This is a genomic window from Vibrio xiamenensis, assembly GCF_900100015.1.
Taxonomy (GTDB): domain Bacteria; phylum Pseudomonadota; class Gammaproteobacteria; order Enterobacterales; family Vibrionaceae; genus Vibrio; species Vibrio xiamenensis.
The window spans coordinates 57,672-146,207 of sequence record NZ_FNDD01000010.1 but is presented as its reverse complement, the minus strand read 5'-3'; the positions used below and the strand labels follow the sequence as shown (position 1 = coordinate 146,207).

At 46.1% G+C, this 88,536-nt stretch carries 88 protein-coding genes, 1 pseudogene and 1 riboswitch (1 of these 90 cut by a window edge); of the genes and pseudogenes, 58 read left to right on the top strand and 31 right to left on the bottom strand.

Annotated features, from left to right (window positions below; genetic code table 11):
- From BLS03_RS10470 to pduA, 8 genes are all read right to left on the bottom strand, one after another.
- Positions 1-344: BMC domain-containing protein (locus BLS03_RS10470; protein WP_093273251.1), on the bottom strand; the 344-nt coding region annotated here is incomplete at its 3' end.
- Between the two features lie 118 nt (positions 345-462).
- Positions 463-816 (bottom strand): glycerol dehydratase reactivase beta/small subunit family protein, encoded by a 354-nt coding sequence (locus tag BLS03_RS10465; protein ID WP_093273249.1) that lies wholly within the window; start codon positions 814-816, stop codon positions 463-465.
- Positions 813-2,693, bottom strand: coding sequence for a diol dehydratase reactivase subunit alpha (locus BLS03_RS10460; protein WP_093273246.1), 1,881 nt, complete (start codon positions 2,691-2,693; stop codon positions 813-815). The genes BLS03_RS10465 and BLS03_RS10460 overlap by 4 nt, the downstream gene beginning before the upstream one ends.
- Positions 2,694-2,736: 43 nt before the next feature.
- Positions 2,737-3,273: a propanediol dehydratase small subunit PduE gene (gene pduE / locus BLS03_RS10455; RefSeq protein ID WP_093273244.1), complete on the bottom strand. Its 537-nt coding sequence runs from the start codon at positions 3,271-3,273 to the stop codon at positions 2,737-2,739.
- 13 nt (positions 3,274-3,286) lie between these two features.
- Positions 3,287-3,961: a propanediol/glycerol family dehydratase medium subunit gene (locus BLS03_RS10450; protein ID WP_093273241.1), complete on the bottom strand. Its 675-nt coding sequence runs from the start codon at positions 3,959-3,961 to the stop codon at positions 3,287-3,289.
- Between the two features lie 12 nt (positions 3,962-3,973).
- The gene (locus BLS03_RS10445; protein ID WP_093273238.1) at positions 3,974-5,638 is read right to left on the bottom strand and encodes a propanediol/glycerol family dehydratase large subunit; all 1,665 of its coding nucleotides are present in this window, start codon (positions 5,636-5,638) and stop codon (positions 3,974-3,976) included.
- A gap of 21 nt (positions 5,639-5,659) precedes the next feature.
- Positions 5,660-6,466, bottom strand: coding sequence for a propanediol utilization microcompartment protein PduB (gene pduB, locus BLS03_RS10440; RefSeq protein ID WP_093273235.1), 807 nt, complete (start codon positions 6,464-6,466; stop codon positions 5,660-5,662).
- Positions 6,463-6,747: a propanediol utilization microcompartment protein PduA gene (pduA, locus tag BLS03_RS10435; RefSeq protein ID WP_093273233.1), complete on the bottom strand. Its 285-nt coding sequence runs from the start codon at positions 6,745-6,747 to the stop codon at positions 6,463-6,465. The genes pduB and pduA overlap by 4 nt, the downstream gene beginning before the upstream one ends.
- Positions 6,748-7,326: 579 nt before the next feature.
- Here pduA and BLS03_RS10430 point away from each other — a divergent pair.
- From BLS03_RS10430 to BLS03_RS10310, 25 genes are all read left to right on the top strand, one after another.
- On the top strand, positions 7,327-8,130 hold the full coding sequence (locus BLS03_RS10430) for an MIP/aquaporin family protein (protein WP_093273230.1): 804 nt from the start codon (positions 7,327-7,329) through the stop codon (positions 8,128-8,130).
- A 32-nt stretch (positions 8,131-8,162) separates the two neighbouring features.
- Positions 8,163-9,254 carry a glycerol dehydrogenase gene (locus BLS03_RS10425; protein ID WP_093273227.1) on the top strand — a complete coding sequence of 364 codons (1,092 nt, stop codon included), beginning with the start codon at positions 8,163-8,165 and terminating at the stop codon, positions 9,252-9,254.
- 423 nt (positions 9,255-9,677) lie between these two features.
- Positions 9,678-10,589 (top strand): transcriptional regulator PocR, encoded by a 912-nt coding sequence (pocR, locus tag BLS03_RS10420; RefSeq protein ID WP_093273224.1) that lies wholly within the window; start codon positions 9,678-9,680, stop codon positions 10,587-10,589.
- Positions 10,590-10,934: 345 nt separating this feature from the next.
- A riboswitch (cobalamin riboswitch) is annotated at positions 10,935-11,124 on the top strand.
- 193 nt (positions 11,125-11,317) lie between these two features.
- A complete protein-coding gene (gene cbiB / locus BLS03_RS10415; RefSeq protein ID WP_218122003.1) occupies positions 11,318-12,277 on the top strand; it encodes an adenosylcobinamide-phosphate synthase CbiB in 960 nt (319 codons plus the stop codon).
- A 194-nt stretch (positions 12,278-12,471) separates the two neighbouring features.
- On the top strand, positions 12,472-13,173 hold the full coding sequence (locus BLS03_RS10410) for a cobalt-precorrin-8 methylmutase (protein WP_093273221.1): 702 nt from the start codon (positions 12,472-12,474) through the stop codon (positions 13,171-13,173).
- Between the two features lie 23 nt (positions 13,174-13,196).
- Positions 13,197-14,387 carry a cobalt-precorrin-5B (C(1))-methyltransferase CbiD gene (gene cbiD, locus BLS03_RS10405; RefSeq protein WP_093273276.1) on the top strand — a complete coding sequence of 397 codons (1,191 nt, stop codon included), beginning with the start codon at positions 13,197-13,199 and terminating at the stop codon, positions 14,385-14,387.
- Entirely contained in the window at positions 14,380-14,985 is a 606-nt protein-coding gene (gene cbiE / locus BLS03_RS10400) for a precorrin-6y C5,15-methyltransferase (decarboxylating) subunit CbiE (RefSeq protein ID WP_093273218.1), read from the top strand. The genes cbiD and cbiE overlap by 8 nt, the downstream gene beginning before the upstream one ends.
- Positions 14,972-15,592 carry a decarboxylating cobalt-precorrin-6B (C(15))-methyltransferase gene (locus BLS03_RS10395; RefSeq protein WP_093273215.1) on the top strand — a complete coding sequence of 207 codons (621 nt, stop codon included), beginning with the start codon at positions 14,972-14,974 and terminating at the stop codon, positions 15,590-15,592. The genes cbiE and BLS03_RS10395 overlap by 14 nt, the downstream gene beginning before the upstream one ends.
- Entirely contained in the window at positions 15,585-16,355 is a 771-nt protein-coding gene (locus BLS03_RS10390; protein ID WP_093273213.1) for a cobalt-precorrin-4 methyltransferase, read from the top strand. The genes BLS03_RS10395 and BLS03_RS10390 overlap by 8 nt, the downstream gene beginning before the upstream one ends.
- Positions 16,336-17,421, top strand: coding sequence for a cobalt-precorrin 5A hydrolase (locus BLS03_RS10385; RefSeq protein ID WP_093273210.1), 1,086 nt, complete (start codon positions 16,336-16,338; stop codon positions 17,419-17,421). Before BLS03_RS10390 ends, BLS03_RS10385 begins: the two co-directional genes overlap by 20 nt.
- On the top strand, positions 17,421-18,146 hold the full coding sequence (locus tag BLS03_RS10380) for a precorrin-3B C(17)-methyltransferase (protein WP_093273208.1): 726 nt from the start codon (positions 17,421-17,423) through the stop codon (positions 18,144-18,146). Before BLS03_RS10385 ends, BLS03_RS10380 begins: the two co-directional genes overlap by 1 nt.
- A complete protein-coding gene (cobK, locus tag BLS03_RS10375; protein WP_093273205.1) occupies positions 18,143-18,955 on the top strand; it encodes a precorrin-6A reductase in 813 nt (270 codons plus the stop codon). The genes BLS03_RS10380 and cobK overlap by 4 nt, the downstream gene beginning before the upstream one ends.
- The gene (gene cbiK / locus BLS03_RS10370; protein WP_093273203.1) at positions 18,952-19,743 is read left to right on the top strand and encodes a sirohydrochlorin cobaltochelatase; all 792 of its coding nucleotides are present in this window, start codon (positions 18,952-18,954) and stop codon (positions 19,741-19,743) included. The genes cobK and cbiK overlap by 4 nt, the downstream gene beginning before the upstream one ends.
- Complete coding sequence (locus BLS03_RS10365; protein WP_093273140.1) at positions 19,740-20,465, top strand: cobalt-factor II C(20)-methyltransferase; 726 nt, start codon at positions 19,740-19,742, stop codon at positions 20,463-20,465. The genes cbiK and BLS03_RS10365 overlap by 4 nt, the downstream gene beginning before the upstream one ends.
- A gap of 43 nt (positions 20,466-20,508) precedes the next feature.
- The gene (locus tag BLS03_RS10360) at positions 20,509-21,246 is read left to right on the top strand and encodes an energy-coupling factor ABC transporter permease (RefSeq protein ID WP_093273138.1); all 738 of its coding nucleotides are present in this window, start codon (positions 20,509-20,511) and stop codon (positions 21,244-21,246) included.
- The gene (locus BLS03_RS10355; protein WP_093273136.1) at positions 21,243-21,611 is read left to right on the top strand and encodes an energy-coupling factor ABC transporter substrate-binding protein; all 369 of its coding nucleotides are present in this window, start codon (positions 21,243-21,245) and stop codon (positions 21,609-21,611) included. The genes BLS03_RS10360 and BLS03_RS10355 overlap by 4 nt, the downstream gene beginning before the upstream one ends.
- The gene (cbiQ, locus tag BLS03_RS10350) at positions 21,595-22,275 is read left to right on the top strand and encodes a cobalt ECF transporter T component CbiQ (RefSeq protein WP_093273133.1); all 681 of its coding nucleotides are present in this window, start codon (positions 21,595-21,597) and stop codon (positions 22,273-22,275) included. The genes BLS03_RS10355 and cbiQ overlap by 17 nt, the downstream gene beginning before the upstream one ends.
- Positions 22,272-23,093, top strand: a complete 822-nt coding sequence (locus tag BLS03_RS10345) for an ATP-binding cassette domain-containing protein (RefSeq protein WP_093273130.1) — start codon at positions 22,272-22,274, stop codon at positions 23,091-23,093. Before cbiQ ends, BLS03_RS10345 begins: the two co-directional genes overlap by 4 nt.
- An 11-nt stretch (positions 23,094-23,104) precedes the next feature.
- Positions 23,105-24,691 (top strand): cobyric acid synthase, encoded by a 1,587-nt coding sequence (locus tag BLS03_RS10340; protein WP_093273128.1) that lies wholly within the window; start codon positions 23,105-23,107, stop codon positions 24,689-24,691.
- A gap of 40 nt (positions 24,692-24,731) precedes the next feature.
- The gene (gene cobT / locus BLS03_RS10335; protein ID WP_093273126.1) at positions 24,732-25,805 is read left to right on the top strand and encodes a nicotinate-nucleotide--dimethylbenzimidazole phosphoribosyltransferase; all 1,074 of its coding nucleotides are present in this window, start codon (positions 24,732-24,734) and stop codon (positions 25,803-25,805) included.
- Positions 25,806-26,150: 345 nt separating this feature from the next.
- Positions 26,151-27,623: a rhamnulokinase gene (gene rhaB, locus BLS03_RS10330; RefSeq protein ID WP_093273123.1), complete on the top strand. Its 1,473-nt coding sequence runs from the start codon at positions 26,151-26,153 to the stop codon at positions 27,621-27,623.
- A gap of 208 nt (positions 27,624-27,831) precedes the next feature.
- Positions 27,832-28,857: an L-rhamnose/proton symporter RhaT gene (locus tag BLS03_RS10325; RefSeq protein ID WP_093273119.1), complete on the top strand. Its 1,026-nt coding sequence runs from the start codon at positions 27,832-27,834 to the stop codon at positions 28,855-28,857.
- Positions 28,858-28,869: 12 nt separating this feature from the next.
- Positions 28,870-29,187, top strand: a complete 318-nt coding sequence (gene rhaM, locus BLS03_RS10320) for an L-rhamnose mutarotase (protein ID WP_093273116.1) — start codon at positions 28,870-28,872, stop codon at positions 29,185-29,187.
- Between the two features lie 144 nt (positions 29,188-29,331).
- Entirely contained in the window at positions 29,332-30,474 is a 1,143-nt protein-coding gene (locus BLS03_RS10315) for an iron-containing alcohol dehydrogenase (RefSeq protein ID WP_093273113.1), read from the top strand.
- A 108-nt stretch (positions 30,475-30,582) separates the two neighbouring features.
- Positions 30,583-31,395, top strand: a complete 813-nt coding sequence (locus tag BLS03_RS10310; RefSeq protein ID WP_176765575.1) for a helix-turn-helix domain-containing protein — start codon at positions 30,583-30,585, stop codon at positions 31,393-31,395.
- Between the two features lie 65 nt (positions 31,396-31,460).
- On the opposite strand, the gene BLS03_RS10305 is transcribed toward BLS03_RS10310, so the two are convergent.
- The 6 genes and pseudogenes from BLS03_RS10305 to deoD form a co-directional block, all read right to left on the bottom strand.
- Positions 31,461-32,591, bottom strand: a complete 1,131-nt coding sequence (locus BLS03_RS10305) for an HlyD family secretion protein (protein ID WP_093273108.1) — start codon at positions 32,589-32,591, stop codon at positions 31,461-31,463.
- Between the two features lie 163 nt (positions 32,592-32,754).
- Positions 32,755-32,989: pseudogene (locus tag BLS03_RS26185) on the bottom strand (DUF3302 domain-containing protein); the annotation flags it as partial.
- A gap of 218 nt (positions 32,990-33,207) precedes the next feature.
- Positions 33,208-34,791, bottom strand: a complete 1,584-nt coding sequence (locus BLS03_RS10295) for a diguanylate cyclase (protein ID WP_093273100.1) — start codon at positions 34,789-34,791, stop codon at positions 33,208-33,210.
- A gap of 17 nt (positions 34,792-34,808) precedes the next feature.
- Positions 34,809-36,260: a hypothetical protein gene (locus BLS03_RS10290; protein ID WP_093273097.1), complete on the bottom strand. Its 1,452-nt coding sequence runs from the start codon at positions 36,258-36,260 to the stop codon at positions 34,809-34,811.
- A gap of 129 nt (positions 36,261-36,389) precedes the next feature.
- The gene (locus BLS03_RS10285) at positions 36,390-37,859 is read right to left on the bottom strand and encodes a lactate dehydrogenase (RefSeq protein ID WP_093273273.1); all 1,470 of its coding nucleotides are present in this window, start codon (positions 37,857-37,859) and stop codon (positions 36,390-36,392) included.
- A gap of 48 nt (positions 37,860-37,907) precedes the next feature.
- A complete protein-coding gene (deoD, locus tag BLS03_RS10280; RefSeq protein ID WP_093273094.1) occupies positions 37,908-38,618 on the bottom strand; it encodes a purine-nucleoside phosphorylase in 711 nt (236 codons plus the stop codon).
- 331 nt (positions 38,619-38,949) lie between these two features.
- Between deoD and BLS03_RS10275 the strand changes: the two genes are divergently transcribed.
- Genes BLS03_RS10275 through BLS03_RS10260 form a run of 4 tightly spaced genes read left to right on the top strand, consistent with a single transcriptional unit; the run spans position 38,950 to position 43,028 of the window.
- Positions 38,950-39,900 carry a YbgA family protein gene (locus BLS03_RS10275; RefSeq protein ID WP_093273091.1) on the top strand — a complete coding sequence of 317 codons (951 nt, stop codon included), beginning with the start codon at positions 38,950-38,952 and terminating at the stop codon, positions 39,898-39,900.
- Positions 39,890-40,708, top strand: a complete 819-nt coding sequence (locus BLS03_RS10270) for a MerR family transcriptional regulator (RefSeq protein ID WP_093273089.1) — start codon at positions 39,890-39,892, stop codon at positions 40,706-40,708. The genes BLS03_RS10275 and BLS03_RS10270 overlap by 11 nt, the downstream gene beginning before the upstream one ends.
- Positions 40,705-42,120, top strand: a complete 1,416-nt coding sequence (gene phrB / locus BLS03_RS10265) for a deoxyribodipyrimidine photo-lyase (protein ID WP_093273086.1) — start codon at positions 40,705-40,707, stop codon at positions 42,118-42,120. Before BLS03_RS10270 ends, phrB begins: the two co-directional genes overlap by 4 nt.
- The gene (locus BLS03_RS10260) at positions 42,120-43,028 is read left to right on the top strand and encodes a L,D-transpeptidase family protein (RefSeq protein ID WP_093273082.1); all 909 of its coding nucleotides are present in this window, start codon (positions 42,120-42,122) and stop codon (positions 43,026-43,028) included. Before phrB ends, BLS03_RS10260 begins: the two co-directional genes overlap by 1 nt.
- A 117-nt stretch (positions 43,029-43,145) precedes the next feature.
- Here the strand turns inward: BLS03_RS10260 and BLS03_RS10255 are convergent, their stop codons facing one another.
- Complete coding sequence (locus tag BLS03_RS10255) at positions 43,146-43,406, bottom strand: Lpp/OprI family alanine-zipper lipoprotein (RefSeq protein WP_093273079.1); 261 nt, start codon at positions 43,404-43,406, stop codon at positions 43,146-43,148.
- A gap of 309 nt (positions 43,407-43,715) precedes the next feature.
- Here BLS03_RS10255 and BLS03_RS10250 point away from each other — a divergent pair, with 309 nt between their 5' ends.
- The 17 genes from BLS03_RS10250 (at position 43,716) to BLS03_RS10170 (ending at position 62,973) form a co-directional block, all read left to right on the top strand.
- The gene (locus BLS03_RS10250) at positions 43,716-45,098 is read left to right on the top strand and encodes a DEAD/DEAH box helicase (protein WP_093273077.1); all 1,383 of its coding nucleotides are present in this window, start codon (positions 43,716-43,718) and stop codon (positions 45,096-45,098) included.
- A 398-nt stretch (positions 45,099-45,496) separates the two neighbouring features.
- Positions 45,497-46,318, top strand: a complete 822-nt coding sequence (locus BLS03_RS10245; RefSeq protein WP_093273074.1) for a phosphate ABC transporter substrate-binding protein — start codon at positions 45,497-45,499, stop codon at positions 46,316-46,318.
- Positions 46,319-46,418: 100 nt separating this feature from the next.
- Positions 46,419-47,351 (top strand): phosphate ABC transporter permease subunit PstC, encoded by a 933-nt coding sequence (gene pstC, locus BLS03_RS10240; protein WP_093273071.1) that lies wholly within the window; start codon positions 46,419-46,421, stop codon positions 47,349-47,351.
- A gap of 5 nt (positions 47,352-47,356) precedes the next feature.
- Positions 47,357-48,232 (top strand): phosphate ABC transporter permease PstA, encoded by an 876-nt coding sequence (pstA, locus tag BLS03_RS10235; RefSeq protein WP_093273271.1) that lies wholly within the window; start codon positions 47,357-47,359, stop codon positions 48,230-48,232.
- Positions 48,233-48,292: 60 nt separating this feature from the next.
- Entirely contained in the window at positions 48,293-49,042 is a 750-nt protein-coding gene (gene pstB, locus BLS03_RS10230; protein ID WP_093273068.1) for a phosphate ABC transporter ATP-binding protein PstB, read from the top strand.
- A 452-nt stretch (positions 49,043-49,494) separates the two neighbouring features.
- Entirely contained in the window at positions 49,495-50,892 is a 1,398-nt protein-coding gene (locus BLS03_RS10225; RefSeq protein ID WP_093273063.1) for an undecaprenyl-phosphate glucose phosphotransferase, read from the top strand.
- Between the two features lie 27 nt (positions 50,893-50,919).
- Positions 50,920-51,501: a polysaccharide biosynthesis/export family protein gene (locus BLS03_RS10220; RefSeq protein WP_093273060.1), complete on the top strand. Its 582-nt coding sequence runs from the start codon at positions 50,920-50,922 to the stop codon at positions 51,499-51,501.
- A 51-nt stretch (positions 51,502-51,552) separates the two neighbouring features.
- Positions 51,553-53,745, top strand: coding sequence for a GumC family protein (locus BLS03_RS10215; protein WP_093273058.1), 2,193 nt, complete (start codon positions 51,553-51,555; stop codon positions 53,743-53,745).
- A gap of 135 nt (positions 53,746-53,880) precedes the next feature.
- Entirely contained in the window at positions 53,881-55,089 is a 1,209-nt protein-coding gene (locus BLS03_RS10210) for an O-antigen ligase family protein (RefSeq protein ID WP_093273054.1), read from the top strand.
- Positions 55,043-55,909, top strand: coding sequence for a glycosyltransferase family 2 protein (locus BLS03_RS10205; RefSeq protein ID WP_093273051.1), 867 nt, complete (start codon positions 55,043-55,045; stop codon positions 55,907-55,909). Before BLS03_RS10210 ends, BLS03_RS10205 begins: the two co-directional genes overlap by 47 nt.
- 5 nt (positions 55,910-55,914) lie before the next feature.
- Positions 55,915-56,715, top strand: a complete 801-nt coding sequence (locus BLS03_RS10200; protein ID WP_093273048.1) for a glycosyltransferase family 2 protein — start codon at positions 55,915-55,917, stop codon at positions 56,713-56,715.
- Between the two features lie 27 nt (positions 56,716-56,742).
- Positions 56,743-57,198, top strand: a complete 456-nt coding sequence (locus tag BLS03_RS10195) for a hypothetical protein (protein WP_093273045.1) — start codon at positions 56,743-56,745, stop codon at positions 57,196-57,198.
- Positions 57,195-57,665, top strand: coding sequence for a glycosyltransferase (locus tag BLS03_RS10190; protein WP_093273043.1), 471 nt, complete (start codon positions 57,195-57,197; stop codon positions 57,663-57,665). The genes BLS03_RS10195 and BLS03_RS10190 overlap by 4 nt, the downstream gene beginning before the upstream one ends.
- Before the next feature lie 9 nt (positions 57,666-57,674).
- Positions 57,675-58,349, top strand: a complete 675-nt coding sequence (locus BLS03_RS10185; protein ID WP_093273040.1) for a hypothetical protein — start codon at positions 57,675-57,677, stop codon at positions 58,347-58,349.
- A 77-nt stretch (positions 58,350-58,426) separates the two neighbouring features.
- On the top strand, positions 58,427-59,725 hold the full coding sequence (locus BLS03_RS10180) for a hypothetical protein (RefSeq protein WP_093273037.1): 1,299 nt from the start codon (positions 58,427-58,429) through the stop codon (positions 59,723-59,725).
- 382 nt (positions 59,726-60,107) lie between these two features.
- Positions 60,108-61,655, top strand: a complete 1,548-nt coding sequence (locus BLS03_RS10175) for an ATP-binding cassette domain-containing protein (RefSeq protein WP_176765572.1) — start codon at positions 60,108-60,110, stop codon at positions 61,653-61,655.
- Positions 61,645-62,973 (top strand): HlyD family type I secretion periplasmic adaptor subunit, encoded by a 1,329-nt coding sequence (locus tag BLS03_RS10170; RefSeq protein WP_093273030.1) that lies wholly within the window; start codon positions 61,645-61,647, stop codon positions 62,971-62,973. The genes BLS03_RS10175 and BLS03_RS10170 overlap by 11 nt, the downstream gene beginning before the upstream one ends.
- A 149-nt stretch (positions 62,974-63,122) precedes the next feature.
- Here the strand turns inward: BLS03_RS10170 and BLS03_RS10165 are convergent, their stop codons facing one another.
- Positions 63,123-63,779: a LuxR C-terminal-related transcriptional regulator gene (locus BLS03_RS10165; RefSeq protein WP_093273027.1), complete on the bottom strand. Its 657-nt coding sequence runs from the start codon at positions 63,777-63,779 to the stop codon at positions 63,123-63,125.
- 372 nt (positions 63,780-64,151) lie between these two features.
- Here BLS03_RS10165 and BLS03_RS10160 point away from each other — a divergent pair, with 372 nt between their 5' ends.
- The 3 genes from BLS03_RS10160 to BLS03_RS10150 all read left to right on the top strand — a co-directional run bounded on the left by BLS03_RS10160 (position 64,152) and on the right by BLS03_RS10150 (position 67,318).
- A complete protein-coding gene (locus BLS03_RS10160; RefSeq protein WP_093273023.1) occupies positions 64,152-65,051 on the top strand; it encodes a hypothetical protein in 900 nt (299 codons plus the stop codon).
- Between the two features lie 435 nt (positions 65,052-65,486).
- Positions 65,487-66,368 (top strand): hypothetical protein, encoded by an 882-nt coding sequence (locus BLS03_RS10155; protein WP_093273020.1) that lies wholly within the window; start codon positions 65,487-65,489, stop codon positions 66,366-66,368.
- Positions 66,369-66,862: 494 nt separating this feature from the next.
- Positions 66,863-67,318, top strand: a complete 456-nt coding sequence (locus BLS03_RS10150) for a hypothetical protein (protein ID WP_093273018.1) — start codon at positions 66,863-66,865, stop codon at positions 67,316-67,318.
- 58 nt (positions 67,319-67,376) lie between these two features.
- Here BLS03_RS10150 and BLS03_RS10145 read toward each other — a convergent pair whose 3' ends face one another.
- Positions 67,377-68,330, bottom strand: a complete 954-nt coding sequence (locus BLS03_RS10145) for a porin (protein ID WP_143015613.1) — start codon at positions 68,328-68,330, stop codon at positions 67,377-67,379.
- Positions 68,331-68,618: 288 nt separating this feature from the next.
- Between BLS03_RS10145 and BLS03_RS10140 the strand changes: the two genes are divergently transcribed.
- Positions 68,619-70,028 carry an O-antigen ligase family protein gene (locus BLS03_RS10140; protein ID WP_093273269.1) on the top strand — a complete coding sequence of 470 codons (1,410 nt, stop codon included), beginning with the start codon at positions 68,619-68,621 and terminating at the stop codon, positions 70,026-70,028.
- Positions 70,021-70,461 carry a low molecular weight protein-tyrosine-phosphatase gene (locus tag BLS03_RS10135; protein WP_093273013.1) on the top strand — a complete coding sequence of 147 codons (441 nt, stop codon included), beginning with the start codon at positions 70,021-70,023 and terminating at the stop codon, positions 70,459-70,461. Before BLS03_RS10140 ends, BLS03_RS10135 begins: the two co-directional genes overlap by 8 nt.
- On the opposite strand, the gene BLS03_RS10130 is transcribed toward BLS03_RS10135, so the two are convergent.
- The 4 genes from BLS03_RS10130 to BLS03_RS10115 all read right to left on the bottom strand — a co-directional run bounded on the left by BLS03_RS10130 (position 70,458) and on the right by BLS03_RS10115 (position 74,455).
- Positions 70,458-71,552 (bottom strand): GGDEF domain-containing protein, encoded by a 1,095-nt coding sequence (locus BLS03_RS10130; RefSeq protein WP_093273011.1) that lies wholly within the window; start codon positions 71,550-71,552, stop codon positions 70,458-70,460. The genes BLS03_RS10135 and BLS03_RS10130 overlap by 4 nt on opposite strands.
- Position 71,553: 1 nt before the next feature.
- Complete coding sequence (locus tag BLS03_RS10125) at positions 71,554-72,012, bottom strand: putative pterin-binding protein (protein WP_143015612.1); 459 nt, start codon at positions 72,010-72,012, stop codon at positions 71,554-71,556.
- Between the two features lie 181 nt (positions 72,013-72,193).
- On the bottom strand, positions 72,194-73,564 hold the full coding sequence (locus BLS03_RS10120) for a YjiH family protein (RefSeq protein WP_093273007.1): 1,371 nt from the start codon (positions 73,562-73,564) through the stop codon (positions 72,194-72,196).
- Positions 73,565-73,780: 216 nt separating this feature from the next.
- Positions 73,781-74,455 carry a YoaK family protein gene (locus BLS03_RS10115; protein WP_093273005.1) on the bottom strand — a complete coding sequence of 225 codons (675 nt, stop codon included), beginning with the start codon at positions 74,453-74,455 and terminating at the stop codon, positions 73,781-73,783.
- Between the two features lie 424 nt (positions 74,456-74,879).
- On the opposite strand from BLS03_RS10115, the gene BLS03_RS10110 reads away from it, so the two are divergent.
- Positions 74,880-75,179, top strand: a complete 300-nt coding sequence (locus tag BLS03_RS10110; protein ID WP_093273003.1) for an isoamylase early set domain-containing protein — start codon at positions 74,880-74,882, stop codon at positions 75,177-75,179.
- 168 nt (positions 75,180-75,347) lie between these two features.
- Positions 75,348-76,658, top strand: coding sequence for a peptidoglycan DD-metalloendopeptidase family protein (gene shyA / locus BLS03_RS10105; protein ID WP_483887704.1), 1,311 nt, complete (start codon positions 75,348-75,350; stop codon positions 76,656-76,658).
- 57 nt (positions 76,659-76,715) lie between these two features.
- Here the strand turns inward: shyA and BLS03_RS10100 are convergent, their stop codons facing one another.
- Both BLS03_RS10100 and BLS03_RS10095 read right to left on the bottom strand, forming a co-directional pair.
- Entirely contained in the window at positions 76,716-78,560 is a 1,845-nt protein-coding gene (locus BLS03_RS10100; RefSeq protein WP_093273000.1) for a sensor domain-containing phosphodiesterase, read from the bottom strand.
- 114 nt (positions 78,561-78,674) lie between these two features.
- Positions 78,675-79,586 (bottom strand): LysR family transcriptional regulator, encoded by a 912-nt coding sequence (locus BLS03_RS10095; protein ID WP_093272998.1) that lies wholly within the window; start codon positions 79,584-79,586, stop codon positions 78,675-78,677.
- 166 nt (positions 79,587-79,752) lie between these two features.
- Between BLS03_RS10095 and BLS03_RS10090 the strand changes: the two genes are divergently transcribed.
- Positions 79,753-80,103 carry a hypothetical protein gene (locus BLS03_RS10090; protein WP_093272996.1) on the top strand — a complete coding sequence of 117 codons (351 nt, stop codon included), beginning with the start codon at positions 79,753-79,755 and terminating at the stop codon, positions 80,101-80,103.
- A gap of 286 nt (positions 80,104-80,389) precedes the next feature.
- Here BLS03_RS10090 and BLS03_RS10085 read toward each other — a convergent pair whose 3' ends face one another.
- Both BLS03_RS10085 and BLS03_RS10080 read right to left on the bottom strand, forming a co-directional pair.
- Positions 80,390-81,019: a glutaredoxin gene (locus tag BLS03_RS10085; protein WP_093272994.1), complete on the bottom strand. Its 630-nt coding sequence runs from the start codon at positions 81,017-81,019 to the stop codon at positions 80,390-80,392.
- A 551-nt stretch (positions 81,020-81,570) separates the two neighbouring features.
- The gene (locus BLS03_RS10080) at positions 81,571-82,491 is read right to left on the bottom strand and encodes a porin (protein ID WP_093272992.1); all 921 of its coding nucleotides are present in this window, start codon (positions 82,489-82,491) and stop codon (positions 81,571-81,573) included.
- Positions 82,492-82,756: 265 nt separating this feature from the next.
- On the opposite strand from BLS03_RS10080, the gene ohrR reads away from it, so the two are divergent.
- Complete coding sequence (ohrR, locus tag BLS03_RS10075; RefSeq protein WP_093272990.1) at positions 82,757-83,224, top strand: transcriptional regulator OhrR; 468 nt, start codon at positions 82,757-82,759, stop codon at positions 83,222-83,224.
- A gap of 85 nt (positions 83,225-83,309) precedes the next feature.
- Entirely contained in the window at positions 83,310-83,924 is a 615-nt protein-coding gene (locus tag BLS03_RS10070; RefSeq protein ID WP_093272988.1) for a fumarylacetoacetate hydrolase family protein, read from the top strand.
- Here the strand turns inward: BLS03_RS10070 and BLS03_RS10065 are convergent.
- From BLS03_RS10065 to BLS03_RS10050, 4 genes are all read right to left on the bottom strand, one after another.
- The gene (locus tag BLS03_RS10065) at positions 83,921-84,235 is read right to left on the bottom strand and encodes an AzlD domain-containing protein (RefSeq protein ID WP_093273265.1); all 315 of its coding nucleotides are present in this window, start codon (positions 84,233-84,235) and stop codon (positions 83,921-83,923) included. The two genes, BLS03_RS10070 and BLS03_RS10065, sit on opposite strands and share 4 nt — an antisense overlap.
- The gene (locus BLS03_RS10060) at positions 84,235-84,957 is read right to left on the bottom strand and encodes an AzlC family ABC transporter permease (RefSeq protein ID WP_093272986.1); all 723 of its coding nucleotides are present in this window, start codon (positions 84,955-84,957) and stop codon (positions 84,235-84,237) included. Before BLS03_RS10060 ends, BLS03_RS10065 begins: the two co-directional genes overlap by 1 nt.
- Positions 84,958-85,058: 101 nt before the next feature.
- On the bottom strand, positions 85,059-85,586 hold the full coding sequence (locus BLS03_RS10055; RefSeq protein WP_093272984.1) for a hypothetical protein: 528 nt from the start codon (positions 85,584-85,586) through the stop codon (positions 85,059-85,061).
- A 130-nt stretch (positions 85,587-85,716) separates the two neighbouring features.
- Positions 85,717-85,926 (bottom strand): cold-shock protein, encoded by a 210-nt coding sequence (locus BLS03_RS10050; protein ID WP_093272982.1) that lies wholly within the window; start codon positions 85,924-85,926, stop codon positions 85,717-85,719.
- Between the two features lie 692 nt (positions 85,927-86,618).
- Between BLS03_RS10050 and BLS03_RS10045 the strand changes: the two genes are divergently transcribed.
- The gene (locus BLS03_RS10045) at positions 86,619-86,981 is read left to right on the top strand and encodes an NADH:ubiquinone oxidoreductase (RefSeq protein ID WP_093272980.1); all 363 of its coding nucleotides are present in this window, start codon (positions 86,619-86,621) and stop codon (positions 86,979-86,981) included.
- A 59-nt stretch (positions 86,982-87,040) separates the two neighbouring features.
- On the opposite strand, the gene BLS03_RS10040 is transcribed toward BLS03_RS10045, so the two are convergent.
- Complete coding sequence (locus tag BLS03_RS10040; protein ID WP_176765571.1) at positions 87,041-87,457, bottom strand: XRE family transcriptional regulator; 417 nt, start codon at positions 87,455-87,457, stop codon at positions 87,041-87,043.
- 96 nt (positions 87,458-87,553) lie between these two features.
- Between BLS03_RS10040 and BLS03_RS10035 the strand changes: the two genes are divergently transcribed.
- Complete coding sequence (locus BLS03_RS10035; RefSeq protein ID WP_093272978.1) at positions 87,554-88,462, top strand: aldo/keto reductase; 909 nt, start codon at positions 87,554-87,556, stop codon at positions 88,460-88,462.
- A gap of 67 nt (positions 88,463-88,529) precedes the next feature.
- On the opposite strand, the gene BLS03_RS10030 is transcribed toward BLS03_RS10035, so the two are convergent.
- Positions 88,530-88,536 carry the 3' end of an anaerobic C4-dicarboxylate transporter gene (locus BLS03_RS10030; RefSeq protein WP_093272976.1) on the bottom strand. It continues 1,319 nt past the right edge of the window, so the window shows 7 of its 1,326 coding nt (coding positions 1,320-1,326); its start codon lies beyond the right edge, outside the window; it ends in the stop codon at positions 88,530-88,532.

Here is an 88,536-nt window from a genome sequence, read left to right as displayed (position 1 = left end):
TCTGGCTCTGGCTCTGGCTCTGGCTCTGGCTCTGGCTCTTTGGCTTGCGGCGCAGGCGTTGATGGTGGCTTCGTTTCGCCCCAAAATTTCATCACGGCTTGGTCAGGGCGAGATAAGGTGGTTTTCGACACAAAGCAGCCGCTTTTCACCGCCAGCGCCTCACCTGTTGCCAGCGATGCATTGACCGCCGCAACATCGCCAACCACGCGAATGGTCATCCAGCCACTGCCTTTGGCGGGCTCGGCGCCAAGCAAGGTCACCGCCGCCGACTTCGCCATCGCATCGGCAACCACAATCGCGCCGGCAAGACCGCGCACTTCCAGTAATCCTAATGACTGCTTCACTTGAGCCTCCTTTGAATAATCTATCGCGCCGAGCTGTGCGTTATGCCGCCGCGAATCCTGTCTTTAGCGCTTGACTGAGCGCTTTTTTACCGAGGAGTAAACTTACCGCGGATTAAACTTACAGCGGCTTAAACGCCAGTCCTTTAACTAACCGCGCGGCGTTACAGCCCAGAACTCGCAGAGCCTGTGCGGTATTGGGCGCATCCAGCGCTAAACGAAACAGCGGTGTTTCAACCGCTAAATTGCGTGAATGCACCGCGACATATTTGCCGTCACTGGCAATGCCAACCGCCAGTGGTGACAGGGCAGCGGCTTGATACGCTTGCTCTACAAGGCTGCTACCATGCTCGAATTCGAGCGTTTTATAAGGAATGCCTTCCTCTTCCATGCCCCAGAGCAGCGGCGTTAGCTTTGTAGACGTTGGCTCGCTTAGGCGCACGTAAATGGCTGGTGACTCTTGCAATTGGCTCATTGCAAAGGCTCCTCTTGTGCTTGTCTTCCTTGCTGGTAGGCGAGGATCAAACCTGTGGCCACGGCGTTTCTTGGCCCTTGACAGCCGCGCACATTGCCGCGCCCAGCGACCAAGTTGTAATGAGACAGTGCATCAGTCACCAGTTGTGGTACTTCAAAATCCAGCGATGAGCCGCCAACCAGCACCACAAAAGGAATGTCACGAATGTTGCCCGTCGGGCTGACGCTTTTCAGCGCTCTAAGAGCATTGGTGACGAACACTCGCTGTTTGGCGCTTTGACGCACCAGTTTGACGCGCTCGATGGTGTGCTCGCCCGGCAGCGGTACAAAACGTGGCTGCGCTGGATCATCGTCTTTTGAATCCCCTTGCGGCGGGTTTTTCACCACTACGACGCGGGCAAAGATTTCACTTGGCAATGGTTGGTCGAAAAACTGCACCGTGCCGTCTTCATGGCGCAGATGAAACAAGCTTTCCACTTTGGCAAGTGGGTATTTCTTAATGTCTTCAGCGAGATAGCGGTCATCAAGCCCCAGTTCGCTGGCGATGATCATGGTTACCATGTCCCCAGCGCCTGCCAGGTGAGTTGCGACAATTTCGCCGTTGTGGTTGATGATCGAGGCATCGGTTGAGCCCGCACCAAGATCCAAAATTGCCAGCGGAGTTTGAGTGCCCGGAGTAGTCAGCGCACCAAGAATCGCCGCTTCCGCCTCGGCGCCGCCAATTTGCACTTTGACGTTGAGGGTGGCTTGAATTTCTTGCGCGATACGTGCCATTTGCAGATGGTCAGATTTAACCATCGACGCGATGCCCACTGCGTGCTCTAACGAAAACTCGCCCGCTAAGCCGCCAACCACATTGACCGGCACCAGAGTGTCGACCGCCAGTAAGTCTTGAATAAAGATTTCGCTGCTCGGTTTGTCGGTGAGTTTGGCCATGGTTTGCCTAACGTTCTCAAGCATACCGCCGATGTTTGAGCCTGCTTCGCCAGTGACGTTATCCAGCGCCGAGCATGCCTCAACCCCTTGCATGATTTTTTCGCTGCCTTCGGCGACATCAATGGAATGACTGCGCCCTTGGCAATACAAAGTCAGGTGTCCAGCAGGAATGGTGCGCGCTTTGACATCGCCAGCTGGAGTTTTCACCACTACCGCCGAGCGAGTGCCAATCAGCGCTCTGGCAACAGGCACGATGTTTTTGGTTTCGTCACTGGACAGCTCAAACACAGTGGCGATGCCATAAGGGTTGGACAGGGTACTGATCACTTGTCCGGGCGGCGCGACTTCCACCGCAGCCAGCATGCCAAGTGGAATGCGGTCGATATAACTGACCTCATCGACAATCGGCAGAGTGCGAGATAGGCGATTGCTTACCAGTACGCCGTCGTCTTTTTGCAAAATCAGCGCTTGAATTTGGTAGCCAGCCTCGGTTGCCGCATTGACCATGGTTGCGACATCCGCAAAATCAAATTCCCCCGGTACCACCAAAATGTAGGGCTGATCGTTATCGCGTTTAAGCAAATCTTCACAGTTAATGGTGAGCCCAACGCCAAGGCCGACACCACCCGGCGTTTTGGGATTGTGACCAATCATGGTGGATTCAGTAATGATGGTTTCGGTGATGGTTTCCATCGCCACATCGCCAATCACTGGGGTGGCTTCGTTGATACGAATAAGAGAAATATCACCGCGGCTTAAGCTGGCGTTTTCCACCACCATGTCGAGCGCTTGATAGATGCCAAACAGATTGCGTTTGGTGCCCTTAATTCCGGTGGTTTCGGTGATGGCGCTGGCCATAAAGCGTACATCGGAGCCTTGCACATTCGCCAGTGCCACTTCGGTAGAAGAGTTTCCAATATCAATGCCCACAATGTACGCCATGACCTTACCTCGTTAACTGCTTGCTGTTGTGATGATGTTTTGATTAGTCGTCGCCTTTGAGTTTTTTACGCGATACGTACAGAGCCGCGGCTTCGCGTACGTAATCGGCGCACACTTTGGCGTGATATTTCTGCTCCAGTTCATCACCGATCGCCAGCAGCTCCTCTTTGCTTGAACGATAGGGGCGCAGCGCGTTGTAGATCTCAAGCACCCGTTCATCGGGAACAAAGGTCAGCTCGGCGGCGCGCTCAAAGTTGAGCGCTAAGCGATCGCGACCAGCGCTGCGAGCGATGTCGGCTTGAATACGCAAAATCTCGGGTGTGATGCGCATGTCTTGCGGCGTCACTTTGCCGGACAGAACATTTTCCAGCGTCATATCTTCAAGGGTTTTACCTGTGCTGGTTTTAACCCAATCTGGGTGTTTATTAGCGAGCGGGTAGTCGTCAACGCTCGCGCCAGAGTGACTCGCAGTGGGCGCCGCGGCGCTTGGTGAAGCGCTTGGCGCAGATGCTGAGGTATTGCCACTGCTCATTTTTTCCAGCACATCACGCACTAGGGCTTCGATGGATTCCGAGTTCATAGTCCGTTCCTCTTTAAGCTAATACTTGCAATTCGAGTGCGGCTTTGCCGGGCACCACATATTTGGTCTCTTTGATGTGCAGCACCGCGGATTTGGCTTGGTATTTTGGCCGCGCCATCTGATCGTTTAAGGTCGGAACCGGCTGTGGTGACTCACCTTTGGCGTACTTGGCCGCGTTTTTGCCAATTTGGCGATAGGTTTCCAGCGTGATCAGTGGTGCTTGTGGAAATAGCTCCAAGTTTGATAGCGGTGGTAAACCATTTTGGTGAATAACTGTCGTGCCTTTGGATTGCACGCCAACACAGATCCCCGAACCGCTCAAGCGGTCGCCTTCCACGGCGATGAACGCCACATCGGAAGATTTAAAGCAGCGAATCACTCGCGCTTTTAAGCCTTCTTCTTCAATACCAGCGCACAGTTCGCGCAGGATCTCTTGGTGCGGCGTACCGACGATATTGGCGGTTTGGCTAAGGCCAAAGGCAGGGCCAACCGCAATCACTACCTCATCGCGGCTTGAGCCGGGTTTGGCTGGGCCGGTTTCTTGCAAAAAGCCACCACTGGCGCTGCTTGCGCTACTGGTCGTGGCTGCGCCTTGGTTTGAAAACGACACCGGTTTATCGGCGCCTTGCATCTCTTTGAGGACATCCTCGACGATCTGACGCAGCAGTGTTTCATTAATATCAACCATCTTTCGTCTTCCTTATCCAAGGTCTTGCGGGTCAAGGGCGTTAGGAATGTTTTTGATCTCTTCCCAGCGCTCACCTTGCAGGCGATAGCCTGTGGCAGGGCCAGCGTAATCATTGACATCATTGACCGCAGACAACACTTGGCTGTCGCCAACGATGATTGCTGAGGTGTGCAAATAGTCGCCGGAAATTTTGGCTTTTTGCATGTTGAGCATGTCTTGGGCAACGTCATTGAAGCCGCCGCTTGCGAGCGCTTTCACTACATCAAGCCCGGTGATGCTTTTCTCGATAACTTGCTGCGCCGCTTTAAGATCTTCGACAATGTTGCGCTCTGGCATGTCTTTCGAGCCATGGGCGTAAGTGGCTGCGGTGACTTCTTCGTCGGTAATTTCTGGAAAACCAAGCCCAGCAAACACCACTTGCATGGCGCGCGCAGCTTTGTTGCGCACCGCAACCGCTTCTTCTTCGCGCACAGGGCGCAAGCCGCCATCGACTTTTAAGTCGCGCTGAATCACGTTGTAGTCGTCAAAATCTTCGGCGTCTTCATTGGAACCGGCGAACATGTTGTCGTAGTTCGGTGTGGCCGAATAGCCAGATGAGATAAAGTCTGTGCCTGGCAAAAATTGCATCAGCAACCTTGCGGTGCGGCGCATGTCCGAGTGGGTAAAGGTTTGGTCGTTACTTGAGGCGCACTCAAGGTCGAGCGCCGCGCAAATCAAGTTTTCCGCCAGCACAGCACGAATGCCAGAAGGCACCGCCGAAGGCACACCAATACAGCTGACCGAGCCGTTTTGCAGCCCTTGAACGCCGGCGGCTTTGGTGATGTAGATGCAGCGCGCTTCCAAATACAGCATCGATTTGCCTTCGGCGTAGCCCATTTGCACTTCCGAGCCAGAGCCCGAAGTAAAACGCATTTTTAAGCCGCGAGAGGCGTAAGATGAGGCCAAAAAGCCTTTTGACCACGGCGTGTCATCGCCGTCGGTAAACACAGGTTCGGTGCCATACACCGAAATGGTTTCGGCGTAGCAAGTGTGGCCGAGCATGCCAAGTTTAAGCTCGGTGGCTTCTTCCAATGAACATTGGGTCAACACACCGGCGCGGCCCACTTGTGAGCCGACTAACAAGGCAATGGCGTTAAATGGCGCATAACGGGCGACCGCGACGGTGGTTTCTTGTTCGTCAAAACCACGCAGCGCCCCTTCGGCGGCATCAGCGGCAATTTGCACCGGATTGTCGCGCACATTGGTGACGTGAGCTTGTTGTGATGGGGTGCGCCGAGCGCGCATTTTCTGCATCGCCATCATCATTTCCACCACGTTCATTTGCGACATCACTTCGACAATTTTTGCCGGTGTCATGGCGGTGGTGATTTTGATGATGTCACTGCGTGGCACGTTTGGATCACACAGCATGTTGGCCACTTTGACAGAGTCCATTTTCATCGCTTGTTCGGCATAGTCTAAATTGATGCCGTAGCGCGCAATGTAGTGGTCGATTAAATCGAAATCGGATTCATTTTTTCCATCCAGTTCAACGACTTTGCCGTTGACTATTTTGATTGATGGGGTTGGGTCGTTGGGGCTTTCCATGGCGATAAAGCCTTCTTCTACCCAATCTTTGACGAATCCATCCTGGTTGACTGGCCGTTTCGCCAGTGCTTCAAATCGTTTTGAACGCATGAACCAACCTCGTTTAGTGGATTAAATGTAAGACGGAAGATCGCTGGTGGGCTCATCACCCATAGTGGCGAGCAGGGTTTTGCCGATTTCCCGCGCTGAAATCACGGCTTGGCGCACCGCGCCGGAGTCACCAGAGACGACCAAAATGGCTTCGTTACTGAAACTGGTGCCGTTGGCTGGGGTGTTGTAGGCGACCACATCGACATTGGCAGATTTAACCGCGGTATCGGCCATCACAACGCCTATTGACGCGGGGGCACCAACGATCACGCCGCAAGCTTTACCAAGTGGCGCGCCAAAGGCTTTTTCTAGCGCATAGCTGGCGCGAGCACTGTATTGCAGCTCGATGTGTCCCGCATCGTTACCGTAAACATCACCAAAAGTGCGTTCTAATTCTTTGAGCGCCACTTCCACCGCGCGGCGCACGTCGGAAACATCGTCACCACCAAACACAATCAGTGAACCGTGTCCGGCGCCGCCTTTGGTATCACGGGGCAGTTCGATGCACACCACTTCGGTGTTGGTGCCTTTCACGGCTTCATCGGCGGCCATAATGTGTGGTCCGGCGCCGGTCCGTGCGCCGAGAATGCCAATCGAGCGATAGCGTTTTTCTAGCTTCATCGCTTCGAGTAGCGCAGCATCGACATTGGCAATCACCAAGCCGATGGTGTCGCCGACTGCGGTGCCGACAAACTCTGTCAGACTGCATGTTTTTGTATTCATTGTTTTGCCTCGTTCGGGTTTCGGCGGTGACGGCTCGGCACTGGACTGACCGATGCGAGTCATCACCTGACTCATAATTTGGTCAACTAGAGGGTTGTCACTCATTCGCTAATTCCTTTGGGAAGAATTTTCTCAACATCGGTGTGTGGACGTGGAATCACATGGGTTGCGACCACTTCACCTACATTGGCTGCTGACGATGCACCAGCATCGGTCGCTGCTTTGACTGCACCAACGTCTCCGCGCACGATCACAGTGACCAAGCCAGAGCCGATTTTTTCGTAGCCGACGAGCATGACGTTGGCTGATTTCACCATGGTATCTGCCGCCTCGATGGCCGCAGTCAGACCATGGGTTTCTACCATTCCTAGAGCTTCTTGTTGCATGGGGTTACCTCGTAAGCAATTGACACTAATACCAAGCAGATACTAAGAAAAACCCGCAAGAAATAATGGTTTAGTTTGAGCAATAAATTGGGAATTATTGGTGGGGATATGTGAAAAGATTGCGCGCTAAAATTAATAACTTCAATGTTTTCAATGCTTGAAGGAAATAATGGAATGACACTATTTAGCGGTAGGACGAAGACGGTTATTGGTGAATTTCGTGATTTAAGGCAAGTTATTTACTCATTTTGATCAACCGCAAATAAATGCCAACTATGAGATGTTGTTATCATTATTTTGATCTCATCAATCGCTAAATTTTGTTATTGCTATTTTTTATAACTTATTGTTTTTATGTTTATATTTTTGTTTGTTGAAATTTTGTTGCCGAGAAAAAGCCAAAAATTATCAGCTCTAAAATAGGATAGGACAAAAATCTCATTCGGTTAAAAAATATACTTTAAGGGTTCGGTCTGTTCCTTATTGCTGTGTTTTAGTCTTGGTTAAGGAAATAAGACTCGTCAATCTTATTAATAACTACTCATGTTTATTAGATTGCGATCTAATTAAGGGGTTAGGATGAATACGCTTAAAGACCAATGTATTGCCGAGTTTTTTGGCACCGGTTTATTTCTATTTTTTGGTAACTCTTGTTTATGTGCAGTAAAACTGGCTGGTGCAAATCTTGGCTTGTGGGAAATCTGCATTGTGTGGGGGCTTGGGATTGCGCTGGCGGTGTATTTGTCCGCTGGAGTGTCGGGGGCGCACTTAAACCCGGCGGTTACCGTTGGCTTGTGGCTGTTTGCCAATTTTGAACGCCGTCGAGTGATTCCATTTTGCGTGGCGCAAATCGCCGGCGCATTTTTTGGCGCTGCAATATGCTATTTGCTCTACCACAATTTGTTTGTCAGCTACGAAACCGCCCACCAAATGGTCAGAGGTTCTGATGAAAGCCTCTACCTTGCCAGTATTTTCAGTACCTATCCGCACCCGGATATCTCAGTATTTCAAGCCGCGTTGGTTGAAGTGGTGATCACCGCGACGTTAATCAGTCTAATTTTAGCGCTAACCGATGATGGCAATGGTGTGCCACGCGGTGCCCTTGCACCGCTTTTAATCGGTATTTTGGTTGCGGTGATCGGTGCTTCCACCGGACCATTGACTGGGTTTGCTATGAACCCCGCACGCGACTTCGGCCCGAAATTGTTTACCTATTTTGCCGGTTGGGGAACCGTGACCTTTACCGGTGCTCGTGACATTCCATACTTTATCGTACCCATCATCGCACCTTTGATTGGTGCCTGTGTGGGTGGCGCGGGTTACCGGTTTTTTATCAGTCGTGGATTGCCTGGACAAGAAAAATATAAAGAAGAAATTCAATAGCCTGCGCCTGGTTTACGCCTAAGGAGGCGTGTATGGACAACATCATTATCAGCCCGAGCAAATATGTTCAGGGTGCCAATGTGATGGCCAATTTGGCCACCTATCTTAAACCGCTTGGCGAGCATGCTCTGGTGATCGCCGATGCCTTCGTGACCCATTTAGTTGAGAAGGCAGTCAACGCCAGTTGTCAGCAGCAATTGGTAGAAGCGTATTTCACTGAGTTTCAAGGTGAGTGCTGTATTACTGAAATCGACCGCATTACCGAGCATGCCAAAGCTCAGCATGCCACAGTGATCGTCGGGATTGGCGGCGGTAAAACCCTTGATACCGCCAAGGCGACGGCGGCGAATTTGAGCCTGCCGGTGGCTATTGTACCGACCATCGCTTCTACCGATGCGCCAACCAGTGCGCTATCGGTGATTTATACGCCGCAAGGGGAGTTTAGTGAGTATCGCTTTTATGCCCATAACCCCAATGTGGTGATCATGGATACTCAGGTCGTTGCCAACGCGCCGACGCGGTTATTGGTTTCCGGCATGGGAGATGCGCTTTCGACCTACTTTGAAGCGCGCGCCAATCAACGCAGCGGTAAAGCCACCATGGCAGGCGGCGCACCGACTCGCGCAGCGCAAACCTTGGCCAAATTGTGCTATGAGATTTTGCTCAGTGATGGCCTAAAAGCCAAACTGGCTTGCGATCATAATCTGGCTAGCCAAGCGCTCAATAACGTGGTCGAAGCCAATACTTACCTGTCGGGGGTTGGCTTTGAAAGCTCGGGGCTGGCTGCTGCCCATGCGATTCATAATGGGCTGACTTTGATGGAAGAGTGTCACCATCTCTATCACGGAGAAAAAGTGGCGTTTGGTACCTTAAGTCAATTGGCGTTAGAAAACGCGCCGCTAGATGAAATTCGCACTGTCATCGGCTTTTGTCGCTCGGTGGGGTTGCCAACCAACCTAAATGATATGGGCGTGACTAACATTGACAGAGCCAAACTGCTGCAAGTTGCGCAAGCGTCCTGCGCCGAGGGTGAAACCATGCACAATATGCCATTTGAGGTCACGCCTGAGGCGGTATTGGCAGCAATGCTCACGGCTCATGAACTGGGCTCGGCAGTAATATAAGCTTCGCTGCGGGGGGAGCTTAAGCTCGCAATCTTGTGTTGCGGCTTAGTGGCAAAAGCGCTCATTAAGGGCGCTTTTTTTGCTTTAGAATATTTTCCCATAATAAGTTTTTGGCTTAGAGCGAATATTCATTTAAACAGCTAACTTTATAACAAAGCGTAAAATAAACGCTAACAAGGTGATCTTGGAATATGTAACTGCTTGCTGAATAAATAAAAGTATTTAATGAAAATTAATTGGGAGAAATATATCTAAAGTATGAAGGTTTTATATTGATTAATTGCACACTAAAAAATAAATTTATAATGATTAATCGATCACTTAATCTCAAGGTTTTAAATGTTATAACGTGTTGTAAGCTAGGCGGTCACATTTTTTATACCCTATAATTTATTATTCTAAAAACCATGTAAGAAGGTAACTATGACTACTGTTAGCTCATTAGATTCCGCTTTAATTAGAAAAATAGCGGCGGACTTTGCACGGGCGACCGAAATGGCGGTGGTTGTGGTCAATATCCACGGAGAAGAGATTTCTGAGCGATTTAATTTTTCCACGTTTTGCCAGAAAGTACGCCAAGATCCTAAGCTTTATCAGCAATGCATGCTGAGTGATCGACGCGGTGGGTTAAAAGCCTCAACCGATAACAAGCCGTGCGTTTATCGCTGTCACGCTGGGCTTACCGATTTTTCGATTCCAATGATCATTGAAGGCCATTTGGTCGGCTTTGTGCTGTGTGGCCAAGTACGGTTGGTGGAAGATCAAGCCGATTCGCTACAAGATATTCTCGAGTTTCATCAAGATTGGGCTAAAAATCAGGAGCTTAATAAGTATTATCAAGATATACCTGTGGTCGATTTTAAGAAAGTCGAAGCCTCGGCAGAGCTACTGAAACTGATCGTTGATAACTGCATTCGTAAACACATTAATTTGATGGTGATCGACGCCACCGACACCGAACACGAGCCTAAAGTTCTCCACACTTCAAGCAGCAACGACCACAAAATCAAAAAGGCACTGCGCTATATCGACAACCACTTTTGCGATGACATTAAGCTTGAAGATGTGGCCTCACATGTCTACCTAAGTCCTTACTATTTCTCTAAATTATTCAAAAAGCAGCAAGGGATAGGCTTTAACGCTTATCTCAATAAACACCGCATGATGCACGCGCAGAAAATGCTCACCAATAGCGATTTACCGATCGCGATTATCGCTAAAAATCTTGGCTTTTCGCAGACCAGTTATTTTTGCAAAGTGTTTCGTAAAATATGCGAAATGACACCACAAGAATTTCGTGATGCGCATTATCGTGGCGAAGTGCTATTTGAATAAATCTATTCACAACTTATTTTCAATTCCATTTATTTATTAACTTACTTCTATTTGTGCAAATTTATTGTGTAAAAAACACCAGCATGCGAATTATAAAAATTTGCTCAACTTAACAAAAATAAATAATTGGAAAGCGCAATAATTTACCATTGTTGTTTTGGTGATAAATAAACTATCTGTGTGAATTTGTTTGGTTTTTAATTTTTGATGGCAATTTTTTACCATTAAAGTGAAAAAAGTCACCACCATTTGTTTTATTGTCACCAGAAATTATCGCTTAAATGTTTATAGTAAGGATATTAACCCAAATTAAGGTCACCGATTAAGGCGACCTGTCGATGAAAAATTTTCGGTTTGAGTATTGATGTGCTCTTAATGCGGAATATGCCGTGTTTGAGCATCGGAAGTGAGGTGTGATTCCTCCGCAGCCCCCGCTGCTGTAATGCTGACGACTTGATTACACCACTGTGTTTACGGGAAGGGATCAAGAAGGGTGAGGCTAAGCCAGAAGACGAGTCAATACCGCCCCATAAGCTCCTTCGGTGGGAAGTGAGCGGGAGTCCATTTCTCTAGCCTTGGCAGAGAGGTGCCATCTTCCGTGCGCGACTTTCGAAGTGATAAAACGCGAGGTGGACCATGCCAAGAGTGCGTTCCGTTGACCATTTAACACTTCACAATGTGTTTCAAGCGTTGAGCTTGTCTGTTGTTGCCTTAAGCGGGAGAACAGCATGCTGAGCTTATATCTGTATATCAGTGCTTTTTTTCTCGATTTTACTGTGGGTGATCCGCCGACGTGGCCGCATCCAGTGCGCGTCATGGGGCACGCTATTTCTGGCCTTGAACGGGTATTGCGCCGCCGCGCCAAAACGCCAGATGCCCTTTACTTGGCGGGGGCAGTGCTTTGGCTAGCGGTGGTTGGCGCCAGTGCAGCATTGAGTTGGTGTGTGCTTAGCCTTGCTTATCAGTGGCACAGTGCGATTGGCGCGCTGGTGGAACTTTGGATGGCTTACACCGTGCTTGCCACCCGTTCGCTCAATGATGCGGCGCTGGCAGTGATGGTGCCGCTGCTGTGTGGTGATTTGTCGCAGGCGAGATATCAACTATCGATGATTGTTGGCCGTGACACCGAACGTTTAGACAGCGAGGCGATGACTCGCGCTACGATTGAAACCGTGGCGGAAAACACCGTCGACGGCGTGATTGCGCCGCTGTTTTACCTGTTTATCGGCGGCGTGCCTTTGGCGATGGCCTACAAGGCGGTCAACACTCTGGATTCGATGGTCGGTTATCACAACGCGCGCTATCGGCAGCTCGGTTGTGTGGCGGCCAAATTGGACGATGTGGCGAATTGGATTCCAGCAAGAATAAGCTGGTTGTTGATGGCGATAGCGAGTGGTTTCGCAGGGGGAAGTCCGCGTAGCGCGCTGACTATCGGTTGGCGCGATCGCCGTCAACATGCCAGCCCCAACAGCGGCTGGCCGGAAGCCACCGTTGCGGGCGCGCTTGGGGTGCGCCTTGGCGGGCCAAATTATTATTTTGGCGAGTGGGTCGAAAAGCCTTGGCTGGGTGATGCCAAACGCAGCTTGCAGCCTGCCGATATTTTGCTCGCCACTCGCACTATGTGGGTCGCATCGCTAATGGCATTGGCGCTGTTTAGCGCAGGTTTTCTATGTGTTAGCAAATTTTAGTGTTAGCAAATTTTAGTTTTGAGCGGATTTTCGTTGTCAGCAGATTGTCGTCATGAGCCGATTTTCTTCATGAGCAAGTCGTAGCGCCGAGCCGACTTTGGTGATTCGTACGCTTAAACGCTTATCTCACAGTCGCTTATTCCACCAATAAGCATCGACATTACCGGCAAATATTTAGGTGGCAGGAGCCCGATATGAGTTTTATTCAGCAGCCGCAGCATATTGAAGCGACCAGCTTTGAGATCATCGATGACATTTTGGCGAGCGATTATCCCGAGCACCAATTTGGCAGTGAATTGGAAAAGAAAATCGTCACCCGCGCCATTCACACCACTGCCGATTTTGATTGGTTAACCATTATGCGCTTTTCGCCTGCGATGCTTGAGATGTTGCAAGCCGCCTTGAGTCGCGGCTGCACGCTGTATACCGACACCACCATGGCGCTGTCGGGCATCAATAAACGTTTGCTGGCTGAATTTGGCGTTGAGGTGCGCTGTTATATCGCCGACCTTGACGTGGCAAAGCAGGCCAAAGCGCGCGGAATCACGCGTTCAATGGCGGCGGTGGATAAGGCGCTTAGCGAACCGGGAGAAAAACTGTTTGTCTTTGGCAATGCGCCAACTGCGCTGTTTCAACTGTTAAGTGCCAATCCCAACCCTAAGCCGTTGGTGATTGGTGTACCGGTTGGGTTTGTTGGCGCCGCAGAATCAAAACAGGCACTGTATGACAGTGACTTTCACTTTATCACTGCGCTAGGGCGCAAGGGCGGCAGCAATGTTGCCGCGGCGATCGTCAATGCGGTGTTGTATGCGATGCGTGATGCGCGCGATGTCACGACCAACGCGATAAACACCGATGCTGCGAATACTGCTGACGCCAGCCAAGCGCCGCAGTAGCAAGGTCAGCCATGGGCAGTGAGATGGAAAGTTCAATTAACCCAGCCGAGCAGTTGGTGTGGCATCGCGGTAAAGCGTATCGCAAAGGTTATACCACAGGTTCGTGCGCTACGGCTGCGGCGAAAGTGGCGGCGCTGATGGTGATGCGTCAACAAGCGATTCATCAAGTTTCGATCGTGACGCCATCGGGAATCGAGCTGCAATTAGCGGTTGAGCAAGTCAGCGTCGAACCCAGCCAAGCTATCGCTGCGGTGCGTAAAGATGGCGGTGATGATGTCGATGCCACTCACGGCATGCTGATTTTTGCCAAAGTCAGTTTGTTGCCAAGAGAGTGCGATATTTTGATTGAGGGCGGGGTTGGCATTGGTGTGGTGACGCGCAAAGGCATCGGTCTTGAGGTCGGCGAAGCTGCGATTAACAAAACGCCGCGTCACACCATTACCCAAGCGGTGAGAGAGGCGATTGGTCCGCAGCTTGGCGCGCGCGTAGAGATCTTTGCTCCACAAGGCGCAGAGCGCGCCAAACGCACTTATAACGCACGGCTGGGTATTCAAGGTGGCATCTCGATCATTGGCACCACAGGCATAGTGACGCCGATGTCTGAAGAGAGCTGGAAGCGCTCGCTGGCCATTGAGCTTGAGCAGAAACGTGCCAGCGGCTTTGAGCAAGTGATTATGGTGCCGGGCAATCATGGCGAACGTTTTGTTGAGCAGCAACTGTCGTTGCCAACTAACGCGCTGGTGACCATGAGCAACTTCGTCGGTTACATGTTGCAAGAAGCGCAGCGGCTCGGCTTTGGTCAGGTGGTATTGGCTGGTCATATCGGCAAATTGGTGAAAGTCGCGGCTGGGGTATTTCACACCCACTCACATATCGCGGACGGGCGGATGGAAACTCTGGTAACGCATTTAGCGCTACTAAATGCGCCCCATGAGTTACTCAAGCAGGTCTATCACTGCGTTTCAACCGAAGAGGCACTTGAACTGATAGACCAAGCGGGCTTTCAAGTGGCGTACTCAAACATCGCCAAGCAGGCCGAGCTTCGAGTTCAGCAAATGCTTAAGTACGCGGATAAACCGCTTAATTGCGATGTGGTGCTGTTTTCTATGCAAGGTGAGGTTTTGGGAAGTAACCGCCCAATAGCCGACATTCAAACCGATTTTTTGTGCTCGACAAATAACAGCAAACAAGCAAAGGAGAGTCGCAATGATTAGTGTGATTGGCACTGGCCCAGGCAGTCGCATGATGCTGACCCGTCAGGCGGAAAATGCCATTGACCGCGCTGAATTTTTAGTTGGCTGGCCGCGTCTGCTGGCGCTGTTTCCAGACTTCATCGGCGAGCGAATGGAAATGTCTGGCAGCATCGATTTAATGCTTGATTGGTTACGTTGTAACAAAAGGCGGCGCGTCGCGGTGTTGGCATCGGGCGATCCCATGCTGTTTGGTATTGGCAAATGCATCGCGGATGCCATTGAGCCTGGGTATCGCGAGTGTTTGCCCGGCATCAGTTCGGTGCAACTGCTGTTTTCAGAGTTGGGCTTGGCGATGAACGATGTATTTATTACCAGCAGCCATGGCAAACAGCCGAATTTCGATTTTCTGTTTGCGCATTCCAAAGTGGCACTGGTGACTGATAAGTCCATCGGCCCTTACCAACTTGCTCAGCAGGCGATGATTCGCGATTTACGCTGCACTTTTATCATCGGCGAGCGCCTTGGCTACGCCGATCAGCGCATTTCAATTGTGCCGCCGCATAAGGTGGAGATGGAATATGACATGAACGTGGTGGTGATCCTTAATGAAAGACAGTGATTTTCTGCGCGCCGATGGGGTGCCGATGACCAAACAAGAAGTGCGAGCGGTAGTGCTTGACCGATTAGAGCTCAACGCCGCCGGACGCTTTGTTGATGTCGGCTCTGGCTCGGGCAGTGTGGCGGTGGAGGCGGCGCTGCGCTATCCCAACTTAAATGTGCTGGCTATCGAGCAAAAGCCGAGCGCGGTAGCGCTCACCGAGGAAAACGCCAAACGCTTTGGTTGCGAGCGAATCCATATTTTGCCTCAAAGTGCTCCGTGTGAATTTTCTGGTCGTGTGGATGCGATGTTTATCGGCGGCAGCGGCGGCCAGTTAACCGAACTGCTGGATTGGGCGCTGGCCCATCTGGTGGAAAATGGCCGCTTAGTGATGACCTTTATTCTGCAAGATAACCTCAATCTAGCGCTTAACCATTTGCGTCAGTGCTCGGTAGCCAGCTTGCAATGTACCCAACTTTTGGTGTCGCAAATGACGCCGCTTGGCAGCAGTTATTACTTCAAACCCAATAACCCAACCTTTGTGGTGGCGTGCAAAAAAGTGACGCCGCGCGATCCGCAAACGTCAGCCGAGCCCATTAGCAAACAAGGGGAACAATCCGATGGATGAATTCACACCGTCACACGTCTACTTTGTCGGCGCCGGGCCTGGCGACCCGGAGCTTATTACGCTCAAAGGTTACCGATTGCTAAGTAAAGCTGAAGTGGTGATTTATGCCGGCTCTTTGATTAATCCGGCGCTGCTCGATTATTGCCAACCCAGCGCTAAGTGCGTGGATAGCGCGGCGCTCAATTTGGGTCAAATCATCGAGTTGATGGTGAGCAGTGTTCGCGAGGGCAAATTGGTAGTGCGGTTACAAACTGGTGATCTGGCGCTGTATGGGTCGATTCGTGAACAAGGTGAAGAGCTCGCCAAGCAGGGCATCGGTTTTCGCAGTATTGCGGGGGTGTCTTCGTTTCTTGGCGCCGCCGCCGAGCTTGGCGCTGAGTATACCGTCCCTGAAGTGGCGCAAAGTCTTATCATCACACGCATGGCGGGCCGCACGCCAACTCCGGAGCTGGAGTCGCTCGAACGTTTTGCCGCTCATCAAACCTCAATGGCGATTTTTCTCTCCGTGCAGGGGATCGATGCGGTGGTCGATAAGCTGCTCACAGGCGGCTATTGCCGTGAGACGCCGATTGCGGTGGTGTACAAAGCGACCTGGCCTGAGTGTCAGGTGGTCAAAGGCACGCTCAGTGATATTGCCGACCAAGTGAAAGCGGCGGGCATAAACAAAACTGCGCTGATTCTCGTCGGACGCTTTTTAGGTGATGAGTACCACTATTCCAAACTTTACGATGCGGAGTTCAGTCATGAGTACCGTCAGGTGTGAATCGGTCTCGCTGTTTACTTTAACTCCGGGCGGTCAAAAGCTGGCAAGCCAGCTGCGTGGGCATTTGCCGATGAAGTGTTACTGCGCCGAGAAATATTTAGCGCACAGCACGTTTTCCCAAGGTTTTGAAGCTTTTGCTGGCAGTTTCAAAAATAGTGTTGCTCAAGCGTTTATGCGCGATAGCGCGATCATTGTGATTGGCGCGTGCGGCATTGTCGTGCGCACCATCGCGCCGCTGCTGGCCGATAAACTCTCTGACCCAGCTGTGCTGGTGATTGATGAAAAAGGTCATAACGTCATCAGCTTGCTGTCGGGGCATCTTGGCGGCGCCAATGAGCTGACCCGTTATGTTTCGAACATTTTAGAGGCTAACGCGGTGATCACCACCTCAACCGATGTCAACCAGACCTGTAGTTTGGATCTGTTATCGCGCCAGATGTGCGCCGAATTAGTCGATTTTCGCCGTGCGACCAAAACCGTTAATCAGTTGTTGGTAAGTGGTGAGCCGGTGGGGATTTACGTTGACCCTGACCTTATCGAGCTACTGGGGTTTGATATTCACAACTTCGATATTCGCGGTCTGCGCGTTGTGGCAGCGGACGAGCCGATTGCCAACGATTTGAGCGCCTTGATTGATGTGTCGATGAACGGCGAGCGTCCGGATTGGCCGGTGCCAAGTTTTCAGTTGATTCCCAAACGTATCGTTGCAGGAGTCGGCTGTCGCAAAGCACTCGCACCAAATGTGCTGCTTAGCCTATTTGAGCAACATTTGGCGCGTCATCATCTGCATCCGCTGGCGGTGGCAAGCCTTGGCAGTATCGATATCAAGCAAGATGAACCGGCATTACTTGAGCTTGCCAAACGGTGCCAAGTGCCGCTGACGCTCTATAGCGCGGAGCAATTGGCACAGAGCGCTGAGCGCTTTCCAAGCTCGGAGTTTGTCAAAAAAACCGTTGGGGTTGGCTCGGTATCGCAGCCGGTGGCCTGGCTGCTCAGTGGCGGTCAATTACTTGGTGAAACGCTCAAAACTCAAGGCGTCACCATCAGCTTAGGAGTGCTGAATTAATGTTATACGTGATAGGCATTGGCCCGGGTGGGCTTGACATGATGACCTACCAAGCGCGCGAAGCGATCGAGCAAGCGGATGTGATCGTCGGTTATAAAACCTATACCCATTTGATCAAAGCCTTGGTGGGCGACAAACCGGTGATTAAAACCGGTATGTGTAAAGAGCTTGAACGCTGCCAAGCGGCGTTAGAACTGGCGCAAAACGGCAAAACCGTGGCACTGGTTAGCAGCGGAGATGCGGGCATTTACGGCATGGCTGGGCTGATTTTAGAATTGGTCAGCAAGCAAGATTGGTACGTTGACGTGAAAGTGATTCCCGGGATGACCGCCAGTATCGCTGCCGGTGCAGTGCTTGGCGCGCCGCTCATGCACGATTTCTGTCATATCAGTTTAAGCGATTTGCTCACTCCGTGGCCGGTGATTGAAAAGCGCATTCAAGCCGCCGCTGACGCTGATTTTGTGATCTGTTTTTACAATCCGCGCAGCCGCGGAAGGGAAGGGCATTTGCGCCGCGCATTTGAATTGATGGCGCCCTATAAAGCGCCGACTACGCCGGTTGGCATCGTCAAAGAAGCGGGTCGGCGCAAACAGCAGCACTGGCTGACCACGTTGGAAGCGATGGATTTTGAGCTGGTGGATATGCGCACTCTGGTGGTGGTGGGTAACCAGTCTACCTATGTCGACAACGGTTTGATGGTAACGCCAAGAGGATACCAAGTGTGAAACCCAACCATGTGCTGGTGTTTGGCGGTACTTCTGAGGCGCTGGCGATTTGTCAGGCGCTGCATCAACACCAAATTCACTACACGCTCTCGGTGGCGACCGCCGCAGGGGAGCAAGCGGCGATAAGCTTTTCCAAGCAAGTCGCCACGCGGCTGATTTTAGGGCGTATGGGCGTGAGTGAGATGCGCAATTGGATCGTCAACTATGGCGTTGATTGCGTGATTGACGCCGCGCACCCGTATGCCGAAGTGCTGCGCCAAACCATCTTGGTGGTGTGCGTGCCAATTGAATGTCCGGTGATTCGTTATGAGCGCGGCAGCCAAATTGATCAATTTGATCATCCGTTAGTGCAGCGCGCACCAAGCCTTGAGAAGGCGTGCCAATTGGTCACCGAGAAGCAGCAAAAAGTGTTGCTGACCACTGGCAGTAAAGACTTAGCGCAGTATCGTCAGCGGCTAAGCGATAAGCAATTGTACGTGCGAGTGTTGCCAACATCGAAAGTACTCGCCCAGTGCGAAGCGCTCGGCTTTGGCCTTGAGCAGATCATCGCCATGAAAGGGCCGTTTAGTCAGGTGATGAATTTAGCTTTGTATCAAACGCTTGCGCCGGATGTGGTGATCACCAAAGAGTCTGGCGACGCGGGTGGGTTTAGCGAGAAAGTCCAGCCGTGCATTGCCCTTGGCATTACTTGCATTGTGATTGCGCGGCCAAGCAATGGTCTCGCTAATAATTACACCGCCTTAATTTCGAGCATTGAAGAGTGCCGAGCGCTCTTTGCTCACTGGCAACAAACGGAGCAACGCGCATGAAAAAAGCCCTTCTAATCATCAGTTTTGGTACCAGTTACCCAGATGCGCTGGTCAATAATATTCAAGCGTGTGAGCAAGCGCTTGCTAGCGCACACCCTGATCGTGACTGTTTTCGCGCTTTTACCTCATCAATGATCATCAACAAGCTGAAACGCCGTGATGGCTTGGTGATTGACAATCCACAGCAAGCGCTGGAGCGTTTGTATCAGCAAGGCTACCAAGATGTATTGATACAGTCGCTGCACATTATCAACGGCGATGAGTATGAAAAAATCGCTCTCGAACTCAAACACTACCGTAGCCTGTTTTGGCGCTTGCAACTCGGTTTACCACTGCTCAGTGGTTATCAAGATTACCAAAATTTGATTGCGGCCATTGAGCATCAATCGCCCGCGCTGGCGCGTGACGAACGCTTAGTCTTGATGGGCCATGGCGCGACGCATCATGCGTTCGCGGCTTACGCTTGCCTTGATCACATGCTAATGACCGCCAAGTTGCCGTTTATTGTCGGCGCGGTGGAAAGTTATCCGGATATTGGCGCTGTGATTGAGCGGCTTAAGAACGAACAGATCAAAAGGGTGTATTTAATGCCCTTGATGCTGGTGGCCGGCGATCACGCCAAAAACGACATGGCATCAAGTGATCCCGATTCTTGGCGCAGCCAAATTCAAGCCTCTGGCATTGAGGTGCACGCGATCGTGAAAGGGCTTGGCGAGAATGCTTTGATTCAACAGATGTTTATTGAGCACTTAAACAGCGCCATTCACCTAGAGGAGCAAGTGGCATGAGCCAAACCAACACCCGCGGCAAACTTTACGCCATCAGTACTGGGCCCGGTGCCAGTGACCTTATCACAGTGCGCGGCGCGCGTATGTTAGGCGAGCTGGATGTGCTGTATGCACCGGCGGGTCGTAAGCAAGGCGACAGTCTAGCGCTATCGATTGTGCGCGAATATTTAAGCTCCAAGGTGCAAGTACGTACTCGGCATTTTCCGATGAGCAGCAACGATGATGAAAAAATTGCCGCGTGGGATGCCATCGCGCAAGAGATTGTGCATCAGGTCCAGCAAGGGCTGCGCGTTGGTTTTGTTAGCCTTGGCGATGCGATGCTGTTTAGCACTTGGGTGTTCCTGCTAGAGCGGCTTGAGCACCAAATTGATATCGAGATCATCCCTGGTATTTCGTCGTATTCATGCATTGCCTCAAGTGCGCAATTTCCATTGTGTATGGAACAGCAGTCGATGGCGGTGATGTCGTGCACCGCGCCTGTGCAAAAGCTTGCCAGCGCGTTAACTGACCACGAGTGCGTGGTGCTAATGAAAGTGTATGGCCGCTTTGCCGCAATCAAACAGCTACTTGGCGAGCTTAAATTACTTGACCATGCTGTGCTGATGGCCAACGCTTCGATGGACAACGAACTGAGTTATCGTCAGTTGGCTGATGTGTCGGACGATATCGAGCTGCCGTATTTTTCAACCATTATTGTCAATCGCGCTTGGTCGACTCGTTAAATTCACAAGTGCGAGCCTAGAGCTGCGAATAAGGAGACGAAGGATGAAAACAACAATAACGCCCAATGCTTTGGCGTGGAGCGTTTGGATTGGCGCATTTGGCATGATGCCAACCAATGCCAACGCAATGCACATTATGGAAGGCTTTCTCCCTCCAGTATGGGCATTGACTTGGTGGGTACTGTTTATTCCGTTTCTGGTGCTCAGCATTCGTTATCTTAAGCGCACTGTTGGCCAGGACAGTCACAAAAAAGTGCTGATAGCACTGTGCGGTGCATTTATTTTCGTGCTATCGGCGCTTAAGTTGCCTTCGGTCACCGGCAGTTGTTCGCACCCAACTGGAGTTGGGCTGGCAGTGATTCTGTTTGGTTTTATGGTAGTGCCAGTGCTTGGCGCTATTGCGCTCTTGTTTCAAGCGCTGTTGCTGGCGCATGGCGGTTTAACCACGCTTGGCGCCAATGGCATGTCGATGGCGGTGCTGGCGCCAATGCTTGGTTATTGGGTCTGGATTGGCGCCAAACGGCTTGGATTACGTCGTGATATCGCGGTGTTTTTGTGCGCGGTGGTGGCCGACCTTGCGACTTACTTTGTCACCTCGTTGCAACTCGGGTTGGCGTTTCCTGATCCGCAAGCGGGCGTTTGGGGATCAGTGGTCAAATTTGTCAGCGTATTTATGGTCACACAAGTGCCGATTGCACTGGCGGAAGGGCTGTTAACTGTGCTGATTTATGACCAGCTTACCAAGCGTTCGCTTATCACCTCGCAAGGAGTGTTGCGATGAAAAAGACCTTAACTTTGATCGCGCTGCTGTGCGCATTGGTGGCGCTGCCATTTGTGGTGACTCAAAACGGCGCTTATGAAGGCTCGGATGGCGAAGCAGAAGCGGTGATAAACCAGATTGCGCCGAGTTATCAGCCATGGGCGGCGCCGCTGTTTGAACCAGCCAGCAGTGAAATTGAGAGTTTGCTGTTTACATTGCAAGGCTCACTTGGCGCGGCGGTGATCTTTTATATCCTCGGTTTTTATCACGGTCGCAGCGCCGGTAAGAACGAGGTTGAAGGTCAGAATGAGGCTGAAGGCAAAGCCAATTCGCGCCGTCCAAACTTGGCGAAATCAGGCGGTCTGCGCCATGTTGATCATCGATAAATTTGCTTATCAAAGCCGCTGGCGCTCGGTCGGCGAAGGGCGAAAAGCGGCGTTGTATGCCCTGTGTCTGCTGCTGGCATTTTGTTTGCCACTGGCAAAACAAGCGCTGCTGTTTGCCGCGCTGATGATGTTGACCTGTCACGCCGCGCGGCTGAGCGTGCGCCAGTATCTTGCTTGGCTCGCACTGCCAAGTGGATTTTTGCTGCTGAGTTTACTGGTGATGGTGCTGACCAGCGCACCGCGAGCCGCGGATTTAATCGTCGCGCTGCCTTGGTGGGGCGATGGTTATCTGGGTATCAGTGATGCCAGTTTGATGCTTGCGGTGCACACCGCGTTTCGCGCGCTGTGCTGTTTGGCCGCGACCCTGTTTTTTGTGCTCACTACGCCGTTTGAGCAATGTTTGTCACTGCTAAAACGTGCGCATTTGCCACTGGTGCTGATTGAGCAGGTCATGCTGACCTATCGCTTTATCTTTATTTTTATCGAAGAGGCGCAGGCGATTTTTAACGCCCAAACTCTGCGTTTTGGCTATGGAAAACGCCGAGTATGGTTGCGTTCGTTGGCGATGCTGGTGGGACTGCTGCTAGAAAGAGTATTGATTCGTCAACAAAAAATGCAGTTGGCGCTGGAAGCTAAGTTGTATCAGGGAGATTTTCATCTATGAGTTTGAACACCCAAGGGCTGAGTTTTGGCTACCAGCGCGATGAATGGGTATTGCATGATTTAACGCTTAATTTCGCTCAGGCACCAGTGGTTGGCGTGGTGGGCGCAAACGGCTGCGGAAAATCCACTCTGTTCCAATTGCTGCTTGGCTTGCTTAAACCCAGCAAAGGCCAAGTGCGTTGGCAAAATACGCCACTGAGTTATAGCAAAGCGGCACTATTGGCTCACCGCCAACGTGTGTCATTGGTGTTTCAAGAGCCGGATCAGCAGATTTTTCATACCGATATTGTCAGCGATGTGGGGTTTAGTTTGAAAAACCTCGGTGTTGATGGCGCGCAAGTGCAGCGGCGCACGGCCAGCGCACTGCGCATGGTGGATGGGCTCGGGTTTATCGACCGTCCGGTGCAGTATTTGAGTTTTGGTCAGAAAAAGCGCGTGGCCATTGCCGGGGCCTTGGTACTCAACAGTGACTACTTACTGCTTGATGAGCCAACGGCGGGGCTTGATCCAAGCGGTGTAAGGCATATGAAAAGTGTCATCGACCGAGTGGTGAAGCAGGGCAAACACGTGGTGATTTCAAGTCACGATATCGATTTGATCTACCAAGTGTGTGATTACGTGTATGTGCTGGCCAATGGTCGCGTGGCGCTGCAAGGGGCGCCGGAAAGTGTATTTCTAGACCGTCAATCCATTGAACAGATTGGGCTTGAACAGCCGTGGTTAGTCAAGCTGCATGTTGAACTGAGCTATCCGCTCTATCGTAATGAACAGCAACTGTTTGCCGCTGCGCACAACGCAGGGCATCAAGCCAACGCTTAGGAGAGAAGCTTATGACTTACGCAATTATGCTACAAGGCACGGCATCCGATGTCGGTAAAAGCGTGTTAGTGGCCGGGCTGTGTCGTATCTTCGCCGATTTAGGTTATTCCTGCGCGCCGTTTAAAACGCAAAACATGGCGCTGAATTCCGGCATTACGGCTCAAGGCGCAGAAATGGGTCGCGCGCAGATTTTCCAAGCCGAAGCAGCGCGCATTAATCCGGATGTGCGAATGAATCCGGTGCTGCTTAAACCAACCAGCGATCGCAGGTCTCAAGTCATCGTCATGGGCAAAGTGCTGCGCGATATGGACGCGCAAACTTACCATGAGTTCAAACCTCAATTGCAGCAGTGCGTGTTTAACGCTTTTAGCCAGTTGGCCAGCGAACATCAAATCATAGTCATCGAAGGCGCGGGTAGTCCGGCAGAAATCAATCTGCGCGACCGTGATATCGTTAATATGGGGCTGGCGGAGATGATCAACGCGCCGGTTATTTTGGTTGCCGATATTGACCGCGGCGGCGTATTCGCCTCGATTTACGGCACGCTGGCGCTGTTGAGTGATTCTGAGCGCGCGCGGGTTAAGGGTGTGATCATCAATAAGTTTCGCGGCGATGTGGCACTGCTGCAACCGGGCATTGATCAAATCGAAGCTTTGACCAAAGTGCCAGTGCTGGGGGTGGTGCCGTATTTGAATCTCGATTTAGAGCAAGAAGACGGCGTGGCATTGCAACCGGAGCGGATGCGCGCGCGCCAGCGTCAAGCCAAACAGAGCGAAGCCGAAACTGGCTTTGAAAGCGCAACGATGCTTGATATAGCAGTGATTAAGCTGCCCCATATCGCCAACTTCACCGATTTTAATCCCCTTGCCACTCAGCCAGATGTCAATCTGCGTTATGTTAGCTCGGCAGATGAACTCGGCAAACCTGACGCCATCATTGTTCCGGGCAGTAAAAACACGCTGTTTGACCTTAACTATCTTAATCAAAGTGGATTATCCGCTGCGATTGGTGTGTGCGCGTTTGGCAAAACGCCGGTGCTTGGCATCTGCGGCGGCTATCAAATGCTGGGTAAGCAAATCATCGATGGCGTTGAGTCTGGTATTGAACGCATGGCGGGGCTGGGTTTATTGGATTGTGTTACCCAGTTTGCAAGCCGCAAACACACCACTCAGATTCACGCAGTGATGAATGGCGGATTAGGCGGTTTATATCGCACTCAGCAACCCATTGAACTGAGTGGCTACGAAATTCATATGGGCGTGACCACCTTAGGTGAGCATGCTCAGCCGTTTGCCAGCATCGATATGCGAAATGACCAAAAGGTGCTGGTTGCAGATGGCGCAGTGAGCGCCGATGGTCTGATCGCTGGCAGCTATATTCATGGCCTGTTTGACCATAGTGAGTTTACCCGTTTGTGGTTAAACCGCCTGCGTCAAAGCAAAGGCTTGCTGCCTTTAGAACCGGACGTATTTGACTACCAGCAATACAAGCAAGGTCAGTTTGACCTGCTCGCCAATGAACTACGCAGCGCTTTAAGCATTGATGCCATTACTGCATTGATGACGCCGTTTTCTCTTAAATTGAAAACCTCGGCCTAACGGCCAAATCTTGTCACCGCAGGCAAGAAAGGAGCATCGCATGACCGCAAGCCTCGCTACTCAAATCCAGTCACTGGTGGATTCCATTGCGCCAGTCGATGAAAGCGTACGCCGTCAGGCGCAGCATCAAGTTGATCAGCTGTTTAAGCCGATTGGCAGCCTAGGCCGTCTGGAAACATTGGCTTGCCAGTTAGCGGCGATCTACCGTCGCTGCGATTGGCCGCTCGGGCGCAAAAAGATTCTGGTGATGGCGGCGGACCACGGCGTATTTGCCGAGCATGTGGCGGTGACGCCTAGAGAGGTTACCGCCATTCAGGCGTGTAATACCGTTAAAGGCTTAACCGGCGTCGCGGCGCTGAGCCACGCTAATGATGTCGGGGTTGAACTGCTTGATGTCGGTATCGATAGCGAGCCGATTGACGGCACGGTGAATATCAAAATCGCGCGTGGCTGCGGCAACATTGCCAGTGGGCCAGCGATGAGCCGCGAACAAGCCAGTCAGTTGATCGCTAATGTGGCGAGGTATACCCAGCAGGTAATCGACCAAGAGCAGCTTAGCGTGATTGGTATTGGTGAACTGGGCATTGCCAACACCACGCCGGCGGCAGCGATCGTCAGCGTGGTGACCGGGCATTCGCCCAAGCAAGTGGTTGGGCTAGGCGCCAATTTTCCCAGCCACCGTTTGGCACATAAAGTGGATGTGGTGCGCCAAGCGATTGAGGCTAATCAGCCTGATGCGCGCGATGGGCTGGATATTATCGCGAAAGTAGGCGGCTTTGATTTGGCAGCGATGAGCGGCGCGATTCTGGGCGCGAGCGCGATGCGTATTCCGGTGATGCTGGACGGTTTTCTTTCTTATGCGTCAGCGATGATCGCAACTCTGCTGGCGCCCAACGCTCATGGTTATCTGATTGCCTCGCACTTGTCGGCGGAAAAAGGTGCGAGTTTGGCGCTTAACTACTTACAGTTGCAGCCGTTTATTGATATGCAATTGCGCCTTGGTGAAGGCAGCGGCGCGGCGCTGGCGATGCCGTTTATTGATGCAGCCCACGCGATGGTTAATCGTATGGGGACGATGGAAAAACATGGCGTGCCACTGCCAAGTCCAATGTAATTTTTAACCTATGTTTATCGCCCAAGGCGCAGTTTCCAGAGGAAGCTGCGCTTTTTTTGTGCCTGCGGTTAGGCGTCCAAAGAGAACGATTATCGCGACATCAAACCTCAAACATGGCGGATTTTACACCCTGATTTCTAGGAGCGAAATTTGCGCAATTTCACGTTTTAGATGGCGTGAAAACAGGCGCTTAGACCCATTGATAAAACCCATTATTAAAGAGTTTGAGCTCGGTCATACCAATCTATAAAAAATGTCCGATTTCCAAAATACCTGTCTGAAAAATGAAGTTGTGCGCGGCGAATTTAGGATGTAATTGACCCACTTAGAATTGAGGTCGACGTTATGAATAGTGTTATTGCAATCGATTTAGGCGCTTCGAGCGGGCGCGTTATGGTCGGGCAGTTAGTGGCAGATTCCGCCGCACCAGATTTTACTGCGCAACAGCGCATCACTCTTGAAGAGTACCATCGCTTTAGCAACAGCCAAGTGATTATTGAAGGCCAATCTTGCTGGGATTTATATCGAATTTTGGAAGAGATTGATGTCGGCATTAACAAAGTCGTGTCTGCAGGGATTGAAGTTGAATCTCTGGCGATTGATACCTGGGGTGTGGACTTTGTGTTGTTGGATAAATTCGGCAAACACCTGGGTGAATTTGTCAGCTATCGCGACAGTCGCACTCAAGGCATGCTGTCGACCTTATTGGAGCATAGCGGCTTGAGCCGCGAAGATATTTACGATATCAGCGGAATTCAATTTCTGACCTTCAACTCACTATATCAGTTGAAAGCCATCAGTGAGCAAAAGCCCGCATGGTTTGACGACATTCATTCCTTGCTGTTTATCCCTGACTACCTGAACTACAAGCTTTGCGGCGTGCAGCATTGTGAGTACACCAATGCCTCAACCAGCCAGCTGCTGGAGTGTGAATCCAAAACCTGGTCACCGATTTTGATCGATGCTTGTGGCGCCAATCCAAGCTGGTTCCTGCCACCAAGTATGCCAAATCAAATCATCGGCCAATACCAAAGAGACGACGTGGTGATTCCGGTCTGCTCGGTCGCCAGTCACGATACTGCATCGGCGGTGGCGGCAGCGCCGATTAAAACCGGTGAATCAGCCTATTTAAGCTCAGGGACTTGGTCTCTACTGGGAGTGGAAAGCTTTACGCCTTGCACCAGTGTGCTTGCCCAGCGTTACAACATCACCAATGAGGGTGGCGTTGACGGGCGCTATCGCATTTTGAAAAACATCATGGGCCTTTGGTTACTGCAGCGTTTGAAAGCGGAAAACCCATCACTAGCGTTTGAAGATTTTGCTTTACTGGCGAAAAGTGCGAAGCCATTTCAATACCTTATCGACCCCAATGACGATGCATTTTTAAATCCAAGCTCCATGACCGCAGCGATTAAACAATGGTTTGCTGAGCGCGATTTGAGCGCGCCGCACACCTTTTCTGAGTTGGTGCGCTGTGTATATGACAGCTTGGCGCTGGCCTATCGTCAGGCGCTCGAACACATCACTCAAGCGAGCAACATTCACGTTGACTCGATTCGTATCGTGGGTGGTGGAACGCAAGACAAACTGCTTAATCAGCTGTGCGCTGATGTATGCCAAATCACCGTTTATACCGAGCCAACCGAGGCTTCGGCGCTGGGAAACGTGGTTAATCAGATGATAGCGCTCGGTCATTTAGACAATTTAGAGCAGGGTCGAGAAGTGATCGCCCATTCGTCGCAGGTACAGACCTACCATCCACAGTCTGTGGCAGAACTCGCGGCAATAAAGCAGCGCTATCAGGCCTTAACGCAGTAGCCGTCACCTCAATTGAGCAGGCGCAAGGCTAATGACCCACAAGCGACATAACCAAGGAGACGATTTGCAGTCATCACGCGTTAGTGAGCGCAGCGTTGGATTTTCCACGCCAAATCACCGCAATCAATACAACAAAAATAAAGCAATAAACCAATAACAAATCGGGCGGCGTGCTGCCCTCAACCCTACATAAAGAAGGATATACATCATGTCTGTTGTTGCCGGAATCGGGTGGCACCTGGTCGGTGCTGCTTCTGCTGCCGCATTTTATGCGCCATATAAAAAAGTCAAAGGTTGGTCTTGGGAATTGATGTGGGCCATTGGTGGGCTGTTCTCATGGGTCATCATGCCGTGGCTTGTCACCGCAATGCTAGTGCCGAACTTGGCCGAGTTTTATTCGCATATTCCGATATCAACCTTCTTTATGCTGGCGTTTTGCGGTGCGATGTGGGGTATCGGCAATATCACTTACGGTTTAACTATGCGTTATTTAGGCTTATCGATGGGCATTGGTATCGCGATCGGTTTGAACTTAGCGGTCGGGACTTTACTGCCACCTATGCTGCGCGGAGAGTTGGTGAATGTCATCACGTCACCAGGCGGTGGCTTGACCATGTTGGGTATTGTGGTCGCGCTTGGCGGCATTGCAATAGTGGCGTATGCCGGCAATGAAAAAGAGAAAGCGCTCGATGAGCGCGCAGAAGAGTTCAACCTTAAAAAAGGCATTATGTTGGCGGTGGTGTGCGGGATTTTCTCCGCCGGATTCGCCTTTGGTTTAGATGCTTCTGGTCCAATTAAAGCACAATCTGAAGCGATGGGTATTAACTACCTGTATGTCGCGATGCCAGCGTATGGCTTTATCATGGGTGGCGGTGCGATTGTGAACTTCGCTTTTTGTCTCTACAACATTTTCACCAATAAACAGATCTCGGTGCGTAACGACATTTCTCTGCCACGCAAGTTAATGATGCGCAATCTCGCCTTTACCGCTATCGGCGGCATCATGTGGTATCTGCAATTCTTCTTTTACGGCTGGGGTGAAGCATCGGTTCCTGAGCGTTTGGGCTACATCAATTGGATGTTGCATATGTCGGGTTATGTGCTGTTTGGCGGTGTAATTGGTTTGATTATGGCTGAGTGGAAAGGGGTGGGTACACGTCCTGTACGCATTCTGGTACTTGGCCTGATGGTGATCATTGTTGCTGCCAATATCGTTGGTCTTGGCATGTCTTAAGAGGGAGAAATTATGACGATTCGTAAAGCATTCGTAATGTATGTGAACAGTGACAAACATGACGAGTACCAAAAGAGACACGATCAACTGTGGCCAGAGATGAAAGCCACGCTCAAAGAGTATGGAGCGGCGAATTATTCGATTCACTTACTGGCTGAGCAAAACATGCTGTTTGGTTATGTTGAAATCGAAGATGAGCAGCGCTGGCAAGCGATCGCAGACACTGAGATCTGCCAAAAATGGTGGCAGCACATGAAAGATGTGATGCCAAGTAATCCAGACAACTCGCCGGTTTCTGTCGACCTTAGAAAAGTGTTTTACCTGGCTTAAAACACCAACCATACCCACCCGTGGGCCAAGCTCACGGGTTGCGCCGTCTCTATGCGGCGCGTGAATTTCGGGTGTCTTATTAAGGGAGAGCTGGGCGATGAGACACCCAATTGAATTGATGAAATGACAATTTATGAGGTGTATATGTCTGTATTTAAACTCGCGTTTCCAAAAATTAATTTGGCGGGATTTGGCGCGATCGAGGAGCTTATCAGCGTAATTTCCGCTAACCACGGCGATGCGCAAGGCTTGTTGATTTGCGATCCGGCGATGATGAAACTGGGGTTTGCCAACAAACTGCTTGAAAGCAAACTGAATTTGGCGCTGTTTGACCAAGTCAAACCAAACCCAGATACCAATACCGTTAAAGAAGTATTGGCGTGTTTTGATGCTTATCAAGCGCAGTATTTGATAGGTTTTGGTGGCGGTAGCGCCATCGATACCAGTAAAGCGATTCGCATTTTGTCGAAAAATGAAGGGCCAATTGCGCGCTTTAATGGGGTCGATAAAGTGGAGCAACTCGGCTGTCCGTTGTATGCGATTAACACCACTGCCGGCACCGCTGCGGAAGTGACCAGTAATGCGGTCATCACCGACACGGAAACCCACGTAAAGCACGTTATCATCAGCGACAAGATTATTCCTGATGTGTCGGTCAACGACCCATCGGTAATGTTGGGTATTCCCGCTGATGTGACTGCTGCGACCGGGATTGATGCATTAACTCACGCGATCGAATCTTATGTCTCTGTTGGGGCGCATGCCTTGACCGATTACATTTCTCTTGAGTCGATTCGCTTGATTGCCAAGTATTTGCCGCAAGCGGTGGATAACGGCAAAGATGAGCTGGCGCGTGAAAAAATGGCTCAAGGTCAGTTTATTGCCGGGCTGTCATTTAACAGCGCCGGGCTTGGAATGGTGCATGCGATGGCTCACCCGGGCGGAGCGCACAAAGACTTACCACACGGAGTATGCAACGCCATTTTGCTACCGATTGTATGTGAGTTTAATCGCCCTTATCGAGTGGAGAAATTTGCCAAAGTTGCCGCCGCGATGGGTGTGGATACTTCAGCGATGAGTGATGAGCAAGCCAGTGTTGCCGCCATTGACGCGATTAACGCGCTGAACAAACGGGTTGGCATTCCTGCCGGATTTGGCGAACTGGGTGTCACCGAGGCTGACGTACGCAGTTGGGTGGATGATGCACTCGCTGACCCATGTGCCGGTGGTAACCCGCATCCAATGACCCACGATCAAGTTACACAGCTGTACTTGAAATCCTTGTAATTGAGGGTGATGAGAGCAAGCGCAGTGTTTGCTCTCATCTTAGGATTTGCGCATTCGCCGTTAGGTGAGCTTTGCCTTGGCGAATGTCGCCAGCGAAAAGGAGGGAACATGCTGTTACTAAAATCCAATGAGTATGTGGGCGCGGCATCAAGTGTGCGCGTGCTCAGCCGTCACCCTCAAGCGGACTACCCCGAACACGGCCACGATTTCTCCGAGTTAGTGTTGGTCTGCTCTGGCAGTGGAATTCATGTGATTAATGACCAGCAGCGTGTGATTTTGCCGCATTCGATCAACTGCATAACTGATAGTGATTACCACCTTTATGATCGTACCCACGATGTGAACCTGTTTAATATCTGTTATGACAAAGAGCGATTGAATATTAATTCTTGCTGCGTGGACATCATCAAGCGCTTAGAGAGCGATCTAAGCAGTATTTTGGTGACTCAAGAGTCGTTTGAAGCCATCCTTGGTTTGGCGGAGCAACTTGAAGTTGAGCAGAATAAGCAACAGCGAAATTCCGAAGTGATGTGTTCGCTATTGTTTGAACAGCTGCTGATCCAGATTGAGCGTCTTAGTATCAAGCATGGCGCTAAAACTCCGCTGATGCAGGCGGTCGTGTATCTGTGCGACCATTATCGAGACAGTAACTTGTCGATTGCCTCGGTATGTGAGCAATTCTGTGTCACGCAAAAAGCGCTGAATCATAAGCTCATGGCTTTGTCGGGGTTATCGACCAACAAGTTTGTTAATTTATTAAGGATTAAGCATGCAGAGCGTCTGCTGCTATGCGGAGTGAGTATTACCGAAGCGGCGTATGAAGTGGGCTATAACGACAGTAATTATTTCAGTACTAAGTACAAATGTGTCACTGGTCGTAAACCATCAGACATAGTGAAACACGCAGAAATGCCGATTTAGTTACTGATTTTCAAGTCAAAAAAAACAGCGCCGATGCGCTGTTTTTTTAGCTTTGGGTTATTGGTCTAATGATCGAGGTACAAAAAGTTCTTCCAGCTTTCCATACGAATCAGAACTTTACGCATGATCGACACATGCTCAAAGTGATCCGAGAACACCGCCACTTCGGCATTGGTGCCAAGTGGAATATGATAATCACTCATATCGTCGGTGATTTTCAGTTTCACCATCACTCGTCCAGTGGTTTGTAGAGCTTCGGTGCCGTAAAGTTTACCCGTGGCCTGTATTTGGCCTTCTGCAATCGCTGGTAGCACTTCAATCACTTTGCCTTCAAACACTTTGCCAGGTACTGCGCGGAAGACGAATTCTGCTTCGTAACCGGCTTTCAGGCGCTGCAAGGAGTTTTGACGAAATGCAGCGATGTAATGGTGCTCTTCTGTGTGGACAAAGGTCATCACTGGTGCCAGCGGTAGTGGTACGGCCATCATGCCCGGTCTTAGTGCTACGTGCGTTACAAAGCCTTTGGTTGGCGCGCGCACGACTGTTTCGTCGAGGTTAAATTGCGCTTGGTCTAACGCTGCTTTTAAGCTCGCGACACCGGTATTTTCGCCATCAATTTCGGCGGTATACGCCAGTTTGGCTTGTTGCTCACTGGCGCGCGATGCTTCTAACGCTGCTTCAGCGGCCAAATAGCTTTGGTGGCGAGTATCGACTTGTTGCTCAGTAAACGCGCCTTTTTTAAAGCCTTGATTGTAGCGTTCGTATTCACGTTTAGTACGGTCACGGTCGGCTGTAGCTTGCACCGTGTTTGACTGCGCAGCTTTGTAAGTGGCTTCCAGCTCTAGCACGTCTTGGCTAGCTTCGGCCAATGCCGCTTTCGCTTGAGTGACTTTCGCGATGAACGGCGTCGGGTCGATATGAAATAGCGGCGTTCCCGCTTCCACTTCTTGGTTCGGTTTTACATCCACAGAGATGACTTTACCGCGAACCGTTGGCATGACTGGCGTGGTGGTATACACCTGACCACCAATTGCCGTAAATGGGTGGTTGTAGTTCATCAACAAAATGAGGGTACCAACAAGCACCACACCGCCAAGAATTGCGGTTGGCACAGACCACTTGTTGAGTGGAATACGAAACACTTTAAAGATGGTAATACAAATTGCGGTGTAAGTGAGAATCAGCAATAAATCCATTATTGATTATCCTCGTGCTTCGCCGTTGGGGTTTGCGCCGTTGAGGCAGCGGCGGTTTGGCCGTTTTTCATCGTAGCGATTTCCAACTTTAACTTGGTGATTTCGTGATGCATTTGTTCAAGTTGCAAACTGAGATCTTTCGCAGACCCCATACCTTGGCGGTTTTTAAAGCCCCAGCCGCGCTCTTTGCGCCATAAGGTGGCCCAAATCCAAAGAAATGGCCACAACGCATGCAGAGTAAATAAGCTCACCCAGCCTGCATAGTGAATTGCATCTTGGTGGGGATGGTCACGTTCTTTGGCGATCTCATAGGGAATGTCGTGCAGCACAATAATGCCGTAAAACAACACCAGCGCTACGAAGATCAACATCCCGAGCGCAAAATAATTTAAAAACATGGAAGTGTTTTCCTTGATAAAACGAAAAGCAAACCTGTGCGTCCCGCGTCGTTAATATACGAACAGGATAGCAACTCTATGCTATTAAAAAGGTTTTATAGTCGAGACAAACGCTAATAGTAGGGGCTTGGCGAACAAAAAAGATGATTAAGGTCAATCTAACCGTATTCGGTTCGTTATCAAGAAGGAGACAGGGAGCAAATAACTCCCTCAAAAGGTTAGTTTTCTAAGCACACCTGATTGCGACCATTAGCTTTGGCCCGATACAGAGCTTTATCTGCGCGATAAAAGGTGCGTTGGGTGTTTTCACCGTCGCGGTGTTTGGTGACGCCAATGCTGACTGTCAAACCACGCTCGCCGAGGACCTCTTTCCAGTTAAATTGGAAGATGCGCTGCCGGTATTGCTCAGCATACATTTTGGCTTGCTGTTCATCGGTGTTTTCAAGAATCACTAAGAACTCTTCACCGCCAAAACGCACACATGATGCGTCACTGAAATGAAAATGTTTGGCGAGCTGTTTTGAAACGCGAATGATCGCTTTGTCGCCGACCAAATGGGAGAGTTCATCGTTGATCGATTTAAAATGGTCAATATCGATCACCAGCAGTGAAAAGGGTGTTTCGTGTAGCAGCAGATCTTTAAGTTTAACTTCCATCCAGCGCCGATTGCGCAGCAGGGTTAGCGGGTCGGTGAATACATCTTGTTGTAGCTGAGCCACAGTGTGTTTCTGGCTTTCGGTGGTCTCTTTGAGCTCGCGGTTTTCAATTTCCGACAAAATTAACTTGAGCTGCAGCTCAAAGCGTGACAGGCGGCGTAGTTGGCTTGCGCCAAGTTCACCAATCGGAATCGCGCTGACCAGTTCGCTTTCAATAGCGTAGGCCTTCTGCTGGTAGAGAAGCGCCGCTTGATATTTTTGTTGTTGCTCGTAAATGGTGCTCAGCGAGTTAAATAATTGCAGCCCCAGCACTGGCGCGTAACCGGAATCAACGCGCTGCTCGGTACTTTCCAGTAACCAATTAGATAAGTGAGTGCGGCCTAATTCATTGAGACAATAGGCAAGTTCAAGGCGCAGCATATTAGACAGCCAAGTGGAGTGAAGATTGCCATAGGTATATTGCACATTGGCGAGATAATCTAACGCGCGCTGTGCTTTGCCTTTATGGCGTAAAAGCATGGCGTGATAGAGATACACTTGGCCTGAAAGCACTTTGTCGCTGACCAAAATACTCAGCTGTTCACACTCTATAAGCAGCGCTTCGGCCACGCTGTGACGTCCGAGCTGGATGTAGCAAGCCAGCATAAACAATTTGTATTTTAGGCGTAGAGAGCGGCTGGTGAGGGCATGGTCGATGCTGTCTATCTTTTGGTAATAACTGAGGGCGCGATCGTGATCGCCATAAGCATCGCACAGATTACCCATGCCGATAATGGCGGTCGCGTAAGCATCGATATTGCTGTGTTCGACGGCGATATTGGTTGATTCAACGTAGTGGGTCAGCGCATTAGAGTAATCACCCACGGTAAAAAATCGGTCACTTAAACTGTTTTTGATGTCTAGAATCAGCTCGGAGTCTTGAGGAAGGTTGAGCAAACTCAACGCGGCGTTAAGATCGGCGATGCTGTCTGAATAGCTAAGCTGTTTGCTTAAGTGCTCGGCGCTGATGATAAAACATTGCGCTTGTTCACGAGACGTGGTCGCAATATCGGTGCGCACATGGGCCCAAAATTCAAGCGCATCTTCGCCAGTGGCTGCTGCGGCATCGAGACCGCGGTCAGAGATTTTTTTCAGTAATGCTTCCATCTGCTCGCTTTCGTGCCTCAGTTGTCTTCGAGTTGGTCCAGAGTGAATGGAAAACTCAGAATATCGTAAAACTCCATCTCCGGAGCCTCGGTTAATAGCCCTTGACGTTGCCAAGGGTAGATTGCCAGCATCTGCTCTAGGCAGTAATACACTTGATGGGCCGGTTCGTCTTTTTCAGACAGCAGCAGTGCGACGCGATTTGGGCTTAAGCGTGCTAATAAATCATGGCGACAACACAGCGAGTGAGCCAATTCTGCGCTGATGTCGAGCACTGCGGAGTCCTCGTGTTTGATGATGATGACTGAGTGATTGGCGCGTTTAAGCTCGGTTTTGCACATCACCAACTGTTCCCACCAATAGGTTTCTGACACCATCTGGGTTAACTGCTGTTCGGGGTCAAACTCGTGCTGGCGGCGAATACGGTTAATCAGTTTGCGCGCGCGTTGTTCCATTTGGCGCTTGGAGGCGCGAGCTTTGTCGTTGCCAACGCGCAGGGTTTGTTCACGCAGCATCTGCAGTGAATATTGGCGATATTTCTTATACGCATTGAGTGCGGCTTGGTAATCGCCGCTTTCTTCCGCAACGCGAGATTGCTGAAAACAGATTTGTGACAACAATTCGCCATTATCAAAGGTTGTGGCGGATGCTTCAGCTTGGGCGAGAAGCTGGGCAGCGCGCTGTGGATCTTTACGCAGTAGTTCAAGGCGCGCGCGGCTGATATACGAGTGCGATTTCATCCACATCAAATTGTGTTTGACTGCCAAATCGTGGGCTTTTTGGGTCGCTTCTTCGGCATCTTGGATGCGCTCTAAGCCAAGCAGTGCCAAGCCACGAAAGTCCCAAATTTCCGCCTGCCACGTTTTGTCATCGTGATAGCGTAATGCTTCGCTGGCACCATCCAGTACCGACAGCATGTCAACAAATTGGTTAAGTAGATAATGATCCCAAGCCAGCAGAATTCGTGCTTTGCCTTCCAACCAGTTTATGCGCGAGTTATTGGCGACGGTGACCGCCAGTTCGTGGGTTGAGCGCGCCAATTGTGGTTCATTGGTGATGCGCCAAACGTTGCCAAGGCCAATCAAGCTTTCGATTTGAATTTCGATTTCGTCGGTCAGCGCAGATTGTTCCAGCGCGTTAATCCAATATTGCTGAGCAGAGTAATACTGCGCTTGGCCCCAGAAGTGCAGGGCATGGATATGAAGAATTTCCGGGACGTGATCGTCGCTATCGATGCTGTTTAGGCGGGTGAGGGCTTCTTTGATGGTTTTTAGGCCTTTACGGTAGTCCATCAAATGCCAATGACATAAAGAGATGATAATCAAAGCGTGAATCACCGCTTTGGTATTCATCATGGTGTTGGCCTCTTCAACGCATTGTTGTGCCTTAGCTAAAACAAGGTGCGGATCTTTATCCACTTGTTGCTTTAGTTGGAGCAACTGAGTTTCGAGCGTGAGTTGGCTTCTATCCAAAAACAAGTCCTTTACGTCATTGTGCGACTTCATCATTCGAAAGCATTATAAAAACAGGTATTAATACAACTCTAGCAAAAAACCAAAAACACCTGAGTTTTAATGCTCAACTTCACAGTTATTTGCGATTTAAGCCAATAAATCTTTGAGAGATAGGGGATCTTGAGTCAAACCTAGCGCTTGTGCTGCGGTTTGGCCATCCTTGCCTTGATAACAAAGATTGTGCCAAGCGCGGAAAATATCCAGCAAAGGCAGTAGTCCACCTGGGCGAAGTTTGCGCCGTGGTTCGTTGATGAAGTCTTCAAACAGCAACTGGAAACGCTGCTGATAGGAGGACACTTGGCGTAAGCTGGCTTTATTCAGCCATATTTCCGGATCTGGATGGTCGCCTGCCAGATAGCAAATGCCTTTTGAACTGGCTTGCTGGTTGGCGATCGCCCAGCGGTCGCGCCACCATCCCATATGCACGATATCGATTTTGTCGAAGTACAGTTGGCGTCGCCAGTTGGCATCTTCTTCGACATACATCAGATCGACATTGTTGTGCTGAATGCGTGACAGGCAAACGCTCAGTGCGGCTGAACGCAACAGTGGATCTTGAGGTAAGTAAAGCGTGACGCGTGGCTGTGGTTGGCAGAGATCCAATACATGCAAATAGTGCGCGTAAGAGGTGTAAGGCGGTCGAATTAACGCGCCTTTAGTGGGATAGTGAAACGCCGTCAAATTGCCAATAGGGTCTTCAACATTACCGCGCGCCAAAATGGTTTGGTATTGGCGATCAATTCGTTGGTGAATTTGGCTTTGATATTCGCGATCGTCGCTCCCCGCTTCGGGTAAATAGTGCCGTGATACGAAACGTGCCGGTTGCTGAAATGGGTTGTGATCAATCGGACCCACCGAGCTTTCGTTGGCGGCGTAGTTGACGTGCTGGCACAGAATATACCCAGACTGAGCATCGCCGGTGGCGATCCAAAATACACCATTGTCGCTTTTAGGTTGCAGCGGCCGATAATTCGATGCCAGTTCGTAATGAGGCGCATGTTTCATCCAGCGCGCATCAAAGGTAGCCAGTTTGCGCCGGCAACGGCTGGCGATATGGTCGATATGATCGTAGAAGGTTTTAGGATTAATATTGAGGCGGCGGCAGATTTCACGCACCGAGTAACTCATAAACAGCAATCCAAGTAGCGATTCTTGAAACTCGAGCTTTGAGTTAATCCCAGACCATTTATCGACAAATGTCGACTGACACTGTTTACAGCGATAGCGTTGGCGATCGCCACTATAGCCAAAGGCATGGTAAAGGTGTTTGTGCGTATGAACCGATAAACCGAGGTTGGCGCATGCTGGGTTGCGACAGGCGGGTAAACCTTCGCTGTGAAGCTGGCGCAAACGTGCCAGTTCTTGATTCACATCGTGGTTGTTGAGCAAAGGGGGGAAAGCGCCGCATTCACGGCAAACCATCGCCGGACGCTTAGGGTTGACATCCTGCACAATATACCGATGTGCATCGCTCAAACCAAAGTTGTCACACGCCAATGTTTTACAAAAGTTGAGTTGCAATCCTTGTGCATCCGTTGGTAGCTTGTCGTCGCTCACCATCTCCCCCTTATTTGTCCAACTGCCATCCGTGGCAGCGGTATGGTTTTAGATACTAATGGCGGTTTCCAGTGCCACTTTCATCATGTCATTAAACGACTTTTGACGCTCTTCAGCACTGAGTTTTTCACCGCGAATAATGTGGTCAGATACGGTTAAAATCGTTAGCGCTTTTGCGCCAAGATCCGCAGCGACGCCGTAGATTCCCGCCGCTTCCATATCCACGCCCAAAATGCCAAGTTTGTTCATTTTCTCGAAGATGTCGGCTTCTGGGGTGTAGAACAGATCGGCAGAGAACACGTTTCCGACTTTGACAGGCACGTTTTGCGCGCGAGCTGAAGCAACCGCCGTTTCTAACAAACCAAAGTCAGCAATGGCTGCGAAATCGTGATCGTTAAAACGAATGCGGTTAACTTTTGAGTCGGTAGAGGCACCCATGCCAATTACCACATCCATCAATTTCACGTCATCACGTACCGCGCCACAGCTACCCACACGGATAACGTTTTTCACGCCAAATTCAGCAATTAGTTCGTGAACATAGATACAACAAGATGGAATACCCATACCGTGGCCCATGACCGAAACTTTTTTGCCTTGATAAGTACCGGTGTAACCGAACATATTGCGGACATCACACACTTGTTGAACATCTTCTAAGAAGGTTTCGGCAATGTATTTTGCTCGTAGTGGGTCACCTGGCATTAAAACCGTTTCTGCAAAATCGCCAAGTTGAGCATTAATGTGAGGGGTTGCCATAGTTGTTACTCCAAAATTCTTTCAATGTGTACTAATTCTGTTGAAAAACAAAACACGCTATGACTGCAATATTAGGGAGATGAGAGGTTATGTCTTGAGAAGTTGCTCACAAAAAAACCGATAATAACATGCCCTTTGTTTATTGATAACTAAATCTGTTGAAAGCGCTAGAGCAATCGATTTGCTGATAGTGAAAGGAAAACTTGCCCCAGAGTGATCCAAGCAAAGCATAAAATTGTACAACTTAAAAATTTGTACAGGTTTTTAAGTTTGTGCTAAAAGTTATACATGATATTTTTTTGTATAACTTTTTTAATGCGAAGGTGACGGTATGGATTCTCAGATTCTGGTGGGTATTAGTGCATGCGTGCTCGGCGAAAAAGTGCGTTTTGATTCCGGGCATAAAGCCAGTGCTTTTGTTAACAAAGAGCTTTCTCCCTATCTACGCTTTGTCGCGGTGTGTCCTGAGGTTGGCATTGGTATGTCGGTGCCGCGACCAACAATTCGGCTCATTTCGGACAAGCAACGCATTGCGCTGGTCGAAACCAAAGATGCCAGCAAGGATTACACTGATGCGATGCAAAGTTACGCCAATCAAAAAGTCGACGGCTTTTTAGACCAGCCATTGTGTGGCTATATTGTGTGCGCGAAATCGCCAACTTGCGGAATGGAGCGAGTCAAAGTGTATGGCAACAACCACGCCGAAAAGAGCGGGGTGGGCCTTTATACCCAAGTGTTGCTTGAGCGCATGCCTTGGCTTCCGGTTGAGGAAGATGGTCGCCTGAACGACCCAGTGTTGAAAGAGAATTTTATCACTCGAGTATTTTGCTTAGCCGATTTCTACCAGTCGATGGGAGATGAGCCGACTCGAGGCAAAATCATTGACTTCCATTCGCGTTACAAATTGACGCTGATGGCGCATCATCCTGACTCGTATCGCGAACTGGGGCGTCTTGTTGCACACATCGCCGATTATGATCTTGATGACTTTGTGGCGCGTTATCGGCTTGGGTTAATGAACGCCATGGCGCACCGTGCAACGCGTAAAAACAACACCAATGTCCTGATGCATTTACAAGGATATTTCAAGCGCGCGCTGGGCAAAAAGGAAAAAGCGGAGCTGAGAAAAGTCATTGACGATTATCGCGTCGGCTTATTGCCACTTCTCGCGCCATTAACCCTGATTAAACATTATTTACATACCTATCCTGACCCGTACTTGGCAGATCAGCGTTATTTTCAGCCTTATCCAGAGGAGCTTCGTTTACGTTATGGCTTGTAGTTCAACTGTCCAAGAGCAAAAGTGGTATGCGATTCGAGAAGTGTCTGAGCTTACGGGAGTAAAGCCAGTTACGCTGCGCGCTTGGCAGCGTCGGTACAACTTGATTAAGCCGCATCGCACTGAAAAAGGCCACCGTCTCTACAGCGAAGCCAACATTGAGCACATTCGGCTGATTCAAAGCTGGCTGGCAAAGGGCGTGGCTATTGGTAAAGTCAGAGCGCTGCTTGAATCACCAAGCGAGCAAGCCAAGGTGATAGAAGCGCCAAATCAATTGGCAGAGGTCGACGAGTTGCTTGACTCGCTAGCCCGACTGCAGCGCGGTAAAGCCGAAGCGGTGATTGCTCGAACTTTTAAAGAGTACCCGATAGATATTGCTGAAGCCGCCTTTGTGCAACCGATTCAGACAGCGCTTTCGCATATGAGTAAAGCGCAGCGCAGCCTACAAACAGGACTGTTTCAATCTTTGATGATGGCAAAGCTCAGCGCTATTTTGGAGGCCGAGAATCGCGCCGCGCACAAAGGCCATTGTTTGTTGGTAAACCACGAAGACAGCGGCCATATAGGTGCTTGGATATGGGCGATTCAACTTGCTGGCCAAGGCTTGAAAGTCACGGTGCTGGATGGTGTAGCGGACTTTCGCGGCTTAGTTGACCATTTAGGGCTCACCGATTATCAGCAGCTCGCCATTTATGCCAATCATTCGCTGGTGGCAACGCAGCGTAAGGCGCTCGAGACTTTAGCGCACTCTTTGCAAGTTAGGTGCTCGCCGGTGCTTGAGCAATTGTTAGTGCAAGGAGAAGATCAATGAAGCTGGTGTGGCTAAGACGTGATTTGCGTGTCGATGACAACAGTGCACTGATTGCGGCATTAAATTCAAATGAGCCGGTAGCGGCGGTATTTATCGCAACGCCAGCTCAGTGGCAGCAACATCATTTGGCGCCAATTCAGGCGGATTTAATTTGGCGTCGGCTGGCGGAGCTTTCTGGCGAGCTTGAAGCGCTCAATGTGCCGCTGCTGTATCGCCAAGTTGATCGTTATGGTCAAGCAGCGCAAGCGGTGAGTGAACTTGCGCTCGAATTGCAAGCAAACGAGGTCTGGGTTAACCGTGATTATGAGCTCAATGAGCAGCGCCGCGACGCCTTGTGTGAACAGCTACTTGAGCCACACGGCGTAAGCTTTAAAAGCTGCCACGACAAATGTGCGCTTGCGCCGGGTGAGGTCAAAAATCAGCAAGGCGAATACTTCAAAGTATTTACGCCGTTTAAAAAAGCGTACCTAAAGCTATTTTACGCCCAGCCGTTATCCGTGCTCAAAGCGCCACAAGGGGTTAGCTGGCCATTACCATCGTCGTTAGAGTCTTGGCGTTTTAGCAAACAGGCTGCGTTTGATTATCCACGTCAAACCAGCCAAGCTTGGCCGGCCAAAACCACGGAAATAATTGCACTGCTGCGCGAGTTTTGTCAGCAATCTGCCGATGATTATAAGCTAAGGCGTGATTTCCCCGCGCAGGCTGGGACCAGTAAACTATCGGCATATTTAGCGATTGGCGCACTGTCGGTACGCCAATGTTTGGCGCGTTTAAGTTACGGTCATGATGTCCTCAGTGAAGGGCGACAAGTATGGCAAAGTGAGTTGATTTGGCGGGAGTTTTATCAACATTTACTGTGGTTTGAGCCTAAATTGAGTCGCGGTGAAAGCTTTCTTAATTGGGGCAAACGTCTCGCGTGGCAGCGTAGTGAACGCCATTTTGATGCCTGGAAGCAAGGCCAAACTGGCTATCCAATTGTTGACGCAGCGATGCGTCAGCTCAATCAAACGGGTTGGATGCACAATCGCTTACGAATGATAGTGGCGAGCTTTTTGATTAAGGATTTGCACATCAGTTGGCGCCAAGGTGAAGACTATTTTATGAGCCAACTGATTGATGGAGATTACGCGGCCAATAATGGTGGTTGGCAATGGTGTGCGTCGACGGGTTGCGATGGACAGCCGTATTTTCGAATCTTCAATCCGATCACCCAAGGCGAAAAATTTGACCCTGAAGGTGAGTTTGTTCGTCACTGGGTGCCTGAATTGTCTGAAGTTCCAGACAAATTTTTGCATCAGCCTTGGAAATGGGACGGGGTCAAATTATTGTCATATCCGGCACCAATTGTTGATCACAAACCGGAAAGAGAGATAACCTTACAGCTCTATAAAGAAGCGAAGGATGGGAATTAATGCTACGTAAATTAATGTCTTTGTGTTGGTGTATTAGCGCCGCAGCCTTTGGTGCTACTTATGACTTACCTACCGAAGACAGTAGCATCGTGGGTCGCACTCAATATCATGTGGTGCAAAAAGGTGAAAACCTTTCTGATATCGCCAAGCAATACGATGTTGGTATGTTATCTCTGATGGCGGCAAATAAGGGGGTCGACCCGTTTGTGCCGCAAGTTGATTATGTACTGACGATTCCCGGTCAGATCATCTTGCCGAGTGTGCCACGTAAGGGAATTGTGATTAACCTTGCCGAACTTCGCCTTTATTACTTTGAGCCGAAAGAGCATAAGGTGCATATTTTCCCGGTTGGCATTGGGCGTATTGGTCGCGATACTCCGGAAATGGAGACCAAAATAAGCCAAAAAAGGCCTAATCCAACTTGGACGCCGCCCGCCTCAATTCGTAAAGAGTATGCCGCCAAAGGGATTGAGTTACCCGCTGTGGTTCCTGCCGGTCCAGAAAACCCACTGGGTGAATTTGCGATGCGCCTAGCTTATGGAGCAGGGGACTATCTGATTCATGGCACCAACAAAGATTTTGGTATCGGGATGCGAGTTAGCTCCGGATGTATTCGTATGGATCCGCGTGACATTAAGTGGTTGTTTGCTCAAGTGCCGGTTGGCGAGCCTGTCCGTGTGATTGACGAACCGGTAAAAGTGGCGCTTGAACCCGATCGCAGCGTATTTTTAGAGGCCCACGAGCCGTTAACGCGCAGTGATGGTTCAAAGAAAGCAATGCGGATTCCAACTGAGCTGCGCTGGTGGTTAGATGAGTTTAAAGTCTCAGACAGCAAAGCAAAAGCGGTGATTCTGGCACAAAATGGCGTGCCAACGGAAATTGCTCCGCCAGAGTTAATAGAGCAATAACCGTAACGAAAAAAGGCTTGATGTATCAAGCCTTTAATTTTTAGGTTAAAACACCTTTGGTACAAAAATAGAAAGGGTCTGCATTGCAGACCCTTTCTTATTAGAATTTTTGCGGAATTACTTAGTGTAAGACTGAGCGATGTTATCGATACGCTCGTTGGCACGCGCTGCTTCTTCTTGAGCTGCCATCGCTGCATCGCTAGACTTTTGAACTTCTGCAGTAAGCTCAGACTTCATTGAAGACACTTCTTGGCTCAACTGACTTACTTGATTGCTTAGTTCGTCCATTTGTGCAGTTGTTTCAGCATCAGGACCAGTAGCACAACCAGCTAGTAGAAGTACAGAAGACGCGGCTGCGGCGATTAACATCTTGTTCATATATGAACTCCTTGCATATTTTTTTAAGTATCGAATGACGCCCTATACCTACGAATCAATATAGCGACGAAATAAATTGTAGACTCAATATTACAGAACAGATAGGACGCCAAAGTCAAAAAAACCCAAGTTTTTAAGTAATTAACTGATTATGCTGGTTTGTTTTAAATATGAGACAAAATCACAGCATTTGCTATGTGATTGAATAACAAAGCACTATCAAACACGGGATCACGGGGCATTATTTGCTAAGATCTCTGGGCAATTGCGCGCGATTCGGTGTACTATTGCGCGTTTTGTAATGAATTTATGTTAGTGTCGCGTCAAAACGCGGTCACTCAGTGGAGAAAGCTTTTGCAATTTAAAGATTTAGGCTTGGACAATCGTCTATTGAAGACGGTTAAGCATTTTGACTTCAAACAGGCGACTGAAATTCAGCAACAGGCGATTCCTGTTGCGATTGCGGGTAAAGATCTGCTGGCTTCGTCCAAGACGGGGTCGGGGAAAACTCTCGCGTTCGTACTGCCTATGTTGCATAAGTCTCTTAAAAGCAAGGCCTTCTCTGCAAAAGACCCACGTGGCGTGATCTTAGCGCCAACCCGTGAATTGGCTAAGCAAGTTTACGGTGAGTTGCGCACTATGCTTTCAGGGTTGTCTTACGATGCAACCTTAATCGTTGGTGGTGAAAACTTTAATGATCAGGTTAAGGCGTTACGTCGTAACCCTAAGTTTATCGTCGCCACACCAGGACGCCTAGCTGACCATTTGGAACACCGTTCGCTGTTTCTCGATGGCTTGGAAACGCTGATTTTGGATGAGGCGGACCGTATGCTTGACCTTGGTTTTGCGCCAGAATTATTGCGTATTCACCGCGCAGCTAAGCACCGTCGTCGTCAAACGCTGATGTTCTCGGCAACGCTTGATCACGCTGACGTTAACGATATCGCACTTAAAATGCTCAATGCGCCCAAGCGTATCGCTATTGGTGTCGCCAACGCAGAGCACAAAGACATCACTCAGAAATTTTATCTTTGTGATCACCTTGATCATAAAGAGGCGTTGCTTGAGCGCGTGCTTGATGAAGCGAACTATAAGCAGCTGATCATTTTCACCGCGACTCGCGTTGATACCGAGCGTCTGACTGAGAAACTTAATGCTGCGAAACTCAAAGCTGTGGCATTGAGCGGCAATTTAAATCAGAACCAGCGCAATACCATCATGAGCCAGTTTGAGCGTGGTGTGTTTAAGATTTTGGTGACGACAGATGTCGCGTCACGCGGGTTAGATATCGCCAATGTGACCCACGTGATTAACTTTGATATGCCAAAGCATACTGAAGAGTATGTGCATCGCGTTGGCCGTACTGGTCGTGCCGGCAACAAAGGCGACGCTATCTCTTTGGTTGGCCCAAAAGATTGGGACAGCTTTAAACGCGTTGAAGCCTACTTGCAGCAAGATTTGAGCTTCTCTGAATTTGCGGATCTAAAAGGCAAGTTCAAAGGTATCAAGCCGCGCAAACCAAGTGTGGTTAAAGGCAAAGCACAATCTAGCAAAAAACCCAAAGCGCAAGGGCACAAGCAAGACAAAAAACCAGCCAAGCGTGATAAAAGTTTTTATCAGAATGTGGCGGTTGGTGATGATGTGTTTGTACCGCGCAAGAAAAAGACTCCTCCAAGTGAGCCACAAGAATAAAACAGTAAAAGGTTGACTGCGGTCAGCCTTTTTTATTGCTGCGATCCATCCTCGTCTTCAATTCATCAATCCTTGTCCGGCCTTAGCTTAACGCGCTTCATCTTTGTTCGAGCTTTTGCCTCTTCAGTTGACTGAACACTTACGGCGCATCGCGCGATCGTCATTCAGCGGCTATTTTTGTCATATGCGATGCGCTAAATTTGTACAGTGAAAATCAGTTGTAGCTCAGTAATGTTCGAAAAATCATTACCCTACATAAGTTTTGAGTTGTGAATTTTAACTATCAAGTGTCATGTAGGCTTCAACGAACTGAAACACAACTGTCATATTTCCCCCCTAAAGTGAGCATCGTCAACTGAAAACACAAACGGCAATTTTAGCCTTAAAGGATATTAGTGATGAAAAAAACAGTAATCGGTGCCATCGCTCTACTTGGCGCAATGACCATGACGACTGCTTCAGCAAAAGAAACGATTTCTGCAGTTGGTTCAAGTAGCGTTACACCATTAATGGAAGTCTTCTCAGAAACTTACATGAAGAAGAATTCAAACGTATTCATCGAAGTTCAAGGCCCTGGTTCTTCAGCTGGTATTAAAGCTGCGAAGAACGGTTCGGCTGACCTAGGTATGGCTTCTCGCAATCTGAAATCTTCAGAAGAAGAGCCATCACTAAAAGTTGAAGTCATTGCTCGCGATGGTATTGCGGTAGTGGTAAACCCAAAAAACACCATCAAAGGTCTAACTGCTGAGCAAGTATCAGCAATTTACAAAGGCGAAGTGACCAACTGGAAACAAGTGGGTGGTGATGACAAGCCTATCGTGGCGATCACTCGTGATACTGCCTCAGGTACTCGCGGTGCGTTTGAAGACATCATGTCTCTTAAGAAGAAAATCAGCGGCAAAACTGTGTCGGCGATTTCACAACGTGCGCAAGTGGCAAATGGTAACGGTGGTCTAAAAACCATGGTTGCGTCTAACCCTTACGCAATTGGCTACATCTCTCTAGGTACTGTAGACAGCAGCGTTCACGCGCTGGCTATCGACGGCACAGATGCAAGTGTTGCTAACGTTAAAAACGGCCAATACAAAGTGGCGCGTCCTTTCCTTGTTCTTTACAAAGAAGGCAAACCATCGGCTGAAACTAAGAAATTCCTCGATTGGATGCTAAGCGACGAAGCACAAGAAATCGTAGCTTCTCACGGTTACATCTCAATCAACTAAGATACATCTAAGTTAAATCGAATTTTGCTCAGCCCACCTTTGGGCTGAGCCTTTTACTTCACTGAGATTCACATGTTGTTTAAGTGAAAAGTGAGAATTTATGACCATCGCATCGAATAGTGAAAAGCTTATGAGTAGTGAAGCTTCGCCGGTTTCTAAACACACGCTGCGCACCAAAAAGCGTGTCGATTGGAAAGAACGCATCTTCCACGGCCTGTTTTTAACCAGTGCTGTCATCGGGATCGTCTCATTGGCGATCATTGCTTATTTCATCGTTAAAGAAAGTATTCCCGCCTTTGAGGAAGTCGGTGTCACTGGCATTGTGCTAGGACAAGACTGGCTGCCGCCAGCGCTGTATGGCGTTGCCACAATGATCGTAGCGTCGGTAGTTTCAACATTTGGCGCAGTGATAGTTGGTGTGCCAATCGGCGTGCTGACCGCAATTTTCATCGCTGAAATCGCCCCTAAACGCCTTGCTGACGTGATTCGTCCTGCCGTTGAACTGTTGGCGGGTATTCCTTCTGTCGTCTACGGCTTCTTTGGTCTGCTTATCATCGTCCCGTTGATTCAAAATGTGTTCGAAGTTCCGGCGGGCAATACCATTTTGGCGGGCATTATCGTACTGGGTGTGATGATTCTTCCGACAGTGATTACTGTGTCTGAAACTTCAATTCGCGCTGTGCCAAGTTCGTACAAAGAAGGCTCTTTAGCGCTTGGCGCATCAAAGATCTTTACCATCTTCAAATTGCTGGTTCCTGCGGCACGCTCAGGCATTATGACGGGTGTCATCCTTGGTATTGGCCGTGCGCTCGGCGAAACGATGGCGATCATCATGGTGATGGGGAATGCGCCAGCGATGCCACAAGGTTTGTTGGACTCCGCTCGAACACTGACTGCCAACATCGCGATTGAAATGTCTTACGCGAGCGGTGTGCACGCCAACGCGTTGTATGCCACCGGTGTGGTGCTGTTGGTATTTATTATGATTCTCAACGCAGCGCTGCTGTATTTGAACCGTGAGAAGGCGAGGTAATGACGATGGAACACACCACTCAACTGGCAAAGCTACGCCAAGCTCGCCAATTCAAAGACAATATTCTTAATGGCTTTATCTGGGCGTCTGCGGCGATAACGGTCGGATTCCTGTTCTGGATTATTTGGTACATTTTGTCAAATGGCCTGCAGCACGTAGATTGGAAATTCATTACTGACAATTACACCCGTACCGGAGATGAGCACGGTATTTTCCCAATGATAGTGTCAACCATTTACATGGTGATTGCATCATTGGCTGTGGCGGCGCCGCTTGGGATTATGACCGCGATTTATCTGACTGAATACGCCAAAGTGGGCAGTCGTTTAGTCAAAGTAATTCGTTTCTGTACTGAATCGCTCGCGGGTATTCCGTCGATAATCTTTGGTCTGTTTGGTATGACATTTTTCGTTGCCATTCTGGGTCTAGGCTTCTCTATCTTATCGGGCGCGTTAACACTGAGTATTTTGATTCTGCCAGTGATTATTCGTACCACGGAAGAGGCGTTGATGGCTGTGCCGCAAACTTACCGTGAAGGTTCGTATGGGCTAGGTGCATCAAAAATCTACACCATCTGGCGTTTAATTTTGCCAAGTGCAATGCCAGGTATTCTGACTTCAATCATCCTAAGTATTGGACGTGTGATTGGTGAGTCGGCTCCAGTGTTTCTCACCGCGGGCATGGTTGCGCGTATTCCTGACTCTATTATGGACTCAGGCCGCACGTTGACGGTTCATTTATACAAACTGACTACCGAACTGTTCACCGTCGAGGAATGGAACCAAGCTTACGGCACTGCGACTGTGCTGATTGTGGTCGTGCTACTTATCAACATGGTGACCAAACTGATCGCCAAGAAATTTAATACCGCGACTTACTGATTGCGATGCGATTTAGCGCATAACAGCACGATTGAAGATACAGAATTAAGAGATAACACAATGAACAAATTCAATATTCAAAACCTTGACTTATTTTACGGCGACAACCAAGCACTGAAATCGATCAACCTACCGATTCCAACTCAGCAAGTCACTGCGTTAATTGGCCCATCAGGCTGCGGAAAATCAACGTTACTACGCTGTCTGAATCGCATGAATGACCTGATTGAAGGGGTTAAAATTACTGGTAAGCTGGATATGGATGGCACTGACATTTACGGCAATATTGATGTCGCTGATTTGCGTATCAAAGTCGGCATGGTGTTTCAAAAGCCGAATCCATTTCCAATGAGTATCTATGAAAACGTTGCCTACGGACTCAGAGCTCAAGGCATTAAGGACAAGAAACACATCGATCAGGTGGTAGAACGTTCTCTGCGCGGCGCTGCGCTGTGGGATGAGGTGAAAGACCGCTTGAAATCCCATGCGTTTGGCCTCTCTGGCGGTCAGCAACAGCGCTTATGCATTGCGCGTACCATAGCGATGGAACCTGATGTGATTCTGATGGACGAACCGACCTCTGCACTCGATCCAATTGCGACGCATAAAATCGAAGAATTGATGGAAGAACTGAAGAAAAATTACACAATCGTTATTGTCACCCATTCGATGCAGCAAGCACGCCGTATTTCGGATAGAACTGCGTTCTTTTTGATGGGAGAACTGGTCGAACATGATGATACGCAAGTCATTTTTAATCAGCCGAAAGACGATCGCACGAAGGGTTATGTAAACGGCGATTTCGGCTAATTAACAGCAATATCACTATAATTATAAGCGATGGTAAAACTTGCCCCTCTATAAGAGGGGCTTTTTTTCGTATTAAATTTCTTATTTATAAGAACAGAAAAGTAATAAATTAGTTTTGTACATGGTTGGTAAGTAAGTTTATGAATCTAATTTTACATTGTTATTTTAATGTCAGCTTGGTAGGACGTTTCTTATGCATTGACGATATATAAAGCATTGTTTTGCTGCTCTTCTTGTAATTGCTATGAGCGAGCTTCTAAATTTTGAGAACCCAAAAAAACAGGAAGAGAATGCTATTTGTTTTTCGTCAAAAAAAATTCAGACTATGTGCTTTGATAGGGAGCTTAAATCTTTGATTGGGCTTCAATGTAATTAATTTGTCGCGTTTGAGCGTTTCAGAGAAGGTGTCGTTCTCTGGCGATGACGTAGTTATTGTAAGGATAAGATTTGTGATGAGAGATATCGGAGCAATCAAAAGCCATGGTCAAGAAAATATATTGGCTTACCGATTAACTGACATTTTACTCATATCTCTGACTCTCCTAGTACTTAAAAGTGTGTATCTAGGTACTTGGGAAATCCAATATATCTTAGCTCTGTGTATTGCGTTAGTTGCCTATAGTATTGTGGGAGAATTGTTGGGTGTATATAGCTATTCGACATATAACTCAGCGAAGCATTCTTTGGGGCCGATTATTTTTACCTGGTTTTGTACCATCGCAGTGCTATTAACCATTGCGTTTATGTTTAAGGCCACAGAAAGTTATTCGCGCATTGTGATTGGTATGTGGTTTGCCATTGTTCCAGTATCCTTAATTGGTTTCCGTTTATTGGCTGTGCACTTACCATCTTCAATCCATTCTGATTCGTATGAGCAGAAAAGTATTATTATTGGTGCCACACCTGGTGGTGTAGCGCTTGCTCGCGAGATTGAACAGAATAAACATATTGGAATGAAGTTAGTAGGTATGTTTGATGACCGCTCACCTGAGCGTTTACCAAATGAATTGCCTCAACCCATTCGCGGTTCAATTAGCGATGCTTTAGAAATGGCGAAAGAACGCAATTTTCGTCATGTCTATGTTGCGTTGCCGATGGAAGCCTCTAAACGTATCAAAGAGATCGTGAGCTATTTCTCTGATAGTACAGCACGCGTGTATATTGTACCGGATTTCTTTACTTACGATTTAATTCAATCTCGCTGGCGTAATGTCGGTAGAATCCCAACTCTTAGTATTTATGACACTCCTTTTTACGGATTCTCAACCTTTATCAAACGTGTCGAAGATGTTGTTGTAGCGTCGATTATTTTGGCGCTTATTAGCCCAATTTTATTGGCGGTTGCTATTGGAGTTAAGACTTCATCGCCAGGGCCAATTATTTTTAAACAGTACCGCTATGGAATGGATGGCAAAAAAATCAAAGTTTGGAAATTCCGTTCAATGAAAGTGATGGATAACGGCGCTACCGTCAAACAAGCGACGAAAGACGATCCGCGAGTGACTAAGTTTGGTGCGTTTATTCGCCGCACATCACTTGATGAATTACCGCAATTTATTAACGTACTACAAGGTCGAATGTCTATTGTGGGGCCTCGCCCTCATGCGGTGGCTCACAATGAGGAGTATAGAAGTCTGGTCGACAAATATATGTTACGTCACAAAGTCAAGCCAGGTATTACCGGTTGGGCACAAGTCAACGGCTACCGTGGCGAAACGGATACAATTGATAAGATGGCAAAACGTGTGGAATACGATTTATTTTATATTCGTAGCTGGTCACTTTGGTTAGATATCAAAATCATATTTATGACGGTATTTAAAGGATTTATAGGCAAGACAGCCTACTAAGTAACAACTATTTGGGTAATTAAAAAAATGATAAAGCGTATTGTTCAGTTTTTGCTAATCAATATTATTTTGTTGAATGGCGCTATTGCAGCAGAAAATTTATATCGTCTAGGAGCTGGCGATACTATTAGTATTTCGGTGTATGGGGAAGATTCTTTAACAATACCAGACCTTAAGATTGATAACAGGGAAACTATCGATTACCCATATTTAGGTGTTATTAAGTTAGGTGGAAAAACCTTAGAAGAAGTTCAAAGAGAAATCACTCAAGGACTATCTGGTAACTATTTAATCGACCCCAAAGTTAACGTCACAATTGTTCATTACCGAAATATTTATATCAACGGACTGGTTAACCGACCTGGTGGTTATGAATATGAGCCAGGATTAACTGTGCAAGAGGCAATTTCTCTGGCTGGCGGGGTAATGAGTAAGTACCGTCGAAGTGCACATGCTTATTTGGTCAAAGCAAAAAATATTAGCAAATATAATCAGCTAAGCAATGAAGACTTGGCTAAAGCGTTTGATGAGGATACGGAGCAAGAAACACCGCTCTATAAAGTGGTCGAACCGGGTGACACTGTCTACGTGGTCGCATCATTTTGGTAAGTAATTAGAAACAGACGTAAATTTTAAAAGAATTCAAGTTGAGATAATAAAATGCATGGCTTAGACAACAGTATTCCTCAAAACGAAGAAAAAGTGATCGATGTAGGTAAATATATCACTTTGGTCAAACGTAATTGGCTTAAAATATCGCTATTTACATTACTAGTTACTATCGTTACTGCGTTATTCGTTTTTTCGCTAACCCCCAAATATACGGCGACCGCCACCTTATTAATTGAGCCGCAAGTAAAAAGTGCTGTTTCTTTTGAAGATGTGGTGGGTATTGATACCACTCAGAAAGGTTATTTTGCGACTCAAATTGAAATTATGAAGAGTCGTCAAGTTGCTCAGCGCGTAATCGATCGATTGCACTTAGAGCAAAACCCTGAGTTTAATAGCTCATTGGTCGAGAAAACTGGCATTATCGCAGGCATTAAATCTGGTTTTAACAGTTTGATTTCTTTGCTATCAAGTAAGAAAGAAGCCGCCTCTGACGAGGCACGCCAAGAGCGCATTCGCCAAGGAATCATTAGTACCTTCTTGTCAAAATTGGATGTTACCGCTATCGACGGGACTCAGTTGGTGAATGTGAACTTCACTTCCAAAGACCCAGAACTGGCGGCCACTATTGCTAATACTGTTGGTGAAGCTTTTATTGCTTCCAATATGGACGCGCGTTTAGATGCAACCCAACAAGCATCAAGCTGGATCTCGAGTCGTTTACAAACGTTGAAAGACGAACTTAAACAGTCAGAAGACAAACTGACTGATTTTCTACGTAAAGAAAAATTGATCGACGACAGTGGTATTGATAGCCAAACCAGCTCTTTGATCAGTGAACTCACGATTCGTCTAAATCAAATTCGCGATCGTCGCATTGAGCTTCAGTCTGCTTATCAAACCTTGAGTGCTCGTGATGCGAATAGTCTCGTGACTATTCCTGAAATTTCTAAGCACCCTCAAGTTATCTCTTTGCGTAACGTACTCGCAGAGTCACAAAAAGAGGTCAACGAGCTAGCTAAACGTTACGGTCCTAAACACGAGCGTATGCAAGCGGCTATTGCAAAACGCGATAGCGCACGTAATGAATTAAATCAGCTGATCTCACAGTTAATCAACGGTGTTAAGAAAGAACTTGAGTCAACTCAAAATCAAGAAAAACTAATTGCAGAAGAACTAAATAACAAAGTTGCTGAATTCCAGGATATCTCGGTTAAGAAGCGTGAATACCAATCTCTAAGTCGTGAGGTTGATACCAACCGTAATATTCTTAATGTTTTCCTAAATCGTTACAAAGAAACAGCAGCAACAAGCGATTATAAAACCGAATACGCACGCTTTACGGATAAGGCTGAAATTCCACAAAAGGCTTCTAAGCCTAATAAGAAAATGATGCTAGTAGCAGCATTCATGGGAGCGTTATTCTTTGCTATTGCTGTGATCATTTTGATCGACATTTTGCGAAATACCATTACCTCAGTGAAACAATTCGAAGAGCGTATGGGACTAGTGCCACTAGGTGCGATTCCACAGCTTAAGAACAAAGGTAAGATCACCAGCGATGTGTTTTTTGATAACAAAGAGCCACAATTTGGTGAATCAATTCGTGCGGTAAGAACAGCCCTCACACTATCTTCAATGCAAAATGGTCGTAAGACATTAGCAATTACGTCATCGCTGCAAGGTGAAGGTAAAACAACCACTGCAATTAATGTGGCACAAGCTTTTGCTCAAATGGAAAATGTACTACTGATTGATTGTGACTTACGTAAACCTGCAGTTGCTGAGCGCTTTGGTTTCTCGAAATATCAGCAAGGTATTACTAACCATATTCTGATGGGAGCAGATCTAAACCAGTGCATTATTAAGGACAAACCATCAGGTTTGAACATTTTGCCTGCTGGTATGCTAACGCCAAATCCTCAAGAACTGCTGAGCTCGAAAGCGTTCAAAAACTTATTGGATACGTTGGTTGCTCAATATGATCGAATCGTTATTGATACACCGCCAACATTGCTAGTTAACGATAGCTTGATTGTGAGTAAAGCGATTGGTCATATTGCGATTGTTGCTAAAGCGGACAGTACTCGTTTCGCTACATTGAAAAATACGATGGCGCGCTTTATCAGTCATGAAGTGTCGATTGACGGCGTGATCATTAATCAGCTGAAAAGCAGTGCTATGGCAAACGAATATGTTTATGGCAGCTACGATGCTAAAAATGACAAACTTGGCACGGTATAGGTAAATAGGCAACTAAGATACACTGCCATAAAGCAGTGTGTCTTTTATTATTTTTACGATATTTGATTTTCTTTCGTATGACTACGTATTGAAAGCATTGGATATGTCTATTCACGATATTTCTTGGTCAATAGAATGTATATAGATAATGTAAGAGATTTTAGAAAATACAAAGTGAATGTGGGCTTAGCTTTGTGCGTGCTTTTTTTGTGCATGGGCTTTAGTTCTAGATTAGTTCCAAGTGCATTCCTGCTCCAAAAAATTATTGTCTTAGGCTCTTGTGTCGGATTGATAGGATTATTAGGACCGGATAAACGATTTGTAAAAAACTTTTATTTTTATCTCGTTCTTGTCTTTACCTGTTATTTTTTAAGAGACCAATACTATGTAGGTCTAAGCTTTTCAGAATTTATTAAAGCTGTTATAGGCGGCTCACTGTTCTTTCTGATATTAACTGTAGATTTCAAAAGCTATATTCGCTCCGTATCTACGGCCTATATTCTTCTTCCTATGATTATGGTACCTATTTCATTGGTTCTGAGTAAGGTATTTGGTTTCAGTTTAGGCCAACCAGGTCGTTTCGGAGCTGGTATTGCCAGTGCTCACTACGCCTTTATAACTTATTATGCTGTAGTGCTGGCTTGTTATCACTGTCTGAATAAAGATAGATTCAGCTTTCTTCTCTACGGTGGTTCTTTGCTACTGTTGTTATTATCAGGTAGTCGAGGACCACTAATAGCGGCATTGATTCCTTCTTTAATGTTATTGAAGTTCTTTAAGCGTCCCGCTTTTCGACAGAAGCTGTGGTTTTTAATGCCGGTGATTATCTTGGTATTAATCAAGTTTATATCTGCGATGATTGCGCGAACAGAAATGGAGACATTTAACGCGGAAGGTTCATTTAACTTGTCGGGACGTGATGTCGCTTGGGAATACTTTTTGGCACAAGTTCAAGGTTTAAACTTGTTCGGTGGCGGCTTAGGTTCTACTACCAATATCACTCAAGGTGTTCGTGAATTTAACCTTTACTTATTTGTCGCACCTCATAACGAATTTATTCGTGTGTTTCTAGAGTTAGGGTATTTTGGTGTTACATTGTTTTTCTTGAATATATTTTTAGTTTTTAAATATATATTCAAACATGCGACAAGACAAACTCGATGGTTTCTAATTCTCGCGTTTTTAGGTTTTATGGTTGTAACTATTTTTGATAATACGTTTAGTACGATCCAGTCATATGTACCGTTGGCACTTTTATTGAAGTTTATATTAACAGCAGAAGGCATGAAAATAAGAAATGACCCAAAACAGTCCAATCGTATCGGTGTATATACCCACGTATAACCGATCAGATTTATTAAAAAGAGCTATTAACTCTGTGCTTGAGCAGACGGTAAAGGACGTTGAAATTATCGTCGTTGACGATAATTCACCGGATGATACTCCTCAAGTAATGGCGGAACTGATGGCCATTTACCCACAGCTAAAGTATTTCCGCAATAGTGAAAACCAAGGCGCATGCTATAACCGTAACTTGGCGATTAGAAATGCGACAGGGCGCTTTGTTACAGGTTTAGATGATGATGATTACTTTTTACCTAATCGTTTAGAAAGCTTTTTAACTGCATGGGAAACGAAAAGCCCAAATGCTATTGCTCTGTTTGATAACGTAAAAATCAAAAAGAGTGAGCATGATATGGAGTCACTCTCTTGTCCTAAGTCTGTTGATTTTGATTGCCTGTGTCTAAGAAACGATGTAGGTAACCAGATTTTTGCTGAACGTTCATTGTTTTCCGATGGTGTTGAATACGATGAAAAACTGAAGTCTTGGCAAGACCTTGAACTTTGGATGCATATTCTCTCAGTAAACAAAAATAAATGTTTCCAGAATATAGAGAAGTACACCTATATCTTTGATAAAAGTCATCCACATGAGCGGATTAGCAGTGTGAATGTCGATAAACACTTAAATTCATTTAACTATATCAAGGCTAAGCACGCTTTGAATGGCAAAAATGAATATCGTCTTAAATGCCAAGCATATGGCTATAACGCGCGTTCGATTAACCCAATTACACTACTTGTTGATGCATGCAAAAGTCAAAGTTTATATGTTGTTTTGAGAATGTCTAAATATTACTTAAAGAATAATAAAGGTATGTAAGTATTATGAAAAAGTTATTAATGATGACTACATGTATCGTCAATCCAGAAAATGTCAGTGATTTGATGAGAATGGTTGATTCTTACGACAACAGTCAATCAAATTATTCGCATATCGTACTGGTTCAAACCGATTACACTGGTTACGAAAAAGAAATTGAATACGTGAAGCAAAAAGCCGACGTTATTTTTACTGAGCCGATGGTATCGCTGTCACGCGCTCGCAATATTATGTACGAATATGCAAAAAAGCAGGGTATGTTAGATGAAGCGGAAATTATTGCTTTCCCTGATGATGACTGTTGGTACCCAGGTCAAAACCTAGACAAAATTTATCGTATGTTTGAGCAAGATAGTCAATTAGATCTGTTTGTTTGTCTATCTTCAGAAAGCCCTTCAGAGTTTGATGACTCAATGAATCCTGAACCTATGGCAGTCAAAGAACTGATTAATACTGCGACATCTAATACTATGTTCGTGCGTAAATGCGCGCTCGATAACAAAGAATTTTTTGATGAAAAATTGGGTATCGGCTCTATCAATAATGGTGGAGAAGATGTCGACTTTGTTATGCGCTGTTTTGTTAATTCTCGCAAATCCCTTTACTTGCGCACTGCGATCGTCTGGCACCAAGAAGAGAATATGGGGGATAAACCTCGTTATTTCCAAGGTGGTTTTAAGGCGCTTAAAAAGAACGCGTTTAAGCATCCGATGTTTGCTGTTTTCTGTTTCCGTAAATTCCTCGTCGGTATTTACTACATGCTGAAATACGGTATGTCGCCAAAAATGTTCTTTAGTGCATCGTAACCGAGCGGATTATTTGAAGACGTATTTATGACTGATAAAAACAAAATCATGTTAGTGGCATCTCCTGGTGGTCACTTTGTAGAGTTGAGCTTAGTGGCAGAATGTTTGCAAGATATGCATGTCATGATTGTCAGTACCTATGATGAAAAACCTTCATTTATGTATGGTGATGAGTATTTTCAGGTGTCGGATTTCAGCCGTGATAACGCTCATGTCATGTTTAAAGTGATTCGTGAGTCTTATCAGATTTTGAAAAAGAATAAGCCAAAACTGATTGTTACAACTGGCGCTGCCCCTGGTTTGATTATGGCGATCGTTGGTCGCTTTTTCGGGATTAAATCAATCTGGATTGATAGCATTGCGAACTCTCAATACATTTCATTGTCTGGAAAAATCGCTAAAGCGTTTGGCATTAAAGTGTTTTCCCAGTGGGAGAGTGTGGCTAAGTCTTCAAATAGTGAATATCACGGGAAATTGTTATGATTTTTTTGACCGTCGGTACTCAGTTACCGTTTGACCGCATGGTAAAGGTGGTGGATGAGTTTGCTAAAAATAGCGACTTAGAGTTTATGGCCCAAGTCGGCAAAAACGAATACCAATGTAAAAATATGAAAGCACAGGATTTTTACCCACCGGATGAACTAAATCAAATTTTTCATGATGCAGACGTGATCGTGTCACATGCGGGAATGGGGTCGATCATCAATGCGCTTAAGTTGAAAAAGCCGATTGTAATTTTCCCACGTTTGAGCAAATTTGGTGAGCACCGTAATGATCACCAAGTAGACACCTTGGAGTCATTTTCTAAGATTCAAGGGGTTCATGTTGCGAGTACTGAAGAGGAATTGCGTGAAGTGTTGTCTCGGTTAGGTACGCTTGAAGAGCCACAAGGCATAGAATCACCGGAGCGGGCTCGTTTGGTTAACAAAATACGCGAGTATTGCATTTAAGGTAACGGTATGACGACATCGCTTCCCAATTCGATAGTATCAAAACTAAGTTGGTTAGCCGTGAGCTGCTTATTTCTCGCGTACATATTGAGTGTCGTCAATCAATTCAACCTTGATTTGTGTCTACTGGAATATCGCTTAGATACCCCTATTGCCAAAGAAATGCCCAACGAGCAGCGGAGTTCTGACAGCCCGGATCTTCTCACTTATCAAGCAAGTTCTTTGGCGAGAAAAGGTTACCAACTGAAGCAACAGGGGGCCGTGAAGCAGGATTATCAACCGTGGTTTGAGTCTGCTATCGCATTAGCTAATCAGGCTTCACAGCGCAAACCGATGGATGGAGAGCCTTATCGACAACTCGCGAATGCATACTGGAATCTTGGTGCCAATGCTCAAGTCATTGGGCGTTACATTGCTAAATTGCAGTCCACAGAGCCTTTTGAACGCAGCACTATTTTTGATAGCTTGAAGTACTACTTAAGCTTTTGGGAGCAACTGTCAGTCTCGGAGCGTAAGCAAGCCATAGCATATTTGTATGATACGAAGAAATATGGCATTTATTATGAGTTGATAGGATCCCAACTGGATAATCAGGAGCTTAGAAAAAAAGCCTGCCAAATCTATGCATTTAGCCATAAAAAAATTTCGTTCTGCATGAAAGAATTTGTAGAATTATATTACTAATTATCATTTTTTACGAAATGTAATTCACTTGGTTTAAATTGCTGTTTCGGTAAAGAAATATATATCAGGTATTCGCCATGACTAAAGCGCGTAGTGTCGCGGTATTGTCGTTCTTTACCTCATTAATTCGAGTCCTTGGAGGACCGATAACAATATTACTTGTCACTTCTACTCTAAATGCAGAAGAGATGGGTTTTTATTATACATTCTTTAGTTTTATATCCATGTCCCAACTTTTTGAGGTTGGTGTTAGTTTTGTCTTAAAACAATATTATAGTCATGATTGTAAATATGACTATAATGGGCAGCTAAGTTCTGAGACTAAACTGCGTTGTGGACGTTTATTACGTTTTTCCATTCAATGGTATTCTGGAATAGCAATAAGTTATTTCATAATACTAGTTCCTGTCGGATTTCTATATTTCTTCGACTATTCTGGAGAAGTAGACTGGCAAAGTGCATACCTGCTTTTAATTTTATCTACTAGTCTAAGATTTATTGTTAATATCATCGACAGCTATCTCGATGGGATGCAACGACAAGTTCTACTGAATAAAACTCGCTTTTTTTCATCATTATTTATGTCCTTAACGTTATGGACATCGATTTATCTGGGTTTTGACTTGATGTCTTTAGGGATAAGTCAGTGTGTCTATGTCATAGTTTTTGTCTTATTTGCCAGTAAATATAGGGCTCACTATTCACGTGATATTTGTCTTAGTCCTATCAATTACTCATTCAAAATTGAAGTGAAGCGTATTTTTCCATTGATGGGAAGAACGAGTTTGGTTTGGTTTTTGGGGTATTTTTTCTGGAATGGTTTCACATTACTTAGTTTCAAACTTTATGGTGCTGAAATGGCTGGGAAGATAGGATTGTCGATTGCGTTGGCAAAAGGCGGGTACGACGTCGCTAATTCGTTTTTGATCAACCAGAGAACCATGATTGCAAACTACTTAGCACATGATGATTTTTCTTCAGCCTATCGCTTGTTTCAGCGGTATTTTGCTCTGGCTTTTTCTATCTTGATGATTGGATACAGTGGAATTTTTGTTATTAAGTGTCTATTTCCATCTTTTTACTTGTTCGATAACACTTTGGAAAGTTTTGACTTGCTATCGATTTTCTTATTCTACGGTTTAGTTATGGTTATGACTGGGTTTAATAATTTTGTTAGAGCCTACAAGATAGAGCCATTCATACTTTTGTCTTTATATAATGCAATTTTTATACCGCTAATGTTTTATGCTACTCCATTCTTGGGTATTAATGGAATGTTTACTGCCTCCATTATAATGTTCATTCCCTCCGTTATATATTCTAGTTATTACTTCATGAATAGGGTAAAGAAAAGTAAAGTTTTGTTATTAATGTAATTGAACTTTACAATTACACATGTTGTAGTTTTTTGTATTTGGCGTTAAAGAAATGTGTTGAGCATTTCTTTAATCTTAAAAGTTTACTTAACAGCGTCTTGTTTTTGAGATGTTGCTGGATATGACTTCAATTCAATTCTGGGTTCATTGATTAAATCCACATTTGTGCAATCATGTTATTCCTAGGCGACTTTGTTTTTCCCCGCGAAATCAAATGGACATTCTTATGAATAATATTGAGTTCTTTAGGAAAAAACACCGGGAAATATTTATTTTTATCGGTATTTTTTCTGCAATCATTAACCTTTTAATGCTCGTGTTACCTGTATATAGCTTGCAGTTGTTTTCTCGAGTTCTTTCATCCAAAAGTATTGAAACTTTATTGTTTCTTGCTGGTATAGCACTAGTATTACTTTTCTTACAATCCACACTCGATTTTATTCGTGGTCGTTTATTGTTTTCTGCTGGTGAACTGTTTGATAAAGCATGTTCAAAACAAATTGTTGAACAGAGCTTACTTAAGTCGGCATCTAGCGTCGGTGAGTCTCGCCGACTTTCCCAAGATATGAAAGATGCCAAAATGTCGGTGTCGGCACCGTTTAACAACTTGATGTTTGACCTGCCGTGGAGCCCTCTGTTTGTCCTGATCATTTTTGCTTTTCACCCATATCTTGGCTTTTTTGCGATTGGAGCAATCGCAACTCTCGCCATTTTGGCGCTGGTTAACCTCAAGTTGACGGAAAAGAATCATAAAGCAATGAACGATGTTGCTTTTAACAACGGGACAAATCTAATCAAGTTGTTTTCTCATGGTAAGGATATTAACCACTTTAATGTGGCTGGACCGTTGGCCAGCGATTGGTATGCGTCAAACAATTCCCTTAATGAGCAGCAAAACCAAAACAACTTTGTCACCACCATCATCCAATGCTCGATTAAATATGTGCGAATGACGATGCAGATCGGGGTGTTGGGATTAGGTGCTTGGTTGGTTATTAGTGACCAAGCGCAATCTGGCGTTTTGATAGCGTCATCGATTTTGCTGGGCCGCGCTTTAGCTCCGGTCGATCAAAGTATGAACCAGTGGCACAACTGGCGTCGTTGCCGCGCTGCATACAAACGCATTGAAAAGATGTTTGATGAAGCCGAAGCAGATAATCGTATTGAGTTGCCAATTGACCAATATAACTTGGCGGTTGAAGCGGCGACCATTCGCGACAAGTTTGATCGCTACACGCTTAAACAGGTTCAGTTTGAATTAAAGACTGGGCATACGCTTGCGATCATCGGTCCAAGTGGTTCAGGTAAGTCTGCGCTACTAAATACGATCAAAGATCCGAGCCGTTTGGCACAGGGCAAAATTCGCGTCAATGGTATTTCACTTGTTGAAATGCCAGCAAGTCAGCAGGCGGATTTGATTGGTTATCTACCACAAGATATCGAATTTTTTGAAACCTCGGTGTTTAACAATATTTGTAATTTTGATACTAGCGACGGTGTTGAAGAGCGGGTGTTTGCAGCGGCAAAACTGGCCGGTATTCACGAATGGATTTGTCAACTTCCTAATGCTTACCAAACGGTCTATGGCAAAGGTGGTTTTGGCCTTTCTGGCGGTCAAAAACAACAACTGGCTCTTGCCCGTGCCGTCTACAAGCAGCCTAAAATTTTATTGCTTGATGAGCCAGATTCCAACTTAGATCCGCAGGCCGAGCAACAACTGCTGTTTGCGATTAAGAAACTGAAACAATTGGGAACGTCGATTGTTGTTGTTAGTCACCGCACTAAACTGCTCAGCGCAGTTGATTGGGTTGTGGTGCTTGAAAAAGGTCAAATTCGTGATGCAGGTAAGCGTGATGAAGTGCTGGAACGCATAGCCAACAACAATAAAGTCGCTAATCTTCGAGCAGGTAGACAACAGAATGCTAATTGAATATAACGATTTCACGGAAGACACTTTTACTTATAAGAAGTACATCAAGGCGGGGCTTATCTGCTTAATTATCGGTGGTTTAATGACCTATTTCTGGTTAATTAAAGCTCAGCTTGAATCTGCGGCCATTGCTCAAGGGGTTATCGGTGTAGAAGGTAACCGTAAAACGATTGCTCACCTTGAGGGCGGAATCGTCGATAAAGTGCTGGTTCAGGAGGGCGATTTAGTTCATGAAGGTCAAACGCTAATTACCTTATCGCCTATCGCGGCTAAAGCCAAAGTAGGTCAGCTAGAGCTTCGCTACTTTAGCAGTCTTGCCCAGCAGAATCGTTTGGAAAGTGAGCGCCATGCTGATGATGAAGTGATTTTCTCACCAAAAATTTTTGAAGCAGCAAAACGTTACCCTTCACTTAACGCTGTGATTAAGACCCAGCAGTCGTTATTTGCCAGTCGTCGTAAAATGCTGGTCAGTCAGTTGCAGGTGCTAACTACGCGTTTGCAAGGTGCTGAAAGTGATAGCGGGTCGTACACACGCCAATTGCAACGCCAACAGCAAGCTTATAAGTTTATGCAAGAAGAGCTGGATATGCAGAATAAGCTGTTGCAAAACGGTTATACATCCAAGCTGCAAGCTATTGAGCTTAAGCGTAATTTGGCGATGCTGTCGTCGGATTTGATGCAGTTAAAAGGTCAGCTTGATAGTTTGGATAACTCCAAAGCTGAAATCAAAGAGCAGATGCAAGCTGTCAAACACCAATTTGTGAGTAATGTGGAAAGCGAATTGCAGGATGTATCGCAAACGGTTGATGATGCCCAAGAGCAATTGGCGGGAGCGAAAGATGTACTGCATCGTTTGACGATTGTTAGTCCGCATTCTGGTCGTGTGGTTGGCTTAGCGGTGTTTAGTCATGGTGATGTGATTAGTCCTGGCGAAACGGTGATGCAAGTTGTACCGGACAATGACTCGTTGATCGTTGAAGCGACATTAAAGCCGGAAGACATCGATCTCGTGCATAAAGGGCAAAAGGCCATGGTTCGTCTCTCTGCATATAATTATCGTACAACGCCAATGTTTGATGGCGAAGTGCTAACTGTTGCCGCTGACCGCTTACCAGATGAAGAACGCCGCGACCAACAGCAAGGTTATAAAATCAAAGTGACGATTAAGCCTGAACAGTTGAAAGAGCATCCAGAGATCACTCTATACCCAGGTATGCCAGCGGAAGTGTATGTGGTGAAAAATAAGCGCTCACCAATGGATTACCTACTTGAACCCCTTGATATTGGCTTGCTAAGGGCATTTAGAGAGGATTACTAAATTACCCTTTATAGTTGGTATGTTTTATAAAATTAAGCCGCTACGTAAGTTAGCGGCTTTTTTATGCACTGATAATAGTGATGATGTCGTTGGTCGGTTCGAGGCTAAGAAGAGGAAGTCGCTGCGGTTTGGAATGTATATTGATGGGGTTAGTGAAGGTTGTCTTTTATCCATTCCAACGCTTCGTTTTTATTGCGAACTTGGATTTTTTTGAAAATGTTATTGAGGTGTGTTTTTACCGTATGTTCACTGATATATAGCGTATCGGCCAACTGCGAGTTTGACTGATTAGTACTCATCATCTGCAAAATTTGTTTTTCACGCTTGGTGAGATTGACAGGCCCTTCAACTGGCTTTTTTACGATTGGTTTTGGCGCATTGGAATGCTCATAATGTTCCAGCATTTTGCTTAGAATTCCACGTGGCAGCCAGTTTTCCCCCGATGAAATAGCCAGTAAACCTTGCTGAAGTTTTTCTATGTCAGTGGCTTTGCCAAATATCCCACGAATACCTTTCCATTTGACGATATCGTGAAAGTTCATCTTGTCAGGTGCATTGATCAGAACAGTAAATACCGATTGGGTGGCAAGAAAAGTCAGCAGGGCTTGCTTGGTCTCATAGTTCAATACATCTAAGTCAATAATCAGCAGTGATCGGCGCATTGCACTAGGTGATTCGAGGAGCTGTAGGGGATGGGTAATAGCAATAGGTAGATCGAGAACATTCTTTAGCGAGTCACTTAACGCTTTAACTTGCATAGTGCAGTTAGACAACAGGATTATGCTACTAAAGGATTTTTCAGTCATACAAGGCAACTATTCAAATATCTTGTTTAATTAGAATACGGAAATAGTAATTCTCGAATAGCGTATTGTCATTTCGGAATACCCAAATAACATTGCGGTATTAATATTGAAACACGCATTGTATTTTTTATTCTTATTTTTGAAGCTTGAATTTGACGCGTAATTAATACTTTAGTCTTGCTTTTAGTACCAGTACCAAAAAATAACCAAATCGAGGGTGCTGGTGTGAATAATTCAGGGAATTTATATATGATTTCAAAAGCATCGAGGGAGAGAGAGGTTATTCAAACTCGGTGTCTGGCGAAAAACTTTTACTAACTGAATTTTGACGGTTAGTTTGCACAAATGAGTAATCATCAAAAGGAATTCATCATGACTGTAATAGTAGGCGAAACAAATACTGACGGTTCAGGTTCTTCCACCAACTTGGATGCTGAAAATGGGGTGGTAGTGGTAACTTCGTATAGCGAAGACGGCGTTTTGGTTATTGATACGGACGGCGAAATCATCGATACGACAACAGCTGCATCTAGCGAATGGGACGCTGATGGTTATAAGGAGATCAGTGTCGAAGGTAGCTATGAAAGCATCACTATTGCTAACTTCGTGGATGTAGATATTGATACAGAATCTGATACTGGCTTCACTCATATCGAAGTGTTGTATGCAAAACGCGGTGTTATTGATACGACTGGTACCGATTCTGCAGATTCGATTTATATCGCGGTTACTACAAATAATGACCACTGGAGCAATACATTTACCGTAACTACTGGTGACGGTAATGATTTCGTAGAGTTTGCTAACGTTGAAAATTCATATTTAACCGGCTTCGACGTTGATTTGGGCGATGGTAACGATACTTTAGATATCTCTGAATTGCTTGTTGCAAGCGATAATGCGGATGCTCGCACCGCAGATGGTGGTGACGGATTGGACGTGCTGATCACTAACGGTGACGAAGCGGTTGATTTTGAAAACTTTGAAGTTATTACCGGCAGCAGTGATGTGACCGTTACTCTTGATGCAGAATTGCTTGAAGCGAACTCTACGAGTGAATTTGGTTTGGTTGTGGCGGATGTTCAGGTCGATCTCGGAGAAGATATTAGTGCGTCAATAGCGGAAGGATTATCTGGTGATCAGATAGATTACTTGGAAGATCTTGGCTATGACCCAGACGATTTCGTCCAAATTGATGTTATTACCGACGAAGGTTCTTATGCAATTCTGACCAATGAAGTTGACTGGGTAAGTCAAGTCGCGTCAGTGTAGTTTAAAAATAATTAAATTTTTTTGATAAAGGCTGGTTTTTAACCAGCCTTTTTTAGTGTTCGTCAAAAGCATGTCAGGTTTGTGTGCGAAAAATAAAGCTTAAATAATCGATGGATTTCTAGAATTTTGTAGTTTTAAGGTTTATTGCCTAATAATAAATTATAACTAGAAAATCAATATTTTTTATTCTTCATCCTGAGTTTTTATCCGGTTTCATTTTCTTAATGTATAAGTTTTCTAGTGTTATTTATTTTACTTATAGGGGAATTGTTCTAATTTTTTCTAGTACCAAAAAAATACCAAAAGGTTTTTTGGGTCTGGTATTAGTGGCTGTTTCAATTATTATTTTTCCACCGCCTCAGGAGAGGTCGGAATAAAAATTTAAATTGTTTATCGGATAATCCGATTGGCTTAATAATAAAAAAGGCACAAAAAATGAGTATTATTTTTGGTACAACTAACACTGACGGTTCAGGCTCTTCTCACAACCTTGACGAAGGTAACGGCATCACTATCACCACTGGCGAAAACAGCACTAACGGTGTTAACTCAATCGTAGTTGAAGATAGTCTAAAAGATATCATTGTGAATGCTGACGAGTGGAACGGCGTAGACAACAAAGAAATCCGTATCGATGAAAACGCAGATTTCATCCAAATTGACAACTTCGTTGACGTTGAAATCGTAAACGGCGCAGAAAACGGCTTCAGCCATATCGAAATCATGAACGTTAAACGTGGTAGCATCGATACCTCAGCTAGCGACTCTGACGATTCTATCGTTATCGGCGTTAACTCTAACAACGATCACTGGGACAACGATTTCCACATTGAAACTGGTACTGGTTCTGACATGATCAAGATGATGGACGTGAACAACTCTCAGTACACTGAATTCGACATCAACGCTGGTGAAGGCAACGATACTGTTGACGTATCTGACCTACTAGCTGCTGAAAAATCATCTCAACTTCGTCACGCTGACGGCGGTGAAGGCCTAGACGTACTAGTAACTAACGGCGACGCAACTATCGATTTCGAAGGTTTTGAAGTTGTAGAAGGTACTGGTTTTGACGCAACTCTATCTCTAGATAGCGACCTACTTGCAAACAACGCTGACCTAGAACTAGGCCTAGTTGTTTCTAACATCGACGTTGAAATCGAAGCGGATTACACAGTAACTGAAATGACTGACGCTCAAGCTGAATACCTAGACGAACTAGGCTACGAAGCTGATGACTTCACTGCTCTTACAGTAACTACTGAAGACGGCGAATATTCTCTACTAACTGATGATTCTTCTTACGCAGTAGCGTAATCTGTCATCGCTTAGTCAATAAACCACCGATTCGTCGGTGGTTTTTTTAATTTTCTTTTCGTCACCCTTCCTGTAAAGCTCGTCTTATTTGTTAGAAGCACCTCAACTTCTAACCAAAACTCAATCAGCCCATGTATGCTGTCATGCGCAGCCCTTAAGTTGTCATTATAAAAGCCGTGCTTTTTTATCAAGCTGGTTTAGAGCACAGTCTAAGTTTTTGATATCAAGTGATACCTCGTTTATACGACAGGCATAAAGCGGCGTGAGTTACTCAAAAAGCCTTTGTAAATAGACATTTTGACCACACGACTGACTCGCAATACCAAGGAATGCTGTAATACAGGGGGTATTCATATCGTGTATTTTGAATACCGAGTAGACGTGATTAACAATATTGGGCAGTTATCAGAAAACCAAGGATCACTGTGATGAGTTTGCACTCTTGGCGAAACACTACCGTTCTGCCTCGTTAATCGTGAGATAAAAGGTTAATTATGAAAATTAAAGCAATGACTATCGGAGTAGTGGTCGGTGCGTTGGTAATATCAACTTCGGCACTGAGCGATATAAGTACCCAAGCGGCAACGTTGGATACAGATGCTCTAACATCAACGATTACGACTTCCACACAGGATATTGCCAAGCTAACCTCGCAATTGCTAAGTGAAAATCCGGATAATCTAGAGCAAGTTTTGACTTTACTCTTGCAGTTGAAGCCGGAGTCAGCTCAGCAAATTTTGGCCCAGGCAATGAGTGATTTTCCCGAACTGGCCGCTCAGTTTGCGGCTTTGGCAAGAGCTCTTGGCATTAGCAATGAATTGATTACGATTGCTGCGGTTGAGGCGGGCGTGGATCCAACTCAAATAGCTGAACAAACGGCAGCGGGTAATACAAGTACCACCCCAACCCCAACAACACCAAGTACTAAATATCCAGTTTCAAGAAGTTAAACATAAAAAAAGAAAAGCCAATTGGCTTTTCTTTTTTTGGGGCGTGGGATATCTCTGGTTAGAAACTGAACGAGGCACCGACACCGTAGTTGACTTGGTTTTGAGTCAGTGTCTCTCTATAGTTAACTTCAGTAAATAACTTCAGCCAATCGTCAACCAAGTAACTTACCCCGGCATAGATATTTTGTTCATTGCCTTCTAGAGTATCGGTTTTCGATTTATGGTGGATAAATTCATAACCGGCAAAAGTAGTAAGTTCAGGAGTATATTGGAGCTGACCTGCAACAGCAATGGCATTACGTTCGACGTCTCGAAGTGAATTCGATTTTCGTTCTGCCTTATTGTAGTAGTAAGAGGTACCCAGTTGATAATCGCCAAATGTGTAAAAAGCCGATAATTGCGAGTAGTTATAGGTATAGGTTTTTGTTGTTGAGTTACCTATACCGGCCTGTAGTTTTAAGTCTTCTACCGAGTAGCTACCATAAAACTCTTTTAATTCGCGGCTGTTCTCTCCCGAAGCAAATCCATATGTGGCATCCAGCTTAATGCCTTCATATCCGTAGACATATTTGATGGTTTCATCTTTAACACCAACGGTATTTAAGCTCGCTTTGCCGCCATAAATTTCTGAATAGTCCACCGCACTAAGATCATCCGATGACGTTGAGTGCTTACCATAAGTCAACGTTCCGAGCCTTTCAACACCGAGACCGACAAAGTACTCCGACATATAAATGTCATCCTCGTCTTCTGTTTCATCGCGATCAAAGTTGATTTCAGCTTCAGCGCCAGCGGCAATTGAGATGGAGTCCATAATAGCGTAGCGCCCTTTAACACCAACGTCGGAATCCCCAAAGGTATAATCGTTATCGACAGTATCAGAGAATTTAGCGCGGGCCTTCATGGTTCCGTATGCCGTTAAATTTGCTCTATCATTTTCGATAAGTGTATAAGCCATCGCCTGGCTTGAAAAAACAAGTAACATACTTGTTTGTATTAGTCTCTTTTGCATAATTTTTCCGTTAAAATTTATACATAAATGATAATTAATGATTCATCCTTGTGTGCAAATTAAAGATCATTAGTTTGTTTTGACTAAATTTAATTATTTAATTCTATCGTTGAGAATATATTACATATGACTATTCAGTTCTGTAACAAATATGAGAATGAATGAAATAAGGTTGTTTTTCTATTTACTTCATCTACGTTAACTTTAAAAATTAGTTTAAACTTTTGCATTATATATAGTTAAGGATATCAAGGCTGTGAAATCAGTTATTGGCTGAAAATGGACGTTATGCGCTTAAAAATTAGTAAGTTAGAGCATTTTTGCTTTTGCAGTTTACTACTGTTGGTTTTCTGGGTTCCTATCCCTTTAGCATCAAATCGTGTTTGGGCAATTTCGATATTCGAAGTATGGTCTGCATTATTATGCTTATTAGCTTTATTCTGTAATAGCCGTAATGGTTTTAATGTTGTTAACAATAAACTTAAACCTTTTTTATGGTTGATTGTACCAATAGGAATATTTCAGTTATGGACTATTGTACAGTTAATTTCTTGGCCACTAAATTGGTTGAATATAATCTCTCCTGCAGCAGCTAAAATTTATAGTTCAGTGGAAGTTATGCACGCGCCAATTTCCTTGGATCCTTTTTCAACCGAGTTGTCTGTTATTAAAGGTATTGCTTATCTGATGATAATTATTAGCGCAGCATTACTAGTAAATAGCGTACAGCGTCTGCGTTTAGTTTTAACCACAATAGTATTGAGTGGTGTTTTTCAGGCCTTATATGGCGCATTTGAAATTCTATTGAATCAGAAACAGTCCCTGGTATTTGGTTTTGATATCGGGCAAGCCGCGACGGGGACGTTTGTTTACAAGAATCACTTCGCCAACTATTTGTTGCTGTGTTTGTGCCTCGGGGTAGGTCTTATTGTGGGTGATCTCCATTCTTCGCCCTCGGGATCATGGATTCGACGTTTGCAACGCTGGAGCGAAGGTACGCTCTCGAGAAAAATGTTTTGGCGTTTGGCAATCATTATCATGGTGATTGGCCTTGTGATGTCACACTCGCGTATGGGCAACAGTGCGTTTTTTGCCAGCACTGTTGTTGGCAGTTTGGTGGCGCTGGTCACCTACAAAGATAAGCCCCGAGCTTTTGTTGCATTTATTGTTAGCATATTGCTGGTCGACACTGTGGTGGTGGGTTCGCTGTTTGGGTTAAACCAACTGCAGCAAGAAATTGTTCATACCAGTCTTGCCACCGAAACGCGCGATGAGGTCGTCGAGTGGAGTTTGCCTGTGATTGCTGATTTTCCTCTCACTGGTACGGGAATGGGCAGTTATGCATCGGTGTTTTCCAGTTACACCCAGCGAGCTATCGGCTACTACGATCATGCTCATAATGATTATATTGAATTTGCTGTTGAGGCGGGGGTACCGATGACGCTGATGCTAGGGGCAATGTGTTTGTGGGGGCTATGGCTCTGCGTACAAGTGATGAAAACACATAATAGCAAAACATTGAAAGGTGCCGCATTAGGCTGCTTTATGGCCGTGGTCGGTATGTTGATCCACATTTGTGTCGATTTCAATTTGCAGGCTCCTGCAAATACAGTGACGTTTTTATTGATATTAACGTTAATCGGTTGTTTTAGTTCAATTCGAGCGCAGCGTCGCTCGTCTGGAAACCTGAATGTTTAACCATATTCTTGTTGTGTGTGCTGGAAATATTTGTCGTTCTCCTGTTGCAGAGAAAATATTGCAGCAGAGTTTGCCAAATAAAAACGTTTTTTCGGCAGGGTTAGTTACCGAAAAAAGCCGTCTTTCTGGTCATGGAGTATACCCTCCAATGGCACAAGCGGCGCGAGACAAAGGGATCATCCTCAACGAGCACAAAGCTCAACAACTTACTCAGCGATTGTGCGATTGGAGCGATTTAATATTGGTGATGGAGCACAATCAAATTGAGCAGATCGCGAACGTTTATACTCAAACTCGCAATAAAACATTTCTACTCGGCCAATGGGCCGCAGGCAGTATTTCTGACCCATACGGCGGTGATAAACAAGTTTGCCTGCAATGTAGCAGCCGAATTGAACACGCGTGCCAAGCATGGGTTGCTAGGCTTAGCTAGCGTTTGGCGAACTTCATCTGATACATTTTTTTGTCTGCGACTGAGATAAGCTGATTTAAATTGTTACCATGCTCAGGATGTTTGGCGTAGCCAACACTGGTTGTCATCGATACCTGCGTTTTATCTTCAAGCTCAATGGGGTCGATAAAGGTGTTATGAATATGCTTGTGCAGGAATAACGCATCGCTATCACTAGTGCGCTCTGAGATAATCGAAAACTCATCACCTCCAACGCGATACAAAATGAAATCGTGTTCATTTTGGTTGTGGCTGAGCCTTTGCGCTAGGGTTTCGAGTACCGTGTCGCCCGCTTGGTGGCCATATGTATCGTTAATACCCTTAAAGCCATTCAAATCGAGAACATAGAGACAAAACGGTCGCCCGCGTAAGATTCTATCCTGTGTCTGATGCATCATGGCTAAGCGATTTGCAACTCCAGTGAGCGGATCAATTAATGCCAACTGTTTATGGTAGCTGGATTCCTTGTGCAGAATATAGCTGACCAATCCGATACAGCTAAACAGTAAACACATCAGAATAAACTGGAAATGGTTGAGCATTTTGGCTTGCGCAACTTGTGACTGATAAACGGGGCTTTTAACGCGGAAGTTAGCATTGATGAACTGGATCATCGTGGTGTAAAGATGCTCGAGATTATGGGTAAATTCACGATTTGTGTCTGCATTAGCTAACATTTGGTGCGTTGGCTCAAGATCTTGATATTTATGAAAAATATGAATAAAAAATTCATAGGCGCCTTCCATACTCATCAAGGTATCAAACTCTTTATTATCGATCAGTAGGTCGAATCGACTCCAAGTCAGTTCGTATTTCAGCAGGGTGCGATTTAAGCTTTGTGCATCGTTATGGGCGTAGCGAGATGCTGCGATAAGTTCTGAAAATTCTTTGCTCAACTGAAACAAGAACCACGTCGCTTGATTTTGGCGATCAGAGTAGCTGCGCGACAGGTCTTTGGTCGCGGAAAGTAAATAAAAATTCGCTATGATCAATAAAATCGAAAATACGATCAGCAACGTTTTCGAGCGAGCAAGTAACTGGCCTAACTCGGTTTTGGCGCGAATATCAATCATGTTACTCAATCGTGATTGTGGCTATTTGCCAAGTCATTTGTTGGCGAAAATATTCAGTATCAAGGCTAGGGGTTTTGGATAAATCGTAAATTAGCCAAAATGGCCCTTTATCGCGTATTCGCATCCGCTTTCCATCCATTTCAAATGCAAGGTACGGTTGATAACGTTGAATATCTGAAACGGGGGTAACCGAAACATAGTCATTGAGCGCTTTGAACTTGATTCTTTTGGCATTTTTGACGTGAAAATAGTCAAGTAAAGAGGACAGTTTTATCGCGGTGAAATTGCGAGTGCCTTTATACCAAGGCAGTGGCGTCGACACACGTTGTGGTTCAAGCTGGGACTCAATTTGTTGAACGCTTAATGTCTGAACAGTACCATTTGGTAGAGCGATCTTGAGATCAGCCTCGGCATAGCTTAAAGGACTGAAAAAAAGAACAATCAATGTTATCCATTTCATGATATGCAACTGCTACTATAGTTGGTTGTTTTTCACTGGGCGCTAAGTATAGGGGCGTTTACAGAGCATGAAAATCCTTTTATTAACACTTTTGACACTTAGTTATTGGTATAAAACAAAAAGCCCTCATAAAATTGAGGGCTTTCAGTGGTTTATAAATTCTACCAGTTAATAGGTAAATTTAGAAAATCAGGTGAGCAACACCGGCGATCACTGGTAGGGTAATCAAAGTACGTAGAATAAAGATAATGATTAATTCTACGATATTGACCGGGATCTTACTACCAAGCAGCAGCGCGCCAACTTCCGACATGTAAATAAGTTGAGTGACAGACATCGCCGCAATAACGAAACGGGTCATCTCGTTATCAATGGAAGCCGCTAAGATGGCAGGGATAAACATATCTGCAAAACCGACAACCATGGTTTGTGACGCTTGAACGGCTTCAGGAATCCCTAGCATCTCAAGGAACGGAACAAAAGGCTGACCTAACATTGCAAACACAGAGGTGTGCTCTGCAATCATCAGCGCAATGGTACCTAGTCCCATGACCACTGGTAATACGCCAAATACCATGTCGGCAGCATTTTTTAGACCGTCATGAAATACTGATTTGAGTGGGCCGACTTTACTGGCTTTTTCCAGCGCTAGATTCATACCCCAAGAAAAACTGGTGTGGCCTTGTGGAATGGCATCAGCATCATTATCTGGTTTGGAACCATCAATGAAGGTGTCTTTTTTCATACTTAGCGGTGGTAAGCGTGGAATGATCACCGCAGCAACCAGCCCAGCTAAACAGATAGAGCCGTAAAAAGGCAGGAATAGATGCTCAAGTTTGACTTGTGCTAGCACCACGAGGCTAAACGTAATGGATACAGCAGAGAAAGTGGTACCGACAACAGCGGCTTCGCGCTGAGTGTAAAACTTCTCTTCGTACTGTTTACTGGTTAGCAAAATACCAACACTGCCGTCGCCAAGCCAAGAAGCAATACAGTCAATTGCACTGCGACCAGGAAGGTTAAACACTGGGCGCATAATTTTGCTCAGTAGTGTTCCAAATAGTTCCAGCAAACCGAAGTTGAGTAGTAGTGGTAGTAACAAACCAGCAAAAATAAACACAGAAAATAGGGTTGGTAATAAGCCTTCAAGCACCAAGCCACCGGTATTTTCTTCCCAAATAGCTTCAGGACCAACTTGAAAGAAGGTTGCGACAACTGCGATACCGCCAACGATTCGTACACCAAGCCACAGCAAAGAAGGGTTAAAAAGGTTATTTAAAAATGGGCTACGAGTAATAAATCTTGGCTGTGTTAGGCGCGTAATGATGGAAGCAACTGACATAAACGCAATGATAGCGGTGACTATCGTAACTAAGAAATCGCCAAATATGGCTTGAATTGATTTCGCCAATACTGCAACCGGGATAGTGATATCGCCTTGGTAGCTGATTGGAAACATAAATAGAAATAATCCCAATAAGGAGGGGATCAAAAAGGTCCAAAAGTGCGCTTTCGACCTTGGCTGGTCGATGGTTTTTGTCGTGTCTTGCATCTGTTCACTCATGTTACAACTAGTCAATATTTGCCAACCGTGGCATATATATTCACTAAACATCCATTTCTAAGCGTTGGCGGCGAGATTACCTGCAATTTACGCTTCAAGCAATACTATTCATTAATTTAAATTAATTATTCAGATTAAATGCGTATTTTATTGGCTGGTTCAGTGATAATGTATGCTGAATGTTATACAGGTTATCATTCTGTTTCAAATGCCATTGCGTCGAAATGAGAGCAAGAGCAGGTAGAGCCAGTAGGAGATTGCGAGAAGAAATGCCATCGCCGATGGTGCTGCTAAAGCACTGTTTTGGTATGAATGAAAGAGTTTGGCTCCGATTATTCCACCAGTGATGAAACCAGCCAAAATAAAGACAAATAATTTGGCTTTGCGATAGTCAAAGCCTTGCCCACGTAGTTTGGCGCCGATCATCAGGCCAAGGTCGGTAAGAATTCCGGTCATATGAGTGGTGCGAACCACTGCGCCACTGAACGTTGTGATCATCGCATTTTGTAGGCCGCAAGCTGCCGATGCGAAGTATTGGCCGAGGATAATATCCGATTGCAGTAGCTGCATTGATGCCATCAATAGAAAGCCTTCAATGCACAAGGCAACGCCGTAGCGACGCCCTAGCTTGAGAGCGGCACTTTCAATAAACACACCGCTTAGTACAGCGCCAATAACAAAGCTGAGTACGATCAGTAATAAATGCGTGAGTTGAGGTTGATCTAAACCAATGCTGGTACCAATCATGGTCAAGGTCCCAGATAAGTGAGACACCGCCTGATGCTGAAAACCGAGTAGACCAATGGCATTAACCATCCCTGCCAACAAAGCAAGCAAAAAAGCACCGTATTCGACCCATTTAGGCAATTTTGAAATCACATCACACCTCGAAATTCTAGGGGTGGGATTATAACTTTCAATCAGAGCTTCGAGTAGTAAAACTGACGGTAAACCTATTTCCGTTCAGATGATGATTTAACAAGGGCGATAAAGGGGGGCATGTCATGGTATTCGCAGCGATTCCCTCGCTTTTATGTAATTGATTCGCAAGCCACTCATAGCGTTGCGACAAACTCGATTTACTTATCCATTTCCAGTCATAGCGTGAGCTACATCAAGTTAATTAATTGAGCGATAAGCGCAATAGTCACTATACTTTTTTGTTGTGAGCCCAAAGCAAGTGGTACCAATAAGAGGCTCGAATGAAGGTGACAGTAACGAAGGCATTGTTTGCTCACTTACTGAACGTTTTAAAGCCAGAAACAAGACGCGGCAAATTATTGTGTACTACATGGAGTTGGAAATGATCAACAAACGTTTTTTTAAAACTAAAGACGAAGTCGAAGTGACTTTCGAAGTACCTGATGAGCAGGTGGATAGCAAAGTGTCACTGGTGGCAGATTTTGCTGATTGGCAGCCGATTGCGATGCAGCGTGTTGCCAAGAGTAAAATTTTCCGTTTTAAGACTCGCCTGCCAAAAGACAGCCAATTTGAGTTTCGCTATTTGGTTGACGATCGACGCTGGGTGAATGACCCACACGCCGATTTATACCGTCCAAATGGCTTTGGGGAAGACAACGGTCTAGTTTCGACATTTGAATGATTAACGTATTGATAATCTGAATGAACGTAGTCACATTTGGTGACTTCTCTCTAAAAAAAAGACGTTAGTACGTCTTTTTTTTGTCAACATAGGTCACCGTAAAGGTGACTTTTTTATAAAAATCCGTAATCTTATGCCTTTGAATTAAGATATAAGCAAGGGTAGAGTGTGAACGCCAAATCCATCACAGCTCGTTTCACAGAGTTGCCAAGACTGAAACTGACCATGTTGTTGGGGCTTCCTATCGCTGCTGCTATCGGAATGGTTGCTCTTACAGAAACAACCCATCAAGGTACTGTCGAACTTTCTCTTCCAGAATCCGAAATCGTTAATAACATTCTTTTATCCGATGCTGCGGATATCTATAACCTTCCAGATTACGAATATGTGATTCAGTCAGGTGACAGCTTAAGTAAAATCTTTGAGCAACTTGGCTTTGGTTATAGCGACATGATGAAAGTCATGGAAACGGATCTGAACTATCTTGCCCTCGACACCTTAAAGCCAGGCAATACGTTACGTTTTTGGCGCTCGGAAGATGGGAAAAGCTTAGAGAAAATGGAATTAGAGTTCAGCGTGGTTGAACGTGTTGTTTATACCCGCTTGGATGATGGATCATACGAATATAAAGATGTAAAAATTCCGGGAGTTTGGAAAGAACTTCCAATGATTGGGGAAATTCATGGCAGTTTCTCTCAATCGGTTGCACAGCTAGGCCTTAACAATACAGAAATCGAGCAGGTCGTTTCGTTACTAAAAGATAAAGTCAATTTTGCCCGTGATCTTCGCGCTGGTGATAAATTTGAGCTTGTCCAATCGCGTCAATACGTGGGAGATACGTTAACGGGGAATCGCGAGATTCAAGCCGTGAAAATTTTCAACCGCGGTAAAGTGTTTAGCGCGTATCTGCACTCGGATGGCCAATATTACGATCATAATGGCCAGAGTTTGCAGCGTGCGTTCCAGCGCAAGCCGGTCAACGGTAACTATCGAATCAGTTCTGGATTTAATCCGTATCGTAAACATCCTGTCACAGGACGTATTGCGCCGCATAACGGTACTGACTGGGCGACACCTGTTGGGACGCCGATTGTTGCTACGGGCGATGGTGTAGTGGTTATGACTCGTAAGCACCCTTATGCAGGGAATTACGTGGTTATTCAACATGGCAGTATTTACAAAACCCGTTATTTACACCTGAGCAAAATATTGGTGCATAAGGGACAGAAAGTGACGCGTGGTCAGCGTATTGGTCTTTCCGGTCAAACGGGTCGCGTTACCGGGCCACATATCCACTATGAGTTGATCATTCGTGGTCGACCTGTGAATGCGGTGACGGCGAAAATTCCAATGGCGAGTTCAGTGCCTAAGAGTGAAATGGCCGCCTTTAAAACACGCCGTGATGAGCTCGATAGCATGCTGAAAACCCAAGAGTTACAACTGGCTAAAGAAGATCAAGAGACACCTACCAATTCATAGTGTTCACGGTAAATATCGTGTTACTTGAACAAAAAACTAACCCCTGCAATGCAGGGGTTATTCGTTTGAGGCTTTCGGAGGGGAGTGTTCTTCTTGCGTTAGGTGACGAATCAAGGTTTTCGGTGTTTCAGGTTTGGAGAAGTAATAACCTTGAATTTGGCGACACCCCATTTGATACAATTTGTCTAAAGCATCTTTTGTTTCAACACCTTCTGCAACGAGAGTCACGCCCAGTTGCTCTGCCAATTGAATGATTAGCCACACTACGCGCTCAGAGGTTTCATTGCACAGCATGTTGCGAATAAAAGTAGCGTCAATTTTTATGCAATCGATAGGATAGCTATGAATATAATTCAGGCTCGAATATCCGGTACCAAAGTCATCAAGTGCGACCGTGAAACCAAGCGCGCGAAGACTATCGAGAATATTGCGCACCTCACAAGTTTGTTTTAGAAGCACCGTTTCCGTCAGTTCAATGACAAAGTCTTTGGGTAAAAAACCATATCTTTCTATAGTTGATGTTAGGTGCTTAAGATATCGCGTTGAATCATTCAACTCATGTGCTGAACAGTTAATGCTCAACTTGATGTTATAGCCAAGACCGATTTCTAACTGCTGCTTGGCTTCACATGCCATTTCAATGATACGTTCACCCAGCTCGACGATAAGCCCAGATTGTTCTGCCGCCTCGATAAACTCCATCGGATAAATCGCGCCAAGCGTATCACTGTTCCAGCGCGCGAGGATTTCAAAATATTGCCAGTTGTCGACACCTTTCGACACAATCGGCTGCGCGAGCACATAGATCTCGCTTTCCGGTGACATCGGCTTATTGAGTTCGTTTCTTAACGCATCAATGACCATGGTGCGGCGATAGTATTGCGCGCTAAGGTGAGTGTCGTAACATTGCACTTTATTATTGCGTGATTGCTTACACGCCTTTAATGCCAGAGTTGAGTTGAGAATCAGTTGGTCGGCGGTAAGGCGCTTATCTGATTTACGTGCAATACCGATACTGACGCTGACCTTTATATTGTGTGAGGAGTCGATGTAGCCTTCTTCCAGCGTGGTGATGATTTTGCGACAGATGGTTAATGGATCGCTTGAAAAGGTGATAAAAGCGAATTCGTCCCCCGCGATACGAAAAGAGAGTTGATCTTCAGGTACTGCATCCAAAATGGTATTGGCGACGAATTTGATGATTTGGTCGCCAATGTAGTTGCCGTAAAGGTCATTGATCGACTTGAAGTTATCGATATCTAAATACGCGAGTGTAAAGCTCTCATTGGCACCGGCGGTAAGAAACTCCAACTTGTCGGAGAGAAAGCTGCGGTTCATCAGCCCGGTGAGATTGTCATGGGAGACTTCATAGCTCAGCTGATTAACTAAACTGTCTGAGCGAGCAGAGAGCCATTTTGAGCGCAAGCTATGGACAACGACATTCGCGAACAGCAGGTGGTGAAAAATGACATTTTTTTCATCTTGAATCGGCGAGCGAAAGGTCGATATCAGTATGCCGATGACTTCACCTGATTTGGTTTTTAACGGCACTCCAATATAACTTTCTAACTGATGTTGTTGAATGTAAGCATCTTCAGTAAATTGCTTCATCAAACCCGAGCGATAGACGCAAACGGGTTGGCCGGATGTCAGTACGTGCTCGCTTGCTGTGCCGTGAATAAGAAATGCTGCAGGCGTATCAGCGCTGTGTTCACATGAGCAAGCAAGAGGACGTGCTTTTGAATGAAATTTGTCAATATCAAATATGCTGGTGCAAAAAGTACCTAAATGTTGGTGTAATTCTAATGTGACTTTTTCGAGAAGTTCTTCACCGTCTAAAACCAGTGTTTCATTCACGATAGATAAATCGATCGTATTACCAAGCTGTGAGTTTGTAGCCATATTTATGCACCCACGTTGTTATAAAAAAGCGTTGTAATAATTAGTAATCATATGCACCGTAGTTACTATGGTATAGCATAGCCGCTTTTTCAACTTTGTAAGAAACCCGAGTGATTACTCGATCTTCGATTTCCCCTTAGCTTGGTGCTGTTCTTGGTCGAGACGATCTTTTAAGTAATTGAGAAACAACTGAGTTCTCGTATGTTGGTACTCGAGTTTCGGATAATAAGCATAAACAGTGGCTTCATCGGCGCTCACGCTGGGTAGCAGCCTCACCAAATTGCCGTTTTGGAGATCTTCTTTGATCATCACATCATTGGTGATGAGAATCCCCATACCGTTTTTGGCTGCGTAGAATAGCGCTTCTGGATTGGTGGTTGCGAAGTTACCCGTTAATGTCACTCGCTGACCTTTTGATAGTTTGAGTTCGCGCTGTGGCCTTTCGCCCCAAATTAACACATTGTGCTTGGCAAGGTCCTCAACATTACTTGGCATTCCATGTGTCGCGATATAACTGGGCGCTGCGTAAAAACCGGCCTTGTGGTCAAATAATCGGCTTGCTTTAAAACTCAATGAGTTGAGCTGTTCAATCTCACGGCTAATGAATAGATCTAAGCTTAATTCTGGCAGTTGACCTGGTGTGGTGGTCGTCAGCTGTATACGAATCTCAGGATATTTTTTAAGAAAATCATCGAGATATTGAACGAGGAATTTAGAGCCAACGGCAAGTGTTGCGCCAATACGTAACAGCCCGGCTGGGGTTTGGTTGACTGAGCGTGTTTCATCAACGATGGATTGCCAGCCGTCGATCTGTACCTTGGCGCGTTGGTAAAAAAGTGCCCCAGCTTCAGTCTGAGTGACAGAGCGAGTGGTGCGCTTGAGTAGTTGGACGCCAATCCGTTCTTCAAGCATATGTATACGCTTGCTAATTGCTGAGCTGGTGGTATTTAACTTTCGAGCTGCACCGTTAAAGCTGCCTTCTTCCACGACGCCAATATAGCTGCGCACGCTTTGCATCCAATCCATATTTGTACCAGTTGTGCTAATTGGGAATTAATGTTGGTAATATTGTCGTTATTATCTCTGACGGGGCATTAATGTATAGTTTTTTCTCTGAATCGATAGCAAAGTCAACTTGAATGCGGCTAGCGTGCTGATAGAATGCCGAGCAAACAAAATAAGGAATCGCTGTATGCAACAAAACGAGTTTGAAGCGCTAGTTAAACGCTTATTAGAAGAAGAAAACTTGCCGAAGGCGTTAGCGGTGCTGAAGGATAACGACGACTCAGAAATCGCAGAAGCCGCCCAATTGCTGACTGGGCAATTTTCTGTGGCAGAAATTGAGGGTGAGCGCCGTATTTATCACATTTCTGTGCTGGAAAATGAGCAGGGCGAAGAACAGGAATATGTCGAACATATCATGAACGAAGGCGACGATTTAATTCGCTTCATTGCTTGGTTCTTCGATGCTCAATTTGGCGTTAAGCGTAAAGATACGTACCAAGCTGCGGGTAAAACATACCGTCAAGAAAAACGTAACTAAAATGTGATGTGCATCTTGTTTTTCTAAACTTTGTGATTATAATCACTCCTGCCAGTCGTAGGAGCGAATTATAATGAATAACGATTTTTGCAATGCTTATCTTGGCCTCATGCTCGTTCAACAGATGTCTGCTGATTGCCAGCGTGGTCAATGCTCAACAAAGAAACACTCAATGTTCAAAAGATGGTTTAAGCAACTTTTAGCATTGCGTTAAGCGAAAAAGCCCAATACTCAGTGATTGGGCTTTTTTGTTGTCAGCTTTAAACCACCTCCTAGGACGGTGGTTTCAGCGAGAATTACTGTGATGATGGGCGTTGATGATCTGAATGACATTATCTGGGAAGCGCTGGGTGCCTTTCTTCTCCAGCCACAGTTTTAACTCTGTTGCACCGCCTACATATTCGTCTTCAAGCCAGATTTGCGGCATGGTTACCGGGGTTTTCTTGCCTACGATGGCTTTCACCGCTGGAATCATGCGGTAGAGGTGTTCACTGGATGTGACGACATCACGGTATTGATAGGGTATACCTGCACTCTCAAGCATGTGTTTGGCTTCGATACAAAACGGGCAATGGGCTTTACCATAAACCACATTGCCTTTGATGGGCTCTTTGTCGGCCAACTGCTCTATCACAGCTTGAATTAACACACCGCGATTTAACGCTTCTCCTTGGCTAATAACACGGTTTTCTACCATCACAATGGGCGCATGCCAAGCTCTATAGCGCAATGGCTCCCACCAACAGCTAAGCCAGTCTTTTTCGACTAATCGTACCGGAATGCCAAACAGTTCCGTATCAAACACGTTATGAAGTATATCTTTGGTCAGCGTACATTCACCGCAAGGTATTTTGACTTTAAATGGACCCCAATGCCCAGCCCAACGATATAAGGTGATATTAATTGGATCTGCCATTTGAACTTACCTCATTGAATGCTTTGCTGATAAAGAACCGATTACCGCGAATTTAATTTCATTTGCTCTAGTGAGTATGGCGGTAAATTTGTCTGTTCAAGAGAAGTTTTTACGCCTGTGCAAAGGTGAGAAGCGTTGCCAGCCAAACACTTTAAGCGCTGTGGAATATCAAGAATATGATCTAAGTCCGATTTTGACCTAAAGAAATTGTGACTGATGGCTCGTCGCAAAAGCTAGGGGAGCAATAGAATAGGCAAAAAAAACTCCCCTAAAATAGGGGAGTAAAGAACATGAATGGTTCGTAGTTTCTGCCACGGGTTTCCCCACTACGAAAAAGAAGCACAAACGCTGCCGAGCATTTGTAATTACTATAAAGCAGGTAGCGTGCCAACTTTTTAAACTCAGTAAATTCGTCACATTTGGCCGAATTCACTGTCAGAATCGTCCGACGTGATGGCTATTTTGGTGAACTTTGCACTAATTTGATGCAAGAACCTGTTTTTACTGAGCTTACTCCTATGCCGCACTACCTAACGTGATCCTACTCAAGATTAAAAATCGTAACGAATACCCGCTTGCAATTGGTCGTCTTCGCCATCGATTTGTTCAAACTTGTAACCTGCGTATGTGCGCAGATTGCCGTTAAACTTGTAAACCGCTTCTAGTGCAACGTTATCGACAGTATCTTGGTCATCCACTTGTTGGTTGTTGTACACCGCAACAAATGTGGTTTTACCTAGTTTGTATTTTGCGCTGGCTTCAATACCGTCGGCGTCGGCATCGTCCGCTTTACCTGTCACGTAAAGAGCCGCGATAGTTAGATCGGAAATTTTGTATTGGCCGGCGATGTTAAACTGATTGTTGTCGGCGTCATCTGCTGCATCTTGCGTGACATAGCCAGCGCCAAGTGTTAGACCAAAATCCAGTTCATACACGCCCGAGATTCCGTAGCTATCGGAGTCTTTTTCCTCAGCGGAAATGTAGTTGGCTTTAACTGTTAGATTGTTAAATTTGCCTTTATAGACGAAGTTGTTTTCACGCTTATCTTTGTTGCCAGAGATAAGATCTGCTGCGTCTGCGCCAAACGTTGCCATAGTGTCAGTGAAATCGGTCACCTGCACCTGGGCTGAATCTTGTTTACCGTAAGAGAACTCGCCGAAGTTGCCACCAATACCGGCAAATACGTAACGGTTAGTGATCTCGCTGTCCGTATCCATTTCTGCTTCGTATTTACCAAAACCGTACAATCCGTTATCGAGTTTGGTTTTACCATTTAGGTTGACACGAGCGCGAGATTTGTCTTTGAACGAGCTGTCGGTCGCGCTTTCATTATTATCAGAAACATTGAATCGCGCTTCAGCGCGGCCACCGATTTTTAGTTCGCTGGTTTCGTCTTGGTAGACGGTTGCTGCCAGTGTAGAACCTGAGAATAATGCGATTAGCACTGCTGAAGAAATGACTGATTTTTTCATTTTTATAAACCCTATAAATAGTTACTTTGGAGCATTCCTACTCCTCGAAAACGAGACTAAAGTAGCTTTATAGTGTTAACTTTTTATTGCTTTTCAGTGATGTAATCATGTCTGTTATATGTAATCTTTATGACTTAGCTTAATATCAACGTTTGCTGTACTTCGTACTATTTATCAGGCACGGCAGGGGAAAAATCCTATAGCCATAATGGGGTAGTTTTGTCATACTGAATAACATATTGTGCGCAATCTAATTGGAGCTATTATGAGCCAATGTGGTACCGAACCTTCAGACTCAAAGATAAAACACAACCTGTTATCACTCGATAATCAGGTATGTTTTCCGCTCTACAGCGCCGCCAATGCGTTGATACGAGCCTATCGTCCGTTTCTTGAACAACTGGATTTGACCTATTCTCAATACCTGACAATGATGGTGCTTTGGGAGCATAATGGCATTAGCGTCAAAGACTTAGGTGAGAAGCTTCATTTGGATTCAGGGACGTTGACCCCCTTGCTCAAACGTCTGGAATCAAAAGGCTATGTTGAGCGTCAACGCAGTGCTAAAGATGAACGTATACGCGTTCTTTTGTTGACGGAATCCGGCGTTGCTTTGAAAGATCAAGCCAACAGTATTCCTGAAAAAATGGCTTGCCGATTTGGGCTTGAATTGGAAGAGATGGCAATGCTTAAGTCTTTGTGTTTAAAAGTGATAAAAAACTTTGGGGCGTGATCGTAGTTTTCCATTCTGAAAATCGATATTTTTTTAGCACCTCGCTAGGATAAGCTTTGGTTCTATTTTAATCAGGGAAGACATGATGTACACGGTGCGCGTTGGGGAAAAAAATATCAAACCGACAAAGGTGGTTTGCGTAGGGCGCAATTATTTAGAGCATATTCAGGAACTGAATAACGCGATACCGGAAAACATGGTGGTGTTCAATAAGCCCACAACCTCTATCTCTCACCAACTTATTGCCTCAAATAAAGAATCGATTCATTACGAATGCGAAATCTGTTTCGTGGTTAAAAAAGGTCAGCTTGACGCTGTCGGGGTGGGGCTGGATCTTACCAAGCGACATGTTCAGTCTGATCTTAAAGCAAATGGCCTGCCTTGGGAGCGAGCGAAAGCGTTTGATGGTTCAGCAGTATTGAGTCGTTTTGTATCATTAAAAGGCGTTAACATCGACGAATTACAGATGGAACTGTATATCAACTGTGTACGAGTACAGCATGGTGAGGTTCGACAGATGATGTATCAGCCGCAGACGATTTTACAAGAAATCAAAACTTACACTACGTTGTGCGATGGCGATGTCATCATGACGGGTACTCCTAAAGGTGTTGGCGAAGTACATCAAGGCGATGCGTTTTTGGCACGCTTGAAAGTCGGCGATTACACGCTAATTGAAGTTGAATGGGTGGCGAATTAAACCACCCAAAGTTTTAAGACTAAAAACACACCCATACTCACAATGGTGGTCAGTAACACGTTGTGAGTTTTCCACGCCAGAAACCCAGCCAGCAAGGCAGCAAGCAAGTATGGATTACTTGGTGATAACCAAAGCTGTTCATCTGGGGCAAATACGATCGGCGCCCAAATGGCCGATAATACGGCGGGGCTTGAGTAACTGAGTAAACGCTTGGTTTCAGTGCCTAACTTGACTGGCAGTCGTGGTTCGAGAAATAAGTAGCGACTGACAAACACCAGTGCCGCCATCAGTAGAATCGATATCATCACCATCATGTGCGTTTTATTCCCCATACTTCGGCGACATAGCCTGCCAGCATTCCACCAACGCTCGACAGAATAAGTGCCCCCGGCGTATGTAAAATCGAGAACAGCACTGAAAGGCCCAATGCGACAAGAACCGAAAGCGCAATAGGATGGCTTTTTATGGTTGGTGTGATAATGGCGATAAAAGTGGCAGCCACAGCAAATTCAAGGCCGAGTTGGTTCATCATTGGAATATGGCTACCGGCTAAAATGCCGATAAATGAAGCGATGTTCCACACCAAATAAAAACTCAACCCAGCTCCTAGTGCATACCAGCGGTTAAATTCCTGGTCTGATTGCTTGCCACACAAAGCAAACAGTTCATCAGTGAGTAAAAATCCCAGTGCTAACCGCCAGCGAGCAGGAAGATGACGGATTTTTTCGCGCATCGATACGCTATAGAGTAGGTGGCGTGAAGTGATGAATAAGGTGGTCAACAGCATGGTGGTAATTCCCGCGCCGGCTTTGATCATTCCGGTTGCGACGAGCTGCGCTGCGCCGGCAAATAAAATCGCCGAGAGCGCTTGGCTTTGAATGATATCAAGCCCAGATTGCGCGGCATAAGAGCCGGCAAGCAGTCCCCACGGTGTTACGGCGATCGTTAGCGGTAGCATTGCAATGGCGCCTTGGATAAATAAACGCGTTTTGGTTGGCTGCAAAGTTGAAGAGGGCAAAACAGTACTACTCATAAATCATCCTGATAGTGAATGCAGAACGTTATCAAGCCACAAATAAATGTCAAAGACTTGTACAAAATTGCGTTATTTGGTTGGCATTTCTAATCTTGAGGTTAAAGTGACTTTAACCATTGAACCAGTCGCGCCAAGCCTTTAGGTGAATTCGTTGCCGGACGCCTTTCTTTACCAATGTAATAGCTTGACAGAAACATACTCCGTTTTTCTTGTGGATTTCCGGAAAAGGTTTGGGTGAGCATATGCGCTGTTTGATGAGCATGGTCATTAGCCAGGCTGAAATCCATTGCTAGATAGCCTTGAAGGTACAGCCAACCGTGGGTAACAAATTCAAGTTCATCGGCAGCATCTAACTGAAATGCATTTTTGTGTTCGGCTAGGTTGTTTTCTATGGCGAAAATCACACCTTTCGCGGCTTGGCTTTGGGCTTCGAATTGAGTGATGGCTTCGATATGCGCTTTGGTAAATAGTCCTAGAGCGACATCTAATTCGGGTTTATCGGCGGTGACAATTTCAAAAAGTGAGTGATGACGCGCGCAGAAAGATTGCCACTGAGCCAAATAGGTTTGACTAGAGAGTAGTTGGTTCATGCCAATTTGAGTTAGGAATTGCTCGAGCGTATTCATTGTAACTAATGGTTTTTCAGATCATCTTTTGACTTTGAATCTCAAGGATACAAGCGAGGGCATGAATTTTCGACATAAAAATAGCCAGCATGTGCTGGCTATTTTTGTCTACAAGTACTTTAACTTAAAATTATAGTACTTTGATGTTTTCAGCTTGAGGGCCTTTTTGACCTTGAGTTACGCTGAATTCAACCGCTTGACCTTCAGTCAGAGTACGGAAACCGTCGCCAGTGATAGCGCTGAAGTGAGCGAAAACGTCAGGACCGTTTTCTTGTTGAATAAAACCAAAACCTTTAGTTTCGTTGAACCATTTTACTGTTCCAGTAACTGTATTAGACATAATATAAATCCTATTAAAAAAATGTTAGCCGATAAAGGCACGATAGCGCGTAAAAGTAGATTGCTATTGCGTACGGTACGACTGAGGAGTTACAAGAAACTCAACGAAACGCAGGTGTAGACAAAGAATCGATTTCTAGCTGCGGTATAGTCTGAGAGAGCGCCCCATTTAAGTCAACTAAAATATGCGGGCTTACACTAAATAAAGTCAGATTTTGCTGAGTTTTATGCGCTAGGTAGGGTTTTTGATTTTTGGGTGATGAATTTCATATCAATGTCACACTCGTTCCATGTTCGAAACAGACTCTGAAACAGCGACAAATTAGTGTGATAAATCATTTAGTTTGCTTAGTATTTATCGCATTACTCAATAGATTGCGCATGGTGTTTGCTAGGTTTTTGGGTTAAATAGTCGGCTTGGTAATGTTACATTTGGATACATATTATTGCGTTCTGGCTTGTGTTAAATTTTTGTATCAATTTGCCTTTGGCTACTTTTTGAACCAGAAAACTCCCTAATCTGCAAAGACATTTCTTTTTTGCCACTGATCATTTTCGTTACATTCTGTTTTTACCGGGACCCTGACTCATCATAAGGTGCTATTTGCCCTTGTGTTTTACCTAATCAATTAGCAATATATTGGAAATTAAGATTTCGATAATGAAATGTTTGTGTGGGTTATGGAGCGTGGTATGAAATTACTCCTAATTGCGTTGTTATCCGTTTCTGGTGGTGTTGCGGCCGCGGATCATTGGCATTCTTTTATGCTCGGATTGTCGATAGCCTCGTTGGCGGTGGGTAGCTGTTATTGGTTCGCATTTCGCTCCAGCCGTTACCCTCAACTGGCCTTTTTGCTGCTTGGATTAGGGATGTTGGCGAAGTTGTGCGTGACCGTTGCAGGAGTTAGCTGGGGGATTTCGCAGCAACTGATCAGTTCGCCGCTGGTATTTTCGCTCTCTTATTTGTTCTTTTCTATTGTGACCACTTATCTATGGTTTGCGTATCGAGATCGCGGCGTGAAAGTGACGCAGCGGTTACTGCAAAAATTTGCCTGATCTATATAGCTCGCCATCGGCGAGCTTTTTATTTTTTATCGCCGCTGATACGGTCGACATTAGGCATTGGTTGGCGTTTCATCTAACTCCGCTTGCTGGCGTGAGAGAAACTGTTTCATGGCTTGTTGATCAAGGTAACCGTCGGCTTTTTTATGAGCTCGCAGATACTGATAACCAGAAATCATCTGTTGATGCTCTTCAAGTGCTTGTGGGGCGCGGTTAAAGACCGCTTGATATGCAAGCGTATAGGCCTCCATATCCACCACTTCGGCTTGGCGATATAAGTACCCACATCCAGTGGCAAGCCACTCTAAGGAGCAGTTAGCCCGCATCGCAATTTGGTTGGCTTTGGATAAACTTGGCTCACTTCCTGCGAGATATTTGCGAACTAAGGCTTCAGAGAGCTCGACTCGACGAGCAAATCCACTCACCGTCTCTTTGCCAATCAGTTGCTTTAAACGTGCTGCAAAACTCAAATTTCGTACTCCAGTTCGAATTTGTTCCCAGTATACGTTGAGCCAAACGCCAAACAAGCATAACCTCGTAAACGAATTCATTTTGGAGGTAAGGACATGATGTCTAAAACGACTATTGCTCCTCAAGGCCCTGAGTTTTCTCAAATGGTACAGGGTTATTGGCGTCTTGCTGATTGGGGAATGTCGCCGCAACAGCGTCTTACGTTTTTAAAACAGCATATTGAGCTGGGTATTACCACCGTTGACCACGCGGACATTTATGGTAACTACGAGTGTGAACAACTGTTTGGTGAAGCACTTAAACTCGACCCATCGGTAAGGGAGCAAATCGAAATCGTCACCAAATGCGATATTAATTTGTGTAGCGATAAGTTTCCTGATCGTAAAGTGAACCACTATGACACCAGCGCCGCACATATCTATGACTCGGTGAATAATTCACTTGCGCGACTCAATGTGGAACAGCTCGATGTGCTATTGATTCATCGTCCTGATGTGTTGATGGACGCAGACGAAGTCGCTCAAGCATTTCAGGAGCTGCATAAAATTGGCAAAGTGAAACATTTCGGTGTGTCTAATTTTAGTGCTTCCCAATTTAGTTTATTGCAATCGCGTTTATCGAAATCCCTTGTAACTAACCAAGTGGAGATCAATCCGCTGAATTTCGAAGTCGCGCACGATGGTACGCTCGATCAACTGCAACAAGCTCGTATTCAGCCTATGGCTTGGTCGTGTTTGGCTAAAGGCGAGATTTTCAGTGGCAATAGTGAACAAATACAACGAGTGCGCAAAGAGCTTGAAGCGATTCGAGACGAAATCGGCGCGCAAACCATCGATCAGGTTATTTACGCTTGGGTTATGCGTTTGCCTTCGAAACCTGTGCCGATTATCGGAAGTGGTAAAATTGAACGTGTTGCCAATGCAGTCAAAGCGTTGCAATTAGAGCTTTCTCGCGAACAATGGTATCGAGTTTGGGTTGCAGCAAAAGGCCACGGTGTGCCATAACGGAGCACAAATAATACCCCAACAAAAAAGCCAGCGTATGCTGGCTTTTTCTATAAGCGTTGGCGAATTAGATA

Bases quoted from the DNA above. Each gene is read 5' to 3' on its own strand.
- BLS03_RS10095 (WP_093272998.1), bottom strand. From the start codon at position 79,586: ATGGATTGGATGCAAAGCGTGCGCAGCTATATTGGCGTCGTGGAAGAA.
- BLS03_RS10425 (WP_093273227.1), top strand. From the start codon at position 8,163: ATGGACAACATCATTATCAGCCCGAGCAAATATGTTCAGGGTGCCAAT.
- BLS03_RS10135 (WP_093273013.1), top strand. From the start codon at position 70,021: ATGTTTAACCATATTCTTGTTGTGTGTGCTGGAAATATTTGTCGTTCT.
- BLS03_RS10460 (WP_093273246.1), bottom strand. From the start codon at position 2,693: ATGGCGTACATTGTGGGCATTGATATTGGAAACTCTTCTACCGAAGTG.
- BLS03_RS10355 (WP_093273136.1), top strand. From the start codon at position 21,243: ATGAAAAAGACCTTAACTTTGATCGCGCTGCTGTGCGCATTGGTGGCG.
- BLS03_RS10250 (WP_093273077.1), top strand. From the start codon at position 43,716: ATGTTAGTGTCGCGTCAAAACGCGGTCACTCAGTGGAGAAAGCTTTTG.
- BLS03_RS10050 (WP_093272982.1), bottom strand. From the start codon at position 85,926: ATGTCTAATACAGTTACTGGAACAGTAAAATGGTTCAACGAAACTAAA.
- BLS03_RS10465 (WP_093273249.1), bottom strand. From the start codon at position 816: ATGAGCCAATTGCAAGAGTCACCAGCCATTTACGTGCGCCTAAGCGAG.
- BLS03_RS10245 (WP_093273074.1), top strand. From the start codon at position 45,497: ATGAAAAAAACAGTAATCGGTGCCATCGCTCTACTTGGCGCAATGACC.
- BLS03_RS10065 (WP_093273265.1), bottom strand. From the start codon at position 84,235: ATGGTGATGATATCGATTCTACTGATGGCGGCACTGGTGTTTGTCAGT.
- cbiD (WP_093273276.1), top strand. From the start codon at position 13,197: ATGGAAAGTTCAATTAACCCAGCCGAGCAGTTGGTGTGGCATCGCGGT.
- BLS03_RS10395 (WP_093273215.1), top strand. From the start codon at position 14,972: ATGAAAGACAGTGATTTTCTGCGCGCCGATGGGGTGCCGATGACCAAA.
- BLS03_RS10345 (WP_093273130.1), top strand. From the start codon at position 22,272: ATGAGTTTGAACACCCAAGGGCTGAGTTTTGGCTACCAGCGCGATGAA.
- BLS03_RS10145 (WP_143015613.1), bottom strand. From the start codon at position 68,330: ATGCAAAAGAGACTAATACAAACAAGTATGTTACTTGTTTTTTCAAGC.
- deoD (WP_093273094.1), bottom strand. From the start codon at position 38,618: ATGGCAACCCCTCACATTAATGCTCAACTTGGCGATTTTGCAGAAACG.
- BLS03_RS10410 (WP_093273221.1), top strand. From the start codon at position 12,472: ATGAGTTTTATTCAGCAGCCGCAGCATATTGAAGCGACCAGCTTTGAG.
- BLS03_RS10305 (WP_093273108.1), bottom strand. From the start codon at position 32,591: ATGGATTTATTGCTGATTCTCACTTACACCGCAATTTGTATTACCATC.
- BLS03_RS10185 (WP_093273040.1), top strand. From the start codon at position 57,675: ATGACGACATCGCTTCCCAATTCGATAGTATCAAAACTAAGTTGGTTA.
- BLS03_RS10220 (WP_093273060.1), top strand. From the start codon at position 50,920: ATGATAAAGCGTATTGTTCAGTTTTTGCTAATCAATATTATTTTGTTG.
- cbiQ (WP_093273133.1), top strand. From the start codon at position 21,595: ATGTTGATCATCGATAAATTTGCTTATCAAAGCCGCTGGCGCTCGGTC.
- BLS03_RS10225 (WP_093273063.1), top strand. From the start codon at position 49,495: ATGAGAGATATCGGAGCAATCAAAAGCCATGGTCAAGAAAATATATTG.
- BLS03_RS10085 (WP_093272994.1), bottom strand. From the start codon at position 81,019: ATGGCAGATCCAATTAATATCACCTTATATCGTTGGGCTGGGCATTGG.
- BLS03_RS10090 (WP_093272996.1), top strand. From the start codon at position 79,753: ATGCAACAAAACGAGTTTGAAGCGCTAGTTAAACGCTTATTAGAAGAA.
- BLS03_RS10100 (WP_093273000.1), bottom strand. From the start codon at position 78,560: ATGGCTACAAACTCACAGCTTGGTAATACGATCGATTTATCTATCGTG.
- pstC (WP_093273071.1), top strand. From the start codon at position 46,419: ATGACCATCGCATCGAATAGTGAAAAGCTTATGAGTAGTGAAGCTTCG.
- BLS03_RS10130 (WP_093273011.1), bottom strand. From the start codon at position 71,552: ATGATTGATATTCGCGCCAAAACCGAGTTAGGCCAGTTACTTGCTCGC.
- BLS03_RS10045 (WP_093272980.1), top strand. From the start codon at position 86,619: ATGAAATTACTCCTAATTGCGTTGTTATCCGTTTCTGGTGGTGTTGCG.
- BLS03_RS10180 (WP_093273037.1), top strand. From the start codon at position 58,427: ATGACTAAAGCGCGTAGTGTCGCGGTATTGTCGTTCTTTACCTCATTA.
- BLS03_RS10035 (WP_093272978.1), top strand. From the start codon at position 87,554: ATGATGTCTAAAACGACTATTGCTCCTCAAGGCCCTGAGTTTTCTCAA.
- BLS03_RS10390 (WP_093273213.1), top strand. From the start codon at position 15,585: ATGGATGAATTCACACCGTCACACGTCTACTTTGTCGGCGCCGGGCCT.
- BLS03_RS10445 (WP_093273238.1), bottom strand. From the start codon at position 5,638: ATGCGTTCAAAACGATTTGAAGCACTGGCGAAACGGCCAGTCAACCAG.
- BLS03_RS10155 (WP_093273020.1), top strand. From the start codon at position 65,487: ATGAGTATTATTTTTGGTACAACTAACACTGACGGTTCAGGCTCTTCT.
- BLS03_RS10215 (WP_093273058.1), top strand. From the start codon at position 51,553: ATGCATGGCTTAGACAACAGTATTCCTCAAAACGAAGAAAAAGTGATC.
- BLS03_RS10055 (WP_093272984.1), bottom strand. From the start codon at position 85,586: ATGAATACGCTCGAGCAATTCCTAACTCAAATTGGCATGAACCAACTA.
- BLS03_RS10120 (WP_093273007.1), bottom strand. From the start codon at position 73,564: ATGCAAGACACGACAAAAACCATCGACCAGCCAAGGTCGAAAGCGCAC.
- BLS03_RS10450 (WP_093273241.1), bottom strand. From the start codon at position 3,961: ATGGTTGATATTAATGAAACACTGCTGCGTCAGATCGTCGAGGATGTC.
- cobT (WP_093273126.1), top strand. From the start codon at position 24,732: ATGACCGCAAGCCTCGCTACTCAAATCCAGTCACTGGTGGATTCCATT.
- BLS03_RS10260 (WP_093273082.1), top strand. From the start codon at position 42,120: ATGCTACGTAAATTAATGTCTTTGTGTTGGTGTATTAGCGCCGCAGCC.
- BLS03_RS10080 (WP_093272992.1), bottom strand. From the start codon at position 82,491: ATGAAAAAATCAGTCATTTCTTCAGCAGTGCTAATCGCATTATTCTCA.
- BLS03_RS10140 (WP_093273269.1), top strand. From the start codon at position 68,619: ATGCGCTTAAAAATTAGTAAGTTAGAGCATTTTTGCTTTTGCAGTTTA.
- BLS03_RS10315 (WP_093273113.1), top strand. From the start codon at position 29,332: ATGTCTGTATTTAAACTCGCGTTTCCAAAAATTAATTTGGCGGGATTT.
- BLS03_RS10310 (WP_176765575.1), top strand. From the start codon at position 30,583: ATGCTGTTACTAAAATCCAATGAGTATGTGGGCGCGGCATCAAGTGTG.
- BLS03_RS10325 (WP_093273119.1), top strand. From the start codon at position 27,832: ATGTCTGTTGTTGCCGGAATCGGGTGGCACCTGGTCGGTGCTGCTTCT.
- BLS03_RS10385 (WP_093273210.1), top strand. From the start codon at position 16,336: ATGAGTACCGTCAGGTGTGAATCGGTCTCGCTGTTTACTTTAACTCCG.
- BLS03_RS10165 (WP_093273027.1), bottom strand. From the start codon at position 63,779: ATGACTGAAAAATCCTTTAGTAGCATAATCCTGTTGTCTAACTGCACT.
- BLS03_RS10255 (WP_093273079.1), bottom strand. From the start codon at position 43,406: ATGAACAAGATGTTAATCGCCGCAGCCGCGTCTTCTGTACTTCTACTA.
- rhaM (WP_093273116.1), top strand. From the start codon at position 28,870: ATGACGATTCGTAAAGCATTCGTAATGTATGTGAACAGTGACAAACAT.
- BLS03_RS10210 (WP_093273054.1), top strand. From the start codon at position 53,881: ATGTATATAGATAATGTAAGAGATTTTAGAAAATACAAAGTGAATGTG.
- phrB (WP_093273086.1), top strand. From the start codon at position 40,705: ATGAAGCTGGTGTGGCTAAGACGTGATTTGCGTGTCGATGACAACAGT.
- BLS03_RS10170 (WP_093273030.1), top strand. From the start codon at position 61,645: ATGCTAATTGAATATAACGATTTCACGGAAGACACTTTTACTTATAAG.
- BLS03_RS10295 (WP_093273100.1), bottom strand. From the start codon at position 34,791: ATGGAAGCATTACTGAAAAAAATCTCTGACCGCGGTCTCGATGCCGCA.
- cbiE (WP_093273218.1), top strand. From the start codon at position 14,380: ATGATTAGTGTGATTGGCACTGGCCCAGGCAGTCGCATGATGCTGACC.
- BLS03_RS10195 (WP_093273045.1), top strand. From the start codon at position 56,743: ATGACTGATAAAAACAAAATCATGTTAGTGGCATCTCCTGGTGGTCAC.
- BLS03_RS10365 (WP_093273140.1), top strand. From the start codon at position 19,740: ATGAGCCAAACCAACACCCGCGGCAAACTTTACGCCATCAGTACTGGG.
- BLS03_RS10380 (WP_093273208.1), top strand. From the start codon at position 17,421: ATGTTATACGTGATAGGCATTGGCCCGGGTGGGCTTGACATGATGACC.
- BLS03_RS10430 (WP_093273230.1), top strand. From the start codon at position 7,327: ATGAATACGCTTAAAGACCAATGTATTGCCGAGTTTTTTGGCACCGGT.
- BLS03_RS10070 (WP_093272988.1), top strand. From the start codon at position 83,310: ATGTACACGGTGCGCGTTGGGGAAAAAAATATCAAACCGACAAAGGTG.
- cbiK (WP_093273203.1), top strand. From the start codon at position 18,952: ATGAAAAAAGCCCTTCTAATCATCAGTTTTGGTACCAGTTACCCAGAT.
- BLS03_RS10340 (WP_093273128.1), top strand. From the start codon at position 23,105: ATGACTTACGCAATTATGCTACAAGGCACGGCATCCGATGTCGGTAAA.
- BLS03_RS10150 (WP_093273018.1), top strand. From the start codon at position 66,863: ATGAAAATTAAAGCAATGACTATCGGAGTAGTGGTCGGTGCGTTGGTA.
- pstB (WP_093273068.1), top strand. From the start codon at position 48,293: ATGAACAAATTCAATATTCAAAACCTTGACTTATTTTACGGCGACAAC.
- BLS03_RS10275 (WP_093273091.1), top strand. From the start codon at position 38,950: ATGGATTCTCAGATTCTGGTGGGTATTAGTGCATGCGTGCTCGGCGAA.
- rhaB (WP_093273123.1), top strand. From the start codon at position 26,151: ATGAATAGTGTTATTGCAATCGATTTAGGCGCTTCGAGCGGGCGCGTT.
- pstA (WP_093273271.1), top strand. From the start codon at position 47,357: ATGGAACACACCACTCAACTGGCAAAGCTACGCCAAGCTCGCCAATTC.
- BLS03_RS10190 (WP_093273043.1), top strand. From the start codon at position 57,195: ATGATTTTTTTGACCGTCGGTACTCAGTTACCGTTTGACCGCATGGTA.
- BLS03_RS10160 (WP_093273023.1), top strand. From the start codon at position 64,152: ATGACTGTAATAGTAGGCGAAACAAATACTGACGGTTCAGGTTCTTCC.
- BLS03_RS10110 (WP_093273003.1), top strand. From the start codon at position 74,880: ATGATCAACAAACGTTTTTTTAAAACTAAAGACGAAGTCGAAGTGACT.
- BLS03_RS10360 (WP_093273138.1), top strand. From the start codon at position 20,509: ATGAAAACAACAATAACGCCCAATGCTTTGGCGTGGAGCGTTTGGATT.
- cbiB (WP_218122003.1), top strand. From the start codon at position 11,318: ATGCTGAGCTTATATCTGTATATCAGTGCTTTTTTTCTCGATTTTACT.
- BLS03_RS10125 (WP_143015612.1), bottom strand. From the start codon at position 72,012: ATGAAATGGATAACATTGATTGTTCTTTTTTTCAGTCCTTTAAGCTAT.
- BLS03_RS10205 (WP_093273051.1), top strand. From the start codon at position 55,043: ATGACCCAAAACAGTCCAATCGTATCGGTGTATATACCCACGTATAAC.
- pocR (WP_093273224.1), top strand. From the start codon at position 9,678: ATGACTACTGTTAGCTCATTAGATTCCGCTTTAATTAGAAAAATAGCG.
- BLS03_RS10200 (WP_093273048.1), top strand. From the start codon at position 55,915: ATGAAAAAGTTATTAATGATGACTACATGTATCGTCAATCCAGAAAAT.
- pduB (WP_093273235.1), bottom strand. From the start codon at position 6,466: ATGAGTGACAACCCTCTAGTTGACCAAATTATGAGTCAGGTGATGACT.
- BLS03_RS10270 (WP_093273089.1), top strand. From the start codon at position 39,890: ATGGCTTGTAGTTCAACTGTCCAAGAGCAAAAGTGGTATGCGATTCGA.
- ohrR (WP_093272990.1), top strand. From the start codon at position 82,757: ATGAGCCAATGTGGTACCGAACCTTCAGACTCAAAGATAAAACACAAC.
- BLS03_RS10060 (WP_093272986.1), bottom strand. From the start codon at position 84,957: ATGAGTAGTACTGTTTTGCCCTCTTCAACTTTGCAGCCAACCAAAACG.
- pduA (WP_093273233.1), bottom strand. From the start codon at position 6,747: ATGCAACAAGAAGCTCTAGGAATGGTAGAAACCCATGGTCTGACTGCG.
- pduE (WP_093273244.1), bottom strand. From the start codon at position 3,273: ATGAACTCGGAATCCATCGAAGCCCTAGTGCGTGATGTGCTGGAAAAA.